This window comes from Enterococcus sp. AZ048 (assembly GCF_051715125.1).
GTDB classification, from domain to species: Bacteria; Bacillota; Bacilli; order Lactobacillales; family Enterococcaceae; genus Enterococcus_A; species Enterococcus_A gilvus.
In genome coordinates this window covers 1,313,357-1,428,699 of the sequence record NZ_JBIOTD010000001.1, presented here as the reverse complement: position 1 = coordinate 1,428,699, position 115,343 = coordinate 1,313,357, and the positions used below count along the sequence as shown (strand labels likewise).

Annotated in this window: 117 protein-coding genes, 1 tRNA gene, 1 other RNA gene and 1 other annotated feature (1 of these 120 cut by a window edge); of the genes, 31 read left to right on the top strand and 88 right to left on the bottom strand. The window is 38.8% G+C overall.

The window, feature by feature from the left end; genetic code table 11:
* From pyrF to IGI66_RS06965, 17 genes are all read right to left on the bottom strand, one after another.
* Positions 1-367, bottom strand: the 5' portion of a protein-coding gene (gene pyrF / locus IGI66_RS07045; RefSeq protein WP_367377929.1) for an orotidine-5'-phosphate decarboxylase. 350 nt of this gene lie to the left of the window's left edge; only the first 367 of its 717 coding nucleotides appear in the window; the start codon lies at positions 365-367; its stop codon lies off the left edge, out of view.
* Entirely contained in the window at positions 367-1,284 is a 918-nt protein-coding gene (locus IGI66_RS07040) for a dihydroorotate dehydrogenase (RefSeq protein ID WP_010780773.1), read from the bottom strand. Before IGI66_RS07040 ends, pyrF begins: the two co-directional genes overlap by 1 nt.
* Positions 1,284-2,054, bottom strand: coding sequence for a dihydroorotate dehydrogenase electron transfer subunit (locus tag IGI66_RS07035; RefSeq protein WP_314580932.1), 771 nt, complete (start codon positions 2,052-2,054; stop codon positions 1,284-1,286). Before IGI66_RS07035 ends, IGI66_RS07040 begins: the two co-directional genes overlap by 1 nt.
* 52 nt (positions 2,055-2,106) lie before the next feature.
* A complete protein-coding gene (gene carB / locus IGI66_RS07030; protein ID WP_438848218.1) occupies positions 2,107-5,289 on the bottom strand; it encodes a carbamoyl-phosphate synthase large subunit in 3,183 nt (1,060 codons plus the stop codon).
* The gene (locus tag IGI66_RS07025) at positions 5,290-6,369 is read right to left on the bottom strand and encodes a carbamoyl phosphate synthase small subunit (protein WP_010780776.1); all 1,080 of its coding nucleotides are present in this window, start codon (positions 6,367-6,369) and stop codon (positions 5,290-5,292) included.
* Between the two features lie 4 nt (positions 6,370-6,373).
* Positions 6,374-7,654, bottom strand: coding sequence for a dihydroorotase (locus tag IGI66_RS07020; RefSeq protein WP_431380563.1), 1,281 nt, complete (start codon positions 7,652-7,654; stop codon positions 6,374-6,376).
* A 12-nt stretch (positions 7,655-7,666) separates the two neighbouring features.
* Positions 7,667-8,593, bottom strand: a complete 927-nt coding sequence (locus IGI66_RS07015; RefSeq protein ID WP_010780778.1) for an aspartate carbamoyltransferase catalytic subunit — start codon at positions 8,591-8,593, stop codon at positions 7,667-7,669.
* A 42-nt stretch (positions 8,594-8,635) separates the two neighbouring features.
* Positions 8,636-9,907, bottom strand: a complete 1,272-nt coding sequence (locus IGI66_RS07010; protein ID WP_288226664.1) for a solute carrier family 23 protein — start codon at positions 9,905-9,907, stop codon at positions 8,636-8,638.
* A 35-nt stretch (positions 9,908-9,942) separates the two neighbouring features.
* The gene (gene pyrR / locus IGI66_RS07005; protein ID WP_086303809.1) at positions 9,943-10,482 is read right to left on the bottom strand and encodes a bifunctional pyr operon transcriptional regulator/uracil phosphoribosyltransferase PyrR; all 540 of its coding nucleotides are present in this window, start codon (positions 10,480-10,482) and stop codon (positions 9,943-9,945) included.
* Between the two features lie 216 nt (positions 10,483-10,698).
* A complete protein-coding gene (locus IGI66_RS07000; protein ID WP_438848215.1) occupies positions 10,699-11,607 on the bottom strand; it encodes an RluA family pseudouridine synthase in 909 nt (302 codons plus the stop codon).
* On the bottom strand, positions 11,600-12,061 hold the full coding sequence (gene lspA, locus IGI66_RS06995; protein ID WP_010780782.1) for a signal peptidase II: 462 nt from the start codon (positions 12,059-12,061) through the stop codon (positions 11,600-11,602). The genes IGI66_RS07000 and lspA overlap by 8 nt, the downstream gene beginning before the upstream one ends.
* A gap of 2 nt (positions 12,062-12,063) precedes the next feature.
* A complete protein-coding gene (locus IGI66_RS06990; RefSeq protein ID WP_314580952.1) occupies positions 12,064-12,765 on the bottom strand; it encodes a CBS domain-containing protein in 702 nt (233 codons plus the stop codon).
* Positions 12,766-13,035: 270 nt separating this feature from the next.
* Entirely contained in the window at positions 13,036-14,181 is a 1,146-nt protein-coding gene (locus IGI66_RS06985) for an acetylornithine transaminase (RefSeq protein WP_438848213.1), read from the bottom strand.
* On the bottom strand, positions 14,178-14,927 hold the full coding sequence (gene argB / locus IGI66_RS06980) for an acetylglutamate kinase (protein ID WP_086303812.1): 750 nt from the start codon (positions 14,925-14,927) through the stop codon (positions 14,178-14,180). The genes IGI66_RS06985 and argB overlap by 4 nt, the downstream gene beginning before the upstream one ends.
* A gap of 38 nt (positions 14,928-14,965) precedes the next feature.
* The gene (gene argJ, locus IGI66_RS06975; RefSeq protein WP_438848211.1) at positions 14,966-16,159 is read right to left on the bottom strand and encodes a bifunctional glutamate N-acetyltransferase/amino-acid acetyltransferase ArgJ; all 1,194 of its coding nucleotides are present in this window, start codon (positions 16,157-16,159) and stop codon (positions 14,966-14,968) included.
* Between the two features lie 20 nt (positions 16,160-16,179).
* Positions 16,180-17,211 carry an N-acetyl-gamma-glutamyl-phosphate reductase gene (gene argC, locus IGI66_RS06970; protein WP_438848210.1) on the bottom strand — a complete coding sequence of 344 codons (1,032 nt, stop codon included), beginning with the start codon at positions 17,209-17,211 and terminating at the stop codon, positions 16,180-16,182.
* A gap of 208 nt (positions 17,212-17,419) precedes the next feature.
* Positions 17,420-19,093 carry a formate--tetrahydrofolate ligase gene (locus IGI66_RS06965; RefSeq protein WP_438848208.1) on the bottom strand — a complete coding sequence of 558 codons (1,674 nt, stop codon included), beginning with the start codon at positions 19,091-19,093 and terminating at the stop codon, positions 17,420-17,422.
* A gap of 174 nt (positions 19,094-19,267) precedes the next feature.
* Here IGI66_RS06965 and IGI66_RS06960 point away from each other — a divergent pair, with 174 nt between their 5' ends.
* Entirely contained in the window at positions 19,268-19,468 is a 201-nt protein-coding gene (locus IGI66_RS06960; protein WP_086303815.1) for a cold-shock protein, read from the top strand.
* An 81-nt stretch (positions 19,469-19,549) separates the two neighbouring features.
* Here the strand turns inward: IGI66_RS06960 and IGI66_RS06955 are convergent, their stop codons facing one another.
* The gene (locus tag IGI66_RS06955) at positions 19,550-19,972 is read right to left on the bottom strand and encodes an EbsA family protein (protein ID WP_438848206.1); all 423 of its coding nucleotides are present in this window, start codon (positions 19,970-19,972) and stop codon (positions 19,550-19,552) included.
* A 35-nt stretch (positions 19,973-20,007) separates the two neighbouring features.
* Between IGI66_RS06955 and IGI66_RS06950 the strand changes: the two genes are divergently transcribed.
* Entirely contained in the window at positions 20,008-20,394 is a 387-nt protein-coding gene (locus IGI66_RS06950; protein WP_010780791.1) for a ribonuclease HI family protein, read from the top strand.
* Here IGI66_RS06950 and cls read toward each other — a convergent pair.
* From cls to IGI66_RS06935, 3 genes are all read right to left on the bottom strand, one after another.
* Positions 20,389-21,849, bottom strand: a complete 1,461-nt coding sequence (cls, locus tag IGI66_RS06945) for a cardiolipin synthase (protein ID WP_301517241.1) — start codon at positions 21,847-21,849, stop codon at positions 20,389-20,391. The two genes, IGI66_RS06950 and cls, sit on opposite strands and share 6 nt — an antisense overlap.
* Before the next feature lie 262 nt (positions 21,850-22,111).
* Positions 22,112-24,745: an alanine--tRNA ligase gene (alaS, locus tag IGI66_RS06940; RefSeq protein WP_438848203.1), complete on the bottom strand. Its 2,634-nt coding sequence runs from the start codon at positions 24,743-24,745 to the stop codon at positions 22,112-22,114.
* Between the two features lie 268 nt (positions 24,746-25,013).
* Positions 25,014-26,066: a DUF7278 family profilin-like fold-containing protein gene (locus tag IGI66_RS06935; RefSeq protein ID WP_114524406.1), complete on the bottom strand. Its 1,053-nt coding sequence runs from the start codon at positions 26,064-26,066 to the stop codon at positions 25,014-25,016.
* A 70-nt stretch (positions 26,067-26,136) separates the two neighbouring features.
* Here IGI66_RS06935 and IGI66_RS06930 point away from each other — a divergent pair, with 70 nt between their 5' ends.
* Positions 26,137-26,577, top strand: coding sequence for a GNAT family N-acetyltransferase (locus IGI66_RS06930; protein WP_438848201.1), 441 nt, complete (start codon positions 26,137-26,139; stop codon positions 26,575-26,577).
* Positions 26,578-26,595: 18 nt separating this feature from the next.
* Here the strand turns inward: IGI66_RS06930 and IGI66_RS06925 are convergent, their stop codons facing one another.
* Together IGI66_RS06925 and IGI66_RS06920 are read right to left on the bottom strand one after the other, a co-directional pair.
* Positions 26,596-27,945, bottom strand: a complete 1,350-nt coding sequence (locus tag IGI66_RS06925; protein ID WP_114524404.1) for a DEAD/DEAH box helicase — start codon at positions 27,943-27,945, stop codon at positions 26,596-26,598.
* A 1-nt stretch (position 27,946) separates the two neighbouring features.
* Positions 27,947-29,095, bottom strand: a complete 1,149-nt coding sequence (locus IGI66_RS06920) for a VanZ family protein (RefSeq protein ID WP_438848200.1) — start codon at positions 29,093-29,095, stop codon at positions 27,947-27,949.
* A gap of 126 nt (positions 29,096-29,221) precedes the next feature.
* On the opposite strand from IGI66_RS06920, the gene IGI66_RS06915 reads away from it, so the two are divergent.
* Positions 29,222-29,536: a hypothetical protein gene (locus tag IGI66_RS06915; protein WP_438848199.1), complete on the top strand. Its 315-nt coding sequence runs from the start codon at positions 29,222-29,224 to the stop codon at positions 29,534-29,536.
* Between the two features lie 13 nt (positions 29,537-29,549).
* Here the strand turns inward: IGI66_RS06915 and IGI66_RS06910 are convergent, their stop codons facing one another.
* The 6 genes from IGI66_RS06910 to IGI66_RS06885 all read right to left on the bottom strand — a co-directional run bounded on the left by IGI66_RS06910 (position 29,550) and on the right by IGI66_RS06885 (position 33,411).
* Positions 29,550-29,897 carry a hypothetical protein gene (locus IGI66_RS06910; RefSeq protein WP_010780799.1) on the bottom strand — a complete coding sequence of 116 codons (348 nt, stop codon included), beginning with the start codon at positions 29,895-29,897 and terminating at the stop codon, positions 29,550-29,552.
* Between the two features lie 111 nt (positions 29,898-30,008).
* Complete coding sequence (locus IGI66_RS06905; RefSeq protein WP_438848197.1) at positions 30,009-30,653, bottom strand: HD domain-containing protein; 645 nt, start codon at positions 30,651-30,653, stop codon at positions 30,009-30,011.
* The gene (locus tag IGI66_RS06900; RefSeq protein WP_010780801.1) at positions 30,643-31,806 is read right to left on the bottom strand and encodes a THUMP domain-containing class I SAM-dependent RNA methyltransferase; all 1,164 of its coding nucleotides are present in this window, start codon (positions 31,804-31,806) and stop codon (positions 30,643-30,645) included. Before IGI66_RS06900 ends, IGI66_RS06905 begins: the two co-directional genes overlap by 11 nt.
* A 187-nt stretch (positions 31,807-31,993) precedes the next feature.
* An RNA gene (gene rnpB, locus IGI66_RS06895) (RNase P RNA component class B) lies at positions 31,994-32,366 on the bottom strand.
* 14 nt (positions 32,367-32,380) lie between these two features.
* A complete protein-coding gene (gpsB, locus tag IGI66_RS06890) occupies positions 32,381-32,785 on the bottom strand; it encodes a cell division regulator GpsB (RefSeq protein ID WP_010780802.1) in 405 nt (134 codons plus the stop codon).
* A gap of 68 nt (positions 32,786-32,853) precedes the next feature.
* Positions 32,854-33,411, bottom strand: coding sequence for a DUF1273 domain-containing protein (locus tag IGI66_RS06885; RefSeq protein WP_438849281.1), 558 nt, complete (start codon positions 33,409-33,411; stop codon positions 32,854-32,856).
* Positions 33,412-33,492: 81 nt separating this feature from the next.
* On the opposite strand from IGI66_RS06885, the gene recU reads away from it, so the two are divergent.
* The gene (recU, locus tag IGI66_RS06880) at positions 33,493-34,110 is read left to right on the top strand and encodes a Holliday junction resolvase RecU (RefSeq protein ID WP_114524402.1); all 618 of its coding nucleotides are present in this window, start codon (positions 33,493-33,495) and stop codon (positions 34,108-34,110) included.
* Positions 34,103-36,430 carry a PBP1A family penicillin-binding protein gene (locus IGI66_RS06875; protein ID WP_438848194.1) on the top strand — a complete coding sequence of 776 codons (2,328 nt, stop codon included), beginning with the start codon at positions 34,103-34,105 and terminating at the stop codon, positions 36,428-36,430. The genes recU and IGI66_RS06875 overlap by 8 nt, the downstream gene beginning before the upstream one ends.
* Before the next feature lie 15 nt (positions 36,431-36,445).
* Here IGI66_RS06875 and nth read toward each other — a convergent pair whose 3' ends face one another.
* From nth to IGI66_RS06850, 5 genes are all read right to left on the bottom strand, one after another.
* The gene (nth, locus tag IGI66_RS06870) at positions 36,446-37,099 is read right to left on the bottom strand and encodes an endonuclease III (protein WP_086303837.1); all 654 of its coding nucleotides are present in this window, start codon (positions 37,097-37,099) and stop codon (positions 36,446-36,448) included.
* Positions 37,092-37,802, bottom strand: a complete 711-nt coding sequence (locus IGI66_RS06865) for a DnaD domain protein (protein ID WP_086303838.1) — start codon at positions 37,800-37,802, stop codon at positions 37,092-37,094. Before IGI66_RS06865 ends, nth begins: the two co-directional genes overlap by 8 nt.
* A gap of 107 nt (positions 37,803-37,909) precedes the next feature.
* Entirely contained in the window at positions 37,910-39,253 is a 1,344-nt protein-coding gene (locus IGI66_RS06860; RefSeq protein ID WP_010780808.1) for an FAD-dependent oxidoreductase, read from the bottom strand.
* 316 nt (positions 39,254-39,569) lie between these two features.
* A complete protein-coding gene (gene tkt, locus IGI66_RS06855; RefSeq protein WP_314578120.1) occupies positions 39,570-41,564 on the bottom strand; it encodes a transketolase in 1,995 nt (664 codons plus the stop codon).
* Between the two features lie 92 nt (positions 41,565-41,656).
* The gene (locus IGI66_RS06850; protein WP_010780810.1) at positions 41,657-41,899 is read right to left on the bottom strand and encodes a DUF896 family protein; all 243 of its coding nucleotides are present in this window, start codon (positions 41,897-41,899) and stop codon (positions 41,657-41,659) included.
* A 132-nt stretch (positions 41,900-42,031) separates the two neighbouring features.
* Here IGI66_RS06850 and lexA point away from each other — a divergent pair, with 132 nt between their 5' ends.
* Together lexA and IGI66_RS06840 are read left to right on the top strand one after the other, a co-directional pair.
* Positions 42,032-42,655 carry a transcriptional repressor LexA gene (lexA, locus tag IGI66_RS06845; protein ID WP_010780811.1) on the top strand — a complete coding sequence of 208 codons (624 nt, stop codon included), beginning with the start codon at positions 42,032-42,034 and terminating at the stop codon, positions 42,653-42,655.
* A 104-nt stretch (positions 42,656-42,759) separates the two neighbouring features.
* Complete coding sequence (locus IGI66_RS06840) at positions 42,760-43,029, top strand: hypothetical protein (RefSeq protein WP_010780812.1); 270 nt, start codon at positions 42,760-42,762, stop codon at positions 43,027-43,029.
* 121 nt (positions 43,030-43,150) lie between these two features.
* Here the strand turns inward: IGI66_RS06840 and IGI66_RS06835 are convergent, their stop codons facing one another.
* The 8 genes from IGI66_RS06835 to obgE all read right to left on the bottom strand — a co-directional run bounded on the left by IGI66_RS06835 (position 43,151) and on the right by obgE (position 51,740).
* Entirely contained in the window at positions 43,151-43,663 is a 513-nt protein-coding gene (locus IGI66_RS06835) for an adenine phosphoribosyltransferase (RefSeq protein WP_010780813.1), read from the bottom strand.
* Between the two features lie 14 nt (positions 43,664-43,677).
* Positions 43,678-45,957, bottom strand: a complete 2,280-nt coding sequence (gene recJ / locus IGI66_RS06830) for a single-stranded-DNA-specific exonuclease RecJ (protein ID WP_438848191.1) — start codon at positions 45,955-45,957, stop codon at positions 43,678-43,680.
* 93 nt (positions 45,958-46,050) lie between these two features.
* Positions 46,051-46,479, bottom strand: a complete 429-nt coding sequence (locus IGI66_RS06825; protein ID WP_010780815.1) for a LapA family protein — start codon at positions 46,477-46,479, stop codon at positions 46,051-46,053.
* 8 nt (positions 46,480-46,487) lie between these two features.
* Complete coding sequence (locus IGI66_RS06820; RefSeq protein WP_438848188.1) at positions 46,488-47,276, bottom strand: SDR family NAD(P)-dependent oxidoreductase; 789 nt, start codon at positions 47,274-47,276, stop codon at positions 46,488-46,490.
* A 42-nt stretch (positions 47,277-47,318) separates the two neighbouring features.
* Complete coding sequence (gene rnz / locus IGI66_RS06815; RefSeq protein ID WP_010780817.1) at positions 47,319-48,242, bottom strand: ribonuclease Z; 924 nt, start codon at positions 48,240-48,242, stop codon at positions 47,319-47,321.
* 77 nt (positions 48,243-48,319) lie between these two features.
* Entirely contained in the window at positions 48,320-48,880 is a 561-nt protein-coding gene (locus tag IGI66_RS06810; RefSeq protein WP_438848186.1) for a DUF1269 domain-containing protein, read from the bottom strand.
* A 98-nt stretch (positions 48,881-48,978) separates the two neighbouring features.
* The gene (locus tag IGI66_RS06805) at positions 48,979-49,713 is read right to left on the bottom strand and encodes a winged helix-turn-helix domain-containing protein (RefSeq protein WP_010780819.1); all 735 of its coding nucleotides are present in this window, start codon (positions 49,711-49,713) and stop codon (positions 48,979-48,981) included.
* A 713-nt stretch (positions 49,714-50,426) separates the two neighbouring features.
* Positions 50,427-51,740: a GTPase ObgE gene (gene obgE / locus IGI66_RS06800; protein ID WP_086303850.1), complete on the bottom strand. Its 1,314-nt coding sequence runs from the start codon at positions 51,738-51,740 to the stop codon at positions 50,427-50,429.
* A gap of 269 nt (positions 51,741-52,009) precedes the next feature.
* Between obgE and gap the strand changes: the two genes are divergently transcribed.
* Complete coding sequence (gap, locus tag IGI66_RS06795; protein ID WP_010780821.1) at positions 52,010-53,020, top strand: type I glyceraldehyde-3-phosphate dehydrogenase; 1,011 nt, start codon at positions 52,010-52,012, stop codon at positions 53,018-53,020.
* 153 nt (positions 53,021-53,173) lie between these two features.
* Complete coding sequence (locus tag IGI66_RS06790) at positions 53,174-53,926, top strand: peptidylprolyl isomerase (protein ID WP_086303852.1); 753 nt, start codon at positions 53,174-53,176, stop codon at positions 53,924-53,926.
* 41 nt (positions 53,927-53,967) lie between these two features.
* Here IGI66_RS06790 and fabZ read toward each other — a convergent pair whose 3' ends face one another.
* Positions 53,968-54,420 (bottom strand): 3-hydroxyacyl-ACP dehydratase FabZ, encoded by a 453-nt coding sequence (gene fabZ, locus IGI66_RS06785; RefSeq protein ID WP_308605849.1) that lies wholly within the window; start codon positions 54,418-54,420, stop codon positions 53,968-53,970.
* 163 nt (positions 54,421-54,583) lie between these two features.
* Between fabZ and fabI the strand changes: the two genes are divergently transcribed.
* Entirely contained in the window at positions 54,584-55,339 is a 756-nt protein-coding gene (fabI, locus tag IGI66_RS06780; RefSeq protein WP_010780824.1) for an enoyl-ACP reductase FabI, read from the top strand.
* A 259-nt stretch (positions 55,340-55,598) separates the two neighbouring features.
* On the opposite strand, the gene IGI66_RS06775 is transcribed toward fabI, so the two are convergent.
* Positions 55,599-56,612, bottom strand: a complete 1,014-nt coding sequence (locus IGI66_RS06775; protein WP_010780825.1) for a branched-chain amino acid aminotransferase — start codon at positions 56,610-56,612, stop codon at positions 55,599-55,601.
* Between the two features lie 157 nt (positions 56,613-56,769).
* Here IGI66_RS06775 and IGI66_RS06770 point away from each other — a divergent pair, with 157 nt between their 5' ends.
* Entirely contained in the window at positions 56,770-57,684 is a 915-nt protein-coding gene (locus tag IGI66_RS06770) for a mechanosensitive ion channel family protein (RefSeq protein WP_314578082.1), read from the top strand.
* A gap of 51 nt (positions 57,685-57,735) precedes the next feature.
* Here the strand turns inward: IGI66_RS06770 and IGI66_RS06765 are convergent, their stop codons facing one another.
* The 6 genes from IGI66_RS06765 to racE all read right to left on the bottom strand — a co-directional run bounded on the left by IGI66_RS06765 (position 57,736) and on the right by racE (position 62,130).
* Positions 57,736-58,338 (bottom strand): DJ-1/PfpI family protein, encoded by a 603-nt coding sequence (locus tag IGI66_RS06765; protein WP_086303858.1) that lies wholly within the window; start codon positions 58,336-58,338, stop codon positions 57,736-57,738.
* Between the two features lie 82 nt (positions 58,339-58,420).
* Positions 58,421-58,690, bottom strand: coding sequence for a 30S ribosomal protein S14 (gene rpsN / locus IGI66_RS06760; RefSeq protein WP_010780828.1), 270 nt, complete (start codon positions 58,688-58,690; stop codon positions 58,421-58,423).
* 190 nt (positions 58,691-58,880) lie between these two features.
* Positions 58,881-59,369, bottom strand: a complete 489-nt coding sequence (gene cbpB / locus IGI66_RS06755; protein ID WP_367377906.1) for a cyclic-di-AMP-binding protein CbpB — start codon at positions 59,367-59,369, stop codon at positions 58,881-58,883.
* Positions 59,370-59,460: 91 nt separating this feature from the next.
* Positions 59,461-59,973, bottom strand: a complete 513-nt coding sequence (locus IGI66_RS06750) for a metallophosphoesterase (protein WP_010780830.1) — start codon at positions 59,971-59,973, stop codon at positions 59,461-59,463.
* Complete coding sequence (rph, locus tag IGI66_RS06745) at positions 59,970-61,307, bottom strand: ribonuclease PH (RefSeq protein ID WP_367377905.1); 1,338 nt, start codon at positions 61,305-61,307, stop codon at positions 59,970-59,972. The genes IGI66_RS06750 and rph overlap by 4 nt, the downstream gene beginning before the upstream one ends.
* A gap of 1 nt (position 61,308) precedes the next feature.
* On the bottom strand, positions 61,309-62,130 hold the full coding sequence (gene racE, locus IGI66_RS06740) for a glutamate racemase (RefSeq protein ID WP_438848180.1): 822 nt from the start codon (positions 62,128-62,130) through the stop codon (positions 61,309-61,311).
* Between the two features lie 141 nt (positions 62,131-62,271).
* Here racE and IGI66_RS06735 point away from each other — a divergent pair, with 141 nt between their 5' ends.
* Complete coding sequence (locus tag IGI66_RS06735; protein WP_010780833.1) at positions 62,272-62,502, top strand: hypothetical protein; 231 nt, start codon at positions 62,272-62,274, stop codon at positions 62,500-62,502.
* Positions 62,503-62,589: 87 nt separating this feature from the next.
* Here IGI66_RS06735 and IGI66_RS06730 read toward each other — a convergent pair whose 3' ends face one another.
* The 4 genes from IGI66_RS06730 to IGI66_RS06715 are packed head-to-tail and all read right to left on the bottom strand — an operon-like array spanning position 62,590 to position 65,481.
* Positions 62,590-63,240, bottom strand: a complete 651-nt coding sequence (locus IGI66_RS06730) for an amino acid ABC transporter permease (RefSeq protein WP_288227163.1) — start codon at positions 63,238-63,240, stop codon at positions 62,590-62,592.
* 18 nt (positions 63,241-63,258) lie between these two features.
* Positions 63,259-63,903, bottom strand: a complete 645-nt coding sequence (locus tag IGI66_RS06725; RefSeq protein WP_010780835.1) for an amino acid ABC transporter permease — start codon at positions 63,901-63,903, stop codon at positions 63,259-63,261.
* Positions 63,903-64,733 (bottom strand): transporter substrate-binding domain-containing protein, encoded by an 831-nt coding sequence (locus tag IGI66_RS06720; protein WP_086303864.1) that lies wholly within the window; start codon positions 64,731-64,733, stop codon positions 63,903-63,905. Before IGI66_RS06720 ends, IGI66_RS06725 begins: the two co-directional genes overlap by 1 nt.
* A 10-nt stretch (positions 64,734-64,743) precedes the next feature.
* On the bottom strand, positions 64,744-65,481 hold the full coding sequence (locus tag IGI66_RS06715; protein WP_010780837.1) for an amino acid ABC transporter ATP-binding protein: 738 nt from the start codon (positions 65,479-65,481) through the stop codon (positions 64,744-64,746).
* A gap of 259 nt (positions 65,482-65,740) precedes the next feature.
* Here IGI66_RS06715 and trpS point away from each other — a divergent pair, with 259 nt between their 5' ends.
* Positions 65,741-66,751, top strand: a complete 1,011-nt coding sequence (gene trpS, locus IGI66_RS06710; RefSeq protein ID WP_431380660.1) for a tryptophan--tRNA ligase — start codon at positions 65,741-65,743, stop codon at positions 66,749-66,751.
* 53 nt (positions 66,752-66,804) lie between these two features.
* On the opposite strand, the gene IGI66_RS06705 is transcribed toward trpS, so the two are convergent.
* Together IGI66_RS06705 and IGI66_RS06700 are read right to left on the bottom strand one after the other, a co-directional pair.
* A complete protein-coding gene (locus IGI66_RS06705; RefSeq protein WP_010780839.1) occupies positions 66,805-68,013 on the bottom strand; it encodes an NAD(P)/FAD-dependent oxidoreductase in 1,209 nt (402 codons plus the stop codon).
* Positions 68,014-68,028: 15 nt separating this feature from the next.
* Entirely contained in the window at positions 68,029-68,931 is a 903-nt protein-coding gene (locus IGI66_RS06700) for a prenyltransferase (RefSeq protein ID WP_438848176.1), read from the bottom strand.
* Between the two features lie 181 nt (positions 68,932-69,112).
* Between IGI66_RS06700 and IGI66_RS06695 the strand changes: the two genes are divergently transcribed.
* From IGI66_RS06695 to IGI66_RS06675, 5 genes are all read left to right on the top strand, one after another.
* Positions 69,113-70,087 carry a polyprenyl synthetase family protein gene (locus IGI66_RS06695; protein ID WP_431380543.1) on the top strand — a complete coding sequence of 325 codons (975 nt, stop codon included), beginning with the start codon at positions 69,113-69,115 and terminating at the stop codon, positions 70,085-70,087.
* A gap of 163 nt (positions 70,088-70,250) precedes the next feature.
* A complete protein-coding gene (locus IGI66_RS06690) occupies positions 70,251-70,820 on the top strand; it encodes a glycerol-3-phosphate responsive antiterminator (protein ID WP_301516625.1) in 570 nt (189 codons plus the stop codon).
* 168 nt (positions 70,821-70,988) lie between these two features.
* The gene (locus tag IGI66_RS06685; RefSeq protein ID WP_438848173.1) at positions 70,989-72,446 is read left to right on the top strand and encodes an NAD(P)/FAD-dependent oxidoreductase; all 1,458 of its coding nucleotides are present in this window, start codon (positions 70,989-70,991) and stop codon (positions 72,444-72,446) included.
* Complete coding sequence (locus IGI66_RS06680; protein WP_438848171.1) at positions 72,439-73,701, top strand: NAD(P)/FAD-dependent oxidoreductase; 1,263 nt, start codon at positions 72,439-72,441, stop codon at positions 73,699-73,701. Before IGI66_RS06685 ends, IGI66_RS06680 begins: the two co-directional genes overlap by 8 nt.
* On the top strand, positions 73,698-74,051 hold the full coding sequence (locus IGI66_RS06675) for a DUF1667 domain-containing protein (RefSeq protein ID WP_010780845.1): 354 nt from the start codon (positions 73,698-73,700) through the stop codon (positions 74,049-74,051). The genes IGI66_RS06680 and IGI66_RS06675 overlap by 4 nt, the downstream gene beginning before the upstream one ends.
* A 62-nt stretch (positions 74,052-74,113) precedes the next feature.
* Here IGI66_RS06675 and pheT read toward each other — a convergent pair whose 3' ends face one another.
* The 6 genes from pheT to lepB form a co-directional block, all read right to left on the bottom strand.
* Positions 74,114-76,531 (bottom strand): phenylalanine--tRNA ligase subunit beta, encoded by a 2,418-nt coding sequence (gene pheT / locus IGI66_RS06670; RefSeq protein WP_438848169.1) that lies wholly within the window; start codon positions 76,529-76,531, stop codon positions 74,114-74,116.
* A gap of 6 nt (positions 76,532-76,537) precedes the next feature.
* Positions 76,538-77,581: a phenylalanine--tRNA ligase subunit alpha gene (pheS, locus tag IGI66_RS06665; protein ID WP_438848167.1), complete on the bottom strand. Its 1,044-nt coding sequence runs from the start codon at positions 77,579-77,581 to the stop codon at positions 76,538-76,540.
* 185 nt (positions 77,582-77,766) lie between these two features.
* Positions 77,767-77,966 (bottom strand) — a binding site (T-box leader).
* 47 nt (positions 77,967-78,013) lie between these two features.
* A complete protein-coding gene (locus IGI66_RS06660) occupies positions 78,014-78,358 on the bottom strand; it encodes a winged helix-turn-helix transcriptional regulator (protein WP_010780848.1) in 345 nt (114 codons plus the stop codon).
* A gap of 66 nt (positions 78,359-78,424) precedes the next feature.
* Positions 78,425-82,108, bottom strand: a complete 3,684-nt coding sequence (gene addA, locus IGI66_RS06655) for a helicase-exonuclease AddAB subunit AddA (protein ID WP_438848165.1) — start codon at positions 82,106-82,108, stop codon at positions 78,425-78,427.
* Positions 82,098-85,580, bottom strand: coding sequence for a PD-(D/E)XK nuclease family protein (locus IGI66_RS06650; protein ID WP_438848163.1), 3,483 nt, complete (start codon positions 85,578-85,580; stop codon positions 82,098-82,100). The genes addA and IGI66_RS06650 overlap by 11 nt, the downstream gene beginning before the upstream one ends.
* Before the next feature lie 115 nt (positions 85,581-85,695).
* Positions 85,696-86,238: a signal peptidase I gene (lepB, locus tag IGI66_RS06645; protein WP_114524378.1), complete on the bottom strand. Its 543-nt coding sequence runs from the start codon at positions 86,236-86,238 to the stop codon at positions 85,696-85,698.
* A gap of 179 nt (positions 86,239-86,417) precedes the next feature.
* On the opposite strand from lepB, the gene IGI66_RS06640 reads away from it, so the two are divergent.
* On the top strand, positions 86,418-87,014 hold the full coding sequence (locus tag IGI66_RS06640) for a nitroreductase family protein (RefSeq protein WP_010780852.1): 597 nt from the start codon (positions 86,418-86,420) through the stop codon (positions 87,012-87,014).
* Positions 87,015-87,110: 96 nt separating this feature from the next.
* Here IGI66_RS06640 and IGI66_RS06635 read toward each other — a convergent pair whose 3' ends face one another.
* Both IGI66_RS06635 and IGI66_RS06630 read right to left on the bottom strand, forming a co-directional pair.
* The gene (locus tag IGI66_RS06635; protein WP_114524376.1) at positions 87,111-87,605 is read right to left on the bottom strand and encodes a hypothetical protein; all 495 of its coding nucleotides are present in this window, start codon (positions 87,603-87,605) and stop codon (positions 87,111-87,113) included.
* A gap of 12 nt (positions 87,606-87,617) precedes the next feature.
* The gene (locus IGI66_RS06630; RefSeq protein ID WP_010780854.1) at positions 87,618-87,821 is read right to left on the bottom strand and encodes a hypothetical protein; all 204 of its coding nucleotides are present in this window, start codon (positions 87,819-87,821) and stop codon (positions 87,618-87,620) included.
* A gap of 161 nt (positions 87,822-87,982) precedes the next feature.
* Here IGI66_RS06630 and IGI66_RS06625 point away from each other — a divergent pair, with 161 nt between their 5' ends.
* From IGI66_RS06625 to IGI66_RS06615, 3 genes are all read left to right on the top strand, one after another.
* Positions 87,983-88,510, top strand: coding sequence for an HdeD family acid-resistance protein (locus tag IGI66_RS06625; RefSeq protein ID WP_010780855.1), 528 nt, complete (start codon positions 87,983-87,985; stop codon positions 88,508-88,510).
* Between the two features lie 62 nt (positions 88,511-88,572).
* Complete coding sequence (locus tag IGI66_RS06620; RefSeq protein ID WP_438848160.1) at positions 88,573-88,968, top strand: hypothetical protein; 396 nt, start codon at positions 88,573-88,575, stop codon at positions 88,966-88,968.
* Positions 88,969-89,027: 59 nt separating this feature from the next.
* Positions 89,028-89,100 (top strand) — tRNA-Gln (locus tag IGI66_RS06615).
* Between the two features lie 136 nt (positions 89,101-89,236).
* On the opposite strand, the gene tnpA is transcribed toward IGI66_RS06615, so the two are convergent.
* On the bottom strand, positions 89,237-89,710 hold the full coding sequence (tnpA, locus tag IGI66_RS06610; protein WP_301521143.1) for an IS200/IS605 family transposase: 474 nt from the start codon (positions 89,708-89,710) through the stop codon (positions 89,237-89,239).
* Positions 89,711-89,900: 190 nt separating this feature from the next.
* Complete coding sequence (locus IGI66_RS06605; protein WP_087654141.1) at positions 89,901-90,332, bottom strand: universal stress protein; 432 nt, start codon at positions 90,330-90,332, stop codon at positions 89,901-89,903.
* 278 nt (positions 90,333-90,610) lie between these two features.
* Here IGI66_RS06605 and IGI66_RS06600 point away from each other — a divergent pair, with 278 nt between their 5' ends.
* From IGI66_RS06600 to IGI66_RS06585, 4 genes are all read left to right on the top strand, one after another.
* Positions 90,611-91,321 carry an AzlC family ABC transporter permease gene (locus IGI66_RS06600; protein ID WP_010780858.1) on the top strand — a complete coding sequence of 237 codons (711 nt, stop codon included), beginning with the start codon at positions 90,611-90,613 and terminating at the stop codon, positions 91,319-91,321.
* Positions 91,314-91,634, top strand: a complete 321-nt coding sequence (locus IGI66_RS06595; protein WP_044926139.1) for an AzlD domain-containing protein — start codon at positions 91,314-91,316, stop codon at positions 91,632-91,634. The genes IGI66_RS06600 and IGI66_RS06595 overlap by 8 nt, the downstream gene beginning before the upstream one ends.
* Positions 91,635-91,720: 86 nt before the next feature.
* Positions 91,721-91,942, top strand: a complete 222-nt coding sequence (locus IGI66_RS06590) for a hypothetical protein (protein WP_010780860.1) — start codon at positions 91,721-91,723, stop codon at positions 91,940-91,942.
* A 285-nt stretch (positions 91,943-92,227) separates the two neighbouring features.
* Entirely contained in the window at positions 92,228-93,304 is a 1,077-nt protein-coding gene (locus IGI66_RS06585) for a PQQ-dependent sugar dehydrogenase (RefSeq protein WP_438848157.1), read from the top strand.
* Positions 93,305-93,387: 83 nt separating this feature from the next.
* On the opposite strand, the gene IGI66_RS06580 is transcribed toward IGI66_RS06585, so the two are convergent.
* Positions 93,388-94,662: a glycoside hydrolase family 73 protein gene (locus tag IGI66_RS06580; RefSeq protein WP_438848155.1), complete on the bottom strand. Its 1,275-nt coding sequence runs from the start codon at positions 94,660-94,662 to the stop codon at positions 93,388-93,390.
* 332 nt (positions 94,663-94,994) lie between these two features.
* Between IGI66_RS06580 and IGI66_RS06575 the strand changes: the two genes are divergently transcribed.
* Both IGI66_RS06575 and IGI66_RS06570 read left to right on the top strand, forming a co-directional pair.
* Positions 94,995-95,264, top strand: coding sequence for a hypothetical protein (locus IGI66_RS06575; protein ID WP_438848154.1), 270 nt, complete (start codon positions 94,995-94,997; stop codon positions 95,262-95,264).
* Between the two features lie 97 nt (positions 95,265-95,361).
* A complete protein-coding gene (locus IGI66_RS06570; protein WP_010780864.1) occupies positions 95,362-95,679 on the top strand; it encodes a hypothetical protein in 318 nt (105 codons plus the stop codon).
* A gap of 138 nt (positions 95,680-95,817) precedes the next feature.
* Here IGI66_RS06570 and IGI66_RS06565 read toward each other — a convergent pair whose 3' ends face one another.
* The 17 genes from IGI66_RS06565 to IGI66_RS06485 form a co-directional block, all read right to left on the bottom strand.
* Positions 95,818-96,582 (bottom strand): ABC transporter permease, encoded by a 765-nt coding sequence (locus IGI66_RS06565; protein ID WP_438848151.1) that lies wholly within the window; start codon positions 96,580-96,582, stop codon positions 95,818-95,820.
* Positions 96,579-97,514, bottom strand: a complete 936-nt coding sequence (locus IGI66_RS06560; protein WP_438848149.1) for an ATP-binding cassette domain-containing protein — start codon at positions 97,512-97,514, stop codon at positions 96,579-96,581. The genes IGI66_RS06565 and IGI66_RS06560 overlap by 4 nt, the downstream gene beginning before the upstream one ends.
* Positions 97,511-97,723, bottom strand: coding sequence for a PLD nuclease N-terminal domain-containing protein (locus IGI66_RS06555; protein WP_010780867.1), 213 nt, complete (start codon positions 97,721-97,723; stop codon positions 97,511-97,513). Before IGI66_RS06555 ends, IGI66_RS06560 begins: the two co-directional genes overlap by 4 nt.
* Positions 97,716-98,840 (bottom strand): helix-turn-helix domain-containing protein, encoded by a 1,125-nt coding sequence (locus IGI66_RS06550; RefSeq protein ID WP_438848147.1) that lies wholly within the window; start codon positions 98,838-98,840, stop codon positions 97,716-97,718. The genes IGI66_RS06555 and IGI66_RS06550 overlap by 8 nt, the downstream gene beginning before the upstream one ends.
* Positions 98,841-98,975: 135 nt before the next feature.
* Positions 98,976-99,650 (bottom strand): TVP38/TMEM64 family protein, encoded by a 675-nt coding sequence (locus IGI66_RS06545; protein WP_438849280.1) that lies wholly within the window; start codon positions 99,648-99,650, stop codon positions 98,976-98,978.
* A gap of 56 nt (positions 99,651-99,706) precedes the next feature.
* Positions 99,707-100,561 (bottom strand): nucleoside hydrolase, encoded by an 855-nt coding sequence (locus tag IGI66_RS06540; protein WP_438848146.1) that lies wholly within the window; start codon positions 100,559-100,561, stop codon positions 99,707-99,709.
* Positions 100,558-101,223, bottom strand: a complete 666-nt coding sequence (locus IGI66_RS06535; protein ID WP_438848144.1) for a TIGR04282 family arsenosugar biosynthesis glycosyltransferase — start codon at positions 101,221-101,223, stop codon at positions 100,558-100,560. The genes IGI66_RS06540 and IGI66_RS06535 overlap by 4 nt, the downstream gene beginning before the upstream one ends.
* Complete coding sequence (locus IGI66_RS06530) at positions 101,216-102,211, bottom strand: phosphotransferase (RefSeq protein WP_438848143.1); 996 nt, start codon at positions 102,209-102,211, stop codon at positions 101,216-101,218. The genes IGI66_RS06535 and IGI66_RS06530 overlap by 8 nt, the downstream gene beginning before the upstream one ends.
* Before the next feature lie 11 nt (positions 102,212-102,222).
* Positions 102,223-102,903, bottom strand: a complete 681-nt coding sequence (locus IGI66_RS06525) for a TIGR04283 family arsenosugar biosynthesis glycosyltransferase (RefSeq protein WP_438848141.1) — start codon at positions 102,901-102,903, stop codon at positions 102,223-102,225.
* On the bottom strand, positions 102,900-103,895 hold the full coding sequence (locus IGI66_RS06520) for an ABC transporter ATP-binding protein (RefSeq protein ID WP_438848139.1): 996 nt from the start codon (positions 103,893-103,895) through the stop codon (positions 102,900-102,902). Before IGI66_RS06520 ends, IGI66_RS06525 begins: the two co-directional genes overlap by 4 nt.
* Entirely contained in the window at positions 103,879-104,676 is a 798-nt protein-coding gene (locus tag IGI66_RS06515; protein WP_438848137.1) for an ABC transporter permease subunit, read from the bottom strand. The genes IGI66_RS06520 and IGI66_RS06515 overlap by 17 nt, the downstream gene beginning before the upstream one ends.
* Positions 104,670-105,524 (bottom strand): ABC transporter permease, encoded by an 855-nt coding sequence (locus tag IGI66_RS06510; RefSeq protein WP_438848135.1) that lies wholly within the window; start codon positions 105,522-105,524, stop codon positions 104,670-104,672. The genes IGI66_RS06515 and IGI66_RS06510 overlap by 7 nt, the downstream gene beginning before the upstream one ends.
* Positions 105,517-106,755, bottom strand: a complete 1,239-nt coding sequence (locus IGI66_RS06505) for an ABC transporter substrate-binding protein (RefSeq protein ID WP_438848133.1) — start codon at positions 106,753-106,755, stop codon at positions 105,517-105,519. The genes IGI66_RS06510 and IGI66_RS06505 overlap by 8 nt, the downstream gene beginning before the upstream one ends.
* Positions 106,756-106,764: 9 nt before the next feature.
* Positions 106,765-107,520: a heterodisulfide reductase-related iron-sulfur binding cluster gene (locus IGI66_RS06500; RefSeq protein WP_438848132.1), complete on the bottom strand. Its 756-nt coding sequence runs from the start codon at positions 107,518-107,520 to the stop codon at positions 106,765-106,767.
* Between the two features lie 57 nt (positions 107,521-107,577).
* A complete protein-coding gene (locus tag IGI66_RS06495; protein WP_438848130.1) occupies positions 107,578-107,949 on the bottom strand; it encodes a 4Fe-4S dicluster domain-containing protein in 372 nt (123 codons plus the stop codon).
* Positions 107,950-108,324: 375 nt separating this feature from the next.
* On the bottom strand, positions 108,325-109,356 hold the full coding sequence (locus IGI66_RS06490) for a sulfurtransferase (RefSeq protein WP_010780881.1): 1,032 nt from the start codon (positions 109,354-109,356) through the stop codon (positions 108,325-108,327).
* Positions 109,357-109,960: 604 nt separating this feature from the next.
* Positions 109,961-110,449 (bottom strand): TIR domain-containing protein, encoded by a 489-nt coding sequence (locus IGI66_RS06485; RefSeq protein ID WP_010780882.1) that lies wholly within the window; start codon positions 110,447-110,449, stop codon positions 109,961-109,963.
* Positions 110,450-110,723: 274 nt separating this feature from the next.
* Between IGI66_RS06485 and IGI66_RS06480 the strand changes: the two genes are divergently transcribed.
* A complete protein-coding gene (locus tag IGI66_RS06480; RefSeq protein WP_288227232.1) occupies positions 110,724-111,263 on the top strand; it encodes a GNAT family N-acetyltransferase in 540 nt (179 codons plus the stop codon).
* Positions 111,264-111,340: 77 nt separating this feature from the next.
* Here IGI66_RS06480 and nox read toward each other — a convergent pair whose 3' ends face one another.
* On the bottom strand, positions 111,341-112,672 hold the full coding sequence (gene nox / locus IGI66_RS06475) for a H2O-forming NADH oxidase (protein WP_438848127.1): 1,332 nt from the start codon (positions 112,670-112,672) through the stop codon (positions 111,341-111,343).
* 269 nt (positions 112,673-112,941) lie between these two features.
* On the opposite strand from nox, the gene IGI66_RS06470 reads away from it, so the two are divergent.
* Complete coding sequence (locus IGI66_RS06470) at positions 112,942-113,616, top strand: Crp/Fnr family transcriptional regulator (RefSeq protein WP_438848125.1); 675 nt, start codon at positions 112,942-112,944, stop codon at positions 113,614-113,616.
* A 50-nt stretch (positions 113,617-113,666) separates the two neighbouring features.
* Here the strand turns inward: IGI66_RS06470 and IGI66_RS06465 are convergent, their stop codons facing one another.
* From IGI66_RS06465 to IGI66_RS06455, 3 genes are all read right to left on the bottom strand, one after another.
* Positions 113,667-113,831: a hypothetical protein gene (locus IGI66_RS06465; RefSeq protein WP_010780886.1), complete on the bottom strand. Its 165-nt coding sequence runs from the start codon at positions 113,829-113,831 to the stop codon at positions 113,667-113,669.
* 165 nt (positions 113,832-113,996) lie between these two features.
* On the bottom strand, positions 113,997-114,503 hold the full coding sequence (msrA, locus tag IGI66_RS06460; RefSeq protein WP_301521394.1) for a peptide-methionine (S)-S-oxide reductase MsrA: 507 nt from the start codon (positions 114,501-114,503) through the stop codon (positions 113,997-113,999).
* 21 nt (positions 114,504-114,524) lie between these two features.
* Positions 114,525-115,340 (bottom strand): MetQ/NlpA family ABC transporter substrate-binding protein, encoded by an 816-nt coding sequence (locus IGI66_RS06455; protein WP_438848122.1) that lies wholly within the window; start codon positions 115,338-115,340, stop codon positions 114,525-114,527.
* Positions 115,341-115,343: the final 3 nt, after the last annotated feature.

The following is a 115,343-nucleotide window of genomic DNA, read 5'->3' as shown; positions in this document are numbered from 1 at the left end:
TTAACTGCGTCACCGCAATCAGCTCAGGTACTGCTTGATTTTCTTTTGTTCCCTCTGACAACCCTTGTTTCGCCGCGCGCATCATTTCTACGCCTCCAGCTGCATGAACATTTGTAATTTTGACCCCCATTTTAGCAATACCACGCATCGCTTTTTGGACCGTATTTGGAATGTCATGCAATTTTAGATCAAGAAATATATCATGCCCTTGTGAACGTAAGTCGTGAACGATCGTTGGCCCTTCTTGATAAAAAAGTTCCATACCGATCTTCGCAAATAGTTTTTCATCCTTTGGAAAATGCGTTAAAAAAGCATCAATGTCGTGTTTTGAAGCAAAATCAAAAGCGATAATTGGTCTTTTCTCCATTAGAAACCTCCTCGAACTTCTTGCCGTAACTGTTCCAATGAGTCGATGCCTAGCTCTGCCATCCGAATTGGCAGCTCTTTAATCAATTTTGGGCAAATATAGGGATCGGTGAAGTTCGCTGTTCCAACTGCAACAGCACTAGCTCCAGCCATATACATTTCCAGCACATCGTCTACGGTTTGAACCCCGCCCATTCCGATGATCGGCAGTTCACTGATTGCAGCTACCTGATTGATTAATCGAATCGCAACCGGTTTGATTGCTGGACCAGATAGTCCGCCAGTACGATTTGCTAAGATAGGTTGACGCGTCTTCAAGTCAATCCGCATACCTAATAAGGTGTTGATCATGGTAAAGCCATCTGCTCCACCCTTTTCGATTGCCTTGGCAATTGGCACGATATCCGTAACGTTTGGACTTAATTTGACGTAAATAGGCACACTAGCGACTTCTTTGACTGCCTTCGTCAAACGATAGGCGACTTCTGGATCAGTTCCAAAAGCGATCCCGCCATGCTTAACGTTTGGACAAGAAATATTCAATTCGATTGCTTTAACATTCGGCGCATCACCTATTTTAGCGCATACTTCCACATAGTCTTCCTCGCAAGCCCCGGCTACATTTGCAATGATAGGAAGTTCTGCATATTTTTCTAAATCGGGTAAAATATCTTTCAACACGACTTCCATACCCGGATTTTGTAATCCAATCGCATTCAACATCCCGCTGGTTGTTTCAGCCACACGAGGCGTTGCATTTCCAAAGCGTTGTTTAGGTGTGGTCGCTTTAATCATGATGGCTCCTAGCTGGTTTAAGTCGTAGTAGTCCGCGTACTCTTTGCCGAAGCCGAAACAGCCACTTGCTGGCATAATAGGATTTTTCAAGTCTAATCCAGGTAATTTTACTGCAATACTCATTAAAAAATGACCTCCCCTGCTTTGAAAACGGGCCCGTCTTCACATACTTTAACACTTTTATTTTCATCCTCAGGAACATGACAGACACAGGCGTAACAGGCTCCCATTCCGCATGCCATTCGAGATTCTAATGAAAGCTGAACATTCTCCACTTTGGAGTAAAGTTGTTCGACTGTTTTCAATAAGCCGTTATTTCCACAAGCAAAGACCGCATCTGGCTGCTCTTCTTCTGACAACAGTAGATTTCCTACATTCCCCTGAATACCGAATGTGCCATCGTCCGTAGAAAAACGTGTTTCCCCTAATTCTTGGAACTCTTCAGCAAAATAAACCACTTCTTGTGTTCCGAAACCGAGAAAATGAATGACTCGAACCCCTTTTGCCGTCAACTCCTTCGAGAGCTGGTACAATGGCGGAACGCCGATTCCTCCTCCGACAACAAACGCGGTATCTCCAGCATTTAGATCATTGATTTCAAAGCCATGCCCAAGCGGACCCATAACATCTAGCTTCATACCAACAGCCATTTCAGAAAAATATTTTGTACCGTCACCTTCAACACGATAAATGATTGTGCATGTTCCTTTTTCTGAATCATACTGATTGATACTAATAGGTCGACGCAATAGTAAATCACTTCTCGGCACACGAATATGCAAGAACTGACCAGGCATCGCCATCTCTTTGACTAATTCTCCTGCTAAAACCAGCTCATAGATTCTCGGTGCTAATTCTTGTTGACGAACGATCGTCATCATTTCCTGCTTCATAATGGCCTCCCTATAAATCGGCAGAGTGAAGCCATGCCCCACTCTGCAAGAATTAAATTTCTTGGATTGAAAATGCGCGTGATTCCATCACTCGTAAAATAGCATCTGCTGTATCTAGGGAGGTGAACAATGGAACTCCGTGCTCCACAGCCTCCCGACGAATGATAAAGCCGTCCTCTGATGCATTTTGTCGATTCTTGTCCATCGTATTGATGACTACCTGTGCTTCCCCGGTGCGAATTAAATCAATCACATTGTGTTCGTCTGATTCTGATATTTTAGCGATCGTCTTAGCGTTCAGCCCATTCTCAGCTAGGAATTTTGCTGTTCCGGCTGTTGCAATCAAGCTATAACCAACTTCCTTGAACCGTTTTGCTAATTCTAAGGCTTCAACTTTGTTCTCGTCTGCGACAGTGAACAGGACAGCCCCAAAATCTGGCAAGTGCAGACCTGATGCTGCGAAAGCTTTGTAGAGTGCTTTGGCTAGACTGCGATCAGACCCCATCACTTCTCCTGTTGACTTCATTTCAGGTCCTAAGTAAGTATCAACCTTTTGCAACTTCGTGAAGCTGAAAACGGGTGCTTTCACATGGACCATGTTGCTTTCAGGATACAGTCCATCTTCGTATCCTAATTCCTTCAAACTCTGTCCTAAAATAGCTTTTGTTGCAATTTGAGCCATTGGGATATTCGTGATTTTACTCAAGAACGGTACCGTACGGCTAGCCCGAGGGTTTACTTCGATGACGAAGACCTCATCGTTGTGAATAACGAATTGAATATTCATCATTCCAATACAGTTCATACCTAATGCCAAGCGTCGTGTATATTCCTCGATTGTCGCTTTTAGCTCTTTAGAGAAGGTTTGTGGCGGATAAACAGCCATCGAATCTCCCGAATGGACTCCAGCTCGTTCGATATGTTCCATAATTCCTGGGATCAAAACTGTTTCACCGTCACAGATCGCGTCAACTTCGCACTCTTTACCAATCAAATAACGATCGACTAAAACCGGATGTTCAGGAGAAGCCTTTACTGCATGTGCCATGTAATCTTCCAAATCCGATTGATTTTCAACAATTTCCATCGCCCGACCGCCTAGGACATAACTTGGACGGACCAATACCGGATAACCAATTTTTTCAGCAATTATCACCGCTTCTTCAGCACTTGTCGCTGTATCCCCTGGTGGTTGTGGGATCGATAAACTTTGTAAGACTTGTTCAAATTGATCACGATCTTCCGCTCGGTCTAGATCCTCGATCGTTGTTCCTAGAATTTTCACACCATTTTTAACTAAAGGCTCTGCTAAGTTGATTGCAGTTTGTCCGCCAAATTGCACGATAACACCGATCGGCTGCTCTAAATCCACTACGTTCATCACATCTTCCAGAGTCAATGGCTCAAAGTAGAGCTTATCTGAAACAGAGAAATCTGTGGATACTGTTTCTGGGTTACTATTCATGATGATTGCTTCGTAGCCCGCCGCTTGGATTGCTTTTACCGAGTGAACCGTTGCATAGTCAAATTCTACTCCCTGTCCGATACGGATGGGCCCCGAACCAAGAACTAAAACAGATTCCTTTTCTGAGCGGACACTTTCATTTTCAAACTCATATGTGCTGTAGAAATAAGGTGTCTGAGATTCAAACTCCGCTGCGCAAGTATCAACCATTTTATATACAGGAAGGATTTTTTCTGCAGTTCGAAATTTCCGAACGTCACTTGCGGTCATATCCCAAAGTTGGGCGATTTTTATATCCGCAAAGCCATTTTGTTTGGCTTTTTTTAGTAGGTCGACATCTTTTTTATTCTGTGAGAGGGCGTTTTCTAATTCCACCACATGAAGTAATTTATCTAAGAAAAACAAGTCTACTTTTGTCAGCTCATTGATTTCTTCGATTGAGTAGCCACGTCGAATTGCTTCTGTTAGATAAAACAGACGATCATCCTGAGCTTTGACCATTTTTTCTGTCAGCTCATCGTCTGTCACTTCGCTTAACTCAGGTAATTCTGCATGGTACGTTCCAATTTCAAGCGAACGGACAGCTTTCAGTAGAGATTCTTCGATGTTACGACCAATCGCCATCACTTCGCCGGTTGCTTTCATCTGTGTGCCAAGCACTCGTTCGCCGCTTTCAAATTTGTCGAAAGGCCAGCGGGGGATTTTGGCTACCACATAGTCTAAGGCAGGTTCAAATTCCGCGTATGTCGTTTCGGTAACTGGATTTTTCATTTCATCCAGTGTTAATCCTACTGCGATTTTTGCAGCGAGCTTCGCGATTGGATAACCTGTAGCTTTACTTGCTAAGGCTGATGATCGAGACACGCGGGGATTCACTTCGATTACATAATAATTAAAACTGTGAGGATCGAGTGCTAGTTGAACGTTGCATCCGCCTTCGATTTTTAAAGCTCGGATAATTGATAATGATGCGTCTCGCAACATCTGATATTCATAGTCAGACAACGTTTGACTGGGGGCAAATACGATGGAATCACCTGTATGAATACCAACCGGGTCGAAATTCTCCATGTTACATACTACGATTGCGTTATCAGACGAATCTCTCATTACTTCGTATTCGATTTCCTTAAAGCCGGCGATCGATTTTTCTATTAAACATTGAGTTGCTGGAGAAAGCTTAAGGCCATTTTCTGCAACTGTCCGAAGCTCATCCTCATTGTCACACATACCGCCGCCAGTTCCGCCCAATGTAAAGGCTGGACGGACGATGATAGGATAACCGATCGTGTTGGCAAAAGCGACCGCCTCTTCGACAGTGTTGACAATCTCTGATTCAGGGATTGGCTGGTTCAGCTCTTCCATTAATTGCTTAAATAAGTCACGGTCTTCAGCTTGGTCGATTGCTGACAATTTTGTTCCTAGCAGTTCAATCTTCAACTCATCTAAGATGCCTGAGTCGGCGAGCTCCATTGCCATATTTAAGCCTGTTTGTCCGCCAAGTGTTGGCAGAATCGCATCAGGCAGTTCTTTACGTAAAATGCGGGAGACAAATTCTAAAGTAATTGGTTCAATATAAACGCTATCCGCGATTTCCTTATCCGTCATGATCGTTGCTGGATTCGAGTTGACCAAGACAACTTCATAGCCTTCTTCTTTTAGTGCTAAGCAAGCTTGTGTACCGGCGTAATCAAATTCCGCGGCTTGTCCGATCACGATTGGTCCAGAACCAATCACCATGATCTTATTAATATCTGTACGTTTTGGCATTTATGCTTGCTCCTTCCATGCATCCATCATTTCCATAAATTCATCAAATAAATGTACACCGTCGTGTGGACCGGGCGCAGCGTCTGGATGGTATTGAACGCTAAAGGCTGGATAGTTGCGGTGACGAACACCCTCGATCGTCCCATCATTGACTTCCACATGGGTAACCATTAATTTTTCAGGGTCGATCGTTTTTTCATCTACTGCAAATCCGTGATTTTGAGAAGTGAAGTCGATTCGTCCAGTCGCGATTTCTCTTACAGGATGATTTAATCCGCGATGACCGAACTTCATCTTATACGTATCCGCACCGTTTGCTAATGAGAATAGCTGATGTCCGAGGCAAATTCCGAAAATAGGCACTTTTCCTTGAATTTGTTTGATCATCTCTATTGCTTCAGGGACGTCTTTAGGGTCTCCTGGTCCGTTCGTCAGCATGACACCGTCTGGGCAAAGATCCAAGATCGTCTGTGCATCCGTGTTATAGGGCATTACTGTTAAATTGCATTCTCGGCGTGACAATTCTCTCAAGATACTATGCTTCAATCCAAAATCAATGACCACAACGTTGCGGCCGACACCAGGACTTGGATAAGGTGTGACTGTTGAAACCTGTGCAACTTGATTCGTTGGTAAGACTGTTGCTTTTAGTTGATCAAAGGAGTGTTCCAATTGATCGGCTGGGTCAACGATACTGCCTTTCATTGTTCCAACATTGCGCAATTTCTTTGTTAACGCTCGTGTATCGATACCTGCAATGCCAGGAATTCCTTTACGTTTCAAAAATTCGTCTAGCGTCATTTGTTTCCGCCAATTACTGGCTAGTCGCGCATGTTCCTTTACAATCACGCCTTTGCAGGTTGGTGCGATTGATTCATAATCATCACGGTTTACACCATAATTTCCTACCATAGGGTAGGTAAACGTAATGATTTGTCCGTTGAAACTTTGATCGGTGATTGTTTCCTGATACCCTGTCATACTAGTAGTGAAAACGACTTCGCCTACGACATTGGCTTCCGCGCCAAATCCTTCACCTTCGAATACTGTGCCATCTTCTAAAATTAAAAGTCTTTTCAACGTTTTAGTCCTCCTTGTTGTATACCAACTGACCATCCACGAAGGTCATCAGTGTTGCACCCTTGACCGGCCAGCCAGTGAAAGGGGTGTTCACTCCTAGTGATGCAAATTTTTTGTCATCGATTTCTTCTTCATGACTTAGATCAAATATCGCGATATCTGCTGGTTGTCCGATGTTTAGTGTACCCGCAGTCATTCCAAATATTTCAGCCGGTTTGACTGCCATCCAATTGATCACTTGTTCCAATGTAAAGCGTCCTGTTTCAACAAAGCGTGTGTAGATTAATTGGAAGGCTGTCTCGCTGCCGACAATCCCGAATGGTGCTTTCAAGAAGCTTTGATTTTTCTCTTCAAATCCGTGTGGTGCGTGATCTGTGGCGATACAATCGATTGTTCCGTCAAGTAAGCCTTCAATCAGAGCTTCACGATCGTCTACACCTCGCAATGGTGGGTTCATCTTCCAATACCCGTGGTCCTCAGGGATATTCTCATCGATTAAGATCAAGTGGTGAGGAGAAACTTCCGCTGTTACATGAACGCCTGCTTTTTTGGCATCGCGAATTACTCGGACACTTTCTTTTGTTGACACATGGCAGACATGATAATGCACACCGGTTTCTTCCGCCAAAATCAAATCTCTGGCAATTTGAGAAGATTCGGTGGCGCTTAGTATTCCTGGTAGATCTAATTTTTCACTGATATCTCCTTTGTGCATCACACCACCGAACAACAAAGATTCGTCTTCAGTGTGTGCAACTAGCGCCATGTTGTTGGCTGCGGCTTCTTTCATAGCTAAGTACATTGTACCCGCTGTCTGAACCCCCACACCGTCATTAGTAAAGGCAAAAGCGCCAGCAGCCTTCAGCCCCTTTTGATCCGTCAGCTTCTCACTGCGAAGCTCCTCGGTAATCGGCGCATATTGAAGGACTTTAACCACCGCATCTTTTTCAATAATCGCGAGTACTTCATTGAATTTTTCTACCGTATCTGGGACAGGATTCAAATTAGGCATCGCACAGACTGTTGTGTATCCACCTCGAGCAGCTGATTTTGAACCATCCTTGATTGTCTCCTTATACGTAAAGCCAGGTTCTCGTAAATGAACATGTACATCAACTAAGCCTGGTGTAATTAATTGATTGTTTGCATCGTACTCTTGATCAAACGTGATTTCTGAAAAGTCTTTTCCGATACCCGAGATCATACCATTCTCTAACCAAAGATCGCATGCCATCATTTGATTGTCTTTCGTTACGATTTTTCCATTTTTAATTAATGTTTTCATAGTCTCGCCCCTTTACGATTTTCCTCTTAGTACTGCCTCTAAAATAGCCATACGAATAAACACACCATTCGTCATTTGCGGAACGATTCGCGATTGCAAACTTTCTACTAAGCTATCCGCAATTTCAACGTCACGATTGACTGGTGCAGGATGCATAATGATTGCTCGGTTCTTTAAACGTCCTCCCCGCTCAATCGTTAATCCGTATTTTTCGTGATACTCTTCTTTAGAAAAACTTTCTTGCCCGTCGTGCCGTTCGTGCTGTACCCGTAGAAGCATCATGACATCCACCTCAGGAACAAGCTCATCCAACGGGCGATAGGTGCCGTACACATCAAAGCTCTCGTCATACCATTCCTCTGGACCAGAGAAAAAGACCTCTGCACCTAGCCGCTTTAGCATTTGCATGTTTGATTTGGCCACTCGAGAATGGGTAATATCTCCAGCAATTGCTACTTTCAATCCGTTGAATCGTCCAAATTCTTGGTAAATCGTCATCAAGTCAAGTAAACACTGTGTCGGATGCTGTCCGCTGCCGTCGCCCCCATTGACGATGGAGCATTGGATCGTTTTGCTTTGGATGAGCTCATCATAATAATTTTCATCCCCATGGCGAATGACCGCCACGTCAACACCCAATGCGGACATTGTTAAAACTGTGTCGTATAATGTTTCCCCTTTTTGAACAGAGCTGGTTTTGGCATCAAAGTCAATGACATCCAGTCCGAGTTTTTTCTCTGCCACTTCAAAACTCTTATGCGTCCGTGTGCTATTTTCAAAGAAAAGATTAGAGACAAAGTATTGATCTTTATGGGGTGTCCATCGTGCGCCTTGCTTGAACTGCTGTGCTCGGTGAATCAGACCCATCACCTCTTGGTCAGTGAGCGCTTCGACCGTCAATAAATGCTTCAGACTAATTTCCTCAGATTGGATGATCATGAATTTTCCTCCTTTAATTCCTAAGTAACGTGCGTTGATTCTTTATTTTTCACTGCGTGCCTGATCCGGTAAGATCAGGTTCAAGATAATTCCTAAGACTGTTGCAAGAGCCATTGCTGATAAAGTGAAGGTTCCCGCCTCGAAGACCAATCCACCAATCCCGATAACTAAAATTGTTGAGGCAATCAGCAAATTCTTCTTACGATCAAAATCGATTTTATTCTCAATTAGTATCTTCAATCCACTTGCAGCAATAACTCCAAACAAGATGAAACTGATTCCTGAAATAACTGGTCCAGGAATACTTAATATCAACGCACTCAGTTTTCCTACAAATCCTAGTAAGACTGCGAACACGGCTGCGCCTCCGATAACGAAGACACTGTGGACTCGAGTGATCGCAAGCACACCGATATTTTCTCCATAGCTTGTTACTGGAGGACCGCCAACAAACCCCGCAACGATTTGGGCCAATCCATCTCCCATCAATGTGCGATCCAGACCCGGATCATCAAAGAAATTTCGTTTGGTCAATTTATTCAGTACCATCAAGTGACCGATATGTTCTGTCATGGTTACAAAGGCGATTGGTGCCATCGTGGTTATCGCGTTGATATACAATTTGGGCTGATAGCTGACAAAAGGCACACTGAAAGCTGGCATCGCCAACCACTTTGCGTCAATAATCGGCTGGTAATCAATGATGCCGAAAATCATAGCTGTGACGTACCCCCCGATGATACCCAGAAGGATCGGAATCAAGCCTAGAAATCCTGTAAAGAACATATTGAAGAATATTGTCAAAGCTAGAGTGATCAAGGCCACCATCACGTATTTAAAACTGTATACCCCGTTATTGTACATAGCGTTTTGTGCAGCGTTGCTGGCTAACCCTAAACCGATGACCATTACAACAGGACCTACAACAATCGGCGGCAAAATTTTATCCAACCAGCCAGAACCGATTTTTCTTATAATGAAGGAAACGATCAGGTAAACCAATCCGCAGGTCAATGCACCTTGTGCTACTGCCGGATATCCATCACTTTTCATCAGTAATTTCATCGCCGCAATAAAGGCAAAGCTGCTGCCTAGATAAGCAGGGATTTTTCCTTTTGTCACTGTTAGATAGACTATCGTTCCTAATCCTGAACTTACCAACGCAATGCTAGGGTTGATTCCAACCAAAATCGGTACTAGAACCGTTGCGCCGAACATTGTGAATAAATGCTGAATACTTAACCCGACCCAGTGCCCCGCACTTGGACGGTCGTGAATATCTAATACAACGTCATCATTGTGAAACTCTTGCATGAAAACTTCCTCTTTCTAGTGTCTAACCTGTAATTTTAATCTTCTTCTTTTTGAATCAAAATACGATCCTGTCCGTCATTCTCTTCCATTTCAACGATAATTTCTTCTGTTAAAGCGGTAGGAATATTCTTTCCGACATAATCAGCTCGAATCGGTAATTCGCGATGACCCCGGTCTACTAAGACTGCCAATGAGATCCGGTTAGGACGTCCCAAATCAATAACTGCATCCAGTGCTGCCCGAATTGTTCTGCCGGTGAACAATACGTCGTCAACTAAGATGACTTCTTTTCCTTCAATCGAGAATGGAATATCTGAAGAATGCAATTCTGGTTCATCTTCTTGCGCTTTTTTGTCGTCACGATATAACGTGATATCTAGTTCGCCTACAGGCACTTCGATATGCTCTAATTGTTTCAACCGTTCAGCAATACGCTGAGCAATAAAGATTCCTCTAGTTTTAATCCCAATCAAGACGATATCTTGAACCCCTTTGTTGCGTTCGATGATCTCATACGTGATTCGAGTTAACGCGCGTTTCATTGTTACTTCATCTACAACCTCTTTTTTGTACATCCTGTTTCCTCCTTATTTTTACAATAAAAAAACTCCTACCCGTAATTAGGTAGGAGGAATGTTATCGACTTCGTCAAAATGATAGTGTTCACCTAGGCGCACCTAGTTCAAACGACTATCTACTTCCTTCTTAGCCTCACGGGACTACTCTTAAAGGATCTCTATTCAGTTATTTATTTCTTACTACAGACACTATACTATTCCTCATTTGAGAAATCAATCTTTTTCTTGTAACTGTTTCAAAGTTTTTTTGAAAATCTCAGGAAGCGGTGCCTCAAAAACCATGTTTTCACCTGTTGTAGGATGTTCAAACCCCAACAATTTAGCATGCAAGAACTGACCGTTGCCTTTTAATGTCTTTTTCGGTCCATATAATGGATCTCCAGCAACAGGATAACCAATATAATTCATATGAACACGAATTTGATGCGTACGTCCAGTTTCCAGTTGCAGTTCAATCAAAGTATACCCTTCAAATCGTTTTAAAACCTCAAAATGGGTAACTGCGGATTTGCCTCCCTCAATCACCGCCTGCATTTTGCGATTCACCTTTGAACGACCAATAGGTGCTTCAATTCGTCCTTTTTCGTGAGGAATCTCGCCGTGGACTAGCGCGACATATTTTCTTAAAGACGTTTTATCCTTTAATTGTTGAGCTAGAGATTCATGGGCACGATCGTTCTTCGCCACCATCAGTAATCCAGAAGTATCCTTGTCGATACGGTGGACGATCCCTGGACGGACAACATCATTGATCGTAGAAAGGTTTTTGATTTGATATAGCAGCCCATTAACCAGTGTTCCGTTAGGATGGCCTGCCGAGGGATGAACCACCATGCCTTGCGGTTTATTCACCACGACGACATCCTTATCTTCATAAACGATTTCCAGATTCATATTTTCAGGTACAAGGTCTAAGGTTTCAGGCACAGGGATTTCAATCAATACGTGATCCCCAGCACTGACTTTGTAATTCGCTTTGATGACTTTTCCGTCGATCGACACATGCTGCTCTTTGATCAATTGCTGAATCTGCGACCGTGAGTAATTAGTCAATCGTTCGTTCAACACCTTATCAATTCGGCCCTTTTCTTCTTTAACAATAACTTCGATTTGATTATCCATTTTTCTTATCTCTCTCATCTATTAAAATATAAATAAAAATCATGATTACGCCGACGACCAATGCCATATCAGCGATATTAAAAATTGGAAAATTAATAAAATCCAAACGGAACATATCTACGACATATCCCAAGCGAAAACGATCAATAAAATTCCCAATAGCTCCGGCTAAAAAGAAACTCAATCCGAAAGTCAGCCACTTGCTTTCATTTAAATGCTTCACTAAATAATAGAGAACGGCAATTACTGCAACGATTGTGATTACAATAAAAAATAGTTGCTGTCCTTCAAATAAACTAAACGCGCCTCCTGTATTTCGTATGTGCGTTAAAGATAACACATTAGGAATGATGGTTTGACTGTCTCCAAAGTTAAACTGAGTTACGATCCACCACTTGAACCATTGATCCAGCGCGATGATTCCAGCGCTGATTAATAAGTAAATAACTAACAAGCCTATTGCTCCCCTTCTTGTATATAAATATCACGTGGACGGATGATTCCCAAGAGATTGCCATCAGAATTTCCATTTTTCGTGATTAAAATTGCTTCTAAAAGGCCTTCTGTATGAAACATTTTTTCCACTTCAGAAACTTTTGTGTCACCAGAAACGAACTTAAAATTGGATCGTTTGCCATTTCCCAACAATAGATCCTCAGCTACTCGTCCCTCAAGAGTTAACGATCCATTTAAGCTAGCTTGAGCAAAATAGAATCCAATGGTCCGAAGCGTGATCAGCCCCATAAATTCTCCTTTATCATACACTGGGAATTGAGAAAATCGTTTCTCAGTGATGATTTTCATGATCTCTATAAGTGGAAGATTTCGTTCAAATCCCGTAACATTTTTTTCGAAGCGCGGTAAAACTTTTTCAGGACGCAAGAGATTTTCTTCGATTTGTTTAATACGTGTGACCGCCCATTCATTTGGTTCTGCAATGACAAAGTCATCTGCGACCTGGTCATGAACGATGGCATTACGCAGCTGTGCCAATTGAAGCAAATCATTCTCACTGTCTCCTATCAAATTGTCATGACGCTTTGACAGCCGGCGCACCGCTTCGCTGAAACCCATATTTGCCGGATTTCCTAATTGTCGTTTCAATTCCTTTTCAATCCGATTGAAGGTACTCAAAAAGATCTCTGCTCGTTCGCCCATTCAGCTGCTCCTTTTCTTTTAAAAATCCGATAGCTCCAGTATAAGTGAAAAAATGTCCATTGGAAAGTCTGAGGCATAAGAAATCAAGAATGTTCTTTTAACACAGTTAAGGATATCCATACTTTAGTCTCGAATTCTGTGAACCTGCAAATAAGGTCAGACAAGTAGTTGTAAAGAGCACCGGTCATCAAAAGATACTTATTTAAACATACGAAAAGCAACTTCAGTATTTTGAACGGACTGAGGTTGCTTTGATAGAAAGTATTTTTATTAGGATTGATTCAATGCAGACTGAATGATCGTTATACCATCCGCCAGTTCCTCTTGAGTAATTGTTAAAGGCGGTAATAGGCGTAAAACATTTTTTCCCGCTTTAATTGCTAGCAGGTTTTGCTTCTTTAATTCTTGAATTGCCCACTGCAGTGTTTCGGGAGAATCAAGTTCAATGCCTACCATTAAGCCTTTCCCACGTATGTCGAGTACCTTGCTCGAATGCTCTTTCATCGAACACAATGCTTCCATCAAGAAATTGCCCTTTTCCGCTACTGAATTTAAAAAGTTGGGTTGACCAATTTCCGACACGACTGCATTTGCGACGTTCATGGCTAAATTATTTCCGCCAAACGTTGTCCCATGAGAACCCGGGCCAAAAGCTGTGCCAAGTGTTGCTTTTCCTAACATTGCACCTACAGGGATCCCATTGGCTAAGGCTTTGGCAATAGTGATGATATCTGGTTCAATCTGATACTGTTCAAACGCGAAAAAGGTTCCTGTTCTCCCCATCCCTGTTTGAATCTCATCAATGATCAATAGGCTGCCGTTTTCTTTGCACAGACGCTCTATAGCTTGCAACCATTTTTCCTCAGCTGGTACAATGCCTCCTTCACCTTGGATAACCTCTAGCATGACTGCGGCAACATTTTCGTTCAAGTGTTCTTTTAAGGGCTCAAGCTGATTGTAAGGAAGATAATTAAAACCTTCAACGATCGGAAAAAAACCTTTTTGTAACGCCGGTTGACCTGTCGCGCTCAATGCACCGTATGTACGGCCGTGGAAAGACTGCTCAAAACTTAAAATATTCGGTCGTCCTGTCGCTTTTCTAGCCAATTTGATCGCTGCTTCATTTGCCTCAGTTCCACTATTGCAGAAAAAGGCTAAGTAATCTTTTTCTGCTGTCAGCTTTTCAGCAAGAGATTCTTGTAAATTGCTGGAATAGAGATTAGAGCTATGCCAAATCTTATCCGCCTGATCCGCCAGCGCCTTTGTGACTACCGGATGCTTATGACCAAGATTGCTGACGGCGATGCCACTCATAAAATCTAAATACCTGTTTCCTTGTTGATCGTACACGTAACTGCCTGAGCCATCAACAAGATCAATTGAATCACGAGCGTAGTTGGGAAACAAATGACTCATGCAAAAACCTCCTCCTTTGTGATCACTGTACCGTCCTTTTCGATGCAGTTTGTAATATGAACTTTTGATACACCATTTTCAAGAGCATTAATAGCACTCTCAAGTTTAGGGATCATTCCGCCTGAAATGACTTTTTCTATCTTTAATTGTTCAATATCAGAAACAAATAGTTTTTCAAGCCATTGATCAGAGTACTTCACACCTGGAACATCTGTTAATAGAAAGAGTGCATCAGCACCAATTGCTTCTGCGATCTTGCATGCAGTATCATCCGCATTAACATTCAACCATTGCCCACCAACTGTCATCCCTAACGGAGCGATAATCGGAATATAATTTTTGTTAAGGACGTTCTCGACGGAAGCAGGATTGACATCCGTAATTTCACCGACATAGCCTAGCTTTTCATAATCGATAACTTGCCCTTGAATCAAATTATCACAAGAAGCGTTGAGTCCAATCGTAGCAAATCCATTCTGCTGGAACAAAGTCGTAATAGCTGGCTGTACTTGACCAATCAAGACCATTTGAGTCACTTTTAGCGCCTGTTCCGTAGTAACCCGTAGACCATCTTTGATCAATACAGGAATATTTAAGCGCTCCATCATTTCTGTGATGTAATAGCCGCCACCATGAACAATGATGATCTCATGCCCTTGTGTCTCCCACTGCCGAATCTGTTTAAAAAAATCGGTCGTTAGATTATCACTGGCGACACCGCCAATCTTTACGACAATTTTACTCATTCTACTCGCTCCTTTATCCCTTTAAGATCTTTGTTTGCTTACGTATGGTACAAAGCGTTGACTTCTACATATTTGTACGTTAGATCGCAACCCCAAGCTTTTCCCATCGCTTCGCCAATCGTCAAATCCACAGTGATGCAAATTTTTTCTTGTTCCAACGTTTTCTTCATAGCAACTTCGTCGAATTCTTGCGGCTGACTATGATTCAATAATTGCTGATCTCCGATCCACATATTGATCTTTTCCGGATCAGTATGCGACCCGGCATACCCTACAGCACAAATGATTCTCCCCCAGTTGGGGTCTTCACCAAACATCGCCGTTTTTACTAAGCTTGAACCGACTACTTTCTTCGCTACTAGACGAGCTTCACTGTCGTTCATCGCACCTTTTACTTGAACTTCAATCAGTTTTGTTGCCCCTTCGCCATCTTTTGCGATCATTTTTGCTAATGTCTCGCTCACTAATTGAAGCATTGCAACGAACTTTTCGTGAGCATCTGTATTTTTTTCAATAACGGGATTTTCTGCTAATCCATTTGCCATAACTAAGACCATATCATTGGTAGAAGTATCACCATCCACAGTAATCTGATTAAAGGTTGTCTCCGTTTTATTTGCTAAAATTTCCTGTAGAAGGTCACTGGAAATCTGTGCATCTGTCGTAATAAAGGCCAGCATTGTTGCCATATTTGGATGAATCATTCCTGATCCTTTTGCCACACCGGCCATTGTGACGATCTGACCATTGATTTCTTCTTCTACTACAATTTCCTTTGTACTTGTATCTGTCGTCAAGATCGCTTCATGAAAAGCATAGGGATCTTGACTTTCTAGGTCAATTTTATTGATTCCTGCTTCAATTATTTCCATCGGTAATTGCTTACCAATGACGCCGGTCGAAGCAACAGCGATCGTTTCCTGGGGTATCTTAAGATGAGTTCCTGCAAACTCTTGCATCTTCTTTGCGTTTTCCAGTCCGATTTTCCCAGTACAAGCATTGGCAATCCCGGAATTGACGATGACTGCTTGGATTTGATGGTCCAACATTGCATCTTTCGTAACATAAATCGGCGCTGCTTTAACTTGATTCGTCGTATAGACCGCCGCAGCATTTGCCGGTATCACTGAATAAATCATAGCTAAATCTTTCTTTTCTTTTTTTAATCCTGCGTGTAATCCAGCAGCTAAAAATCCTTTTGGGCTGGCGATTGTTCCTTCAATGACATTCATATTTTCACTCTCCGACTTTTTTAAGGGTAAATAGGGACTAGTTTCAATCCAGTCGTTTCTGGCCAGCCCGCTAAATGATTGAGATTATGAACAGCTTGTCCAGCCGCTCCTTTAACCAAGTTATCTAAAACAGTGACAACAGTAATGATATTCGTGACTTCGTTGTAAGCGACCCCGATATCACAATAATTTGAGCCGATAATTTGACGCAAATTAGGATAACTATTTTGCTCTTGCATTCGAACAAAAGGTTTCGATTGATAAAATCGTTGAAATAAGTTCAAAAGCGTTTCTTGGGTCAGTTTTTCCTTACTCCGTGCGTAAGTCGTAATAAAGATTCCTCGCGTCACTGGAATCAATGAGGTTGAAAACTGAATCGCTGGGATATGCGTGTTCCATTTCTTTAATTGCTGCATAATTTCCGGGATGTGCTGATGACTATTCATTTTATAAAGTGTCATATTTTCATTGCTGTTTACGAAATGGCTTGATTCCGATAAATTTTTCCCTGCCCCCGATAGGCCCGACTTCGCGTCCACGATGATGGAGTTTTCCTCAATGATTTCCTCTTGCACTAATGGGGCTAATGAAAGTAAAGTTCCTGTTGCATAACAACCAGGATTAGCAATCAAGTTTGAAGAGGGACTTGCATAAAAATCTGCCAATCCGTAATGAGCGTCTTGTAAAAGTTCGTAGGGTGCGCTTGAATTTTTATACCATTTTTCATATTGCCCATTCGCCTTTAAACGAAAATCCCCTGAAAGATCGATCACTGGAAAATTTGCTTCTATAAAAACTGTTGCAATTTCCTTCGAAATCCCTGAAGGAGTAGCAAAGAAAACAAGGTCAGCCTTTTCCATAATTTTAATAGGATCTATAGGTTCTAAAGGAAGGTCCAATAGACGATTAAGATGCGGCAAATATTCATCAATATCTTTACCGTTTTGAGAGTGACTGTGAATCGAACTGATTGCTACATTTGGATGCTGTAGTAGGATGCGTACCAATTCTATACCACTATAGCCTGTCACCCCGATAATCGAAACGTTCATATTAATACCTCCTTGCAGTTGCATAATAATACGATTAGAACACTGCTATTTCTGATGATTATACGTGGAGTGTTTATACAAGTCAATGGTTTTTTATAAAAAAATTCGTCTATTTTTGATATAATATGCAATAATGAAGAATAATATACAAAAAAAGAGCGAACACTCCTTTCTAATGAGTGCTTGCTCTTTTTATCAAATGAAAAATCTAGAATAAGCCAACGGCATTGCCGTCATTGTCAACATCCATATTTAATGCTGTGGGTTTTTTTGGTAATCCAGGCATTGTCATAACATCACCTGTCAAAGCCACAACGAATCCGGCACCGATTTTAGGTACGAATTCTCTGATCGTTACATCAAAATCGATTGGCGCGCCTAATTTACTTGGATCGTCTGACAAAGAATACTGTGTTTTAGCCATACATACTGGCAAACGGTCCCATCCGTATTTCTTAAAGCTGGCTAATTGCTGTTGGGCTTTCTTACTATAGATTACGTCGTTTCCGCCATAGATTTCACGTACAATCGTTTCAATTTTCTCGTTAAGATCATCATGGTCTCTGCTGAAAATCGAATGAAAGCTGTTTTCTTCTTTGGCAATAGTCTCTACTACAGTCTCAGCTAATTCGATGCCACCGTCTGGACCTTTTTCCCATACGCTTGCTAACTCAACCTTAACATCTTCTTGTTGGCAAAGCTCTTTCAGTAGCGCAATCTCTTTATCTGTATCACTGATAAATTCGTTGATTGCTACAACAACCGGCAATCCGTACTTTCTCATGTTGCGAATATGCTTAGCCAGATTACTGAAGCCTTTTTTCAATGCATCCAAATTTTCAGCACTTAAGTCTGTTTTAGCCACCCCTCCATGCATTTTCAGTGCACGTATTGTGGCAACGATGACCACAGCGTCTGGAGCTTTCCCTAAACTTGGAACTTTGATATCTAGGAATTTTTCACCACCAAGATCGGCACCAAACCCTGCTTCAGTGACAACATAATCGCCGCAATGTAGTGCAGCTCGTGTCGCTAAAATACTGTTGCATCCATGAGCGATATTAGCGAATGGGCCACCATGAACAAAAGCAGGTGTCTGATAGATTGTCTGTACGAGGTTGGGTTTGATCGCATCCTTTAAAACAAGCGCCAAAGCTCCTTCGACTTTTAAGTCTCCTACCGTAATCGGTTCGCGATCAAATGTATAGGCTACAACAATATTTGAAAGACGACGTTTTAAGTCATCGATGCCTGTGGAAAGACATAGAATTGCCATGATTTCACTAGCAACTGTGATGTCAAAACCATCCTCACGAGGAACTCCATTGATCGGCCCACCTAAGCCAACAGTGATGTGTCGTAACTCACGGTCATTAAGATCGACGACACGTTTCCAAATCACACGACGCGCGTCGATATTCAATTCATTTCCCTGGTGAATATGGTTATCCAATAAGGCTGATAAAGCATTATTGGCCGTTGTGATTGCGTGCATATCTCCGGTAAAATGCAAATTGATATCTTCCATTGGCAGCACTTGGGCGTAGCCGCCGCCAGTCGCTCCCCCTTTGATCCCCATAACTGGACCTAAGGAAGGCTCACGCAATGCAATTACTGTTTTTTTACCGATTTTATTTAATGCATCTCCTAAACCAATTGTTACTGTTGATTTCCCTTCTCCGGCTGGAGTAGGGTTGATAGACGTCACAAGGATTAGTTTTCCTTCTGGGTTCTTTTTCATCCGTTCTAAAGCATCAAACTCAATTTTTGCTTTATATTTACCATGTAGTTCAAGATCATCAAAGGATAAATTGATTTTTTCCGCAACTTCAGTAATTGATGCTAAAGTTGTTGCTTGAGATATTTCGATATCAGATTTCATAAAAACTCCCTTTCCCGAACGTTACTCAGAAAAATACACTTTTTTATTCGTTCCTTCTTATTATAACGAATTTTTTCGAGAAAAACAGCACTTAGATCTGGGAATCTTATTGATTCGCAATTTTCGTTTCCATCACGTATAATAAAACCAGCAATGACAAAGGGGTGTTGTTTAATGAATGAAGGCACTGTAAAATGGTTTGATGAGAAAAAAGGGTATGGATTTATTACCTACGAAGAAAATCAAGAAGTTTTTGTTCACTTCACCGCTATTGAGGATGAGGGATTCAAAACGTTGGAACCTGGAGACGAAGTTGAATTTGTGATTGTAGAAGGTGCTCGCGGAATGCAAGCAGCTCACGTAAAAAAGAAATAAACGAAAAGATCAGTTGCGGCTGATCTTTTCGTTTATTTAGTAATGCTAGCTATCTTGTTAACTCAATAAATTTACGAGCCGTTAGCTTTCAGTATGTTCTTTTACCTCGATCTCAGGATAGAATGCTTCAAAGTCTTTGATAAATGCTGTCCTTCTTTTTTTTCGCATGGCGAAATGAAAAGATGCACCACTGAGTCCTTTTCGTTGGATGATCACACCATCTTTACAAAGAGTTAGATAATCGATGTGCTCTCTAAGAACGGTCTCACGACGCCAGACTCTGGCAAAGCGAATTTTTATACCCGATTCGTCCATCGTTAAATAGCGATGAAGACCAACAACGCCAAATAAAAGAAACAGTCCGATGAAAATATTGCCCTTTAGATAAGGATGCGTTTTTTCCAAGGTCAAAATCAATCCATAAAAAAGAATGATAAAAGTGATTGACCAATAAATAATGCTAATTGATAGCTCAGGCTGCCAAAAATAGCGCTTTTTTTTCATTTGTATACTCCTACTCTAAAAAAAGGATGATGATAATGTTAAAAATTTTTACCGATGCAGCCACAAATTTAGAAAGAAGCGGTGGTGGCATCGTTATTATTTCTGATAAACAAAAACAGTTGGCAATTCCAATGACAGAAAAAAATAACCATCAGGCTGAGCTTGCTGTCATTCTTTACGCATTGAACTATTTAGTTGATCATCAACTAAATGACCAATCTGTTTTGCTCTATTCAGATAGTAAAACCGCAATAAAAATTTTAGACCAAGGACAAACAAAAAACAAGCTCTTCTTACCATATTTATCAGAGTTTAATGAACTTGCGCCACTTTTTCCATTATTGATTCTTCAATGGATTCCTGAAGCCAAAAATAAAGGGGCGGACAATCTTGCCCGCCAAGGTTTACGTAAAGAGTTATAAAACGGGTGATAGTAAGCGAGAGAAACGTTGCTTGAAATTCAACCAGTGGGATTGATTGGCAATCATTTCATCTGTTAATTCGATACAATCTTCCATATCCTCTTCAAAAATTTTGCGGAATAACTGCGCAATTTCTGGATCATAGATGAAGCTGCTCACTTCAAAGTTTAATTCATAGCTACGAATATCTTGGTTTGTTGAACCAAAAGTGGCTAATTCATCATCAACAACAATTGTTTTAGAATGAATGAATCCATCTGCATAATGGTAGATCTTTACGCCGCGCTGATGCAGATAATTCGCATAATACTGAGTTGCGCGATAAATAAATGGATGATCCGGCATGTTAGGAATCATAATTCGAACATCAATGCCCGAGCGGACAGCAATTAGAATCGCTGAAATCATCGTTTCATCAGGTACAAGGTACGGGCTTTGAATCCACACGCTTTTTTCAGCCGCTAAAATTAAGCGAACAAAGCCATCTTTAATAATCTGTTCGCTCGAATCAGGACCATCTGCTACAATCTGCATTGGGACACCTTTTTCAATTTGGCGTTGGGGCAGCATAAAATACTCCGGCAAATAAGCCATTCGGTCTGATTTATTAGAGACAGATGCATTCCAGTCACGAATGAAGACTTCCTGCAAAGTGAAGCTCCCCGTTCCTTCAATTCGACCATGTGTATCCCGCCATTTACCAAAACGCTCTGACTCCCCCAAATATTGATCGCCTACGTTGAAACCACCGGTCCATCCGATTTGTCCGTCCACCACCACTATTTTTCGATGCAAGTGATAGTTTAAGCGAGTTTTAGCTAAAATATTTTTAGAGGTGATAAACGGTGTGACTTTTCCGCCATTTTGAATCAGCGTTTCAAAAAATTTTTTATTTGTTTTTGGCGAGCCCCATGGATCATAGATCATTCGTACTTCAATACCTTCTGCTGCTTTTTCTTCCAAAATACGCATAAAGCGATTTCCGATCCGATCATTAAAAAAAGCATAGTATTCAACGTGGATCGAACTTTGAGCCTTGCGTAAATCCTGAAACAGGTGCTCAAATTTTTCTGTACCATCTAAGAAAAATTCAACCTCATTTCGAATCGCAAGCGGCGACTCATCTAAGTTTTTAAAGTATTTGACTAGCGACGTTGCTGCTGGATACAATTGTTCGGGCTCGTTGTAGTCCACGTGACGGTTGTCTTGCTGGATGATTTCGTTGATTTCTTTTATCTTTTTTTCATCCTCTTGTTCAAAACGGTACATCGTTTCCCCGTCAATTCCTCGCCCACAAAAAGCGTAAATCAAAAACCCGATGACCGGTAAAAAAATCAAGGTCAAAAGCCATGCCCAAATTGTAGTAATATTCCGTGGTTTACGGAAAACGGTGATAATCGCCCCTATAGCATTGGCGATAAAAATAAGAAAGATAATTTGCTCAATAATTCCCAAGTGGTCCCCTCTTTTCAAAAAAATAAATCTTCCTTTCGATTATACATAATCGTGGAATACTTTAAAAGAAACACGCTGTCTAAACACGATTTTTTTCAGTTTCACTTGTTCATCCCATTAAAAAAACACTTTTTTTATAACTTAAACCATTTAATTTCAAATTAAGTCTACTTACAAGTCAATAAAATTCTTGTTAAACGGTGAATGATCGAAAAAAAACAGACAGCATTCATAGAGTGCTGTCTGTCAAACTTTTAAATAATTAAGCTAGCCAGTTGATTACTTCTTCTAACGCGTCGGACAAACCTGCCGGGTTCTTACCGCCAGCTTGGGCCATGTCTGGACGACCGCCGCCGCCGCCGCCAACTTTTGGAGCGATTGTTTTAATCAAGTCGCCAGCCTTCAATCCTTTTTCATTTGCAGCTGGACTCATAGCAGCTAATAGGTTTACTTTTTCGCCTTGAACAGTTCCAAGTACTAAAACATCTGATAAGGCTTTTTGTTTCCATTGGTCTGCTAATTGACGCAATTGATTCATGTCTTTTACGCTAACTTGAGCAGTGATTACGGAAGTCCCATTGATTTCCTTAACATCCTTGAAGACATCGCCGGCTTGTTGATTAGCCAATTTTGTAGCCAATTGTTCGTTTTCCTTTTGAAGTTCTCTTAATTGCTGTTGGAGTTGCTCGGTCTTGCTGACTACCTCTTTAATCTGAGGAGACTTCACGATTTGGGCAACTTGTACCAACTGTTCTTCTTCTTCACGGAATGCTAGATAGGCTTCTTTACCTGTTAAAGCTTCAATACGACGAACGCCAGCACCAATTCCAGATTCAGATACAATCTTAAAGAGCCCAATATCCTCTGTATTGATGACGTGTGTGCCCCCGCATAATTCAATTGACCAGTCGCCAATATTTACTACACGAACGTCACGACCGTATTTTTCACCGAATAAGGCCATTGCCCCCATATTTTTAGCAGTGTCAATGTCAGTTTCGATCGTCACAACAGGAATGGCTTCCCAAATTTTTTGATTTACAATTTTTTCCATTTCTTTCAATTCATCCGTTGTCACTTGTCCGAAATGTGTGAAGTCAAAACGTAAATGCGTATCCGTTACTAACGAACCCGCTTGATTTGCATGATCTCCTAAAACTTCCTTCAAAGCCTTGTGTAAAACGTGGGTAGCCGTATGATTTTTGATTACTTTATTCCGGAATGCCGCATTGACTTGCAAGAAGTAGGTTGCTCCTTCTTCTAGTGAGGCAAGAACGTCTACAGTGTGCAATGCTTGACCATTCGGTGCCTTTTGAACATCTATTACGTTTGCAATGATATGCCCTTCATTATCAACAAGCACACCTTTGTCAGCAATTTGACCACCCATTTCAGCATAAAACGGCGTTTCAGCAAAGATTACTTGTGCTTCACCTTCTTTTACAGAAGAAACAAGCTCATTGTCTTTTAAAATTACAAGTAATTTACTTTCAACCTCTAAATGATCATAGCCTACAAATTGACTGTCTACTTTGATATCGCCTAACAAAGCTGTTTGAACACCCATAGATTTTTCTGTTGTACGAGCAGCACGCGCGCGTTCTTTTTGCGCCTGCATCTCTACTTCAAACCCTTCGTGGTCCACTTTCAATCCTTCGTCTTCTGCTACTTCTTCTGTCAGTTCCACTGGGAATCCAAACGTATCATATAGTTTGAAAATCACTTTACCATCTAGAGTCGTTTCTTTTTTCTCTTTTAGGTCAGCCAATACATCATTCAACATGGTCAATCCATCATTAATTGTTTCATGGAAACGTTCTTCTTCCGTACGAACTACTTTCTCGATAAACGCTTCTTGCTGTTTAACTTCTGGGTAGTAGCTAACCATTATTTCACCAACGACTGGTACTAATTTATATAAGAAAGCCTGATCAACACCTAGCTTTTTACCATGCATCACCGCACGACGCAGAAGACGGCGAAGAACGTAACCACGACCTTCGTTTGAAGGCAATGCACCATCGCCGATCGCAAAGGCCAATGAGCGAATATGGTCCGAAATTACTTTAAAAGAGATATCCATTTGCTTATCAATACCATATTTTTTACCGCTTAGCTCTTCCACCTTACTGATGATAGGTAGAAATAAATCTGTTTCAAAGTTCGTAGGTGCGTCTTGAATAATTGAGACCATCCGTTCTAGTCCCATACCAGTATCAATGTTTTGATGAGGCAACGGTTCATAAGTATCTTGTGGAGTATGATTGAATTCAGAAAATACCAAGTTCCAAATCTCTAAATAGCGTTCGTTTTCTCCACCTGGATAATTTTCTGGATCGTCTTGGGCTAAATCATTGAATTCTTCTCCACGATCATAAAAAATTTCTGAGTCAGGACCACTTGGACCAGCACCGAGATCCCAAAAATTGTCTTCAATCTCCACTACATGATCCGCAGGGATTCCTACTTCTTCTAACCAGATACGTTTAGCTTCCTTATCTTCTGGATAGACAGTGACATAAAGTTTGTCTGGCTCAAAACCAATCCAGTCAGGTGATGTTAAGAATTCCCAGGCCCATTCAATTGCTTCGACCTTAAAATAGTCTCCGATAGAAAAATTGCCTAACATCTCGAACATCGTATGATGACGGGCAGTCTTCCCAACATTTTCGATATCATTTGTCCGAATCGATTTTTGTGCATTCGCAATCCGAGGGTTTTCGGGTACGACACTTCCGTCAAAGTATTTTTTCATGGTAGCGACACCTGAATTGATCCATAGTAACGTCGGGTCATTTACAGGGACAAGTGACGCACTCGGTTCAATCATATGTCCTTTGGTTTTAAAAAAATCTAAAAACATTTGGCGCACTTCAGCGCTGGTTAATTTTTTCATTTGTTCTCCTCTTTCCTCAAAAAAAATAAAAACTACCATTGCATTCAAGGACGAAAACTCGCGGTACCACCTTGATTGCAATGATAGTTTGATCATTACCTCTTCAGCTCGTTAACGCTGAGCAGCGTTGATTTTTCAATCAAAATGTGATGGGAGCAATTTATTAAACGCAGCATGCATCTTTCAGCGATCGTGCACTTTCTGTGGAAGCGAGAGTAATAAACCTTATCCTTTTTAGAGTATAGAAAAAACTCTGTCAAAAGTCAAACTAGATCTTAATCAAAATCGCTTTACGATATAAATAGTCGCTCGGCGAGAGTACTTCTTCGTGGATCATAGTCGTTGTATTACTAAAATATGTCGACAAAGGTAGAAAATCGACGATTGGGATACCAACATTGTTCTTTTTATTGGTCAATTTCAATATGCCTGGATCTTCAGTGATCTCAAAACGTTCCATTGAAGTGTCAAAAAAAAGTCCAAACATGTTGGCGCATGCCATCATTTTGCGAACATTTTTTCCACGATAAGGGTCCTTCACATTCAGATCATTTCCCCAACGAAACAAACGTCGACTACCGGCACCGTTGATATATTCCCATTGATCTTCTGTCAGTAAATCAAAATTCTTCCTGCGTATTTTTTTTCGTAAACTTGTATAGGTATGTTTTTCATGGCTGAATACATAATAGCTGTCAGAATGAGGAATCATTTCTATATACCACCGATCCTCCTTCACAATATTTTTCGGGAAAGACCAAGTCAGACTTTCTTCTGGCGTTAAGTTTGGCGATAAAACCTCTTTGATTTCTTCTTCAAAAGACGAAAATTGGTCTGCTTCACCAGAAAAGCTTCCCGTCACAGCATCATAAATGCCTAAATAATTGGTTCCAGCGGGTAAAGCGTGACGCTGTACAAACATTGGCGGAATTTGTACTTTTCGCAAGCTCGTTGTTTTATCATTAATCAGTTCACCTAATGAATCCACGTCAAAAAAGTTGTATTTTCCACGCAATTCTTGCGGAATCGTAATTTCTTGCGCATTTGGGGCTGTTTCCAAAAGGGATAATCCTTTTGTTCCTAAATTCCAACCTAAAATAGCGTCTTTATTGCCAGGAATGAAAACAAACTCTTCTTCGTCGATTAGCAATTGAAAAGTTTGGCACTTGATACCGTATAATTCGAAATCTTTTAATTCAATATCTGAAATCTTCATTAGGGGACTCACAAAATGAAGCAAAAGCTGACTCAATAAAGTACGCTTTTCTTTAGGATTCAGTCGTTTCCAATAGGACCAGTCTAATTGATCTAATAAGTTCATAAATCTTTCTGCCTCCTCCAACACTCATATGCTAGAATTATACCATTATCATATAGAAATGAGGAAAAAGATGAAGGAATATTTTGGCGCTTTACCAGAGATACAAGCAGCTGCTTTCTATTTGCGTTATCAAGTGTTTGTTTTAGAGCAAAAAATTTCTCCAGATTTAGAATTTGACCTTCTTGATACACCCGATCGAAAATACCTAGTTTTTTTTAAAGAAAATATTCCTGTTGGGACGATTCGATACCAAAAAATTGATGCGCTTACACTAAATCCTGATCGATTATGTGTCGGTAGAGACTTTCGTAAACAAGGATTAGGCAAAAAACTTTTAAAAAGAATCGAAGAACAAGCAATTTCAGAAGGATGTATCCATTCGATTCTTTCAGCAGAAGTTAGCGCACAGTCATTTTATGAAAAATTATCGTATCGTGTAGTATCAGATGTTTTTGAAGAAGACGGTATTCCTTGTGTCAAAATGCAAAAAGACCTTGTATCCGCTAATTAGCAGATACAAGGTCTTTGATTATGAATTTGAACGCTTTTTATTTTTACGTACGCCGCGTTCTTCTTGACGACGTGCTACACGACGTTTTTGTTTGTTTGATTCTGAAATAGCTCGATCAATTTTTTTCTTATAGCCTGGTTTGATTTTTTTCTTCTTTTTCTTTACCAAACCAATCAATGTTGGATCAAGTTCATCTTTAGATTTTTCGCGCTTCTTTCGGCGATTTCGATCATATGTGGTTACAATCTCACCATTTTTGATTTCTTTTGGCTGGAAGGTGACTCCAAGATTTTCGATCAAGCTAACGTCATTTTCATCACTTGGTCCATATAAAGTGATTGCTGTACCTGACATGCCGTTTCTTCCCGTCCGGCCAACACGATGGATGAAGAAATCTAAATCTTGTGGAATCTCCGCATTAATAACATGAGATACTCCTTCAATATCTATCCCGCGCGCAGCTAAATCTGTCGCTACAACATACTGATACTCAAGATTTTGTACTTGGCGCATGACACGTTTTCGTTCCCGAGGCGAAATATCTCCATGGATCTTAGCAACTTTCAACCCTTGTGCTTTTAAGTAATCGCTGATTTCGTCTACATGTTGCTTCGTATTCGCGAAAACAATTGCTAAGTATGGATGGCCAATCGTTAACAATTGATAAATCAATCGATTTCTATCTTGACCTTTCGTAGAAATCAGCCAATTTTCGATCGTGTCCGAAATTACTGCTTTGGATTTGATCTCTTCAATGACTGGATTCTCCATATATTTCAACAGGAAAGGACGCAATTTTTCTGGAATAGTCGCTGAAAAGACAAGCATTTGAAGATGTTTAGGCAAACGTCCAGCAATTTGATCAACCTCTGCCAGAAAGCCCATATCAAGAGTCATATCTGCTTCGTCGACGACAAAATATTCTGCAGTGTGAACCTTTAACGCCTGCTCGTTCATCATATCTAGAATTCGCCCTGGCGTACCGATAGCGACGTGTGGCTGATGCCCCGTCAATTTATCCAGTTGACGACGTTTGTCCGTTCCACCAACAAAGTTTGTTACACGAATTTCTTCTGGTGAGAATTGCGCGATTTGAATTGCTGCTTGATAAATTTGTGTTGCTAATTCACGACTGGGCGCAGTAATAACGATCTGTACTTCGTCTTTTGCCGGATCGATCTTATCCATCAACGGCAGTAAAAATGTGTGTGTTTTACCTGATCCAGTCTGTGACTGACCAACGACATTTTTCCTCTTTTTAATTAAAGGAATGAGTCTTTCTTGAACAACAGTTGGTTCAGTAAAACCTTTATCCTTGATTGCTTCAAGAATAAATGGTTGAAAATTGAATGATTCAAAAGTTCGCATGTTATACCTCTTTCTTTAACGTACTAATCGTATAGGTGTGACTCGCTTTATCATGGAATAGGCGGGTTTTTCTTCTTATGAGAGCATACAATAAGTTGAATAGAAATAAAAGTAAAATTCCTAAACTCATGAATCCAAAGCTGACATAAGCTATAAATACTGTGTGGTTATTAGTTGGCAAATGTGTCATTGTAAAATTAAAAATCTGAAGTAATCCGTATGAAAGAAGATACAACGCACTATACCGTTTCACTAAAGCCAAGAAATGGATATGCTGTCGATCTTGCTCAACAACTTTAATCCGAACAACTTTTTTTCCAATTGTTTGCCCGTTCCATAAGTACATGAAAACCATAAAATAAATAAAAACTTCTAAAGTAAAGCTGACGATAGGATAGCTGATTAACGCATTGAGTTCTGTCGGAAGCAATGGTGAAAAAAGGCTCAATATGCTGCCGAATAAGCTTATCACAAACCAATCAATAATCATTGCCATTAATCGTCGCAGTAAGGAAACACGTTCGCCCTTTATAAAAGATTCTGAATCCAATTCGTTTCTTGTCGGCAAGAAAAATGTAAAAAGCGGCGCGCAAATAAATCCAAGAGTTCCGCCAATTGTGTTATGCAATAAATCGTTCACATCGAATAAGCGGTACGGACGTGGATAAATAAAATACAGTCCGCTCAATTGCGTCAATTCAAAGAACAAAGAGAGACAGAAACTGGCAAAAATTGTTTTCCAAAAAGAAAGTTTGAAATAGTATCGGCAATAGACACCAAATGGAAATAGTAAGATGATATTAAAGACTGGCTCTAAAAAAACACTTTGCTTCATGGCTGGTAAGTAAGTACTAGGCTGGTTGATTTGCAATACTGTTTGATTCATAAAATTATACCAGGATTGAAACAAATGTAGTTCATACCTCGGACCAGTCATTTGGGCAACTGTATCGATACTTGGTAAAGGCAATATTACTAAATAATATGCAGATAATAAGTAGAAAACAAACGAATATAAAATCACACTGCGTAATTTTCCTAATTGACCATACTTTCGATAATAATAAATCAAAAACGGTGCAGTGATCAGTAAAGCCAAAATCGGAAATGAGACGATCGCTGCTTTAATTGGAAAGATATAGCTGTTCATAAATGTCCCTCATTTAATAATTTTTTACCCTACTCGGTTACTTAACAAGAAGGCTTTTTCTAAGTTATGATAAAATGAAGACACGTCCAACACTTAATTAATTATTTCTAAAGGAGGTCCTCTTTCATGCTTCATCCACTTTTTGCTTTTGGTGTTCCAGCGGCTTTGATGGTCGCTTATATGGTTTTTTATTTTGCCAAAAAAATGAAAAATAGTGATTATCGACGTTTCTCTTTAACATTGATCGCTGTCTTTTTAACAACTTTTAGTTATCAAGTATACAATTACAGCCAAACTGTAGTGGCACTCACATCAGCAACAAGTTTCAAAAATAACTTTGGCTATGCTCAAACACGATTAATAGTCCCTTTTGTTCTTGGTGCTATTCTAACTGTAATCAATCTCTATTATCTTTTCCGTCAATTTAGAAAAAAAGAATAACAGGTAAGTCCTGTTATTCTTCCAAATCAAAGAATTTGATTTCAACTTGATCTAGTAATTTTAAGGTTTTTAAGTCTAATTTGACCCACTCTTTAGATGCGGGTTGGTAATTATTGTCCTCAAAACACAACTCTATTTCATTAAGTAATTGTTCTGGCGTACCAAAAAAGCTTTGATCATTTTCAAGTAATACACTAATAAGTGCCGGATTCTCTACTAAGAAATAATCCTCTTGATATTTATATAAAATTACCTGATATGTCTTATTCACAAGTTTACAACGAATTGCAAATAATCCTTCAGACAACTTAGGTATCTTTTCTAAAACTTCTTCGGGACTCAAAATTTCACGATGCAACATTTGGAGCTCCTCCTAACAAAGAAATATTATAGGAGAAAAGCAACTTCACTGGAAATAATATGTCTTATCTAAGAGTTTTTTTACTTTTTGTTTATATATCTCTATGTGAGTTTATGATAGATCCCACTCTTCGTAAAAAGTTTTTAAAAAATCTTTCATGAAAACTACCCGACGATCTGCTTCTGCTTTTCCAGCCGCAGTATTCATTGTAGCTGGGAGTTTAAAAAGTTTTTCATAAAAATGATTAATGACTGTACTGTTTTTTCGATATTCTTTTTTGCTTTGAAAATTTTGGGGTTGAATATTGGGATCGTATAGCGGACTTTGTGTATGACCACCATAATAAGCGGTGCGCAAAATCCCGATTGCACCTAAAGCATCAATCCGATCCGCGTCTTGTACGATTTTTCCTGCAAAAGTTAGCTTTGCTTTTCCATGTTCTAATTCCTTTGAGAAGGAAATGTTTTCTATAATATCAACTATCTCATTGATTTCTAGTGAGGTTAAATCAAGATCTTTTAAAAACTTTTCAAGATCTTCTCTTTCTTTTTCAACATCCTCTGCGACTTTATCATCAATAACATCGTGTAGATAACTCGCAGCTTCAATAATCATTTTATCTGCTATTCCTTCTTGCTCCGCTAATTTTTGGGCAATCTTTGCTACACGTTCAACATGATAAAAATCATGACCACTACGATCTTTACCCAATTTTTTTTTTGCATACTGGCGAATTTTTTCTATTTTATTCTGCATCGGTGCGTGGCTTTCTAGGTGGACGTTCACCCCAATACTGAAAGAAATCTGTTCTTATCGCACCGTTATATAGTTTTCTTTTCTTGGTAGCTTTTGCCCCATAAAATTCTTCGAAGGCTAAATCACTTGTTAGAATATATTTACTCCATGTTTTTAATGGACGGAATACTTCTCCCATCTCACGATAGAGCTCACGAACTTGTTCTTCTTCACCTAATCTTTCGCCATAAGGCGGATTTGCAACAATTACACCATATTCTTTTTCCGTTTTGAAATCTTTGATAGCTCTTTGTTTGAATTGGATCGAATCGCCCAAACCGATTTCTTCAGCATTTGCGCGAGCAATTTCAATCATGCGCCCATTAATATCTGAACCAGTAATATCTAATTGGATGTCATAATCAGCAGCTTCATCGGCAGCAGTACGTACTTTGTCAAAAACTTCAGGATCAAACCATTCCCAAGCTTCACAAGCGAAATCGCGATTAAATCCAGGGGCCATATTATGACCAATTAGCGCTGCTTCAATACATAATGTCCCTGAACCACAAACGGGATCGTAAAACGGACGATCCTTTCGCCAATTGGTCAGCATAACTAAAGCAGCAGCCATGTTTTCCTTTAAAGGTGCGCCCCCTTTTTCTAAACGATAGCCACGTTTAAACAAACTTGGCCCCGTTGTGTCTAAAGTCAATACCACATGGTCTTTCAATAAAGCGACCTCTAATTGAAATAAAGCCCCTGTTTCAGGGAGAGGAACTCGTGAAGGACGATGATACACTTCACGTAAACGTTCTACGATTGCTTTTTTTGTAATCGACTGACAGTCGGGTACACTATACAATTTTGACTTAATCGAACGACCTGCAACTGGAAATTCTGCATCCATAGGTAAAAAGTCTTCCCAAGGGATTGCTTTCACTTTTTCAAATAATTCATCAAACGTGTACGCATCAAATTCGTCAACAACGATTTTTACTCGATCAGCAGTTCGCAACCATAAATTTGCTGTAGCGATTGTTTCAAGATTTCCTTTAAACCGAGCTCGTCCATTTTCAACCTGACAGTCAATTCCCAAATCTCTAAGTTCTTTGCCTACAAGCGCTTCAATACCTGCTGCGGCTGTAGCAATCAAATTATATTGTTTTTCCATAATAACTCCTTAATTGTTATATGATGTGATTTGTTTCAATAAAAAGCTTATTTAATAGGTTATCTCACAAGAATTTTCAATATACGAATACTTGCGATTTTACTAGGTAAAAGAAAATACATAGTGAAGCTCGCAAAAAAACCTTCACAACGCAAAGTTGGAAGGCACACCCTGAATTGCTGCAATTTTCTGTAAGCCATGTTTTGTACGACGATCAACTCAGGGAAGTGTGACCATCGTGGTAATCATCTATCTCCGACATAAATGCCGTCTCTTTCATCGTTCATTTCCTTAGAAAAAGCGCCCCTACCATTGTTTGGGTTGCTCGCTCGAGGGGTTTACCGCGTTCCACCATTTTGATTTCTCAAAATGCTTCGTCACTGTGGCACTTTCAAGAATACTCGGACATAGATTGCTCCTTAGCCCTTTTTTCTGCCGTTACTTCATAAGAAGTACCTTAGCTTATGGTTTCGCTAAGCACGAACACTACAAACATCTCAGTCTGTGCGAGCATGGACTTTCCTCAGCCTGCGTAATGCAAACCGCGATCACCCAAAAATTGCATCATTCAAATTTAAAATTGACGAGTTTTTTCGATGTCACTCTCATCTTGTGTATAGCTTTGACCAAATTCAGAAGAAGCTGTTTGATTCGTTGCCTGTTGGTCAAGTTTTTTACCAAATACTTCTCTTTCAAGATTTGATAAACGTTTCAAAATATCAAAATTTGTTACAGCTGAGCTCTTAGGTGCCGCTTCTTTTACACGTGAAGGTGCTGGCTGAGCTTTTGATAACTGTTCAACTTTTGCTTTCAAACGATCATTTTCTTCTCTTAGTGTTAATACTTCTTTGTTATAAGCTTCATAATCTTTGATCACATTGTCTAAAAATTCGTCGACTTCGATTGGATCGTAACCGCGCATCTTTGTTTTAAACTCTTGCTCCAAAATATCATTTGGAGTATAGATTACATTCGCCATTTTTCCACCTCATTAGCTCTAATCTTAATTTACTTTCTAATATATTCTAGCCGATAAATCCTAGGAAATCAAACACTATCCCCAAAGTCTGAGGAATTTTCTAAATCATCCATTGTGATTGTAAGCAATTCATAAGAATTCTGTTCTTGGAATTTTTCAATATCTCTCAGGAAAAATTTGCTCTTACCAGGATATTCAGTATCATATAGTAGTAATGTAGCATCTGTATGATGCAATAGAAAACTTACGTGATTTTTAAATTGTCCAGGATTTTGATACGGATGATGACTTACAGAATCAACAAAATCTGCCCTCTGCACAAGCTCGCTTAAATATAATTGATTTTGTTCTTTCCAATTACTTCCAAAACCCTCAAAAGGAAAAATAATCGCTAATTTAAGTTCAGGATACTCATCCTTTAATTCGTTAACAAGTTGCCCTGACCAAATTTCGGTTCCCAAACTTCCACTGATCATGACCCATTCCAATCCATTCTCAATTAATGCTATCAATTCTCTCTTTAATACATTTTTAATTACTTGTACTCGAGGGTCATTGTCGCTGAAAATTCCTAGCTCAAAGCTTTGGTATCCAGTTACGTATAATCGCTGTATTGTGTCATTCATTGCAATTTCCTTACTTTCACTTAAAAATAAAATATCTTTCAAAAAAATTTGCTATAATATCAAACAGGAGTGTGATGAAAAATGACCTTTCACTACCCTAACGGTCAATCATTTTCACAAAAGAATCCACGGGAACGATCCTTAAAAAAAGAAACAACTTTTGCCAATCGCGGTATGCGCTTTGAGGAAGCAATTAATCAAAGCAACGAATACTACTTAACCCATGATAAGGCAGTTGTCCATAAAAAGCCAACGCCGCTTCAGATCGTTAAGGTTGATTATCCTAAACGTAGTGCAGCAGTAATTAAAGAGGCCTATTTTAGGCAACCTTCTACTACGGATTATAATGGCGTTTATCGTGGATACTATTTAGATTTTGAAGCGAAGGAAACGAAAAATAAAACTTCTTTTCCGCTCAAAAATTTTCATCAGCATCAAATTACTCATATGGAACAGTGTTTGAAACAAAAAGCAGTGTGCTTTATCTTGCTTTGGTTTTCAAGTCTAAATCGTTGTTTTTTTCTTTCTTCTGAAGAACTGATAAACTATTGGAACAGACAAGAAACAGGAAAAAAATCACTTCCGCTTGAGTTGATTGAAGCAGTTGGCATCGAAATCAAACCGCAAATTGCACCAAGAATCCCATATTTGGAAGCAGTGGAACAATATCTTGCAAAAAGGAGTTTAACAAATGGCTAATCCCTCACGTTCGCAAAAAAGTAAGCGAACCCCTCAAGGAAAGAAACCTGCACAAAAAAGTAAACAGAATCGCCACATTGGGTTAAAAGTTGCAATCGCAGTCGTTGGCTTGCTCTGTGTAGCATTGCTCACAGGTATAGGCATCTTTTTCTTCTATGTTAAAGACGCGCCAACATTAACTGATAAAAAATTAGAGGCGACTGTTTCTTCGAAGCTTTTAGATAAAGATGGAAACATTTTTGAAGACCTCGGAGCAGAAAAAAGAGAAAAAGTTGCGGCTGATAAGATTCCACAGGAATTGGATGATGCAATCGTTTCGGTTGAAGATCGCCGTTTCTTTAAACATAACGGTGTAGACCCCGTGCGTATTGCAGGTTCAGCATTGCACAATATTACAAATCGAGGAGGCCTTCAAGGAGGAAGCACCTTGACGCAGCAATTAATCAAACTCTCCTTCTTCTCAACAACCACTGAGGAAGCGGATAAAACCTTGCGTCGGAAAGCTCAAGAAGCTTGGTTGGCCATTCAATTAGAAAAGAAACATTCAAAACAAGAAATTTTAACTTATTACATTAATAAAGTTTATATGGCAAATGGTCTATATGGGATGGAAACAGCTGCTGAAACGTACTTTGGAAAAGAGTTACAGCATTTAAGCGTAGCGCAGACGGCTCTGCTTGCTGGTATGCCTCAAGCACCTAATTCATATGACCCTTATAAGCATCCTGATGCTGCAAAAGAACGTCGTGACACTGTCTTATATACAATGTTAAACAATAAAAAAATTTCTCAAGAAGAGTACGATAAAGCGACCAAAGAACCCATTGATCAAGGATTGATACCTTTACCGGCGGATAATCAAGAGAGAAAAGTATCTGATAATTACGTTAAAGAAGTTATCGCACAAGTTGAAGCGAAAACCGGAAAAAATGTGTATACGGATGGTTTAGACATCTACACGAATTTAGACAAGGATGCACAAAATCGTCTATATTCTATTGTAAATGGTGACGAGTACGTTCAATATCCTGATGAAAAATTCCAAGTTGCTGCGACACTGATCGATTCCAAGACCGGAAATGTTACAGCACAAATCGGCGGACGAAATATTGCTGATGACGTTTATTTAGGTATGAATCGTGCGGTGAATACTACACGGGATTTTGGTTCAACTGTTAAGCCGATAACTGATTACGGCCCGGCTTTCGAGTACAAAAAATTCTCAACGGCTGAAACACGTTTCAAAGATGAGCCTTATCGTTACGAAGGAACTCAGACAGAAGTTAAAAACTGGGACAATTCATATCAAGGTACTATCACTTTACGTCAGGCACTTTATGACTCTCGAAATGTTCCTGCAGTCAAATTATTTAACGAAGTGGGACCTGAAAATGTTTCTAAGTTTTTGAAAAAATTAGGTATTGAATACAAAGATATTCAACAAGCCAATGCCATATCAAGTAATACTGAAGCACAGGATGGAACAAAGTATGGTATTTCTACTGAAAAAATGGCTGCTGCTTACGCGGCCTTCGCTAATGGCGGAACATATAATGAACCCCTTTATATCAATAAAATCAAATATCAGGACGGGTCAGAACAAACGTTCTCAAATAAAGGCGAGAAAGCAATGGAACCTTACACTGCATACATGATTACTGATATTTTAAAGGATGTTATCTCAAGAGGGACTGGAACATATGCTCAAATCCCGAATCTTTTCCAAGCTGGTAAAACAGGTACTTCAAATTATACAGATGACGAGTTAGCGAAGATATCTCATGCCGGTGCTATTGAGCCAGATGTTATGTTCACAGGATTTACACCAAATTATTCATTATCAATTTGGACTGGTTATGACGATCGCATGACTCCTATTACCTCAGAATCAGAGAATACTGCACAACTCATTTACAAAGAATTCATGAGCTATGTTTCTCAAAATGTTCCGAATGTTGATTGGACAATGCCTGATGATGTGCTTCGAAGTGGGAATGAACTTTATGTAAAAGGCGCCTCTTATACACCTGTTCAACCAAATCGGACTGGTCAAAGTTCATACTACAATTCTTATTCTAGTCAGACGACCGTGCCATCAAGCAGCACAGCGCAGTCGAGTGTTTCTGAGTCATCTACGATCGCGCCGCCAGCAAGCAGCAGCGAGCCAGTGCCTCCTAGTAGCTCATCTTCTGCTCCTGCGCCCACACCGCCACCATCATCATCGGCGACTCCTGAGCCACAGCCATCTCAACCGTCGTCAAGTGCTAGTCAGCCGGCACCGACACCGGGAAATAATGGCACACCGCCATCAAGTAATTAAAAAAAGCCGCTCGAACTAGTTTCGAGTGGCTTTTAATCTGTCTTTTCCATCTTGACACATATCCAATAGCGGACAAATTTCACATTTAGGACTTCTAGCCGTGCAATGATACCTTCCAAAAAAAATTAATGTGTGGTGGCTTTTTACCCATAATTCTTTTGGAATCTTGCGCATTAAGGTGGCCTCCACTTCAGTAACAGACGCGTTCAGCTTGCAAATGCGTAGTCGTTTAGTAACCCGTTCTACATGCGTATCAACAGCAATTGCTGGGACACCAAAAGCATCTCCAAGCACAACATTCGCTGTTTTGCGTCCGACGCCCGGTAGCTTTACCAATTCTTCACGAGATGCTGGTACAATACCACCGTAATTATCTAGTAGCATCTGTGCACAAGCCTTAATATTTTTGGCCTTGTTTCGGTAAAGACCGATCGTTCGAATTTTCGCAACAATGTCGTCCATAGGTGCCTGTGCTAACGCTTCTGGAGTGGGATAGGCTGCAAATAGTGCCGGTGTGGCTTTATTTACGGAAACATCCGTCGCTTGGGCGCTTAGAATAACAGCGATTAAGAGTTGAAAAGGAGAATCTGAATGTAGCTCCCCAATTGCTTCTGGAAACATTTCGTACATTCGTGAGAGAGCTTCCATTGTTTTTTCTTTATTAAGCATCAGAATCTTTCCTTTCAAGCCAATTATAGAGAGAAACCTTTGGTAGTTCTTCGGATTGATTTTGTTCTTCCTTCTGTAATAAAATTTGTTTGCGTCGCCGCTGCTCCTCTTCAACTTGAACTTTTGATCGAATATTTTTCTTTTCCCAGCTTTGAAGAACCGTTTCAATATATTTAAAATTGTACGCTTGGTTTAATACCGCTTCCTGTAGTGCTAATTCAATCAACGATGGTGCATAGTGATCCTCGTTTAACCAATACCCAATTTTTTGGTATTCAATCGGTGATAAAGGTCGACCGAATTCCTGTTCAAAAGATCTTAACATTTTCTTTTGAGCAGCAAGATCGTTCTTCTCCTCAATTTCAAACCGCTCTTGTTCTTTCAATATTGTCAGTTTCTCAAAAGCGGGCAACAAATTATAACGATCACTCTGCTTGCCCTCATCGTCCAATGCGGTATCCAACGTAACGAATTCTTTATTGACAAGTGAATTTAATGACGCATATATCTTCTCAATAGTACATCCCATGTCTTGGGCAATTACAGTCAAATCAGGAAAATCTACTCCAGATTGATGTGAAGCGTAAAGCTGCAGCCACAACATAAATTCATCAGTCGTCAGTCCCAGTTTAGTATAATTTTTTAATAACAGATTTGAGATTGTTGTCTCCCCACCCGCTAAATAATCATTTAATGAAATCATTTGAAATCCTCCGTTCGTTTCTCAGTTTACACTAAAAAAAAAGGAACTCCAAGTCTGATAAATTTCTCTTAGCAATAAAAAAAAGAAGGCTTACGCCTCCCTTTTTTCTATTCTGCTTCCGCTAAAGCCGCTTGAGCTAAAATGTTCAAGTAATTCCATGGGCGGTCAAAATGTGGCTGGAAGAAGAAATCTTGTAATGCTAAATCTTCTAACGTCATATTATTTTGAATAGCCACTGAGATTGTATTTGCAGATTGTGTAATATCATATTTTGAAAGGAACTGTGCACCTAAAATTTTATTCGTGCCTTTTTCTGAAACAATCTCCATTAAAACTTTTTCAGTAGTTGGCATGAACTCAGGCCGATAATTGTCTTCGATTACTGTTACATTCACGTCTAAATCATTTAATGCAGCACTCTCTTTTGTTAATCCAGTCGAACCAATCGTCCATCCAAATAAGTAAAGACCAGAAGTACCTTGTGTGCCTCGGTATTTCATTTTTTGTTCAACTAAGTTTTGACCGACTAACATTCCTTGTCTAACAGCGTTTGTTGCTAGAGGGATATATTGATCTTTTCCAGTTGGGTTATAATGAACAACTGTTGAATCACCTGCAGAGAAAATATCTGGATTGCTTGATTGCATGTATTCGTTCACTTTGATTGCTCCACTTGGCAGCATATCTACTTTGCCTTCTAATAACGTTGTATTAGGTCGGAAACCGACACACAGGATAACCATATCCGCATCAAATTCATTGCTCGGTGTCACTACTTTAGTTACAGCACCACTTTCATCTGCAACGAATTCACTTACGTTCTCTCCCAATGCTAGAGTCACACCATGGTCTTCTAATTCTTTTTCTAATAGATCTGTGAAAGGCTTATCTAAATATTTGTTTAAGATTCTTGATAATCCATCAATTAGCGTCACTTCTTTACCTGACTCGGCAAAAGCTTCAACTAATTCAATACCAATATATCCTCCACCGACTACTACAACTTTTTTAGCGTCTTTTGCTTGTTCAATGATGACATTTGCCTGGTTATAGTTTTTGCATAATAAAACATTCTTAGATTCAATCCCTTTGATCGGCGGGATGATTGGCCAAGAACCTGTTGTTACAACCAATTTATCATATTCAACGATTTTTTCTTCCTCTGTTTTCAAATCTTTTGCTGTGATTTTTTTAGCATCTGTATCAATGTTTGTTACATCGTGTTCCATGTTCACTTTTGCACCTAAAGAAGTAAGTTCCTCAGGGTTAGAATAAAATAGCCCTGCTGGATCTTTCACGACTCCACCTACGTATAAAGCGATTCCACATGAAAGGAATGAGATATTGTCATTCCGCTCAAACACTGTCACCTCTGCATCCGGGTGGTTTGCTAAAATATTTTTAACGGCTGCGGTACCGGCATGTGTACATCCTACTACTACTACTTTCATTGTCGTCCCTCTTTCGTTTGAATCATTTTTTAATTGCAATATTTTGCACAAGGACAGTATAACAGAATTTAATTTCTGTCTAAATAAATTTGCTCACGAATAAACATTTTTATTGAACGTATCGAAAAATTGAAACCGCCATTAATTATTAGTGTTCGAGTAAAATATTATGTAAACTTTGTTTTTAGTAAAACTATTGCTGTCCCTTCTGGAAGGCTAAACTTACCGTTAAACAATTTACAGCTAGAGACCTGTAGAATTTAATCACAAAAAAGGTTGAGGAAAATTATTCTCCTCAACCTTTTCAAATTAAATTTTAAAGTTTGTTAAAAGTATTCACAACATTTTCCACAGTGAATCCAAATTGTTCTAAAACATAGTCTCCTGGTGCAGAAGCTCCAAAATGATCAATACCGATCATCTTACCTTCCGATCCGATATAACGTTCCCAACCGAATGGAGAAGCTGCTTCGATTGCTACGCGTTTTTTCACTGCCTTAGGTAAAACAGATTCTTTGTATGCTTCGTCTTGTGCTTCGAATAAATCAAAACTTGGAAGAGAAACAACGGAAACGTCTTTGCCCTGCTCTTTAAGATCTTTTTGAGCTTGAACAGCTAGGTTCACTTCAGAACCGGTAGCAATTAATATACCATCTGGTGTATCTGATTCAGCTTTAGAAATCACATAACCACCTTTTGCTACGCCTTCCTTAGCCATGTCTTTACTATTAGGTAAGACTGGTAAATTTTGACGACTTAATACTAAGATAGTTGGTTTATTCTTTGTTTCTAACGCTTGAATCCATGCAGCGGAAGTTTCGTTGCCGTCAGCAGGACGAATTACTTGTACGTTAGGCATACAGCGAACGCTTGCTAATTGTTCGATTGGTTCATGTGTAGGCCCGTCTTCACCGACAGCCACAGAATCATGTGTTAACACATAGACAACCGGTAATCCTTGGATGGCTGACATTCTAACAGCCGGACGCAAGTAATCAGTAAATACGAAGAATGTTCCTCCATATATACGTGTTCCTCCATGTAAATGAATGCCATTCATCGCGCTCGCCATTGCAAATTCACGGACACCAAACCAAATGTTTCGGCCTTCATAAGAACCTGGTTGGAACTCTGGTTCATCAGCGATCGTTGTATTATTTGAACCTGATAAATCAGCAGATCCACCCCAAATATTCGGAACAGCTTTTGAAATAGCTTGAATCGCATCTTTGCTGGACACACGACTAGCTTGTGCGGTTCCTTCTTCATAAACTGGTAATGAAGCTTCCCAGTTTTCTGGAAGTTCTCCAGCAAAAGCCGCTTTAAATTGTTTCGCTAACTCAGGATGAGTTTTTTCATAGTTTGCAAACATCGCATTCCAATCAGCTTCTGCTTTCGCACCCTTATCGTTGATTTCTTCTTTAAATCGATTTGAAACTTCTTCGGGAACCGTAAAGTCAGGATATTCCCAACCGTATACAGCTTTTGCAACACTAATACCGTCTTCTCCAAGTGGCGCACCATGAACAGCAGATGTACCCTCTTTTGGAGAACCAAATCCAATCACTGTTTTAATTTCGACCAATGATGGTTTGTCCGTTTCAGCTTTCGCTTCATCAATCGCTTTGGAAATGGCTTCTAAATCATTTCCATCTTCTACTAAAATGTGTTGCCAACCATAAGCTTCATAGCGAGCACCTACATTTTCAGTGAAGGCTTTTGAAGTAGGTCCATCTAAAGAGATATCGTTTGAATCGTATAACACGATCAGTTTGCCTAATTTCATGTGTCCTGCCATAGAACTTGCTTCAGCAGATACGCCTTCCATTAGATCGCCATCTCCACACAAAGCGTAGGTATAGTGATCCATCACATCAAAACTGTCACGATTGTATGTTGCTGCTAAATGAGCTTCAGCCATTGCCATCCCAACAGAAGTTGAAATACCTTGACCTAAAGGACCTGAAGTTGCTTCGACACCATCCGTATGAAGGAATTCAGGATGCCCTGGTGTTTTGCTTTCCCATTGACGGAAACTTTTTAAATCATCAATCGTTACTTTGTATCCTGCAAGATGTAATAAGCTATACAACATCGCCGAACCGTGACCTGCAGATAGAATAAACCGGTCGCGATTTGCCCAATTTAATGAAGTCGCTGGATTAACATTCAAATGCTTTGTCCATAGAGCATAAGCCATTGGGGCTGCACCCATGGGGAGTCCTGGATGACCTGAGTTTGCTTTTTGGATTGCTTCAATACTTAATGTTCTGATTGTGTTTACACCTAGTTGATCGATTTTGTCGAACAAATTACTTCCTCCTTTTTGGTCATAAATACTTTAATTACAAATTCATTGTAACCGATTTATTTTGACTTTTCAATCACTTACTGACAAAAGATTTACTTTCTATTGTGTAATCCTTTTTCTTTTTGAATCTTTTTTAATTTTTCTGGAGTGACATCGTTGCCTTCTGGATCAACAACCTTCATTCCTTCGATGTGATGGCGCATTCCACTACGGAATGAAGCGATGTATTCTTCCCGCAAAACCTTCTGTTCATGTGCCTCTGCATCTGTTAAACCGGACGTTTTCTTTTTCTTTGATAATTCATTGATTCTTGCAATTGTTTCATCATTGATCAATTTGCGCACCTCTTTTCCCTCTTTAATTATACATAAAAAAAAAGAAGTTGAAAGTGTAAACAAATACGAACGCTTGTTTGATTTGTTCGGATAACTATGCTACACTAAAAAAAACGAAAGAAGGTGCGGGCATTGGCAAAAAGAACGGAAACAAAACAATTAGAAGTGTTACGTTTCATTCATGAACGCGTTGAAGATAAAGGGTACCCACCCACTGTTAGAGAAATTGGAGAAGCTGTGAATCTTTCGTCTACCTCTACTGTTCATGGCCATTTATCTAGGTTAGAAAAAAAAGGCTGGATCCAGCGCGATCCCACTAAGCCAAGAGCAATTGAGTTAACTATTAATGGATTAGAAAAAATCGGGGCAGCACCGCAAGTTATTCCTATGTTAGGTGTCGTAACAGCTGGTGAACCCATTTTAGCAGTCGAAGAAGCGTCGGATTTCTTCCCTGTTCCACCAGACCTTTCTAGTGAAGAAGGCGGCTTGTTCATGCTGACTATCCGTGGTGAAAGTATGATCAATGCTGGAATTTATGATGGAGATCACGTGATTGTAAGGCAACAATCTTCAGCTACAAATGGAGAGATCGTGATTGCGATGACGGATGAGAATGAAGCGACCTGCAAAAGATTCTATCGGGAAGCTGATCATATTCGGTTGCAACCTGAAAATGACGAGTTGGCTCCTTTGATTTTCGATAACGTATCTATTCTTGGAAAAGTTGTCGGTTTGTATCGAAACCATATTTATTAATCGGAATTTACTTCCGATTATTTTTTTCTTTACAAAACGAACAAACATTCGTATAATAGATATACAAACACACGTTCGCGTATTTATAATAGGAGTGATTATTGATGAAAGCAGTAAGAAGATTTGGTTTAATTATCGCTGTATTGTTACTAGGTTTATTGATTGGTAAGTTAGGGTCTTTAGCTACGATCGTCATTTTTTCTGGTTTGTTCCTTGTATGGTTCATGTTATGGGACGAGCGAAAGTACGCTCAGCATTATGCGGAATACCATTCCGTTGAAGAGGAAAATGAGGAAGAAGAGTTTTACACTACAGAACCTGCCGAGGATTTTTATTATGTAACGTACGATCATCGTTATCACAAGTCAGCTTAATCGTTCACTCAAGCAGTTGAGTATTTCATTCAACTGCTTTTTTGATATTTAATAAAAAGAGGCTGCAGACAATGCTCTAAATTAGAGCATTGTCTGCAGCCTCTTTTCTATTTAACTCTTTTTAGTAGTCCATCAATGTTAAAATGTCGTATCCTTGGATTTTATCACGCCCGTGTAACCCTTCTAATTCAATCAAGAAGGCACACCCGACAACAATGCCGCCCAGCTTTTCCACTAATTCTATCGTCGCTTTAATTGTTCCTCCAGTTGCTAACAGATCATCAGTGATCAATACCCGTTGACCAGGCTTAATTGCATCGCTATGGATCGTTAAAGTATCCGTACCGTATTCTTTTTCGTATTCAACTTCGATTACTTCACGAGGTAATTTACCTGGTTTACGCACTGGCGCAAATCCTAATCCTAATTCAAATGCTACCGGACATCCTACGATAAATCCACGAGCTTCTGGACCGACGACCATATCGATTTGCTTTTCCTTTGCGTAATTGACGATTTGTTTTGTTGCTTCGCGATATGCTTCGCCATCAGCCATGAGTGGAGAAATATCACGGAATACAATCCCTTCCTTTGGATAGTCTGGGATACTAGCAATATAATCTTTCAAATTCATTTCGGTTGTTCCTCCTAGCCTTTCAGCCAATTTCTAATAGTTTGAATATCATTCATCAATAAAAATTCTTCGCTATCAATTCGAGCCATGCGTTTTTGATAAATTTTACTCTCTTCAAAAGCCCGAGTTTCTGGAGACTCGACCATTTGTAAAACACCGTCGTCTATTGTAACAAATTTCAACTCAGAAAACACGTGAATCATGAATACTAATAATTTTTCTGGGATTCTTAAGTAATTCGAAACATTTTTCAATTTAAATCGAATATCGACTTTAGGCTGTTTTCGGAAAAATTGATAAAGTTTTGCAAATTGTTCACGACTTGGCAATCCATTTAAATATGCTTCATCTGAGCTATAAAGATAAAGGTAAATTCGCTCAAAATGTCCGGCAATCGTGATTTCCTGTAAAAGTTCTTTATGATCAGGACAATCAAGTACGATTAATTGATCGTAGTCAGTCCAGTCAATAGTCGCATCGTATAATACAATTGAGTGCTGCAATTCTTTAGAAAAGAATTTCTGATTCTCCTTTTGAAAAGCCAGATACAAAGCTTTACCGCTATCAATTTTTTGATTCCAAGTATATTTCGCACGTCGATCAATCACTTGTGTACCTTCGGAAGCAAAATCAATTAAACGGAGTTGCACTTTTTTCTGCCCATTCCACTCATTGATTTCTAAATCCCCTACAAATTGAGTGTCCGGTTGCTGTATCTCTTCAGCTTCTTCTCCAAAGCCAAATCCAATAGCATCTAATTGATTATCCTCATTTTTCAATGAGAATTTAACATGTTGCTGCTCGCTACCTATGCGTTTGAAAAAGCTCACATTTCCATTCACTAAAAAATGAGGGGCAGGATTATCCGTGCCAAAAGGAGCCAATTTTTTTAGTTCTTCTACAAGACCTAAAGAAATTTTTGTTATAGGAAGAGAAGCATCTATTTTCAACTCAGATCCTTTACTCAAATCTATCTGCTCAGCCAAGATATAATTGTTCAGCAATTTTTGCAGTGAGGGAATTCTATCAGCTGGCATAGTTAAGCCCACCGCTGCTGCATGTCCTCCAAAATGAGTAAACTCAGAACGCATTGTAGTTAACATCCCAAACAGATCCAACGCTTCGATGCTTCTTCCTGATCCTTTAGCTACACCATTTTCATCAATGGATAAAACAATCGTTGGCTGCCCGGTTTGCTTTAAAATGTTGCCTGCGACAATTCCTAAAACGCCTGGATTCCAACCTTTCGCAGCAATTAAATGGACTTTATCCTCCGGATTGATTAATGCTGTTGCTTCAGCCGTCGTTTCTTGCACAATTACTTTTCTCTCATCATTGATTTTATCTAATTTTTCAGCTAGAGTGTGAGCGATTTCCTCGTCAAAAGTAGTCATTAGTTCTACAGCAGGATTGGGGTCACCCAACCGGCCAATGGCGTTCAACCTTGGCCCTAAGCTGAAACCAATACTCATCTCATCAACCTTCTGTAGATCAACGCTGCTAACTTTTAATAACTCTAGCAACCCTAAACGCTGTGTCTGCTTGATGGCTTGCAGGCCTAATTTAATGAATAGCCGATTTTCACCAGTCATTGAGACTAAATCTGCTACAGTACCAATGGTAACTAAATCAAGCATTTCTAGAGGAACTTCTTCCAACAATGCAGTCGCCAACTTGAAGGCGACCCCGGCTCCCGCAAGTTCTCCAAATGGATAGTGTCCTTCTGGATGACGGGGATGAATGATACAATACGCATCTGGAAGGACAGGCGGCAACTCGTGATGATCGGTAACGATAACGTCAACACCTTTAGAATTGGCATAATCGATTGCTTCGTTCCCAGCTACACCATTGTCAACGGTAATGATTAATTGAATCCCCTCATTGATTTTTTCTTCAAAAAGAGATTTATTTGGTCCATATCCGTGAATAAAACGATTTGGCAATACATAATGTACGTCTGCACCAATCATTTCAAGCGCTTCTACCATAATAGACGTACTTGTAATCCCGTCTGCATCATAATCACCATAAACTAAAATTGCTTGCTCTTCCATTACGGCTGCTTGGATACGCTCGACAGCTCTCTCCATGTCGTGCATTAAAAAAGGGTCATGCAAATCATCGATATTTACTTTCATCAATTGTGAGAATTCTTCTGCTGTACGTATATTTCGATTCCATAAAAGTTCAGCGAATGTTTCACTATATCCTTGATTCAACATCTCAGTTTGAAAAACTGAATCAATAGGTGTCGTATCTCTGAACTGCCAATTAAAGCTTGATTTTTTCACTCTATCACTTCCCAACCGTATTAGTATAGCAAAAAAGAATCCGACAAGAAAGAGAAGAAGACCTTAGTTTTCTCAAACTAAAGTCCTCTTCTATTAATCATAATAATCAATGGGCGAAGCATCTCGTTTTTCAGTGAGTGTATTCTCTTTTTCTGCTAAGGCTTGGTCCTTTTCTTTTAAAAGGGTCTCATAATTTGCTTTCATTACAGCAATTTCATTTTCTTGCTCCCGTTTAAAAGACGCCTTATCTTCTTCTAACTTTTTCTCATTGTCTGTCTCATAAGAATGGATCGTTTCTTTCAACTGTTTTATTTCCTTGCGTTGTTGGAATAACGTGGCACCAGATGTCAATAAGACAACTAATGCACCTATTAGAGCAGAGCCGATAATAACTAACACAAGAGACAAGTAGATTTTATTCACTAAGAAATTCACTGGCACTTCTTGGCTATTGGAAAGTGCAAAGATCACAATCAGTAGTACAAGTATAAAGCCCAATAAAATTTTCCACTGTTTCCTCATGTACGTTCCTACTTCCTATTGAATAGGCCACCTGCTAATAAATCCCCTATATGCGGGAATAAATCATAGAAACGACTAGCCCCAGCCATTATGAATGGTCGGTTTATTTCACGCGTCGGCTTACCCATTTTATTTACGATAGTTTTCGCTAATTTTTGAGGATCTAGAACAATATTCCCCAAATTTTCTAAATAGCTGCCGCTTGGATCTGCTTTGTCAAAAAACTCTGTTGCGATCGGACCTGGATTAATGGTCGTTACATACACATTTTCAGGCCGCAACTCCAAACGTAGTGCATTCGAAAAACCTAAAACTGCAAATTTTGTTGCAGAGTATATTGTAGATTTTGGTGTGGCCATTTTACCAGCCATGGAAGCAACATTAAAGATATGCCCCTTTTTATTATCAACCATAGAAATAGCTATTTTTTGGGTGAAGTACATCATGCCCAATACATTTACTTCAAACATTTTCCTTGCTACATCCAAATCAAATGAAACAAAATCATTAAATAGTCCAAAGCCCGCATTATTTACTATCACGTCAACATCTCCGACTTCTTCAGAAATTTTTCCGATGACTGCTTCTACACTATCAGGATCAGCAATGTCCAATTGAAATGCAAAAGCTTCTTTTCCACTCAATTCAATGCATCGCTCTTTTACTTGCCCGATAAGATTGATTCTGCGAGCACAGGTAACAACAATTGCTCCTCTTTTTGCTGCTTCATAACAAATTTGCTCTCCTAAGCCAGCAGAACTGCCTGTCACAACAACTACTTTATCTGTTAAATCCAATGAAGTCCCTTCTTTCTGTAAGGAAAAATCCTTTTTATTTTTTTATGAAAATGGAACATCCACGATATCAAAATCTTTCGCAATCTGGGTGTTTGGGAAAATTTCTCTTGCTTCTTCTTCTAATTCCTTCGCTTCTTTCGCTAAATAGCGAGCTGATATATGCGTTAATAGTAATTTTTTTGCGTGTGCTTCTTTTGCAATGGTAGCTGCCTGCTGTGTGGTAGAGTGAAAATAAGCGCGCGCCAATTTGCTTTCGTTCTTATTGAATGTACTCTCGTGAACGATAACATCACTGTTTTTCGCAAATTCACTAGATCGGGTCATAAATCGGGTATCGCCAAAAATCGTTACGACTCGCCCCTTCTTTTCCTCACCGACAAAGTCTCTTCCATCAATTGTTGTACCATCTGGCATAGTTACTTTTTCACCGCGTTTTATTTTTCCATAAATAGGTCCAGCAGGAACACCAAGCGCAACCAATTTATCCACTTGTAAAACACCTTCATGATCGGCTTCCTTTACTCGAAACCCATAGCTGTCAATGCCATGGTCCAACAGCATGCTTTCAACTGTAAACTGCTTATCTTGGAAAATTATCCCTTCTTTGATTTCGACAAAATGTAAAGGATATGATAAATGTGTTTTTGTCACCTGAAGCGAAGTCCGAACATAGTTTTCTAATCCAACAGGACCATATATTTCAACAGGTTCCTCTCCACCTTGAAAAGAACGACTGCTTAGCAAGCCTGGCAAACCAAATATGTGATCTCCATGTAGATGGGAAATAAATATTTTTTCAATTTTTCTTGGCTTAATAGTTGTTCTTAATATCTGCATTTGAGTGCCTTCACCACAATCAAATAGCCAGATTGAATTACGCTCATCCAATAATTTTAATGCTAAACTACTGACATTTCGATGTTTTGCCGGCACACCTGCGCCTGTACCTAAAAATTCTAATTCCATAATTTCCCTGACTTTCTATTAAATTACTTTTATTCTAGAAGAAAGTCGCCTCTAGCGCAATCTAAATAAAGGAAATATTAATCCTGACTTGATTTATCTTTTGAAATTTCATCATTCGTAGTTTTTTCTTTAGAATCCTTCGCCATCTCTTGGGCGTTTTTTACATCTGCTTCAACATCATCATATTCAAGACGAGTAATCTCGCCGTCTAAGTCCATCATGATTAATTGATTTAAAGGTCGATTGTCTTCTTCTTCAGCAATCAAAAGCAATGCGGTATCTCCTTCGCCAATCTTGTCTATCAGAAATTCAAAGACGCCTGTTGCTTCTCGAACTTCTTTTGCATCCTGTGTCGCACCAATCATGCCACCTGTAAACCAACCTAATAAGATACCAATTGGTCCACCCAATATTCCTACCATCATCCCAATCAAGCCGCCTGTAGAGCTTTTATTGCTTCCGGTAAAGTCCAAAAAATCTTCAATCTCAAATTTATGTTCTCCATCGTTTGAATGATGGACCACTGCCATTTGTTCACCTTTAAATGATTTGTTCATATGTAGGCGTTTGGCTTTTGAAAATGCCTCATATGCTTTAGATTCTACGTCGAAGTTCATGATTATCACTCTTTTTTCCATTCATCTCGCTCCTTTATTCGTTTAATTATAGTGTAGCAAGAAAAGGTTTTTTTGGAAAATAGAACGAGCTTTTACTAGTTCATAAAAAAAACTGGGAATCAATTCCCAGTTTTAATCTCATCCATGATACGATCATCCACAATATAGTGATCAAAGAATATTTTTGATAATTGATATCCTTCTCCCCAATTTGTGCGAATGACGTCGTATTCTACACCGTCAATTTTCAATTTATTTCGCAAGTGCTTAATAATCGTAGATAAACGAGTCATGTGACTAGCAGAGTCGCTATCGCCCCAAATCTTAACAGCTAAGTCGCTTCGACTGATCGGCGCATCTTTCGTAGAAATTAACGTACTCAACATTTCACGTTCTGAACGTGTCAGATTCCACAATGGAATTGGACGTTTTTCATACTCGCTTTCTTCTTTCTTCGCTTTCATGCCAAAACCGATTGAATAGACAGACTCTTCTACTGTATTCTCGGCGAGTTTCTCTCTTAACCCGCTAAGCGTCTCATCTTCAAGCAGCCATTCATCAACGCCTCTTGACTCCCAATCGGCTTTTTCATCTTTCTGAGGTATTCGATCTGTCTCTCTGATGACAACAAATTTTTCGCCGACTTCCTCAAGAATTACTGAAAGCTCCTGATCAGAGACAGTTTCACTGATGACTAAAACATCAAAGAAGCTCATCACATCTAATGGAACCTGCTTCGCTTGCAACATGTTTAGTAATTTTGCCGAACTTAAAACTTCGATATTCAAGCGTTGCAACTTCTCTACTAAAGGTCTCTCAACTAAAATATTGTGTGTTAAAATTAATACTTGCATCACATTATTCCCCTTTTTTATTATTAAAAATAAGTTTCCAAAACGTTGCCCCCGGAAAGTTTTATTAATTAACAATATAATTATTACTTGTTACAGTGTAAGTTTACACTGGGATTCCTTCGAGCGCTACAAAAAAGTTTATAATTCACTAATCACAATTAGAATTATTAATAAAATTTTTGGGTTAAAAAAACTTTTCTTAGATAAAATAATTGAATTATCATTTTTAAACAACACTTTTCTCAATCATTCAGAAAATTTTAAAACATATAACGCACGTATTTTTTTGTTTCTTTGTTAACGAAATAGATTCTTTTCCTAATTTACAAAAAGATTAATTGTTGAATTAACAAGCTTTATTACTAATCGTTTACTTCTATCTCTTACATATCGTATCATTCAATTCTTGCCTAATTGAAAAAGAAGATTTGCTATTATCTGTTTAATCCGCTTATAAAAATAGCAAACTTTAACAATAAAAAATAACGCCTCTATTTTTAAAACAAAGGAGATTTTTGTTCTTTTTTAAACTCAAAATTCTTCAATCAAAAATTTCTCTTAAAAATAAATTAATAATCGATACTATCGTAAGTGCAATTTGTGTAAAACTACAACTTATTATTTATTAAAAACACATTCACTTGACTTTCAATACACTAAAAAAATACTGCAAGAATACTTACAGTATTTTTCAAAATTAATAATATTTTTTTCTAATCAACGAACTCGAATTCAAACTTATCAATACGAACAAGATCGCCGTCTTTGGCACCTCTCGCACGTAATGCTTCATCAACACCCATAGATCTCAATTGACGAGCGAAGCGCATAACAGTTTCGTCATGATCAAAATTCGTCATCTTAAACAGTTTTTCTAATTTGTCTCCAGTAAGTACCCAAGTCGCATCTGGTTCACGTGTAATCGTAAATTCAGGTTCATCAGATTGGAAACCATAATTAACAGTTTCTTCTTCCACTTCTTCATCGTACAGAAGGAACTCTGGTGTTACTTCTAATAAGTCTGCCGCAGCATTCAATAAATTATCTAATCCTTGTTTTGTAATTGCAGAAATTGCAAATACAGGGATATCATCGGCAAACTCGTCTTCCTTGTCCTTCTTCAAAGCAGCCTTGAATTTTTTCAAATTTTCTTCTGCATTAGGCATATCCATTTTATTTGCAACGATGATTTGAGGACGCTCCAGCAAACGTAAATTATGAGAAGCAAGCTCCTTGTTGATAGCTTGATAATCGTCGTAAGGGTCTCTACCTTCCATCCCACTCATGTCAATAACATGAAGAATGACACGTGTACGTTCAATATGACGTAAGAATTGCGTACCAAGTCCAATCCCCTGCGAAGCACCTTCAATTAATCCAGGCAGGTCAGCGGCAGCAAAACTGCGACCGTCACTCGTCGTTACCATCCCCAAGTTTGGCACGAGTGTCGTAAAATGGTAGGCTCCGATTTTAGGCCGAGCAGAAGAAATTACAGAGAGAATGGTTGATTTCCCGACAGAAGGGAAACCTACCAAGCCTACATCAGCTAATACTTTTAATTCTAGCTCAATATTTCTTTCTTGACCTGGTTCACCATTTTCAGCTAGTTCAGGTGCTGGATTTCTTGGGGAAGCAAATCGCGTATTTCCTCGACCGCCTCTACCGCCATGAGCGACGACCAATTCCTGACCGTTTTCAATTAAATCGCCTAATAGAGCACCTGTATCTCCATCGCGAACTGTTGTGCCCGGGGGTACACTAACATATGTATCTTCTGCTCCGCGTCCGTGCATTCCCTTACTCATTCCGTTTTCTCCTGGCGTTGCTCTGAAATGACGATTGTAGCGAAAGTCCATTAATGTACGCAAGCCCTCATCTACTACTAAAATGACGTCACCGCCATGACCGCCGTCACCGCCGGCCGGTCCGCCGTCTGGAACATACTTTTCGCGACGGAAAGCCACCATCCCGTCGCCGCCTTTACCAGCTTTGACATCGATCGTTACTTGATCTAAAAACATGGACATTTGGGTGTCCTCCTTTTCGTTTTTTATTCTATTGACTACTGAATCTCCACACTAAACAAAGTCTTATATATTGTAGCTAGATTATACAAAAAAGTCCATTCTTATTGATAGAAGCTTAAAAAAATGTTAGTTTCGCTCTTTTTATTATAGCTTTCACATTGACAGTTCTTCTCAGGTAATATCTTTTGACAAAAAAATTGATGCGTTGCAAAATGAAAAATGTAAGGCATCAAGCTTTGCTTGACATAAAAAAGGAGGAACTTTTGGTTATGACAGTAAAAGTAGGTATTAACGGATTTGGACGTATTGGTCGTTTAGCATTCCGTCGGATTAAAGAAGTATCTGACGATATTGAAGTAGTAGCGATCAACGATTTAACAAGTCCTACAATGTTGGCACAATTATTACAATTTGATTCAACACATGGCACATACCCTGGCACAGTTACTGCGACAGAAGATTCAATCGTTGTTGATGGCGAAAAAACACGTGTATATGCTGAACCGGATGCAAGTAAGATCCCTTGGGCTAAAGAAAACGGTGTAGACATCGTTCTTGAATGTACTGGCTTCTACACTTCAGAAGAAAAAGCACAAGCTCATATCGACGCTGGTGTGAAGCGCGTCGTTATCTCAGCGCCTGCTGGACAAATGAAAACTATTGTTTACAACGTAAATGATGATACTTTAGATTCAAACGATAAAATTATCTCAGCTGGGTCTTGTACAACCAACTGCCTAGCACCTATGGCATACTTCTTAAATGAAGAATTTGGTATTGAAGTTGGTACTATGACTACGGTGCATGCATATACTTCAACTCAAATGTTGCTTGATGGACCCGTTAAAGGTGGCAACTTACGTGCTGCGCGCTCTGCTGCTGACAACACAATTCCACATTCAACTGGTGCCGCTAAAGCAATTGGCTTGGTCATTCCAGAATTGAACGGTAAATTACAAGGACATGCTCAACGTGTTCCCGTAGTTGATGGTTCATTGACTGAATTGGTTTCAATTCTTAATACGAAAGTAACTGCCGATCAAGTAAACGAAGCAATTAAAAAACATACCGTTGACAATCCATCATTCGGTTATGATGATCGTGAAATTGTTTCTGGTGATGTTATCGGAACTACTCAAGGTTCAATCTTTGACCCTACTCAAACAGAAGTTACCTCAGCTGGTGACTATCAATTAGTTAAAACAGTTGCTTGGTATGACAACGAATATGGCTTCACTTGCCAAATGATTCGTTTGTTAGAAAAATTTGCTAACTTATAAGAGCTACTCTTAGTTTAAGGAGATCAAAATGATCTCCTTTTTTTATTACCCATTTTAATAAATTTTTTGAGATAAAAGTCACTGATTTTTCATAGGAACTCTTTGGAAAGTTTGTTATGATTATATTGATAATAACTTTAAAAGGAGAATGGTATGCAATTCAAAAAGATGATGATCGGTGCAAGCTTAGTTTTATCGATCGGTTTGTTCGCAGCTTGCGGCAGCAACACAAATTCAACAGAAGGAACAAAAGAAAGTAAAACTAAGACGACAGAATCCAGTGTTGATTTGAATAAAGTCGCATTGCCTCAGCTTGATAACAAAGTGTCAGAGGATGAGTATTTAGTTGAATTAGTGACTACGGAGGGAAACATCAAAATCAAACTTTTCCCTAAACAAGCCCCTAAGGCTGTAGAAAATTTTGTGAAGCACGCGAAAGATGGCTATTATAAAGACACGCCTTTCCATCGTGTAATCGAAGACTTTATGATCCAAGGCGGCGATCCTAAGGGCGATGGTACCGGTGGCGAAAGCATTTGGAAAGATGGATTCAAAACTGAGGTTTCTAATCAGCTGTACAACATCCGAGGCGCCCTTTCAATGGCACGAGGAGAATCACGCAGCAGTAATGGCAGTCAATTCTTTATCGTAACTAATAAAGAGGATCAAAGTGATGGGCTTGCGATCCAATATTATCCAGAAAAAATTATTGAGCAATACAAAAAAGGCGGCGCTCCTAAACTTGACGGCGAATATACTGTATTTGGTCAAGTAATAGAGGGTATGGACACCGTTGATAAAATAGCGAGTGGTGAAGTAAAAGATGGCGGTTCTGGCGAAAAATCGACGCCGGTAGAGCCAGCTAAAGTCACTGAAGTAAAAGTCTTACAAGAACCTAAAAAGTAAACAAAAACCAAAACCTTTTTATCAAAGGTTTTGGTTTTTTTCTAGCTGTTTTTTTGCTCTTTGTCCCCTACAATAAATGTAAATTCACATTCAGTAACTACTTTCTCTTCAACAGTCGCCCATGCTTTCGCGGTTCCAACAGGACCTTTAACTTTTTGAATATCAAAGTTTAAGAACAATGTGTCTCCAGGCCGAACAAATTCTAAAAAGTTCGCTTTATTAATTCCCCCGATGTACGCAGTTTTCCCCTCGAATGCTGCTGATTTCAATATTAACAACGATCCCGCTTGAGCAAGAGCTTCGACAATCAATGTCCCTGGCATGATTGGTTCCCCAGGAAAATACCCTTGGAAAAAGTCTTCATTCATCGTTAAATTCTTAACAGCAGTAATGTGCTTCTCATCTTCAAACTCTGTAACTGCATCTAAATAGTAAATGGGATAACGATTTGGGATCGCAGCCATAATTTCTTCGACATTCATAATTTTTTCCATTTTACACCTCTATGAATACTTTATTTGATAATCAAACTATCATAATCCTATAGTTTAATCAAGGCCTATTAAGATAATTAAAAAAATAGTTTGACAATCAAAGCTTTTTCCAACATAATGAGAGCATATTATTTTTTATATTATTTAGGAGTGTGTCAATTTAATGTCTATTTTAACTGGAAAGAAAATAATCGTAACGGGTGTAGCTAATAAAAAAAGTATTGCTTGGGGATGTGCGAAAGCAATCGCAGATCAAGGCGCAGAAATTATTTACACGTATCAAAATGAACGTATGAAAAAGAATTTAGTAAAATTGGTCGGCGAAGAAGCAAGTATGTTTGAATTGGATGTCGCTAGCGATGAAAAAATTAAATTTGCTTTTGATTCTATCAAAGAAAAATTCGGATCTATCGATGGCATCGTACACTCGATTGCTTTTGCCAATAAGGAAGAATTATCGGGTAATGTGACAGAGATTACTAGAGATGGGTTTCAACTGGCACAAGATATCAGTGCTTACTCCCTATTGGCAGTCTCAAAATATGCTGCTCCTTTGATGACAAATGGCGGTAGCATTGTAACGATGACCTATATGGGATCTGAACGTTCGATACCTAATTACAATATGATGGGGATTGCTAAGGCTGCTTTAGAAGCTGAGGTACGCTACTTAGCGACCGAGTTAGCTCCGAAAAACATTCGCGTGAATGCCATTTCAGCAGGTGCGATCAAGACGTTGGCGGTAACTGGCGTCAAAGATTACCAATCATTGCTTAGCCTTTCTGAGGAACGTACGCCTGACAAAGTTTCTGTTACGATCGAGGAAGTAGGAAACTCTTGCGCGTTCTTACTTAGTCCTCTGGCTACAGGAATTATCGGGGATATTATCTACGTTGATAAAGGGGTTCATCTGAGCTAAAACTCAGATTCTTTAAAGCACGTCTTAGATAGACGTGCTTTTTATTATGCAAAAAAGCCACTCGCAATGAGTGGCTTCTTTTCTAAATGAATTTAAAGATTCTATCTGTGTGATAGGGATATCGCTTGCTATAGAATTTCATTGAACTTCTAACCGATTAACGATGGCTAAAGCCGCCTTCAAGAATCAAAGAACTAAGGTGAATACCACTAAAAAAATTAAGATGATACCCTTTACCTTCTTTTAAGCACTCTAAAAATCAGACTTCATAAATCCAGCCTTTCGGCGCTTGAACGTCTCCAAATTGGATTCCAACTAGCTCCTCGTACAATTTTTTTGTAACGGGACCCGTCTCTGTTTCACTATAAAATACATGGAAATCCTCTCCATTCTGGATTCCAGCAATTGGTGAGATGATCGCTGCTGTCCCACATGCCCCCGCTTCAGCAAATTTATCCAGTTCGTTTAAACAAACATCCCCTTCGATTGCTTCCAATCCAAAGCGTTCTTTTGCCAAATGTAACAATGAATATTTAGTAATACTTGGCAAGATTGATGGTGATTTTGGCGTGATGAATTGATTATCATGCGTAATTCCAAAGAAATTTGCTGATCCAACTTCTTCGATTTTAGTGTGGGTCGCTGGGTCCAAATAAATACAATCAGAAAAATTTCGATCATGAGCGAGTTGTCCTGGCAATAAGCTTGCAGCATAATTTCCTCCCACTTTGGCAGCGCCTGTACCAAAGGGTGCTGCGCGGTCATATTCAGAAACAATGAAGTTACTCGGTGCCAATCCGCCTTTAAAATATGGGCCCACGGGCATACAGAACACACTAAAAATATATTCAGGGGCAGGAACAACACCAATATTAGGACCTACACCTATTAGATAAGGGCGCAAATATAATGTCGCTCCAGTTCCATAAGGAGGAACATATTCTTCATTTGCTCGCACCACTTGCATCACAGCATCAATAAATTTATCCTCGGGAACATCTGGCATTTGTAAACGCGCAGCACTCTTATTCATCCGTTTCGAATTTTCATCTGGACGAAATAGGTTAATGTTTCCATCTTTGCGCCGATAAGCTTTCAATCCCTCAAAACATTCCTGTCCATAGTGGAGACAAGTAGATCCTTCGTTAATGGTGATCGTATTGTCTTCTGTAAGTTCCCCTGCATCCCATTGACCATTTTTCCAATGAGAAATATAACGGAACGGTGTTTTGATATACTCAAACCCTAATTCTTCCCATTTTATATTCACCATTTTATCATCCCCTTCTTATTTAAATGTTAGTCTATCATTTTCTTCCATTATTGTCATGGATTTTTTGAATTATAAGAATATTATGATTGTTATCAACCAAGTCGACAGAAATAGTAAAGATTGTTACACTATTTCTATTAACGTATAGGAGTGGCTTATGTTTTTATTGACAACACAAACAGTTGATTCCAGCAGCAGCAACGTGGTGGAACAAGCAACAGAACAATTATCCATCTGGCAAAAATATTGGCAGACGATCGATTGGGATCGTGTCTTTTCAATACTCATACAAAAAGGATTGACAATTTTAGCGGTCTTAGTCATCTTTTATTTAATTAGAAAGATTGGAAGTTTCTTGATTGATCAATCATTTGATCGACAAAAGAAAAAAATGACAGATAATGCTACTAGAATAGAAACAATTCATGCACTATCTAAAAATATTTTTTCTTACACGCTCTTTTTCTTCTTTCTATATTCCATTTTAGATACACTTGGAATTCCAGTCGGGTCGCTTTTAGCTGGTGCAGGAATTGCAGGTATCGCTATAGGACTTGGTGCGCAAGGCTTTACAAATGATATCATTACAGGTTTCTTCATTATAATGGAGCAGCAAATAGACGTTGGTGACTATATTCGCTTGACTGACTTGCACATTGAAGGAACCGTGACTTCTGTCGGCATCCGCATGCTTCAGATGAAATCTGCCGATGGGACGGTACATTTTATTCCAAATCGCAATATTACAACAATTAGTAATCTTTCACGCGCGCATATGCAGGTCAAAGTAGACATCCGAATTCAGCCAGATGAAGGGTACGATAGAATAAGTCATCTAATTGACGAAACCAACCAAAAACTTTCAAAAGAGTTTAAAGATGAAATCTTTGATGGTCCGACCCTCTTCGGGATGGTTGACCTTGGAAACAGCAATTATGCGATTCGTACTTTTTTATATGTAACCAATGGGAAACAATACAAACTTCAAGAAGAATTTCTCACAGCATATGTAAAAGTTCTCAATCAAAATGGTTTTACCATTCCAAATGATCCAATTGTTATTGGAAACTAAAAAACGGCTCCCCACAAAGTTAAACTTTGTGGGGAGCCGTTTTTAACTATCTTATGAGTCGTTTTTTTGCGTTAAAAAGTCACTATAACGTTTCTGATAACCATAATAGCCTAAACGATAGAAATCAACTGCTCTTTTAGCCTCAATAAAACTGTCGCCGACAAGGTGCAAGGCAAATTCAGTAAAATCCAATACAGCAGTTCCGTTTGCCGTAACAAGATTTCGATCGCAGACTGCTTGTTTCTCTAAAAAATTTTCAGGCATCTGATAGTTAGGAAAATCCCTCCAAAGAAACCGAGCATTGCCTGTGTGCATATACCCTTCAAGAAAGCCGTGTTGAGCTAAATAATCAACAGAACCGCATATCGCGGCCAACGGTAGCTGACGGTCCATTTGCTTCTCTATAATCTGATAAAGTGCCTGACTCTGTATACTCCATGAATGTCCACCGATTAATACCAACAAGTCAAAGTTGGATTCAATTTGACTAAAATTAAAATCCACGTTTGTTTGCAATCCGCCAATTGATTTTACTTGCGGTAAATTCGACGCCGTTCGCACTTGCCAATTTTCTCGTTGATTTAGCAAACTCATTAAATAAGCAGCCTCCCAATCAGCATAGTGATCAAGCAAAACAAACAAGGCCGTTTTCATACTATCGCTCCCTTCCGATTTGCTATACATTACTAGTTTAACAAAATCATGAAGGGAAATCTCTTACTAATTTGTACCGCTTTTACCAACTTGCTTTTTTGATACCGGGAATTTGTCCTTTATGAGCGAGCTCACGAAATTTGATCCGTGACATCCCAAACTTGCGCATATATCCTCTTGGGCGACCGTCAATTTGGTCTCGTAGCTTTAACCGATTCGGATTTGAGTCTCTCGGTAATTTTGCTAGTCCTTCATAATCACCCGCAGCTTTTAACGCTGCTCGTTTCTCTGCATAGTGATCAATCAACGCTTGCTGTTTATGCATTTTTACAATTTTTGATTTTTTTGCCATTTGTTTTCTCCTGTTCATGATTTATTTAATCGAGCTTAACCGTAACGGTTACTGTTTAAACACTTGATAAAAATAACACGCTAAAGAAGTAAAGTCAACTGATCCGTACTCTAAGTTCTTCGCTCAAAATAATCCAGCTTTTAAACGATAGTTAGTACAAAAAAAGAGACCTTAAATAGGTCTCTAGAGATTAGCTTGGTGTGTTCGCATGAAAAATTACTTTCGTTTCAGGGTTTTTACGTTCAAATTGATGAAACGTATAATTCACTGCTTTTAAAATTTCCCTGCGAGTGACAATCCCACAAAATACTCCATCGCTGTCCAGCACTGGTAAAAATGAGGCATTCACTAATAAGTGAAGCACATCTTCTAGTTCAGCGTCTGGACGCATAACTGGTACTTCGGTGTTCATCACATCAGCAACTGTTAGTGTTTCCAAATTAGATGTATCGATACCATCGATTCCTAACATTTTCTTTACGATGTCATTTAAGCTTAATAACCCTACAAAATGATCCTCTTTATCTAAAACTGGTATGGTCGAGTAACCAGCTTGCGATAAGAGCAGTAGCGCGTGTTCCAACGGGTGTTCTTTTATCACGTTAGCAACATTCTCTGCTGGAATCATCATTGTTTCTTCGTGCTCCATCATTAATTCTTCGATTACAGGACTAATCATATGGCGCCTCCGTTCTAATATCTTCACCTTATTTTACCTTATCGGCTAAAAGAAAGCGTTATTTATCCAAATGTTTAATAAAAATTAGGAACTATCGTTTAAAATCTGCAGCTAATTCTTCGATTAGTTGGTGTGCACGATTATAGAAGGTTACGTGGATTTCTTCGTCTTGACTGTCGATAATGGCATAACTTGGTATTTGTACAGGTCCACGAGGTTGGGATATGCTTCCGGGATTTACAAACAAGATATTCTTGTCATATTCAGCTACAGCTTGATGAATATGTCCAAACAAAGCAATTGTTGCACCCACTTCTTGGGCTTGCAACGAAAGCATGGTTAATCCAAATCGAACATTTGATAAATGACCGTGAGTCATATAAATGATGTCATTTCCAATTGAAAGTACTTGTTCTTTTTTATAGCCCGGATCATAATCACAATTTCCAGCAACAACAGTAAAATGTTCCCACAATTCATCACTCGCCTTTAGCTCCGAATCACCGCAATGAAACATATGATCCACCATGTTGACGTAGCGGTTGACAATTTCCACCAGAATATTGCGATCTCCATGATTATCGCTAACAACTAAATACTTCATTGATTTCCCTCCAACCAAGTTTTCCATACTTTTTCTAACTCTCTCACAGCCATTCCTCGATGACTTATTTCATTTTTCTCTTCACTCGTTAATTCAGCAGATGATTTTTCATAGCCTGGCACGATGAATAAAGGATCGTAGCCAAACCCGTTCTCCCCTTGAGGGATTCGCCCAATACGGCCGTTCCAATCGGCAGATACCACGAGGCTCTCTTTTTTAGGGGCTGCAAAAACAAGTGTACAATGAAAATGCGCTGTCCTTTTCTCATCAGGAACATCCGTTAGTTCATGTAATAGCTTCGCGTTATTAGCCGCATCGCTTTTTCTTTCCCCCGCAAATCGTGCTGAGAAAACTCCTGGCATTCCGTTTAATGCATCCACGACTAACCCTGAATCATCCGCTAATACAGGTTGCTGTAAAATCTGTGCAATTGTTTCAGCTTTTAATCGAGCATTTTCTTCAAAAGTTGTACCCGTTTCCTCCACATCAGGGAGATCAGGATAATCTAATAATGTTTTCGTTTTATACCCTTCTTTACCAAATAAAGAGGCAAATTCTTTCGCTTTACCAGGATTTCTCGTGGCTATCACAATCGTTTTTTCTTCTGTTTCAATTTCAGAAAAGAGTGATTCTTTTTGAAAGGCAATCAATTCTTGAATAGCTGCTTTGCCGTGTAAAATTAGTCCATTCAACTCATCGTCATCGAATGTTGCTTCTTCGCCAGTCCCTTGAATTTCCACGAAGCGTCCAGATTCAGTCATGACTAAGTTCATGTCAACCGCTGCTGACGAATCTTCCGAATAATCCAAATCAGTGACTATCGTTCCATCCGGTAAAATACCAACACTAATTGCTGCTAAATGCTCCTTAATTGGGTCTTCTAGCAGCTCACCAGTTGCTAATAACTTGTTGATTGCTAGTCGTAATGCAACAAACCCGCCCGTGATGCTGGCAGTTCTGGTGCCCCCATCCGCTTGAATCACATCACAGTCGATGATGATACTCTTCTCACCTAACTTCTCTAGGTCAACCACTGCACGTAATGAACGCCCTATCAAACGTTGAATTTCCATTGTTCTTCCAGTTACTTTCCCTTTGGCACTCTCACGGCGATTCCGTGTGTTTGTCGCTCTTGGCAACATACTGTATTCGGCCGTTACCCAACCCGTTTCGCTGCCCCGTAAAAACGGCGGTACAGAATCCTCTAATGTTGCTGAGCAAATGACCTTTGTATCACCAAAGGATATAACAACAGATCCTTCTGGATGCTTGAATACATTCGTTTCAATCTTGATCGGTCGTAATTGTTGAATCGTTCTTCCATCATGACGCAAATTATTCTCCTCCTAAATCTATGTGAGCTACGTTTAAATTTTTAATGTCTAGCCATTCACTAGCAATGTCTTTGAACATTTTAGGTGAACCAGTCGTATAAAAAACTCGGGTTTTCTGCCCATTTTGTTCGTAATTATTCAAATTGAAGTAATCTAATAACGTACTGACATCGTTCACTGTCTCCGCACCTGAATCAATCAATGTCACCTGTTGCCCCATCACATTTTGGATGATCGGGCGTAACAATGGATAGTGAGTACAGCCTAGAATCAAAGTATCTAATTTTTCCTTTTTTAGTGGCACCAATGTTTGCGATACAATTTTCTTTGCTACAGAGCTTTCAAATTGATTACTTTCGACGATTGGTACAAATTTGGGGCAAGCCAGGCTGGATACATATATTTCGGGGGCTTTTTCCTGCAACTCATGCTTATAAGAGCCACTCTTCACAGTTCCCAATGTTCCTATAATTCCAACTCTGCCTGTCTTACTTGCCTTAACCGCCGCACGTGAACCAGGTTGGATAACACCAATGACTGGTATATCTACACTATTTTTTATCTCCTCTAGTGCTACTGCCGTGGCTGTATTACAAGCAATTACAAGCATCTTAATATTTTTGCTCAATAAAAAACGAGTCATTTGCCAAGTAAACTTAATGACTTGTTCGGCTGGTCGAGGACCATACGGGCACCTTGCCGTATCCCCAAGATATAAGATTTCTTCATTTGGTAGCTGACGCATTGCTTCTTTGACCACTGTCAAACCGCCTACGCCAGAGTCAATAAATCCAATTGGTCTTTCATTTGACAAAATGCTCATTCCTATCTGATTCCAAGTATCACCTTATTTTCCACTTTTTAAAGAAATATTTCAAGCCCCAGAGTCTTAGTATAATAAAAGCGTTTCCTTTTGAAAGGATAACAATCAGTGCTAAACTATTTATGAGAGAGGTGGTCAAAAATGGACAAAGAAAAACTAACCGAAACTATTGGAAAAGTTTCCGCTGGTGACCGAAATCAAGATCCTGCCAAAAAAGCAACTGAAGAGGAAACAGAGAAACACAACAGTGAAAAGCAAGAAAGTCCTGAACCGAGCCTTTTAGAGAAGCTTGGGAAAACTCAAGCAGGAGCCGTTTATGAAGATCCTGCAATGAAAAAAACTGAACGTGAAACTGAAAAAGAAAAAGAATAAGTTACCTTTCCTCAATCAGTATCAAGCACAATTGACCAATACGAACAAAGTGAAGCTCTCTTCTGGAATGAAGAGAGCTTCACTTTTTTAATAATTATATTTACTTGTTTCCAAGAAGCTAGAAACAAGTGATAGTACATAACATACAACAAAGTACATCGCAGTCATCGCAATAAACATCGGTATAACATAATTTGTATTTTGTCCATAAATGATTCTAGCATTGTGTGTCAGCTCCGGCAATGAAATAATTACCGCCAGAGAGGTATCTTTAATTAATGAAATCAGCTGACTCAAAATTGCCGGCAGCATTGATTTGAACGCTTGGGGAAAGACAATCACCATAAGCGTCTGAACGTAAGTCAATCCAGAAGACATGCCCGCTTCGGTTTGCCCTTTCGGAACCGCATTGAGTCCAGCGCGAAAAATTTCAGATAACATTGCCGATTCAAAAATCGTTAAAGCTGCCACCGCGGCCCAAAATATATTCAGTTTAATCCCTATTTGCGGAAGAGCAAAATAAGTGAAGAAGATGATTAGTAACAACGGTAAATTTCGAATGATATCAACAATTATCCCTACAATTTTTGACAGGACCGGAACATTACTAAATCGAACAGTTCCCGCAATGCCCCCTAAAATCATGCTAAATACAATTGAAACCACTGATACTTGAATCGTTACCCACAAACCGTCTAAAAGGAATCGTAAATTAATCCATGAAAAAGCACCATTCATATTTTCTACTCCTCCTTTCTATGCTTTCGCCCAATTCTTATCTAAGTAATTCATTAGATAAGACAAGGGTAAAGTCAAAACTAAATAGAATAAACCGACAATAATATAAGTATCGAATGTATTAAAAGTTGTGCTCGCAATCAAATCACCTTGATACATTAAATCCAATCCTGCCACCATCGCCAAAATAGAAGAATTTTTAATCAAGTTAATGAATTGGTTTCCTAAAGGTGGTACCACAATTTTAAATGCTTGCGGCAGCACAATATAACGCAGTGTTTCTGAGTAAGAGAATCCTGAAGACAGACCAGCTTCCATTTGTCCGTTTGGAACAGTTTGGATTCCAGAGCGAACGGTCTCGGCAATGAATGCAGACGTATATATCGTCAGACCGATTGTTCCTGCTTGAAAACCATCAAAACTATAAAAATACATTGGTGCAACTACATAGAAGAACATGACAATGATTAACAATGGAATATTTCGGAAGAACGCGACATACGCCTTTGCTAAACTACGAATGATTCGGTTATGAGACAATTGCAGGATTGCCATAAGTGTTCCAATAAGTAAACTAAAAACCAATGCTAATAAACTAGCATAGATCGTAAATTTAAAGCCGCTGGCAAATTCACCAGAAAATGTTTGAAATAATTGTACCATTAGAACTGCGCCCCCTTTTTCGCTCGACCTTCCGCATCTGCAGGGAACCATTTTTCAAAGATTTCATTATAGGTACCATTGTCATGCATTTTACGTAACGCGCCATTTACTTCTTTTAAAAATGCCTCTTGTCCCTTATTGATAGCAATTCCGTATGGCTCGTTCGTAAACGCACCACCTGTCAATTCATAATTATCATTTTCAGAAGCCATTCCTAATAAAATCGCATTATCCGTAGTCATAGCTTGCCCCTGCCCAGATTGTAATGCAGTGAACGCTTCGGCGTAATTTTCAAGTTCTAGAATATTGGCATCTGGTGCATGTTTCCGGATATTAATTGTAGAGGTAGAGCCTTTGACAGCTAAAACAGTATCATCAGAAGTCAGATCTTTTATATCTTTTATATGACTCCCTTTTTTAACTAATAATGACTGCCCTGCATCAAAATAGATATCAGAAAAATCAACTTCTTTTTTTCGGTCTTCAGTTATCGTCATAGTAGCGATAATTGCATCAATGTTCCCGTTTTTAAGTAATGGGATACGTGTTTTTGAGGTTACCTCAACAAATTCAGCTTTGCCATTTTCACCGAGAATCTCTTTTGTAATGGCTTTGGCGATATCGATGTCAAAGCCTTCCACTTTTCGGGTCTCGATATCCATCATACCGAATAAGCGAGTGTCATACTTTACTCCCCAAATAATTGTTGGCTCTTCTTTAATTCGTGTAGCAATATCTTCATTCGCTACGCTTTCTCCTTTACATCCTGACAGCATTAGCATAACCAGCAGCGGAAGAAGGAAGGAGATCATTTTTTTTATCTTCGACATAAGCCGCCTCCTAATGATTAATTACTTTGCTGACAAACAGCTGAGCACGCTCCTCTTTTGGCTTTTCAAAGAATCCTTTGATATCTCGCGTGTCTTCTAATACTTCACCATCAGCCATGAATATAATCCGATCCGCTACTTCTTTAGCAAAACCCATTTCATGAGTCACGACGATCATTGACATACCATCTCGTGCTATTTTTTTCATGACATTCAATACGTCACCAATCATTTCTGGATCGAGTGCGGATGTTGGCTCATCAAAAAGCAGCAAATCGGGATTCATCGCTAAACCGCGAGCGATGGCGATCCGTTGCTGCTGTCCTCCAGATAACATCGAAGGGTAAGAATCCTTCTTATCTAACATATCTACTTTATCCAATAATTTTTCTGCACTCTTCGTTGCTTCATCAGAGGATTGCTTCAAAACCTTGATAGGTGCCAAAGTAATATTTTCTATCGCCGTCTTATTAGGATAAAGATTAAAATGTTGAAAGACCATTCCTATATTTTTTCGAATGTCTTTTAATTTAACTTCTTTACTATGTAAATTTTTGTCATTCACTAGTAACTCGCCGGAAGAGATATCTTCTAAACCATTAATGCATCGAAGCATGGTACTCTTTCCTGAACCAGAAGGTCCGATAACTACTACGACCTCACCTTTTTCAAAAGACAGGTTAATATTTTTTAAGGCATGAAACTTTCCATAGTATTTCTCTACATGCTTAAATTCGACCATTGGCATGTCAAGCCACCTCTTTTTCCTTATCGTATTCTAATTTTTCCAATGTAGGTTTAATTATAAGCTAAATTTTTTTACTTTGTAAAGAAAAAAACTCAAGTACAAGAAAAAAAGTTCTATTAACTCCTGTTTCCATGTAATGTTTTTTAACATGGATATTGGTCTCGTTTTCGATAAAAAATTAGTTAAGAGTTGTCATGTTCCTCAAAAAAAGGTAGTATTTGAAGAAGCTATTGAAAGAATTTTACGAAAAGGTGAGTTAATGAAAAATATCATTTTGACTGGAGATCGTCCAACCGGACAATTACATTTGGGCCATTATGTCGGTTCTCTAAAAAATCGTGTACGTATGCAAGAAGATCCTGAAAACAAACTATTTATCATGGTTGCTGACATGCAGGCGCTGACTGATAATGCCAAAAATCCGGATAAAGTTTCTTCAAATATTTTGCAAGTTGCGTTGGATTATTTAGCAGTAGGTCTTGATCCGAAACGGTCGACTCTATTTATTCAATCTCAAATTCCTGAATTAGCGGAATTAACAATGTACTATCTAAACTTAGTAAGTGTTGGACGCGTACGCCGCAATCCAACAGTAAAATCTGAAATTGAACAAAAGAAATTTGGCGAGAGCGTACCCACAGGATTTTTTATTTATCCTGTTTCTCAAGCATCCGATATTACTGCGTTTAAAGCCAACTTAGTTCCTGTTGGTGAAGACCAAAAGCCTATGCTAGAACAAACGCAAGAAATTGTTCAAAGTTTCAATCATACTTATGGCGATGTTCTTATCGAGCCAAAAGGTGTTTTTCCTGAAAAAGGACAAGGACGTCTTCCTGGGATTGATGGAAATGGAAAAATGAGTAAATCTCTAGGAAATGGTATTTATCTAGCGGACTCTGCAGATGTTTTAGCAAAAAAAGTCATGAGTATGTATACAGATCCAAATCATATCCATGTGGAAGATCCAGGCCAAGTAGAAGGAAATATGGTCTTTACGTATTTGGATGTCTTTGGTAAAGACAAAGAAAAAATCAGCGAGTTGAAAGAACATTATCGCCGTGGTGGTCTTGGAGATGTGAAAATCAAGCGTTACTTGATTGATGTTTTGGAGGCTGAATTTGGTCCAATTCGTTCACGTCGCGAAGAATATGCGAAAGATCCTGATGCAATCATGGAAATGTTGAGAGAAGGCAGTGAGAAAGCGCAAGCTGTTGCTGCTGAAACTCTAAAAGAAGTTAAACAAGCAATGGGAATCAATTATTTTGGTTAAACAAAAAACACTCGAAATTTTCGAGTGTTTTTTTACTTGCCTTAATTATCGACTTAATGGTAAAAATCAAAACGTCCTTTAGCCATAACCTCTTTGACGCCACCTGTTTCATACAATGAGCGGTCCATGATCGCCTTTTTAATGAATGACGCTGGATAGGCAGTAACTTCTGTTTTTCCAACAACACCAAATGCATGCGTATTTCCTATTGAAGCTACAGATCCTAATGACTTAAACGAGAATGGTTTGCTAGGCTGTCCTTTTAATTGATTCAAGATATCTTTTCCAGCGTATGATCCCATCGCCAAAGCGATTTGCGCTGTGGTTGGATAAGGACGATTACTAGCAGGGTCCATAACTGCTGAAACATCACCTAGCAAATAAACGTCATCATGTTTTGGATCAGTCAAGTTTGGATTCACCATTACTCGACCACGACGCTCTTCAAATCCAGACTCGCCGATGACTTGACTGCCGCTGACACCTGTTGTCCAAATAATCGTTTTCGCATTTAGAGCTACTAAATCATTTTCATTATCTTTTGAATTTTGGTAAATTACAGCACCGGGTTCAACTTTCTTGATTGGTTTTCCTGTAAGCAGCTTAACATCCCACTTATTCAAATGGTCAATACAATACTTGCCAAGTTTCTCGCTAAACATTGGTAAGATTTTGTCCACTGCTTCGACACAATAAATTTGAATTTCTTCAGGTTTTACTCCAGCAATATCAGCAAAAGCCTTGCTGCCTTCCACCAAAGCCCCTACCAACTCGATACCGGTAAAACCAGCACCACAAACAACGATACGGAGATATTCTTCGTTTTTAGTTTCCTTGTACTTCTTCATTTGATCTACAATGTGTTTATGCACTTGATCGGCAGTTCTAACATCCACCATTTCTAAGGAGTTTTCCTTCACACCTGGAATACCGAAGGACTCAGATTGGAATCCTAATGCGACAATTAGGTAATCATATTGGAGGGTTTTATTTTCCAAATATACCTGTTTCTGTTCGGTATCGATTTTCTCTACTGTGTCCTGGATAAACGTTGTCTTATTGGAATTTACAACGTCTTTGATTTTATAACAAATTTTTTCGTCTGGTTGTGTACCGGCTGCAACTTCATGCAAACTTGTCGACTCGTAGTGATAATCGTTTCGATCCACCAACGTGATATGCACATCCGCTCCGGACTTTTGTAATACATGCAGCGCGCGTAATCCTGCGTAACCTGCGCCTAAAATAATTATTTCTTTCATTTCTGTCTCCCCCTCTTAAAATAGAAACGTCAATGCAAAGCTGATGACTTGTGCGGCAGCCCCTACCGCTAAAATTCTTACTGCACAAATGAACGTCTCCCGTTTCACTTGTTTAGCAAGAAATAATTGTATCTGGTGATAAATAAATGGTGCAACTAAAAATGTCCCCAGCATTGACCACGGGGCGATTCCTAAAATCACCGATAGCAAGATGGCTAAAAAAGCAGCCAAGTTCATTATCTCGAATAAACGGATTGCACGTCTTTTTCCTAAATAATGGACCAAAGTAAAGCGATTGTTCATTTCGTCTTCTTCTAAATCACAGATATTGTTCGCTAGCATCAAATTTGCGATCCACAACGTATTAGGTAAGGAAATCAAAAAAATAGCAGTGATATTAGTAAAATCCCATTGAAATACCTCGTACGTATTTAAGTAAACACACAAACAAGTGATCATAAATCCCATAGTGAATCCCGAAAAAACTTCACCTAGTGGAAGGCTCGATAAAGGTTTTGGACCGGAAGAATAAAAGATTCCGACTCCATAACAAAATAACCCCATCAATAAAAAAGGCCATCCAACTACTAACGTCAAACCGACTCCAATAAGTGCTGAAATAATGATCATACCGATCATCATCCGAAAAACTAGTTTAATATCTAAACTTTCTCTTCCAATAATATTGGTTTTTTCTCTATAGTCGTGAATTTCCGTCGCGTGGTGATAGTCGTTATAATTATCCAATATGTCAACTGCCATATTAAAAATGAACATGGCGACAAAGTATAACAGAACTAACCCTAAATGAAGTTTGTGAAAATTATACAGGCTAAAACAAATCCCAATAAAAAAAGGCAGGACGCTCGCGGTTTTCGCTTTAAATTCCACGAGTTCCAGGAAAACGGTTAAAGTCATTTCACCCTACTTTCGTTATTTTCTTTTTCCTATTCATTATGCTATTTTTATACTTTTTCTTCAAAAGATTTGCTTACGTTTTATGTGTTTCATCTCACGAAAGATTAATCAAGCATTCTAGTAGTCTTTCTACCAGCCATGCGATAAAATAAACTTGAAAACGTTGTTAGAAGGAGCCACTATGTCAGACTATTGGAATGAATACCCTGAAATTCAAGAAAATTTAATGCAAGTTAAAAATTTAATATCACAAAGACTTGTTATTAATAATAAATCGATTGAAGAGGCCGTCACAAAATTTTCTTCTACAGGAGGAAAAATGATTCGACCGGCACTCTTCTTTCTTTTCGCTGATTTTGGAGAGAACAAGGATCAAGAACAGTTAGTTAAAGTTGCCGCTTCATTAGAATTATTGCATTCTGCTACACTTGTCCACGATGATATTATTGATGACTCTCCCACGCGCCGAGCGATGCCTTCCATTCAATCACGATTTGGAAAAGATATTGCTGTTTACACCGGAGATTTTATGTATACTAGTTATTTTGAACTGCTTGCTGAATCTATGAGCCATACCCCCTTTCTTTTGAAGAACGCCCGTACAATGAAAAAAGTCTTGCAAGGTGAGCTAACTCAAATGACTTGTACCTTTAATCCTGATCAAACGATTAGGGATTATCTGCGAAATATAAACGGAAAAACAGCCGAACTAATACGGCTTAGTTGTCAAGAAGGGGCTTATTTTGGTGGTGCGGATGCGAAATTGCAAGCACGCGCAAAACGAATTGGATCAGCGATCGGCTTAGCTTTTCAAGTATATGACGATGTCCTGAACTTCTCACTTGATTTAGAAAATAGTCAAAAACCAGTATTGACTGATGTGCAACAAGGTATTTATACGCTTCCCCTTCTCATTGCTCGTGACAATCAGCCAGAGATTATTCGTCCATATTTGAAAAATCCCGAAGCATTAACGCATAAAGAACTGATTCAGTTAGCAAAAGATGTTTCCAGATCCGGCGGGATGACGGGCGCGCTTGATTTTGCGGAAATGCTGACAAAAAAAGCTTTGCGGGAAATTCAGGAGCTGCCCGATGGCGGTAATAAAAAACTAATCGAAAATGTTGCCAAGCAATTGGTAGAACGATCTTATTAACCCGAGAAATAAAATAGAAAACGAGATGGATCTTACTACTCGGCTTTGAAAGGTTGAGTAGTTTTTTTGTCATTCGTTCAGAGTTCAGCCCTATAAAGATCTCTTTTTCTTCTTTTTATGTCATGTTAAAATAAAGGTGAAAATAAATAAGGGGTTATTGTAGATGAACATTCACGAGTTGTATCAAAAATTGGAAGCCTCACCAGTGATAGCTGCGACAAAAAATCAAATAGACTTTGATGCTGCATTAAACTCAGAAGCGGAAGTCATTTTTATTCTTCAATCTCATTTATTAGAACTAGCCGATTTATCAAAGAAAATTAAAGAGCGGGGAAAAACAGCTATTCTACATGCTGACTTGGTGAAAGGATTGTCTTCTGATGAAACGGCCATCGATTATATTAAACAAGTCACCTCTTTTGATGGAATCATTTCCACAAAACCTTCTATTATAAGACACGCGAAGAGACATCATCTGCTAGCAATCCAACGTTTCTTTTTGTTAGATTCATCTGCATTGGAAAACGTTGAGCGTCAATTAGGATACACAGAAGCGGATGTAGTAGAAATTCTTCCAAGCGTTTCTCCAAAAATTATCAAAGAACTCGTCCATCATTCAAAAAAACCATTGATTGTTGGTGGCTTAATTCGAGATAAGGAAGACATTATGGGTGGTTTAGGCGCTGGATCCCTTGCGATTTCCACGACCGCAAGTGCTCTTTGGTCGATTTGATTTTAGGATTGTTGAACACCTTTAAAGGTGTTATAATACAGGTAACTTAATACCGCTAGAGATAAAAAGAGTATAGCAACAAACACCAACAAACATTGGTGCTTGTTCACTATACTCTTTTTTGTCGTACGTCAATTCGAATTAATAGACGATTTAGGAGGAAAATCTATGTATGATGTAATTGTAATCGGTTGCGGAATCGTTGGTGCCGCGACTGCCTATGAACTGAGTAAGTATTCCCTGAAGACATTAGTATTAGAGGCTGAAAATGATGTCAGCTTAGGCGCTACCAGAGCCAACAGCGCTATAATGCACGCGGGTTTTGACCCTGAACCAGGCTCTCTTATGGCAAAATTAAATGTTGAAGGCGCTGAACGCGCAAAAGAACTCTGCAAAAAGCTTTCTGTTCACTATGATCAAATCGGCTCGCTTGTCGTTGCTTTTTCAGATGAAGAATTGTCTCTCGTCGAATTGCTTTATGAACGGGGCGTACAGAATGGCGTGCTCGGCTTAGAAGTATTGGATCAAAAAGCATTGTTAGAGAAAGAGCCAAATCTTTCCGAAAATGCATTAGGAGCATTGTTTGCTCCAACTGCCGCAATTGTTAATCCGTGGGAATTTTGTTTGGCATTAGCAGAAACTGCAGTAACTAATGGTGTAGAAATTGCACGAAATAACCGTGTGATGGCCATCGAAAAAAATCAAGCGGGTTACAAAATAACAACAAATCAAGGACAGTATCAAACAAAATATGTATTCAATGCCGCCGGTATCCATTCAGATGATATTCATACTATGATTGCTGCTCCTAATTTTGAAATTACTCCAAATCGCGGAGAGTATTATTTACTAGATAAATCAGAAGGATCGCTAGTCAACCATGTGATTTTCCAGTGCCCTTCTAGTGTTGGTAAAGGTGTTTTAATCAGCCCTACTGTTCATGGGAATTTAGTCGTCGGGCCGAATTCTGAAAAAATCTTTAAAGACGAACTGGATACTGGAAGAGATACCGGCAACACGATCCAAGGCTTAAATTTTGTTGCGAATTTAGCAAAAAAATCGATTACTGCTTTGAATTTGCGCCAATCTATTCGGAATTTTTCAGGCGTTCGAGCAAATAATTCTACAGATGATTTTGTTTTACAAGAAGTAGATTTTGGTTTTATTGATTTAGCTGGCATTAAGTCTCCTGGGCTCACCTCTGCACCCGCAATTGCTGTTTATGGTATCTCGTTACTTGAAAAATCTGTTCAAAAAAAGTTTGATAAAAAACAATCATTTATAGATTCTCGTAAAAAAATTGTTTTCCAAGAACTCAGTCTAGATGAAAAAAATAGTCTTATTTCTGACAATAAAGACTATGGTCGAGTGATTTGCCGCTGCGAAACAATCACTGAGGGTGAAATCAGAGCTGCTGCTCATTCCCCTATTCCTCCCGTTTCAGTGGATGGAATCAAGCGCAGATGCAACGCTGGCATGGGACGCTGTCAGGGTGGCTTTTGTGGGCCAAGAGTGGTTGAAATCTTAGCAGATGAATTAAAAGAGTCTCCATTAGAAATCTTACAAGATCGTGAAGGCAGCTACCTCCTAGTAGAGGAAACGAAAGGTGGATACAAACATGCATGATTTGATTGTGATCGGCGGCGGTCCTGCTGGATTGGCTGCAGCCATGGTAGCTTATGAAAATGGGATCAATGATATTTTAATTATTGAGCGGGATCAACAATTAGGCGGTATCTTGAATCAATGTATTCATAACGGATTTGGTTTGCATTACTTCAAGGAAGAATTGACTGGACCTGAATATGCAGACCGTTTTATTAAAAAAATTCATCAAACAACTATTGAAGTCCTGTTGGATACGATGGTTCTAGAGGTTACTAAAGAGAAAGAAGTTCATATTGTAAATAAAGAAGCGGGTTATCAGATTTTGAAGTCAAAAGCAATCGTTTTCGCTATGGGTTGCCGTGAACGGACTCGTGGTGCAATAGGAATCGCTGGTAGCCGCCCTGCAGGCATTTTCACTGCGGGGGCCGCTCAGCGATATGTCAATATGGAGGGCTACCTCGTTGGGAAAAAAGTCATTATTTTAGGGTCAGGAGACATTGGACTGATCATGGCTCGAAGAATGACTTTAGAAGGTGCCGAGGTTTTAGCCTGTATTGAAGTGATGCCTTATTCTGGGGGGTTAACTAGAAACATTGTCCAGTGCTTAGATGACTATGATATTCCCCTCTATCTCTCCCACACAATTACGGACATTCGTGGAAAAAGTCGTGTAGAGCAAGTCGTTGTCGCCGAAGTAGATGAAAAACGACAGCTTATACCTGGTACGGAAAGAATTTTTGATTGCGATACAATTCTATTGTCTGTTGGATTGATTCCAGAGAACGAACTTAGCCGTGACGCCCAATTAGCGCTAGATTCAAAAACAAATGGTCCGTTTGTATATGAAAATATGGAAACCTCTGTTCCAGGAATTTTCGCATGTGGCAATGTCGTACATGTTCATGATCTCGTTGATTTTGTTACTGCTGAAAGCATAAGAGCAGGAAATTCAGCAGCTTCATTTATTTTGAATCACGAACAAAAAACAGAGACAACGATTGCCGTGAAAAATGGCGCTCACGTAACCTACGTGGTACCACAACATATTCGTCAAGAAAATATTGATCGCAGAATTGAACTATTCTTCCGCGTCAATCAAGTATTTGACGACAGTCAAATTGTGGTAAAATCACAAGGTGAAATTATAGCAAAGCTGAAAAAAAGTTATATCGTTCCCGGTGAAATGGAAAAAATAGAATTATCGAGAAAAGTGTTAGACAAAGTTAAGAATGGAGAAATGGAAGTGTGCGTGGAGGAGGTGTCAAAAACATGAAGAATTTTATTTGCATTATGTGTCCAAAAGGGTGCCATTTAACGGTAGATGAATCCAACGATTATCAAGTTAGCGGTCATAGTTGCAATAAAGGCGTAAAGTATGGAAAAGCTGAAGCCACTCATCCAGTACGTGTGGTAACTTCCACTGTTGCTGTATATGACGGACACACTCGTCTCTGTTCTGTAAAAACGGCGGATGGGATACCAAAAAACGCTGTATTAACGGCAATGAAAGAAATAAACAACGTGCAATTAAAAGCCCCCGTTCAAATTGGTGACATTGCAATTGAGAACCTTTTAGGAACCGGTGTGGATGTCATTGTAACGAGTGAAGTGCAAGCAAGCTAAACTGCTTTTTAAATACTGGTAAAAAAACAGCCCTCAAAGAAAACTTGAGGGCTGTCTATGTTTTAGCGAATAACGGCTTGTAATTTTTCTTCTAGCTTCTTCGTTACTTTATTCATGATACGGTTGATTTCTTCGTCAGTTAACGTTGCTTGAGGATCTACAAATGTTAAATTGTAGGCTATAGATTTTTTACCCGCTTCGATATTTGCACCTTGATACACGTCGAATACTTGTAATTTTGTTAAGAATTTTCCTGCAGCAGCTTTAATTACTTCAGCAATCTCTGCATTTGTATTTGTTTCTTCTACTAGCATTGCGATATCTCGACTCACAGCCGGGTATTTGGATACTGCTTCAAAGACTAAAGGAGCTTTCTCAGCTTCTATTAAAGCTTCCAGATTTAGTTCAGCTACATATGCCGATTTTAATTCATAATTTGAGGCTATTTTAGGATGCACTTGACCAACAAACCCAATCAACGTTTCCCCTAAAAAGATACCCGCCGTTTGACCGGGATGCATTTCAGTCATTTGAATAGACTTATATGAAATTTCTTTTGTAAGTCCTAATCCTTCAATCAATTCTTCTACTTGCCCCTTCACCGCAAAGTAATCATACGACTCAGCGTTTCCTGACCAAGTTTTATTAGTTACATTCCCTGTTACAGCAATTGCAACATGGTTCTCTTCAATCGGTAGATCTTTTTTAGGATCATTATTTTGATAGAAAACATGCCCAATCTCATAAAAAGCTACATCATTATTCTTACGAGCTACATTGTAAGCTAAATCTTCCAGCATTCCACTGATTAAATTTAGCCGCATAGTAGAACGTTCTTCACTCATTGGCCACGCTACACGCGTTACTTTGCTTTCCTTCAACAAGAATTGTTGGGCTTTCTCTTCCGTAGTCAGTGCATAACTAATAGCTTCAGTTAATCCAGCACCTTCTAAGAGACTTCTTACTTTTCTCGTAGCTTTTTGAGCGCCAGTTAAAAAGCCAGCAACAGTTTGCCCTTCTGGTAATGTCGAAGGCAAATTATTATACCCGTAGATACGTGCGATTTCTTCCATTAAATCTGCTTCAATCGTAATGTCCCAACGACGCGGAGGAACACTGACCGTTGTAATGCCGTTTTGTACGTTTGAATCGAAACCAAGTGAATGGAAAATAGTCGTGACTTGATCTTGAGTCAACTCTGTCCCTAAGAAGCGATTGACTTTCTCAAGTGTCGTGCTTACCTCAACATTTTCTGGATGAACTTCACTGCCTTTGACTGCACCTTGAAGTACCTTTCCTCCTGCTAATTCCGCGATCATTGCTGCCGCTACTTCGCCAGCTAAACTGATTTCTCCTTGATTGATCCCTTTCTCAAAACGCATCGAAGCTTCACTTCGAAGATTATAGCTTTGTGAGGTGCGACGAACTAGTGTATGATCAAACATTGCCATTTCCAACGCAACAGTAGTGGTTTCATCAGAAATTTCTGAATCCAACCCCCCCATGACACCGGCTAATGCGACCGGAATATCTCCGTTCGTGATGACAATGTTTTCTGAATTCAACGTCCGTTCTACACCGTCTAACGTAGTTAATGGTTCATTTTCTTTTGCGCGACGAACCTTAATTTCTTTGCTGCCTAATTTGTCATAATCAAACGCATGCAACGGTTGACCAAACAACAGTAAGATATAATTCGTTACATCCACCACATTACTAATCGGGCGAATGCCTTCGTTCATCAAACGATTTTGCAGCCATTGTGGACTTGGACCAATTTTTACATCCTCAATAATGCGGATTTCATAGTGCGGCGCGTCTTTTGTGTCAGTCACTGAAACTTTGATTCGATCACTTGCTTTTTCAGTTGCTTCTTTTAATTCTACAGCGGGAAAGTTCACTTTTTTATCGTAAATAGCCGCTACTTCATGTGCAACGCCGCGAATACTCAAAGCATCTGCACGATTAGGAGTGATTGACAAGTCGATAATTGTATCATCCATCTCCAAGTATGAAAAAACAGGTTCCCCTGCGATTGCATCGGATGGCAAATAATAAATGCCTTCCGCATATTCTTTAGGAATCACGGAATCGCTATATCCTACTTCTTGTAAAGAACAAATCATCCCATTAGAAACTTGCCCACGCATTTTTCCTTTTTTGATTTTCACATTTCCAGCGATACGAGATCCTGGCAGTGCAACAATAACTTTTACACCCGCTTTAATATTTGGTGCACCACAGACGATTTGAGACAACTCGTCTTCACCGATATCCACTTGACAGACAGAAAGATGATCCGAATCAGGATGTGGAATGCATTCTTTGACATCCCCGACAACAATCTTTTTCAAACCTTCTTCAGGTGATTCTAAACCTTCTACTTCAATTCCTGTCAATGAAAGACGATCAGCTAACTCTTTCGGTGCGACATCTTTCACATCGACATATTCATTTAACCATTTATATGACACTAACATTGTTACTTACTCCCCCTTGAATTGTTCCAAGAAACGAACATCGTTTAAATAGAAATTTCGAATATCATTGACTCCATAACGCAACATAGCAATTCGGTCTGGACCTAAGCCGAATGCAAAGCCAGAATATTCTTTTGAATCTATCCCTGACATTTCTAATACATCGGGATGAACCATGCCGGCACCTAGAATTTCAATCCAGCCAGTATACTTGCAAACGTTGCATCCTTTTCCTCCGCATTTAAAGCAGCTGACGTCCACTTCAACAGAAGGCTCAGTAAATGGAAAGTAACTTGGCCGTAAACGAATTTTTCGATCTGCACCAAATAATTCTTTTAACAATACTTCCAAGGTTCCTTTCAGGTCACCCATCGTAATCCCTTTATCAACCACTAATCCTTCAATTTGATGGAACTGGTGGCTATGGGTCGCGTCGTCTGTATCGCGACGGAAAACTTTTCCTGGCGAGATCATGCGAAGCGCACCTTTAGAGAAATCGTGTTTTTCCATCGTGCGCGCTTGAACAGGCGAAGTATGGGTGCGTAGCAACACATCATCAGAAATATAAAAGGTATCTTGCATATCACGAGCAGGGTGATCCTTAGGCAAATTCATACGTTCAAAGTTATAATGATCAGATTCTATTTCTGTTCCTTCCACTACTTGATACCCCATGCCGACAAATGTATCTTCAATTTCTTCCATAATTTGAGTTAATACGTGGCGCGCTCCATGAGAAACTTTTTTACCTGGTAAAGTTACGTCTAAAGATTCTGCTGCTAATTGCTTTTCTAGCGCACGCTCCGTCAAAATCGCTTTTCTTTCCTCAACGGCTTTCGTCAAAAGGTCTCGTATTTCATTAGCGAAGGCACCGACTTTCGGCCGTTCTTCGGATGAAAGATCACGCATCCCTCTTAATACTTCCGTAATTGGTCCTTTTTTCCCTAACGTTTCAACACGAATCGTTTCCACATTGGAAAGTTCTTCAGCGGCATTGATTTTTTCTAACGTTTGGCTTTTTAGTTTTTCTAATTGCTCTTGTAAACTCATTGTTTTCTTCCTTTCCCTATTGCTTTAAAAGATAGACCTCAACGAATGATCTATCAAATTATAAATGAATTAAATGGACTCCTATCCCTGTCACGACTTAGTCTAATACCACATAGTGAAGAGCCGACAGTTTCTTTTCGCTTACGAGATATGAAGAGAAACTCGCAAAAAAAGACCCCGTTCCACAAAGGAACGAGGTCTCGCGATACCATCCTAATTCGTCAACAAAACATAAGCTGACGCTCTCACTTTCTAACGGCTATGCCGGTCTTACGACAAGCTCCAGAAGTGAACTTCATCTTTTCTCTTCTTAGCCTGCTCACAGTCAACGACAGACATTCCCTTAAAGATCAAAAAGACTACTCTTTTCCATCAACGCTTTTTAAACTATTCAATTGACTATCCCAATACTACAAGAAATCAAAAAATTTATCAACTACATTCTGAGTCTGTAATCCATGTATCGCCCCACTGATGAATTTCCTTCATCACTGTTTTTAAAGCTTCGCCTTTTTTCGTCAGACAATAATCCATTCGTTTTTGACTTCCACAGGAGATCACTCGACCTACAATACCTTCTGCTTCTAACTCTTTTAACCGCTCGGTCAATACACGATCACTGACGTCTGGAATCATCGCAGCAATATCGACAAATCTTTGAGGTCCACCTTCTAACAATACATCAATAATCAAACCGTTCCATTTTTTGCCTAAAATTTGAAAACCTTTCTCAAATTTTGGACAGAGTGAAAAGTCCATTACTTCTACTTGTTCCATAATTCTCACCTCGATAGAGAGAGTATAGCACATCACTTACCTTTTATAAGTATAACTTGCCTAGCACTAAGGAGTTTTTAACAAATCAATTGCTTTGTCTCCTTGTAAGAAAATAAGGTATGCTGCTTTGACAGGTTTTTTCTTTGCTTTTTCAAGGGCTTCTTTGTATAAATTTAGCTGTCCGCGATAGCGAGTGAGCAATTGTCCTTCTCTTTCTGGCGTATAGTAGTCTGTTTTTAAATCATATAGAATCAATTTATCATCAAACTCTAAATACCCATCAATAATCCCGTGGATCAAAATCTCGTCTTGATTTTGATAGTCTTGAAACAATTGATCTGCAGGCAGAAGCATCGCAAAGGGTTCCTCGCGATGTAGCCGACTGGCATTCTGAATCACAAATTGCCCGATCTCTGATTCAAAGAAATTTTGGATACTTTCAACTGAAATTCTTTCGGCAATTTCGTGTGTCAGCGTCTGGCGGGAAACTAATTTATCAATCAATTCACGAATTGTATCACTTTCGGGAGCTTTATGAACAGGCAATAGCTGCATAATTAAATGCGTCGCTGTTCCAATTTCAGCAGCAGAGACTTCTCTTTTAGTTCCTAAAAATTTTGGTTCGCCTAGCACTGTTTCAGTAAATCGGTACTGTGTAGGCGCAGTTGTCGTGGTCAAATCCAAAGGCTCTCGATTATCAGGGTCATCATATAAACGTTTCAGTTCAGAAACAGATTGATAACTTGTCGTTCGAGTTGCCTCGGGGTAAGGATACTCATAAATAAGCTTTGTCTTTATAGGCTGAATATTAATGGCACCTTGCGGGATATCCAGTGTTTTAATTTCAGGAAGATAACTTTGAACCTCTTCGGCGATTTTTTGCGGATCTATAAAATCTATTTTAAAGACCGCTGGATGTTGTTTCAGAGCAACTGGATGCGTTACTGCATACTCTTTTTGATACTGCTCCATGATAGGATGCCTGAATAATGTGAGTCCTACCCATTCCAAGAAATTGCTTTTTTGACCGCTTCTAAGTCCGGCATCTAAAACGAGCGTGTCGTTCAATGCGCCTTTGCTCCATTCCTTAAACGCTGCTTCTTCATCGTCATAAGAACCTACTAAAAATAATTTTTGTTCCGCACGCGTAAGAGCAACATAAAGCTTTCTCATTTCTTCTGACAATAATTTATTCAAGTTCTTTTGCTTAACTGTTTGGAAAAGCAATGTATCCTTCCTAATTCTCACATCTGGCGTTAGTAATTTTACACCCAAACCCAATCGTTCATCGAAAACATAATTTTTACGAGTATCTTGCACATTGAAGCTTTTACTCATATCCATTAGGAATACAATCGGGAACTCCAACCCTTTACTTCCGTGGATCGTCATCACCCTTACCGCGTCTTGAAGCTCTTCAGTCGGAGGTTCACCGAGGTCTTTATCTTTCTCCTGCATCTTCTCAATAAATCGGATAAATTGATACAATCCGCGGAAGCTGCTTCGTTCATAATCTTTTGCTCGCTCAATCAGTGCTAATAAATTGGCGTGTCGTTGCTGACCAGCGGGCATTCCTAAAACATAATCCAAATAGGCTGTTTCATTGTAAATTTTTACTAGCAAATACGCTAATGCTTCACGTCGAGCATATTCCCGCCAATCATTTAATTGCGAAATGAATAGTTCAAGTTTCTCAGCTACAGAATCCTCATTGTCTTCTATATATTTCTTTACTGCTTGATAGTACTCTTTTTGCGGAAGAACTAGTCGAATCTGTGCTAACTCTTCCTCTTGAAGTCCAACAATCGGCGATCGTAATACGGCGGCTAAAGGAATATCCTGATAGGGATTGTCAATAATTTGTAGTAAAGAAATCATCACTCTTAATTCCGTCGATTGAAAATAATTTTGAGTGTCGTTGATTGCTAGCGGAATCCCTAGCTGCTTAAATACTTCTAAGATTGTTAAATTATTACTTCTCGTTGGTGTCAACATGACGATGTCCTCATAACGGACAGGCCGCATCGCCTTTAATTTCTTATCGTAAATTTCAAATTTTCCGTCGATCAGTTGCCGAATCTTAGATGCTGTCATAAAAATCTCACCCATGGATTTATCTTCTATCCATTCTGGCACATCCCCATTTTTTTGATAGATCAATACTTCTGGTGAAAAAGTATCCGTTTCTGGAAATGCAGAAAATCCATTAATCAATTCCGCCTGTTTATCGTATTCTATTTGACCGACTTTTTGGTCCATCAGCTGCGTGAAGATTAAGTTTGTAAAATCAAGGACTTCTTTTCGAGAACGAAAATTTTCTGCTAAAATAATTCTGCGTCCATCGTTTTCCTCAGCAAAATCATGATACTTTTCGATGAATAATGTCGGATCAGCTAAACGAAACCCATAGATGGATTGCTTCACATCGCCCACCATGAAAAGATTTCCTGGGGAATCCGAACTTAAGCAACGCAAGATTGTTTCTTGTAATTGATTAATATCTTGATATTCATCAACCAGGACTTCAGCAAACCGTTTCTGATAATATAGCTCTGCTGGTTTGTTTCCATCGACTTCTGTCTGCAAGATTTGTAAGGTAAAATGTTCAAGATCGTTGAAATCCAGCATTCCTTTTTCACGCTTTTTAGCTGAATACTCATCAATAAAAAGTTTTTCCACTCGAACCAATTCTTCAACAATCGGCAGGGCTTCTAAAAGACGTGCTACCTGTTCTTCAGGTGAAACGGAAAAATACATCTCTTTGATTTTTGTCAAACCTTGCTTTGCTTGGTCACGATAGTTTTTACATTCGGCTATGACATCTCCATAAAGCTCCTTCACCTCTTTTTTTCTTGGAGAAGGGTATGCAGTAAATTTCATCATCTCAAATGTAGTGAATGCCTCATCCAAATGGCCTTCTGTCACTAGCTGCGCAATGCGTTTAGTTATCGTCCATTCTTTTTCTGCAAGTTCATGGATTTTTAATAGGTCTTCGGTTCCCTGACTAGCAGTGATCATCCATTGATACGTTTGTTCTATCTCTTTTAGGGTCTCTAAGACTTGCGGACGAATAACATTCTTAAATAAATCGGAATCAACGAGACTTTCTACTCGGTAATTATCTACTAATCCTTCCAACCATTCAAAAGGATTGGGATTTGCCCGGGCAAATTCGTACATGGAAAGAATCAAATCCTCTAATCCGCTATCACTTCGATCATTTGAAAAATTTTCAGTTAAGCGATAAAAGATTTCCTGATTTTCTTCGTAAAACGTCTCCCGCAGCTCATCCCACACATCCTCTTTTAATAAGATCGTTTCTGTATCGTCTGTCAGCATTCGGTAACTCGGATCTAGATCAATTAGATAGAAGAAACGCTGAATGACTTTAGAGCAAAATGAATGCAGCGTTGAAATATTCGCCATCGGCAGTAACGTTAATTGCCGGGTAAAATGATTCTTTAAAGTTTGATCTGTTTCCTCGTTGATTGCTTCTTGCAGCGCAGTTTGGATACGTTCCTTCATTTCACTGGCCGCTGCTTCAGTAAATGTCACAACTAAAAGCTGGTCTAATGATAATTGTTGTCGTTTGATTTTCTCGATCACGCGACGGACCAGCACAGCAGTTTTTCCAGATCCAGCAGAGGCGGATACTAACAAGTTGGTTCCTTGGTCGTAAATCGCCTGCCACTGAGAATCGGTGTACATTTCGTTTGGCGCCTTTGGAGGGATAGGAAAATTAGTTGTCATGTAGTTCGTCCTCCATTCGTTTCAAAACTTCCTCTTTTGAGAGCTTCTCTAAGCGGTGGTAATTATTTTCTTTCAGCATGGCATCAAATTTACAAACGCTGCGAAATGGACAGTATTGACAAGCGATTCGTTGATTATCCTTGTAACTCGGATTTAATTTAATTTCTCCAGAAACAATCTGATTACCAGCCTTTTGGATTTTTTCTCGATTGTATTGTCGTAAAAGCTCCATTTCATCTAAGTCGTAAAACTTATCCTTAGATTGTGACACGATTACAGTTTGTCCATTTTTATCTTTTTTTATTGGGAACAATAAAGAATTTTCTTTTTCCAGCAAGCTCTGATCTAACTGATCGTATAGCTCCGGCTCTTTTGCAAACAAGCCATCATATTGATAGGCTTTTAGCATGTCTTTTTCGACATTTTTAGGATCCTTTAGAACAGGATTATGAACATGGAGGTAATAGGCCCCTGCTGGTTTTATTTGCTTGTCATTTGCCTGACTAAAATCGGTTACCGCTACATCCAAGTACGTAATCAATTGCAAGGCGATACCATAATAGGCATCTGCTACATTAAAACTATGCGGACTCGACTTATAGTCAATGACACTTAGCCAGTTACTTTCTGTACTGCTTAGTTGATCCAATCGGTCGATTTTCCCTCGGATCGAGACTTCACCACCATTTGAAAGGGGCAATTTAATTCCCGGAATTCCTTTTTCGCCACCGATAGAGCCAAAAACAACCTCGGTTTGTTGGGGTTCAAAACTTGTACGCATTCCTTGCTGAACCAATCCCCAACTGACTTTTTGTATCGTGCGTGACAATTGGTATCGAATGTAGTTCATTCGTGCTGAACTAGACAAAATTGCAAATTTTAACTCACCGAAAACGTCTTTTAATACTTGATCGGCTAATCGGTTACGCTCTACTTCATTTAACTCTGCCAATCGAATCCCTTGTTCTTTTATCAAACGGAAAAAATGATCCAATGCTTCATGGTAGAAATCTCCTGCAGCTGCAGGAGTTAATCCGTATACTGTGCGCTCCTTTAAACCCAATCCAAAGTTCGCAAAATATTTATACTGACAGTTATAAAAGTTTTCAATCCGTGAAACTGAAACATAAAGATTCTTTCCATACAAGCGTTCGGCTGTTTCGGGAAGCAATGCGCGCGGGACATTTAAATCTTGTAAGCTTTTAAAAACTCGTTGTGCCATTGGAGCGATGGTGCTATTTTGAATAAATTTTTGCAATTCTCTCCAAGCAGGCAGTAACGGACGATTTTCATCCTGTGCCATTCGATTGAGAGCAATAAGGTCAGAAAGCAGTGTTCGAATCGTTCCCAAATGGTTTTCAGGCAAACTCATCAATTGTAGGGCTTCATTTTCTTTAATTGAAAGATGGAGGCCTTGGCTTAATTGCTTCAAAAAGGAAGAAACGTCTAACTTCTTCTCTCCGTCTACAGTAGTCGCTACACTCAAATAAAGCTTATCCGTTGCAGACAAGAAAACTGAATAAGCCAGAAAAGGTTCTCGATTTACTTTTGAGCTATTGCTTTCCGGTAAGAACTTTCCTTCAGGCAGGTTTTGATTAAAAGCAACACGTTCCTCAGCAGTCAAAAGACCCTTGTCATCAAAACGAGCTGGAAAATCATTGTTGTTTAAGCCAATAGCAAAAGTGACTTTCATCTGATCTACTCGTGCTAGTTCTAAATCGTTGACGCGAACTTGATCAATAGCGGTTGGAATTTTCCCATATGTCAGATTCATTAATCCTGCTAAAAAGATTTCTTGGAAAGTTTCCCACTCAAATGAGTCGTTGCCGTAGATCAATACATACTCGTCCAAAAGATCTAGAAGTGCTTGCCATGTTTGCTCATGATTTCGAGCTTTATCAAGATTTCCCTTAGAAACTTCTTGGTCTCGCCAATACAACAATTGGCGTTTTACACCGCTGGCTTCCATGAAGTGATAAAAAATCGTGCCAGCTTCTACCCCGTTTTCAGCTTGTTTTATTTTTTTAAAAAAATCTGGGACGATTTGTTGTACGGAACGGCGAACGTCATTTGTTGTTGACTCTAATTCCTTTGCATCCTTAAAAACCTCTGCTTCGAAATCGTAATCAACAAACTCCCATTCTGCCTCTTTTGTCCACGCGCTGCCTCTAAAGTTATAGGCCAAGCAAACATTCTCTGTTAAATCAATCATTTCCCTGTAGCATTGTTGTTCAGCAAACCACGCGTCCTTCGCCCAATCGAATGGCGCGAACAGCTCTGTACGGAGCATTCGGAAAACATCGTTAATGCGATAATGGTAATTATCCATTAAAAAAAGAGCCTGTAAAAACTCGATTAACGGATGTGCCGCCATCTCTTGCGTCTCATCTAAATAAAACGGGACGTCCAATTTATTAAATACATCAGGCAAAACACTATTATAAAATTGCGGCTTGCGAAGCAAAATTTGAATATCGTTATAACGATACCCCTCTTCCCTGACTAATCGACGAATTTCTTCGCCAACTTTACGAATTTCATCGGCGATCGTGGCGTATTTAGTAATCTTTAGTTGATTCGTATGGGCTAAGTCGCTCGTTTTCTGATTTGCCCAAAAATCTCCTACTTGATTGAATACTGAAGTTTTTTTAAGACAAAATTGATCTGTACGAACGGGAATTTTTTGAATGTCTGCCTGACTCTTCAACTGATGATATGTTTTTCCAGGGTCCGCGAATAAATTCAAAGGATTCGGTTCTTCGTTAGGATATGGACGGTCAAGTTCTAACGAAACAAGTAGCTCTCCACAAGTCATCAATGTAGTTAAAATAGTTAACTCTTGTGCATTAAATCGCGTAAACCCACTTACGATAAACAGGCAGTTTGACAAATTTTGACTCTCTAAATACGTATGCAGCAACTGTAGCGGGTCTTCGTTCGCTACATTGTATTCAAGCAATGCGTCCTCATACGCAGCAAATACTTTTTTCAGATCTTGTAATTTCAATACTTGATCTTGGTCGCTTCCACTTTCGGCTAAGTCCTCTACCGATACATTTCCAATTTGCATCTCTTGATAAAAACCTGCCAATTGTTGAATAAATCCTGTTTTATTTACTTCTCCGCGAAAAATCGTTAATTCTTCTTGTTGTTCCTTCAGAATTTTTCGCAAAATCATTGCGTTCCCTGCTTCTGATAAAATATTTCCAGGAACCTGTCCATCTCGCTGTAAAAAATACCAAGCAAGTCGCTGGAAACTAAAAACTTGTGTGCGTATCGTACTGAATTCTGTTGTGTGGTTCCCCTTCTTCATAGCTGACAAGAGATGAATCTCTTGCTCAAATTTATTATAATTGGGGACTATGAAAAACACACGATTCTCTATATTTTGTTTTAACCAATCTTCCGCAGTTTGGACCATTCGTTCTACCGAATCGTTTTGACCAGCACCTAACAAAAATTGTAATGGCATCGTTATCGTTCCCCCTCTTTTCTTCAAGTGATGTTACTCGATTATTATAACAGTTCCGTCAAAAAGACGCATAATTGAAGATAAATAGTACTCAAAAAAAGACTAGCAAAAAATGCTAGTCCACAGTTCCAAATCGATTTAATGGCCAAAAAACAAACTTCACATCGGCCATGATGTTTTTCTCCTTGATCATTCCAATGATTCGGCTGTCTTTAGAGATGCGACGATTGTCTCCTAAAACGAATAATTCGCCTTCAGGAATTTTTTCGGAGCCATATAGGTCTTTTAAGTTAAAATCATAAGTCAGCGGTTGACTGTCTGTTAATTCACCTTTGTACTCATCCAAATAAGGTTCATCCGTTTTCTTTCCATTGATATAAAGCTGGTCATCCTTATATTCAATCGTATCGCCAGGCAAACCAATTACACGTTTAATATAATTTTTTCCTTCATCGTCAGGTGCTGGAAAAGTTACGATGTCAAAACGTTTGATTTCAGTGTTCTTTAGAGCAATCACGCGTTCGCCATCTGCTAATGTAGGGTCCATAGAATCCCCTTTAACAACGACAGGTGTAAAAACAAAATGTCGTAGTCCGATTAAAATCGCTGCTAAAATCAAAAAATAAATAATTGTCTTTGCTGCCTCTTTTATATTCACTTGCGAACCTCCATTCTAACGATCATAATAGTAGTTTATCATATTTGATTCATTTATCAGCAGTTATTCTTTAGCTAAAAAGTTTTTTATTTTTCTCAAGCATATTTCTTTCCTTACTTTTTGTAAGATGATAAAGTAATCATTGTTAACAAAGAAAAAAACAAAAAGGTGGAATTATTATGTCTCAATTTTTAGAATCATTAAAAGAACGTCGTTCACATTATGCATTAGGACGTGACGTTAAATTATCTGAAGAAGAAGTTACAGAAGTAATCAAAGATGCTATTAAAAACAGCCCAACGGCTTTTAACGCACAATCTCCTCGTGCAGTAATTCTTTTCGGTGATGCACATGAAAAATTGTGGAACATCGTTGAAGAAGCATTGAAACCATTAACTCCTGCTGAAGTTTTCCCTAATACACAAGCAAAAATTGATGGCTTTAGAACAGCTTACGGTACCGTATTATTCTTTAAAGAAACAGATACTGTGAAGAATTTGCAAGAACAATTTGCACTATACGCTGATAACTTCCCAGATTGGGCAGAACAATCAAACGGGATTGCTACTGCAAATACATGGACTGCGTTAACTTCTGCAGGCCTTGGCGCAAACTTACAACATTACAATCCAGTTATCGATGACGCTGTTGCAGAAGAATGGGATATTCCTGCAAACTGGCAATTACGTTCACAATTGGTTTTCGGCTCTAAAGAAGGCGAAGCAAATGAAAAAGAATTTTTAGCTGATGACGAACGTTTCCGCGTTTTTCATTAATCTCTGAAATGAAGGTGTGATCATTTTTGATCATACCTTTTTTTATATTTAAACTGGCTAATAAAATGACAAAAAAAAGATGGCAACCGCCATCTTTTACTTTCCATTTTTATCTTGATCCTCTTTAGTCAATATCTCTAACGTACTGCCTTCACTAAGGTGTGTAGACAAAAAAACAACAAACTCTGTCAAAGAATAATCAAAAGTCAAAATCGGACCACGTCGATCCTTGCGAAAATAGTTAAGTTTTATCAATCCACTATCTTCTTGAAACAAAACGACACGCTCGATCTCATTCAATGGTATCCCACGATTATCTAAACTAAAAAGAAGTAACTGCTCTTCAGTAAACCCTCTTTTATCTAGCAGAAAACTCAGCATCACTAACGCGGCGAAGACAGTCTGAACACGACCATTAAAATCTTGCCAACTAGTAAAGCCAATCCACAAGATCAGCAGCGCTAAAAAAAGATAAAAAGGATATTGTCTACGTCGTTTAAAAACCGGAATAACGATATCTCTGCGAGCTATTAATAGGAATACATACAGAACGATCGTAAATATCCCCAGTAACACTGTAAATATATTCAAAAAAACCGCCTTCTAACTTGGAATGAAATTAGAATATTTTACCACGACCATGTTAGATTTGTCATCTCGCTGCTCTTGATCAATCTCTTCACACTGATTGATACGTACGACAGCACAATTTGTCATTTTAGAAATTACTTCGCCTTCAACACATTCTTCGAACCCAATTGGGTGGCAGCGATAACTTCTTCCTAGCTCAATTTCTTCTTCATTCATAAGTAAGCCCTCCAGTATCGACATTCATTTGTTCGTCTAGCTTTTGGATCAATGTTATTCGCAATTATACCTAACTATGGAATGGTTTACAATCGAAATCTTCGCTTCAGTCGCAAAAAAAACTTAAATCAGGTAAAATCATTTCAAAGGAGTGATCGTTCATGTTAAATTTTATCGATTCAATAAAAAAAGACGGCTATTTGAGAAGTGCTTTCTATCTAATACTTGGAATTGCTATATTGATTTCACCACGTAGTGTTTTCAGAGGGATCGTGTATATCATCTTTTTCTATCTACTAATCTTCGGTATCATGCAAATCATCCGTGGGGTAAAAGCAAAAAAATATACTGGAAATGTTGGGTTTGAAACTACTAGCGGAATTACGCGAATTATTATCGCATTTGTAATCCTTTGGTTTTCAAAAGGAATTATCAGTATTTTGCCGATGTTCTTAGGTTTTATTATTTTGATCTTTGCCATTGGTCAATTTCTTCAAAGCTGGTCTGCGAAAAGAAATGGTTTTCCAGTTATGGCCCAAGTCATATACAGCGCCTTGATGATTGTTGCGGGTTTCTTCTTATTGTTTAACCCTTTCAGCAGCTTGATGTTTCTTTTTCAAATTTTTGGCTTTTTATTGATAACTATGGCTATTTCAGAATTTATTAACACTCGTCGTTTTAGCCGATAAAAATGGTTTCTATAATAAGAAACAAGATTTATACTTAGTTTATCAAGAAAAGCGAGGTTTTTATGAATACAGCAAAAGAACTCTTTCAATTTACCAAAAAATATGGAATCAATTACAACACTACGGAAGAAAAGGGCGTCTTATTATTTACTAACTTCTTAGCGGAATTTCCAAAAACAAATTTTTCATTTTCTTTTATCGGTTTTCATAAGTACGAAAGTATAAAGGAGCAAGAAGGTTTGACTGCATACGGAATATCAGGAAGTACACTTTATGCTTTGAGCAAGCAAAAGTCTTATAAATACAATCTATACCAGTGCAAAGAAATTAGTGGTAAGAAAAAGCTAAACGGGATTCGCTTAACCCTGGTTTTCAGCACCGAAGTGGTCAAGATCAATTTAGGTTTTGCTGACGGGAATATTATTTTAGCTGCCTTAAAACAAGCGGGTAAAAAATAATCGAGTCTTTTCATTTGAAGAATAGGAAAACTAGCGTTATACTTTTTTCTGTTCTTAATTGGGATATGGCCAAATTGGTAAGGCGCCTGACTCTGAATCAGGTAAGTGTAGGTTCGAGCCCTACTATCCCAATAATCAAAACCACCCGTGTGAACGGGTGGTTTGCTCTGCGGCTGAAAGCCTCTATTACCGGCCATAGCCTAAAAGGCTTTCTGAAAGCTTTCCCTCTCGCACCACTTTTACTCGCTGATTCTAAAAGAATCTCTCGTTACTTCTTTTTGTTTTTCTTTCCTGTGAACGGATCATATTCTTCAAACAATGTGAGTTGATCTGCTACATAATCTTCCTGTATTTGATTACGAATATATTCTGTTATCTGCGCCTTATTTCTTCCAACCGTATCCACGAAATATCCCTTACACCAAAATTTTCGGTTTCCATACCGATATTTCAGTTCTGCATGTCGATCAAAAATCATCAAGCTGCTTTTTCCTTTCAAATACCCGATAAATTGTGCCACGCTTAATTTTGGTGGAATACTAACTAACAGATGAATGTGATCTTTGCACGCATTTGCTTCCAAGATTTCTACTTTTTTTCTGTCACATAATTCTCGTAGAATCTCTCCAATACTTTGTTTATATTTTCCATAGATTATTTGTCTTCGATATTTCGGTGCAAACACGATGTGATACTTACATCTCCATTTTGTATGTGCTAAACTTTCAGTATCCTTTTTCATAAAGGGTCCTCCTAAATTTGATTGTGATGCGGTCGGGAAACCAACATCAGTTTATCAATTTTGGGAGGTCTTTTTAATACCACGCTGGAAGCTCTCCGGAACCACTCGCAGAGCAAGTGGTTTTCAAAACATACAAAAATAGGGGTTCTATTCATTGATTGAATAGAACCCCTTCTTTTTTTCTTTAAAATTATGGCTTTACAACCATGACATTACAACTTGCGTGATTTACTACATACGCTGTAGTAGATCCCACTATAGCTTGTTCCACTGCACCCTTGCCGGTTGATCCAAGAATAATTAAGTCTACTTGCGTTTCAACTGCGTAATCGACAATCTTCCGTTTAGGATTTCCAGAATCAATTTTAGTTTCGTAGTCCAACTTACTGATATCTGAATTAGCAATGAGTTGCTCGAGCTCGATTTCAGCATTGTTAAGATGGAATTTTAATGCATCATTAATAAATGCTGGATCTCCTAAAGAAAATTTATAATCCACAACTGTAAGTATAAAAAGTTTTGCTCCATTACGTTCAGCTATGTTCAATGCTTCATTGAATGCATCAGTAGAAGCGGTAGAACCATCCACTGCTACAAGAATTTTTTTATAACTTTCTTTCATTGAGAACGCCTCCCTTAAAATCATTATACAACACTTATAACTTTCTAGAAAATCAAAATGCCACCAACTTCCAACAGCATTTTTAAATTAATCGTCTAAAAATAGTAATAATATTAGTTTTTAAGCTAATATTTCTGTGGTAAAATAAATTGAGCATTGATTCACCGCCAACTATTGCTAACGCTCGTTGGACTTATTGCTCTTTTTTTATTTTTTATCCTCTTGTTTTTTTATTAGTTTTGTTCTAATATGATTAAAACCAAATGAGAGGAAAAATTATGGATAATCGTATTGTTCAAAACCCCAGTTTTTTTGATGGTGTTAAAGCTTGTATCCCCACAATTATGGGGTATTTAGGAATTGGTATCGCGATGGGAATCGTCGGAAAATCCGCTCATCTTGCTATTTGGCAGATTTTTTTGATGTCTACTGTCGTTTATGCAGGAAGTGCGCAATTTATTTTATGTGGGTTGCTTTTACTAAGTGCGCCTATTTTATCGATCGTCTTTACTATTTTTCTTGTTAATTTACGGCATTTGCTTATGAGTCTTTCTGTTGCCCACTATTTTAAAGATGATTCACTCATAAATGGTATTGCTATTGGAACATTGTTGACTGATGAGTCCTACGGCGTACTGATGTCCACGCTTGCACAAGAAAAAAAGGTCAATAGTTCGTGGATGCATGGATTGAATCTTACAGCTTACCTTATTTGGATTCTTTCTACCGTTATCGGTGCACTGTTAGGAAATTTTATTCCTGATCCTACTATTTTTGGATTTGATTTTGCATTGACTGCGATGTTTCTTGGATTGTTTTTGTTCCAAGTGCAATTACCCTTAAAAAGGCAAAAAAATAAAACATGGACCATTTTGGCAGTAACAATCATCAGCCTCTTTCTTTTGATGCGTTTTGTTTCTGCTGAGCTTTCTGTTATTTTGTCGACATTACTAGGCTGCTTATCGGGGGTGTTGATACGTGATGAATAATAATTATTACTTACTAACTTTGTTAGGATGTGCATTGGTCACTTGGGTACCACGTGTACTGCCCTTCGTTTTAACAAAAGCGCTCACATTACCGCCAACTTTCCAAAAATTTTTAAGTTATTTACCAATGACGATTTTGACAGCGCTATTGTTTCAAAGTTTACTGAATTTCCAAACAGGTCATTTCCCTACATTGCGTTTTCCAGAAATTTTTGCGTGTATTCCTGCATTGATTGTTGGTATTCGTACAAATGACCTCATGAAAATCGTATTAACAGGTGTTCTTGGAATCGCGCTTTTGCGGTTGCTTTAAATTACACCCGTTATAGAGCTTATTTCTGGTTTTACTAGAATAGCTGATGTAATATATAACAAATAATAGAAAAAGGAGTAATTCTCATGAAAAAGATCGCTGGATATTTCTTTCAAAAGCCCTTGGTGTTGGATGACAAAAAACCTTTCGAAATTCTGCTCCCAACGGATAGTTTGTATGACGGGAGTGACGTAGTTCTAGAGTCGAATCAACAGGTGCTATGTGAAATTGGAAAAAAATATGATTATTCTACTGATAAACTTCATAGTTTTTTTGTTATTTCAGAAATTTCAGACGTTGAAAATTAGGGTACAGAAAACGAGTTTATGGTATGTTAAATTTTGGTGTTCACTAAAACAATAATGTTTATCATGAAAACATTGATGTTCTTTTTTATGATTTCATGGTAACTCTTAAGAGACAAAGTTATAGCTGCTTATGCGGGTAGAATACTTTGTCTTTTTTTTGTGTGCTCAATCCCGTGCATGCTTCTATTTAAAGCATATTTTTTTACTTCCAGTCCAAAATAATGATAGGTTAAAATTAATAACTACGAGCCACTTAAGATTTTAATATTCTAGGAGGAAGAAGGAATGATAAAGAAACTGTTATTTTTAGGAATGCTATTTGTAGCTTTAAGCGGCTGCGGGAACGAAGACTCAGCGACTGTTTCAGAGTTATCTGGCACAAGAGAATCTGATGGACAAGAAGCAGAAGTCATTGCAGAAAATTTAGCTATTCCTTGGTCGATTGAACGTCACAATGAAACTTTTTATATTAGTGAACGAGGAGGAACGATTGCAAAAATCTCTGATGGTGAGGTGGAACGTCAATCCGTTTCTTTGGAACGTCCCCTATCCTCTGCTTCTGAAGCGGGACTTTTGGGTTTTGTGCTCAATCCTGATTTCTCAGAATCACAAAAAGGCATTGCCTATTATACGTATGAAGACAACGGGAATCGACTGAACAGAATTGTAGAATTGACCTTAGCAAATGACGAATGGCAAGAAACAGCCGTTTTATTAGATGGTATTCCTAGCGGGAGTACGCATCACGGCGGAAGAATTAAAATTGGCCCGGATAAAAAGATATACGCGACAACTGGTGATGCCTCTCAGCCCGACTTAGCGCAAGACAGAGATTCTTTAGCTGGAAAAATTCTACGTCTAAACTTCGATGGGTCTATTCCCGACGATAATCCCTTTTCTAATTCCTATGTTTATAGTTATGGCCATCGAAACGCACAAGGATTAACTTGGTCTTCTGATGAGACGATGTATGCAAGCGAGCATGGGGCAAGTGCGAATGATGAGATCAATAGAATCAGAGAAGGCAGGAATTATGGCTGGCCTGACATTGAAGGCTCAGAAGAGCGTGACGGAATGGAGTCCCCGCTTTTCACCTCTGGAAATAGTCAGACCTGGGCTCCTTCAGGAATGGCTTATAAGGATGAAGCACTTTACGTAGCAGGGCTACGCGGTACTGCTATTTTACGTTTTGATTTAGACTCAGAGGAAGAAAAGCAAGTTGTCAATGGATTTGGCCGCATAAGAGATGTTTTCATCGATGGAAATACCCTCTATTTTGTAACAAATAATCGTGATGGTCGCGGGTCTCCAGACAATCAAGACGATCGCCTAGTCAAGGTATCGTTGTCCTCGCTTGATTAACACCACTAGATTGAGCAGGCAGTTTTCTCGCAAAAAAGATCTTGATGAAGGCTCTCATCAAGATCTTTTTTAGTATCATTATTTTATTGTCCGTACCAGCCAATTCCTTCATTGCGCCAGCCGTGTTTAATCAAATTATCTCGCTCGCTTTGAAGCAATGTGTAATGATGCGCGCCTGCTTTTGCATTTGGATTATACAGGCGATACAGTGGCTTGCTGCCACCTGAATACCAGCTTACTCCTTCATAACGCCAACCGACTTTTACTAAATGATTCTTTTCAGAGACAATCGGTGTGTAATGATGGTCTCCTGCATTCGGGTTATAGAGACGGTAAACAGGTGTACCGCTCTTTGGCGCCTGCCAACCGATTCCTTCGTAACGCCATCCTGCTTTTCTAACGTTGTCTCGTTCACCTGTACTGGCCGTATAAAAATGCTCCCCACTGTTTGGATTGTACAAACGATACATTGCATTGGTTTGTACAGGTGCTGGCGTCGAACCGCCACCGTTGTTTCCACCAGAGTCATACTGGGTTAACTTATAGGTCTCAATGACACTATTTAGAGTAGAACCATAATTTGGCGCAGTTGCGTAGCGTCCCGTTAACCAGGCAGTCGCATCTTTGTACGATTTAGTATTACTTTTCCAAGCACCAGAATAATAATAATTGCCTGCTGAGAACGATGTAGTTTTTAAAATAGTTACGTTATCGCCTAAAGACTCCTTGAATGAAGGGTATTTTCTAAATTTGGCGTTGATCTGATACCAGCCATTTTTTTCACTATATTCCCATGTTGGCATGGTTACTGATTGACCGTTGTACATTCCTTTTATACCGAAGAGATTGTGGTTAGGCGATCTGGAAAGGTCGCTTCCTCCCCAGCCACTTTCAACGATTGCTTGCGCGATCATTACAGAAGCATAGAGATTATTTGAATTTGCTAAAGACTTTGCTGAAGGCGCTACTTGGTTTATAAACGCCTGTTGTGTATTTACAGCTGAACGCGCTGCTCGAAAAGCGGGTGGCGCTAAAGTGAAATCTTCGAATCGAATAGGGTGATGAAATTGTAAATTCCCTAATTCATCAAATTCCTGCTCATCCACTGATTCATTTTCTTCACTTGCCTGCGGCTGCTCACTCGAACTGGCTTCGGTTATTTCTGAATCGATTGTTTCGTTCGTTTTTTCTGTTGAAGGTATCTCCGTTGTTTCCTCTGAGACCTTCGATGCTTCAACCATCGATGAACTTTCTGTTTTATTGGTTGAATCCGTCGTTTCTTCTCCGTAGGCCACACCTGTTGATAGGCCTATACTTCCTAATAACATCACACTACATAGTAGTTTTTTATAATCCATGTCATCCCCCTCTAGCAACTATTAAAAAACGGTTACAATTAATATCTTTCTTATTTCCCCTCTATATAAACTAACAAATATTAATCACAAAGTAAAATTTTTTAGTTGGATTCTAACGATTAAAAAACGTGATATTCCCGGCTTTTTTCAAATGTTTCCATTTTTTTTAAAATAAAGAAAGAATTATTAGGGATTAACAACGTGATTATTCTTATGTTCAGTATTTCTCGATGAGAAAGGATTTCCTCATTAATTAAAATTAGTGATTCTCATTTTTTTGTTATTTGTCGAGGGCGCTGATTTTGATATAATGGCCTTCAGGAGGGAAACTTATGGATATTGGCAATGCCGTTTCAGGGATCATTTATTTAATTTTCATTGTGATGACTATCATTTATTTTTATTTATTTAAAAAAGATCGCGTATTGATCCATTTATACTTTTCCCTGATCCCGACTTTTTTATCTATCTACTTACTCATGAACTACCACCATTATCAACCTGTTGAGGGCGCATGGGCGCTTGCTCTTTTGATGCTAGTATCACTTCTGGCTTTTATGCTCTATTGGATGATCTATTCTTTTTTGACTCACAAACACTGACAGGCTGGACGAACATTCACAATAATCCACTATTCTTTTAGTCGTTGTATGCTATAATAAATCTTGTTTATTCCAACCTATTCAAAGGAGCTTTGTTATGGCGCTTTTATTGACATTACTATTCGATCTTCTGATGATCGTCCTATTCTTATTCCGAATGGTTAGAGGAGATCAAATCACGTTTATCGTAAGCATCGTTTTGCAAGGATTGTTATTCATTGATTTGCTTGCGATCGTACTGTTACGTCCCGCGAAACAAGAAATTACAGATACTGTAGGCGTAGAAACAACTCGTCGACAATCTCGCAAGTCTACAAAACCCGCACGTGGCGGTTTCTTAACTAAACTTTCTTGCATTGTTGCTCTGTTGTTATTAGCCTATTATATCTATTCGGTTGTTTACTTATTTATTTAATAATCAGCCCCTCGACTTTTTAATGGTGCAAATGATTTTAAAAAGGTATGCCCTCAGATTGCGGCATACCTTTTTCTTTCTGTTATAAAGCTAAATTTTGCAGATGAGACAAGATACTGAAATAAAGCTGGGGCTTTCTTATAATTTTTTCTTACTTAAAACGAGCGTACTCAACAATAAAAATATCAGAGAAAGTAAAAATGCTAGTACCATTGCGGGTACATACTTCTCAAAAGCTGGACCCTGCTGTAAAAACAGAAGATTTTGCGTCACCAATGAGATTGGATTGTACTTTTTAAGATTGTCAAAGAGACTCAACAATAGGAGTAAAACGACCCCTCCACCCGTCACTAGCAAGCCTTCATAGCTATTACGAGCAATGGTAGAAGAAAAAAGAATCAAACTCATTAGGAAAACTCCAAAAAGCCACACAGGAAAAACAGCCTGAAAAAGATGAGAACTTTTACTATCGTTAAAGTAATAGTTGGTATACTCCCAGGTCACCAGAAAGGCCACAAGAAAGCTAATGCTCCATTGAAATAGCAGATTCACTATTTTTCCACCAATGATCGCCCCTCTTCTGAGTCCCTTCGTAACAAGATTAATCAGCGTTCCTTTGCTCACTTCATTACTGACTGTTCCGCTAAATATCAATGCCACTACAATCAAACCAATTTGATTAACATTCTTAAAAAATTGCGTCCAAGAATCAAGTGAAGTAGGTTCAGGAATTGTCTTAGCCATCGCCTCACCCACTGTCAGTTTAACAATCTCAGGAGTTAGTTTAGCCAATAAGGGATTCATTATCCCAAAAATCAAAAAGATAAGAATTACGATCGCAGAACGATAAGTCCGCCAACTTTCAACAATTTCTTTTTTAGTAAAAAAGTATAAATTTTTCACTTTATCACCTCCAAAAAAATCGTTTCTAACGACGGATCTATTTTCTTGATTTTTTTTGGGAAGACTTGCGCGTCTTCGAATTGTTTAAAAAGCAGCGGTGCGATTTTTTCGTAGGGCTGTATATATTCTAAAAGGTATTGGTTTTTTTGTCGGTTAAAAGAGTAGCCTTTCAATTGCTGTTGAATTTTCAATCGTTCGAGTTTTTCCGTAAAGTCTCGCAACTCTATATTTTGTTTGAATTCAATCTCAATTTGTTTTTTTGCGTATTGCTGCTTCAGTTCTGCTAAAGGCCCACTAAGCACCAACTGCCCTTGGTCCAAGATTCCCACGTGATCGCATATACGTTCGACATCATTCAGGATATGGGTAGAAAATACGATTGTTGTGTGCCCTTTTAATGTTGCTAACATCTCTAAAAAATCATTTCGTCCACTTGGATCCAAGGCTGAAGTAGGCTCGTCGCAAATTAATAGCTCTGGATCATTCAATAAAGCCTGTGCGATTCCTAAACGTTGTTTCATACCACGGGAGTATCCCTTAATTTTCTTTTTATCTTCTTTCAAACCTACCAAGGATAATAACTCGGAAACTTTCGTTAACAACTGTTTTTTTTTCATCCCAGTAAGTTGCCCGCAAAAAGTTAAATACTCTTTACCAGACATATAGTCGTAAAATTCTGGCACGTCAGGTAAGTAACCCGTATAACGATTCGTTTCATTGTCCCCAAAAGTAACCGGAGTTCCTTTAATAAGAATTTCGCCGCTGCTTTTTTCCTCTAAGCCGAGGATCATTCTCATAGTGGTTGTCTTTCCAGCGCCATTTTCTCCTACGAACCCAAAAATTGAACCCTTTGGAACATGGAGATCTAACTTATTTAAGACATATTTTGACCCATACTTTTTTGAGACTTGATGCAGTTCCAAAATATTCATAAATCATCCCCTCTTCCAAATACAAAATAGAAGACTGGACCAATAATCTGAAAAACGATCACGATCAATAACCACACTGCTTTGTTCCCGAATCGATAGTTAGGATGTTTTAGTACATGCCAAACTGCTGTGATCATTAAAAGTAATTCAAGAAGCACGAATGGCAATAGAATCGGTAAATTTTCTCTGAAAAAATCTAAATTATTCATTTTTTGAATGCTCCTTCTTTATGGCACGTAATTCACTATAAATATTCTGCAATTTCTCTTGCTCCTTGAATTGACTAAAGACGGGATTATCGATGATTGCATCAGTCAAACTCTCTTGAACTTTCATAGAATCTCTGGGGAGTTGTGTCCCAATTTCTGATTGATCTAGCCATTCATTGATTTGATCAAAATAGGCATCCCCGTGCAAGACAACAGGGAATTCTGTCTCCTTCATGACCTCGAGAAAAGCCCTTAATAGTTGCAAAGCGGCTTCTTCATTTCCCATTTTCGCATAGCCAAAAACAGCAGATAATTGAAAATTCATCAATGAGACTGGATGCAGCGAGCTGAATCGAAAAATCTTTGCAAATTGACTTCCCCGTGAGACTGTTTCAGTAAATTTTTTAGGGTCATCAGTCAGTAACTGCAAGTAATTCGTGAAAAAGCTCATGAACACTGCTGCATATTGATAAATTCCACTTTGCAACGTTTCAATTGCTTGACCTGACTCCCCCTTTTGTTGCTGAGCAGCCGCGATCAAGCTTTCCACCGGAAACAACATAGGCACACGATCTCCAAGCATGGATAAAACTTTGTCGAATTCTTGTAGTACAAGCGCGGTATAGGCTTCATATTTTAAAGCTTGCGTAATTAATTCAGGATCTTTTGATTGTGTTCGAACATGAATGAATAATTTTTGAGCTTCTTTGGTGTATGTCGGAAGTTTTTCTTCACCTGGCAGCAAGTCTGCATGATTCAATAGAAACATGCCCATCTGTAAGACGAATGGATAGCACGAATAGTACCGTCGTATCAATCTATGAATGAGAAGTAACATCTCATCCGGTTCTTTTGTATTTAATCCTTCCTTTAATGTGGTATATATTCGCTGTATTTCATGATTCTCCAGTTGTGGCTGATAGGCTAAAAGCGAATCTATTGTCATGTCGAAATAGGCAGCTAAGAGCGGTAACAGTGAAATATCTGGATATGTTTGCCCCGTTTCCCACTTTGAAACAGAAGCTTTTGATACCCCTACAAAATTTGCCAATTCTTGCTGCGTTATCTTTTTTTCTTTGCGTTTTTCTGAGATGATCTTTCCTATACTCATTTCCATCCTACTCTCCCCTTTCATACCAATTTTAAAATGAGTACTAAAAGAAAACAATGGAGTTGTTGTTAACTTATACGCTAAAAAATCAACCAATGGGAAACAAAAAGACCAGAGCAGCCGCTCTGGTCTTTAGAATGCCTAATCATTGTTATACTCTGAACTCAGTCGATTCAATTTTTTACTGATTTTCTTTGGTAGATATGCGAGAAGCGCTAAAAGAATTCCTGCGATAGATAATTCTACCAGTAAAGTTCCAGATATTCCTTTTGAAGCAATCTCTGATGCCATAAAAGCATAAATAAAACTAGCAGGCATCATTGTCAAAAAAGAAATTATGCTGAATTTACGAATACTCATTGGTGTCATCGCATAGGCATAGCTTTGAATGGCAAAAGGAAAAACTGGGACTAGTCGGGTAAAAATCAAAAAGGCGATGCCATTTTCTTGAACCCCTTTTTCTATTTTTTGAAAAGTAGGATCTGTTCCAAAGCGTTGCAAAATGTATTCTCTTGCAACATATTTTCCTATAATAAATGAAATGCTTGCACCCAATGAAGCACCAATAATGGTCAAGCATCCTCCTACAAAGCCACCATATGCTAGGCCCCCTACGATTGCTAAGAATTGTCCTGGCAAAAGAAACACTGCTACAAGAACTGACAGTAAGATAAAGAGCACATATCCCCACCAACCAAGGCTTTCCAGATACGCTCTAAGACTTTCAATATCTGTAAGCAAACTCACTAAACCAAATTGATAACCTAGAAAGGTCACAAAAAGAACCAATAAAATAAATAGTATTATTTTTTTCAACGGTGCTCCTTTCCACTCTAGCATTTTGAGAACGCCATTTATCATAAAATACTTGCTTATTTCAATAAGCCTGCAAGCATTCGTTGAATAACTAAATGATTAAATTCCGTTAAGTCGAGAATGCTTTTCGGCATTTTTACTATATAGGAGGATTGTTCAGCTAATGAGATCCTTCCAATTGTAAGATCAGGTTGTGTCGCTGATAAGCAATATTTTTCATGACTAAACAACTCCGGGCATTCTAGATAAACGGCAGTGGTCATGTCCCAGTTACAAAACCCTGAGAAACCAAACGTTTGCTCATTCCAATTGATCCATTTTTCTAATGTCTCGCTTATCCATTCTAAGGCTCCTTGTTCTATCTGACTTTCTGCAGCTTTTATGAATTTACTTAGATCCTTTTTTGAAAAAAAGGCTTGAGCAGTCATGTGCCCATTCATGATAGTGATCTTCGCCCGACTAAGTAGTACCTTCTTCGACGCTGCGGCATCACAAGAAAAATTCAGCTCCGAGACAGGACGTTGATTGACTACTAAAGGCTCCATCGTCCCGCCCATCAAAACAATTTCTTGTACTTTCATAAAAAATTCAGGGTCGATCATGCTAGCCTCCAATATATTTGTCAATGCACCTGTTGCGAGGATGGTCACCTCGTGAGGGTACTTGTTGACCATCTCTACTAAAAAATCTGCTTGATTCTTTGAATGATAGTTAAAATGAATCCCCACTTTTTTTTGAAGTGCTTTCGTCATCTGGACGACCTCTTCAAGCGTTCCATTCCCATAGGTCAGAGTCACTCCAAGAAGATCCATTTCTGCTGCACCCAGTAAATAAAAGAGTGTCAACCCATCATCGACGTCGTGATTTTCTAAGCCAAAGGTATTGTCACAGTCAAAAATTATTTTTCTCAATCCAATACACCTCTATTATTCTCCAACCATTGACAGAAGTAAAAATTTTCATCGTTTAGGTCGTGTTGAATTTCTTTTAAATCATCTGGAAAGTCGATATCTTTGATAGCAGGCAGTAAAGTCACCTCGTAATCTGCTAAATTCTTCAATGTTTCACCTAGCACGTCCTTTTCCCCCCAAGGGATTTTCTTCTCGAAAATACGAGATAACTCGATATGTTTGTTACAACCAACCAAATAATACCCGCCGTCCGGTGACGGACCAAAAGTGATATCCGTCATTTGCTCAAATGCAGATTTGATCGTATTACTATTCAAATTAGGAATGTCGCTACCAGTCAATACAACTTTCTCATACCCTTTAGTAAAAAGAGACGTCATTGCATGGTCCATTCGCTGTCCAATCGTTTTACCTTTTTGCCGGAAAGGATTAAATGCCTTGGGTAAATCTACCAATAGTTTCGAAGGGTCCCCCTCATCTGAATAAGCAAGGAATAGATCTATCCCTTGTTCTTTTAAATCTTCAAACTTCACAAAGCAATCTAAAAGAATAGCGTGCTGCATCTCACAGGCCTCTTCTCCACTAAGTACACTCTGCAGTCGAGTTTTAACTTTATTTGGAACCGGAACGCGAGTAAACAAAACATACGCATTTTTATTCAAACACTTGCTCCTTTAACGCATGACGTAGGAACTGCTCGTCAAGATAGCTGGATACTTTATCAAAAATTTCCTGATTTTTCAGTTTTTTAGTGTCCTTTTGATAACTATCATAAGCCATTGCTGACCAAGAAAGCGCACGGAGCATTAAGTATGGATGGTAAATTTTAAGCGCCTCCTCGAATTGCGTGCGGTTAAAGTCTGTTTCAACCAAATATCGCGTGAAAAATTCTTTCTTCTCCTCTTGCTTCAGGATTAAGTTGCTTCTCCATAAAGTCGTCGTTGATGCTAAGAATTGTGAAATATCTTGAACTGGATGGCTAATCACCGGCTTTTCCCAGTCAATGAGAAAACCCTTTTCGCCAATAATAAAATTGTGGGAGTTTACCTCCGTATTATTGATACACCAATGATCCAAGTCGATGAAAAAGTCTTGTTGGTGAGTATTGTTTTCACACCAATTCAATGCTTTCACTAATTGCTTTTTGGCTGTTAATGGAACAACATCGCTTTTGAGGACTGGTTCCAATAATTTCTGACATTCTGTCACACGCGCGGATAGTATCGTTCCCTTTTCCTCTACAAAGATCTTTTCAGCATCCTCATCAATTGGTTGTTTATGAATATTCCCAAAAATACGTGCAGCTTCTTTTAAATCCTCGCGATAATTTAACGGCTGTCCATTTAAAAACTCCATAATCAGCAATCCTTGCGAAAAAAATTGACAGGTATCATCTACATAAAACACGTTTGGCGTTCTTCCAGATCTTTCAAGCCATTTTAATGCACGGTATTCATAACGAATCTGATTATCTAGTTGCAGTTGACTTCCATAATTCAAGCGAAAGACGTAACTACTTGTTCCATCAGAAATAAGAAAATTCTGATTGTATTCACCTTGTGCTAAAAACGCAACGGTGAATGCTGATTTCAGTTGAAGTTGCTCAACAAGACACGTTTCGTTTAAGTAGTCCTTAATTTTTTCTAACATCGCTGCTCCTTTTATTTGTAGTATCGTTGCGCCAATTTTTCAGGTGACATTCCTAGTAAATAGAGTAATTTTATTTTATGCATTTTTAGATGCGTCCGAATTTTTCCTTTGCGAAATTTCCGACTAGAGGTAGTCAATTTAACAGGCAATGGATAAAAAAGCCCTATTTTTTTTAGGTTTCGACTCAATCGCCAATCCTCCATTAACGCGATTGATTCAAAACCGCCAGCTTTCTCGTAGTTCTGTCTCGTGGTAAACAATCCCTGATCTCCAAAAATGAGTCCGAGATAACGAGCCCGTAAATTAGATGAAAAGGACAGATAGTGATAGAACCGCTCCTTTGAATCAAAAGCAAGTTTAAAAAAACCAGCACTGTATTGTTCATTGTTTAATGCTGCCTTTATTTGTTCTAAAATAGAGTGAGTCGTTTCCAACCTACTGTCACCGTGCAGAAACCATAAAATTTCTCCTCCGCTCTTCTCAGCACCCAATTTTAACTGCGCACCACGGTTCGCTTCTTTTAGTTGATAAACGGTTGCATAGCATTTGGCTACCTCACATGTCTGATCTTGACTGCCCCCGTCAACAACAATGATTTCATAAGAAATAGAACTCCTCAATTGTGTTAACTGTCGTAGCAAATATGAAATATTCTTTTCTTCATTCAATGTTGGAATAATAATTGAGATCATGGCCGCACTACCGTTAACGTTTCAGAAAAAGTTAAATAAACTTCTTCTCCAACCGTGACTTTTTCTGAAAGATTGGTCAATGTGCATTCTGTGTTTCCAATCTCAAGTAAAACTTGTTGACCGTTAGGAGTCCACTCACTCCTTTTAACAAATGCTAGAACCCCGCTGTTTTGAATCGAAGTTTCCATTCCAATCGGAATAAAGAGTAACGATTCTCCTTGTATATTCCTTGGGTTGTGCACTCTTAACTCAACATTTTCAGCTCGGAAAATATCCTTTTGGACTACCCCTCGGATAAGATTGGTTTCTCCAATGACTTCAGCTACAAGACGACCGGCCGGGTGGTAATAAATTTCTTTAGCCTCATCAATTTGATGGATTTCCCCCTTCAATAGAATCACCATACGATCTGCCAGTTGAAAGGCCTCGTCACGATCATGAGTGACTAAAATAATACTAAACTGATACGTTTCTTGCAGTCTTCTTAAATATTCCCGCATAGTTATTTTCAACTGCTGATCTAAGTTGGCAAAGGGCTCATCCAATAACAACAGTTTAGGTTCAAGTACAACCGCCCGCGCCAATGCAACTCGCTGTTTTTGCCCACCTGATAGTTGATCAGGATAATGTTTTTCTAATCCTATCAGGTCAAATACTTCAATGATTTTTTCGACCTTTTCCGCTATTTTATCTTTAGCGAATTTACGTACCTTTAACCCAAAAGAGATATTCTCTACGACTGTCATGTGAGGAAATAGCCAAAAATCTTGAAAAACTAATAACGTTTTATCTTGCGTGAAGTCTTCCGTAAACGCTATTTTTCCTTTTGAAACAGGTTGAATTCCTGCAATCATTTTGAGCAAACTAGTTTTCCCTGACCCTGACGGTCCAAAAAGCGCAACTATTTCCCCAGCCTTCACCTCGAAAGACACGTCACGTATTATTTCCTTTTTTCCGTAATTTAACTGTATATTTTTAACGCTCAGTCCCATACGTGACTCCTCCAATTGCCTTTTTTAAAATAAATACACCTAGCATCGTACATAACAAAAATACTACACTGTACATGGACGCTAATCCAAAACGGCCGTTATTCGCGTAAGGAAGAAGCAATAATGGCAGAGTGATGATTTTTCCTCCGCCAATAAAAAAAGTCGGTAAATATTGGCTAAAAGAAACAATAAATACTAAACTGGCAGCAGTCGTTAAGCCAGGTCTTATTAAGGGCCAGGTGATAGACCAAAAAATCGTCCAAGGTTTAGCACCTAAACTTTCCGCAGTCAATTGATACCCTTCTCCTAATTGACGATAACTCTCCAGCAAAATCTGCATTGCATAAGGCAAACAAAAATATGTATGAATCAAAATGATCCCAAAAAAAGTTCCTGTCAAATGGACTTGTAAAAATAATGTCTGGGTAGACGTGACAATCGCTATGGCGGGTAAAATCAAAGGCAAATAGATCATTACTTCTATCCAGCGCGGAGCCAGTAATTTTTGAAGTGAAAAGTATTTAGCGGCCGGCATAGCGATCAAAAGACTAATAAACGTTGTTGCTATAGCGATGAAGAAGCTATTTACCACAGCTGGAAAGAAGCTAGGATCAAGTCTCATTTGATTAAGAGATTTCAATGCCACCTTCTCTGGAAAAAGTGACGGATACATCCATTGGTCGCTAAATGACCATAAAACTAGGAAAAGCATTGGTAATAATAGAACAAATGCGGTTAAGAGCAATAAATAATAACTAGTTTTTGAAGAGAGCTTTACCATATTTTTCTCCCTCCTGGTAGAAATCGGCTAATCGCCAAGCTAAGAAAACTGACCATCAAACATATTCCCGATATCACAAGATTCAATGCAAACGCCAACGGTCGAGTGGTTAAATCTGCTTGAGTAAACAACTCATAGGTTGTTATTGCGATCGTTTGATTACGAGGGTTCCCTAACAAATACGGGACCTCAAATGAAGCAAAAGTAAAACAAAATAATATTATAAACAAAGTAAATAGTGTTTTTTGAATCATAGGTAAAATTATTGAGAAAAATATTTTTATCGTTGAGGCGCCTAAATGTTTAGCCACCTCTATATACCCTAACTGTAACTGCTGCAAGATTGCCAAAGTCGTCACCGCAACAAAAGGAATTTCCTTGTATAGAAAAACCGCAAGGATGCCGAAACCTCCTGAATCATGAATTAGTAAAGGAAATTGATCCATTCCATTAATCCATCCTACCTGAAAAAAAATACGTGAAACGATTCCTGATTGACTAATTAACTGCATAATCATCAGCGCTACAATTATGTGAGGCAACGAAATAGGTAAGTTAATTATTTTATGTAACCAACAACCTGGAACTTTCATTAGCAGAAAGGCTAACGCCACACCACCTATCAAAGATAAAAAAGTCGCAGTCAGCGCTAAATAGCAGCTGTATAGAAGCGACTTTTGAAAGAAAGGCTCTGCTAATACTTGTTGGTAATTATTTAACGAAAAATCTTTCAAGCCCACTATGGGATAATACCCTAAGCTAATTTGCAGCCCTTTGAAAAGTGCTGCAAAAATTATAACGCTGTTTAATAGAATGAAAGGCAAGGCAAAGAGCGTTTTTCTATTCATGAAGAACGTGCTCTTTCCATAATGTCTCAATTAAAGGGATTTTTTCTGCTTGAACCTCAGGAATTTGCTTTTCTTGCATTTCTTCAAGTGAAAGTACCCCTTGATTTTTATAAAGATCTGACAATTTCTGATTGGTTTCATTTGACAGTTTGGCAGAGTCAAAAGGTGGAATGCTATAGCCATACTCTGCTTCAGCTTTCTTCAATTGCGCGCTCTCACTAGTCATTTCGTTAATTAGTACCAATGCTGCAGGTTTGACTTTTGATGTTTCAGCTATGGCCAAGTAACTCTGGTTTGCGATTGTTCCTTTATCAAATAAGAAGGATTCGGTTGTCGGCTTAAACTCATTCTCTTTCCGCTTTTCTGCGACATGCATCTGAGAATAGCTGTAGCTCATATTGACCTGTCCAGCAGCGAACATCTGATCCAATTCAGCGGTCGTCGTTGGATAGGTTTTTCCTTCTTGCCATAGATAGGGTTTAAGCTGGTTCAAGTAATCCAAACCAGGCTTGATAACTTTATAAAGCGCGTCTTTGTCTGAACTGGCATTTTCCACCTTATCGTAACCGACGATATCACATATAACATTTCTTACAAAGGCGCTGCCTGTAAACTCCGGAGGTGCTGTATAAGTAAGTTTTCCTGGATTTGCCTTGGCATAATCAAGTAATTCTTTTATACTTTTAGGAAACCCTGCTTTGAATTTTTCGCTATCACCTGCAAAAACCAATTGTGCACTCCCATATGGAACCTCGTATCCATCAATTTTGACACCAAAATCATACGTTGAGTTGTGTCCGTCGACATCCATCCATTTTTCAAAGCTTTCAACTTTGTCCGTGATTGGTCCATAAAGAAGCTTTGCTTGTTTTGCTGTATAAAAGTTTTCACCATTGATCCACATTACATCGATGTCGCCTTCTTTGGCTCCTGCTTCTTTCTCAGTGGTCAACTTATTCAAAATCTGGTCAATGTCCATCGGAATACGCTTCACTGTAACGTCGTATTTTTTTTTCATTGCGGGAGTTACAACCTCGTCAACCCAAGCGTTTGCTTTTTCATCGCCACCGAAGCCATAAAAAGTGACAGTTTCTCCTTTAGCCTCAGTTACTGCTTGAGAAAAAGTAGTGATGGATTCTGCTTTTTGTTCTTCTTTCGTTTCATTTGTCTTGCAGCCAGTCAAAGAAAGCAACATCCCTGTTGCTAACAATCCTATTAACCATTTTTTCATACGTCTCTCCTATGCTCGTGTAACTATTTTTTTTGATTGGTACCGATTTTTCCAGGCCTTTACTGGATTGGATAGCGGATGTGATGAGGGCGTATCCTCATTACGGATAACCTCGCCAAAAATCAAATCTAGTAAATGCCATGACTTTCCTCCACCTAAAATCATTGCTGACGTACAGGTGGCACAGTAAGTCACGATGTGTTCTGTTTTGAAATCTTGAACACGTTTCTCTGCAAATTTTTTTGCTAAATTCGGATTAGTGACACCACACATTCCACCCATGCCGCAACATAATGTATCTTCACCCGATAGACGATTTTTTTGGACCTTGTATCCTAGTTGCTCCAGCAAGGTGCGAACCGCTTTATGTATTTCCGTGACTTCTTTAGTCGGGCAAGAATCCTGTATGGAAAAAACAACATCACTAGTTTTCCCTTTGCCAAGTGCTTCTTTTGGCAGGCCTAGCTCAGCCATTTTCACCCATAAAGAGGTCGTAGGAAACTGTTCTTGAATGGTCATCGTTTTAATACACCCTTGACACGCTACGATCAAATTGTCGATCTTTGCTTGTTTGACTTGTTTAGTTAACTCGGCAAAACGCGTTTGAAATAATTCTTCTTTACCAATCATACGCGTCGGTTTCCCGCAACATCCCTGAATAATAGCCAGATCCGGATAGTAGGTCTTTAAATAATCGATGACTAATGCAACTTGATCGGGATTGCTAGAACTCAATGAGCATCCTGCCATGAAACCATGCTTCATAGTATATCTCCTTTTTATGCTCCTCATTTGGTAAGACACATTATATTCTTGAGTAAATTAATGCTCAGAATCTGAAAAGCTTCCTCGATTCACAGCACTAAAGAATTTACTCGTAGAAAGTCTTTGATGCATCTCTACACTTTTTAGCTGTCTTAGAGGATTTTTTTCTCTAACTAAATCTTGACGGATAGCTAAAAAAGCTTCATCTAGTTTTAACTGTAATGGACAAACTACCGTACATCGACCACATAACATACATGAAAAAGGAACGATTGGCGCCAAATCTTTTTCTAAAAAGCGTTGAAACAATTCCTGAGGATTCTCACAGTATTGCTGCAAAAAAAGACAGTCTTTCATGCAACGTTTGCAACTTGTGCAAGTTTCCGCGATTAACTGAGCCATTTCAATTGTTTTACTTGAGTAATCCATTAGACGAGCTCCTCATTAATAACACTACCGCTAGTTGTAATAAGACTCCTAAACATAAAACAGCACTTATTAAATAGTAGATTGGCGATGCTTCTAGCGTTAAAAATAGCTGCCAAACTAAGAAAAGTCCGCTAATCATCACCAGTAAAAATGACTCTATCGTTCTTTTTTTTAAGGTTAGTAAGAGTGCAATTACGACTAAAACTACCGGCAGTAAAAATAACTTACTGCCGACAGCACTATCATTGACCTTATGAGAATAAAATGACACATTCCGCATAAACCCTAAATGATTTTTATACAGATCATTCATCAGATAGATGACATAAATCAGACCACTTTGTATTATATGCACAAAAATTCTAAAAAGTTTCATTATTTCAAGATTTTCACTTTATCTTTGTCTCTTGGGTCGCCGATTTGAACCGGATATTTACTTGGATCTTTTTGATGTGCTTTATCCCAATCAAACCATCCGCCGTCAAATAATCGTACATCCTTCCAGCCTTCTTGTTTTGTAATAAAGAATGCCGTTGCTGCACGCCAACCAGTCCCACAATAGAAAGCAACTTCTTTATCAGGCGTGATTCCCCATTTTTTCCATGCAGCAAAAATTTTTGTTGGTTCTTTGACAGTTCCATCGTTATTCATTAATTGAGCAACATCAGCACTCGTTTTACTTGATTTTGCGTATACAGCGCCTTCAGGTTCACCCGCATTTTCAATATAGTCATATCCGCTAGTTTTGCCTGTGAACTCTTTCCAACTACGAATACTTGCTAAAACTAACTCAGGATTCTTTTCTTTTGAAGCAACTAAATCAGCAGAAGTAGAAATTAAGTACTCAGGGCGTCCTGGAACGTTCGCACCGAAATCTTTTGCTGCTTTTCCTTCTTCTTCCCCTTTTTCTACTTTATAGTCCGCTTTTTCCCATGCCTTTAATCCGCCATCTAAAATCTTCACTTGGTCTACACCCAACCAATAGGCAACGAAGGCTACACGTGCTGCTGCATTGATATCACTAGAATAGACAATTATTGGCGTTGTTTTTGTCACGCCGCGTTTTAAAAATACTTCTTTACATGTTTCAGCATCGAAAATATTCCAATTGGTTTCTTCACTTTCAATTTCCATTGTGTCGATATGGAGGGCGCCTGGAATATGAGCCTTTTTATAGTCTTTACCTTCACCATAAGAAGCCTCGATAATCACTGTATCTTCGTTATTTTTCATTTGTTTTTTAGCCCATTTTGCATCGACAAAGAAATCATCCTCTTTGATATCTTTGCTTTTGACCAACCGCTGAACTTTGTTCGACTTATCCGCAGCATGAACCACTTCTGTTTTTGAATAGACAACTAATGCTGTTAACAACAAACAGCCAATTACTGTAATCATTTTTTTCATTTTAATTGCTCCTCTAAAAGTTTGTTTTTTCACTTAAACCGTTTTCACAAGTAGGAAATGCTCATTTTGCACACGACAAAAAAACATACTAAATCAAGTATGTTCCCTCCTGCACTGTCTCAATCCACGTGCTTAATCGTCACTTAATTCGATTAAAACTTTGACCCATCGGAGGAAAATCAGTTGTCCTACTTGCTTAGAAACTCTAAGTAATGACTGATTTCATAGTCACCGTTGATAATTTTTAAGCATAAGGACACCTCCTGCCTCCCATTTTAAAATCGGGGTCTTTTCCTTACCGAGTATATCGAAACGTTATCCGTTTAGCAAGAGTATTTAGCCTAAAAAAAACAAAAATTCTTTTTGTGAAAGAATGATTATTATTTTGAATTAATTCTATGTAAAGTCTTTTCGATAAAATAGTTAATTAGTGATTAAATCATGGAGATATTTTTATAAAATTACAATAAATTTGAATTTAAAAAAAGCGAGTGTTGAACGTTTTGTCCAGTCACTCGCCCTTTTTCTTTTTTTAAAGACCATCGCTCTCTTTATCCCCTTTTATTGTCATCGATTATATGAATAGTCCGATGCCGTTTCTTTATTACCCCTCTTTTACTTTATCAACGTTCTCTATCCATTTTTCTAAGTTCGTATACCCATCGTTTTTGATATAATCATATTCCTCATCCAAGATCTCATCAAACCATAATAATTTTCCTTCCTCATTCTTACCTACTATCTTTACCACTGATTGACTGATTGATGTTTGCTGATTCAAATTTTTAACTTTTCCAATTTTGAGCGCTATGATTGTATTGCCACGCTCGTAACTTTTCTTTATTCCATATTGAACATACGTTGAATCCAATGTTTCGCTTCCAATCAAAACCACTGTTACAGAGGTTCCCACCAATTGTTTGTCAATCCATCGTTCAATATTTGCACTGCCATCCCGTTTCATTCGTTCAAATTCTGCTTTGTTAATAAACCCAGACTCGTCATTTTCTTTAAGCGTCCAATTATTCTTAACAACGAATGCTCGAGACCAATCTTCTTCGTAAGAAAAGCTGAAGAACACCCTCTTTGCCATAAAAACACGACCTTCCTAAATTGTTAATAGATACTATCTTGCAGCGAATCGGTATTCACTACTAAAAAAATCTTGACAAACTGGAATATTTCTGTAATCCAATTTCTCTATTCATTATATAATAGCCATTGAAAACAAAGGCTCCAATTTTTTTATATTAGAAGTTTTATGATCAATGATTAGTAACATCCTTTCCTATATAAGTAAAAAACGAACTAGCTTTTGCATGCCCTACATGATACGATTTTATTGAGAAAAAAATGGAGGTCTTCTTATGTTGGATAAATCTGTACCATTCATTCCTTTTACGATGTTCCGTCCCTCAGATGCACCGCCCTTACCTAAAATTACTTTACCTGATGGCTATCGCTTCACTTTTTATCAACCTGGCGATGAAAGAGATTGGTGTCGTATTGAAACAGCTGTCTTAGAATTTGATTCAGAGAAGGAAGCCGCCGAGTACTTCCAGCATTCTTTTATGCCTTACGAAAAAGAACTACGCCGTCGGATGCTTTTTATTGAGAACCCTGAAGGAAAAAAGGTCGCAACCTTCACGGCTTGGTGGACAGAAGATCGTTCCCCGAGACTGCATTGGTTAGGTGTGATTCCTGAGGAACAAAAAAAAGGCCTGGCCAAGGCTTTAGTCATTCGTGTTACTGAACTTCTTCATGAATACTACCCGAACCAGGATCTTTATTTAAGTACACAAACCTGGAGCCATCATGCGGTAAGGCTGTATGAAAAGCTCAACTATCAAATTTTTCAAAATCAAAACTATCAGAAAATTTTAGACATTTTAAAAAGAACCAAATAAATTTTTCTTTATTAAAAAAAATTCCCTCAACGTCAGAAAATTATCAAACGTTGAGGGAATTTTTTGTACTTGTTTACTTATTCTGCACCTAGGGCCGCCATAGTAATATAGTTATACGGTTGGTTAAAATGAGGCAAGAAGAAGATATCTAATAGCTTCAATTTATCAATCGTCACTTGTTCTTCAATCGCTAATGAGAACATGTGAATCACACCCGAAATATCTTCTGTTGAAGATAATTGCGCGCCGACTACTCGACGAGAACTTTCTTCATACACAATACGGATTTTAACTTTGGCATTCTTTTTCATAAAACCAGGACGCTGTAAATCTTCAAAATCTGTGTATTTTACGTCAATACCATTTTTAGCTGCTGCTTCAACGGATAATCCTGTAGATACCATATGCAGCCCAAAAATAGAAATACCATTAGATCCTTGTACCCCAGTAGATTCTAAGGAAACCCCACCTATGTTGTAACCTGCTACAATACCTGATCGTACTGCATTGGTTGCTAAAGCAATGTAGGTTGTATCTTGAAGTGCATTTGAATAAATCGTTGCGCAATCTCCGACTGCATATACATTTGGATCGCTCGTTTGTTGATAGCGATCAACTAAATAGGCACCATTTTTATACAAGTCCAGATGGCTTTTTCCCAATTCATTGTTTGGCAAAAATCCGATTGCATTAATGACTAGGTCAATAGGATACTCCCCTTTGTCAGTGACAATGGATTCCACCTTTCCATTGCCTTTATACTCTTTCGCAAGCTCCCCGAAATGCAGTTCAATTCCATGCTCGCTTAAAGTAGCGTCCATGTCATCAGTAAACCATTTATCATAATAGCTTGGCAGTGAACGTTCCATTGCATCAAATAATAAAACATTTTTTCCGCGTCGTTTTGCTGCCTCAGCAATTTCTACACCAATATAGCCAGCACCGATTACCGCAACATTCTCGATACTATCTGAATTTAAAATTTCATCAACCGCTTGACCATCTTGAAAACGTTTCAAAAAATGAATATTTTCTAAATCTCGACCAGGAACATTCGGTGATATTGGCACTGACCCTGTCGCTAAAATTAGCTTGTCGTAGCTTTCAATGAATGATTCGCCATTATTAAGCAGACAATGAACTTCTTTTTTCCCATAATCAATGTGATCAACGGTTGTTTCCATGGAGATCTTAGCGCCTTTGCTCTCAAAGTCTTCTTTTTTTGTATAAAATAAGCCTTCATAAGAGTCTATTTGACGTCCCACCCATAACGCCGTTCCACAACCCAAATAACTCAAATTATTGTTCCGATCGATCATTACTACTTCCTGATCATCGAATGTGTCTAATAACGTGTTCGCTGCGGCAATCCCCGCATGGTTTGTACCAACTATTACTGTTTTTGTCATTCACTTTACCTCCTAGTTATTGAAAGCGTTTGTATTACAACTTCAATTGTAACATATTGCACAAATGAATTTTTCAAAAATCCAAACTATTTATAGTAATTTCTAAAAAAGCACAAATATCATTTGGAGGGTCGAACGATGGACTTTCTTACTTAGTTTGCATTTACCGAACTTGTTTAGGCGTTTATCGCGACAACTTAAACCCGAAAATAGTAAAATGACTAATAACCAATGCTTCCTATAGTCATTAGGAGAAACGAGGAAATCATATGACTTATCCATTACAGGAACACCATTTTAAATTGTTAAAAAAATATGGATTATTCGATCATCACGCGTTATGTGAAATACGTCACTACGAGTCTGGAGATATCGTTTTTTCTCAAGGATTTGAATATAAATATATCCTGCTGGTTGTCTCTGGAAAGGCGAAAGTTTGTACAACTTCTCCTTCAGGAAAAAGTCTTGTTTTAGCATACTATCTATCAAGCGGTATCATCGGAGATGTCGAATTAATGTCCAAGACAAACTATGCTACAGCCTCTGTCGTTGCACTCTCAGCTTTCGAATGTCTCGTCGTTCCTTTTCAAGATGACGATGATACGATGTTCAAAAATTTGACTTTTATGACCGAGCTGGCGAAGGGGTTATCAAACAATCTAGTGAGCTCCTCACATGACTATTCTTCAAATGCACTTTACTCTGGAGAACAAAGACTCTGTACTTATATATTAAAAGGCGCCTACAAAAATTATTTTTATGACAATCTTTCTGATGTTGCGGCAACAATTGGCATCAGCTATCGCCACCTATTACGTTTACTAAAAAAATTGTGTGAGAGTAACATTTTAAAAAAGGAAAAACGAGCATTCTTACTACTTGATAAAGAAAAATTGATCCAGTACTCGTCAGAAGTTTCTTATTTTGAAAATGAAACGCTGTAAAAAAAATATCAGCCGGTTTCTTGCTTTTAAAGCAAATCGGCTGACTTTTTTTAGAAATTTTGTCTTTCTCGCGCGCGTTGTAAAATCATTTCTTTTCTCTGCTTTTCCAACTCATCGATTTTTTCCCAATAAATAAATTCTGATTTGTTCTTATTTTGCTTTCTTAAATATAAAGCGACAACTATAAAAATCAAAAGTAAGACTAGGATTATCATAATAAGCACCTCCTATATGCTTATTGTAATCACTCAAAAGAAAAACAATTAGGACATATGTCACATTTTTCTGCTTAAGGAGAAAATTAATCAGGGACAACTCAAAAGAAAGGTTCTTCTTTTGAGTTGTCCCTAGTTAGCGTGTTTCATGGAACCTCGTCGCTTCTACCAAAACTCAGAGATAAATTTTTTTCTGCGGGCTGCATTTTTTTGATAGTTTTCAGGATTCCTTTGATAATAGTCTTGATGCTCTTCCTCTGCTGGATAGAATACCGTTGCTTTCTCGATTTTAGTTACAATCGGCTCATCAAATCTTCCGCTATTTTGCAGTGTTTCCTTACTTTTTTCAGCATGTTCTTTTTGCTTCTCGTCAAAGTAAAAAATAACCGGTCTGTAGCTGCTCCCTCGATCTTCAAATTGACCAAATGCGTCCGTTGGGTCTGTCTGTTGCCAATAGATTTCTAGAAGCTCATCGTATGAAATAACTAAAGGGTCATATATAATTTCCACGGCCTCCGTATGACCTGTCTCGCCACTTTTAACTTCTAAATACGTTGGGTTTTCCTTTGCTCCCCCTGTATAACCTGAGATTACCGATTGAATGCCCGCAAGGCTATCGAAAGGTTGAATCATACACCAGAAACAACCACCTGCAAATACTGCTCTCTCCATCTTATTCACCTCTTCTTTCATTTATTCACTGACGGGTACAATCGATCCGCCCCATTTTTTCTCGATCCACTTTTGCACTTGCGGCTCATGTAGGACATCCACTACTTTTTTCAAGTCTTTATTCTCTTTGTTGCTCGTTTTTGTCGCTACGATGTTTACATATGGCGAGTTCTTTTGCTCGATCATTAAAGAATCTTTTACTGGATTCAATCCTTTTTCATAAGCAAAATTAGAATTGATCGCGACAAGATCTCCTTCATTGTTTTCAAAAGCCGAGGTTAATAAGGTTGGATCGACACTGTGATCAAAGACTAAGTTTTTTGGATTTTCTATTATGTCTTCAAAAGTAGCTTTATCGATGGCTACTCCTGGCTTGATTTTTAATAATTTATTCTCAACAAAAATATTCAGCACACGTCCCCATTCCGAGGGAACGTTTGAGACGATTACTTTTGCACCAGAAGGTATTTCGCTAATTTTCTTTATTTTGTGTGAATAGATCCCCATTGGTTCTAAATGGATTGCTCCTATATTTGAAAAACGATAGTCGTTTTCTTTTTTTTGTAAATTAAAATAAGGGACTGTTGAAAAATAATTTGCATCTATATCCCCATTTTCTAACGCTTTATTCGGCAAAACATAGTCATCAAATTTTACAATTTCTAGTTCAATCCCCTTCTTTTTCAATTCGGGTTTGATATGTTCTAAAATTTCTGCATGAGGCGTAGGGGAGGCCCCAATTTTTATTTTATCTGCTTTTTCTGCGGAACCCGAACTACAAGCTGCTAAAAAAATGAAACAACTAAATACCAATGCAACGAAACCAATTTTTTTCATACT

What these genes read in the sequence shown, in the direction of transcription:
- IGI66_RS07040 (WP_010780773.1), bottom strand. Translation starts at nt 1,284, where the DNA reads ATGAGTATTGCAGTAAAATTACCTGGATTAGACTTGAAAAATCCTATT.
- IGI66_RS07035 (WP_314580932.1), bottom strand. Translation starts at nt 2,054, where the DNA reads ATGAAGCAGGAAATGATGACGATCGTTCGTCAACAAGAATTAGCACCG.
- carB (WP_438848218.1), bottom strand. Translation starts at nt 5,289, where the DNA reads ATGCCAAAACGTACAGATATTAATAAGATCATGGTGATTGGTTCTGGA.
- IGI66_RS07020 (WP_431380563.1), bottom strand. Translation starts at nt 7,654, where the DNA reads ATGAAAACATTAATTAAAAATGGAAAAATCGTAACGAAAGACAATCAA.
- IGI66_RS07015 (WP_010780778.1), bottom strand. Translation starts at nt 8,593, where the DNA reads ATGATCATCCAATCTGAGGAAATTAGTCTGAAGCATTTATTGACGGTC.
- IGI66_RS07010 (WP_288226664.1), bottom strand. Translation starts at nt 9,907, where the DNA reads ATGCAAGAGTTTCACAATGATGACGTTGTATTAGATATTCACGACCGT.
- pyrR (WP_086303809.1), bottom strand. Translation starts at nt 10,482, where the DNA reads ATGTACAAAAAAGAGGTTGTAGATGAAGTAACAATGAAACGCGCGTTA.
- IGI66_RS07000 (WP_438848215.1), bottom strand. Translation starts at nt 11,607, where the DNA reads ATGGATAATCAAATCGAAGTTATTGTTAAAGAAGAAAAGGGCCGAATT.
- IGI66_RS06990 (WP_314580952.1), bottom strand. Translation starts at nt 12,765, where the DNA reads ATGGGCGAACGAGCAGAGATCTTTTTGAGTACCTTCAATCGGATTGAA.
- IGI66_RS06985 (WP_438848213.1), bottom strand. Translation starts at nt 14,181, where the DNA reads ATGAGTCATTTGTTTCCCAACTACGCTCGTGATTCAATTGATCTTGTT.
- argB (WP_086303812.1), bottom strand. Translation starts at nt 14,927, where the DNA reads ATGAGTAAAATTGTCGTAAAGATTGGCGGTGTCGCCAGTGATAATCTA.
- argJ (WP_438848211.1), bottom strand. Translation starts at nt 16,159, where the DNA reads ATGAATGTCATTGAAGGAACAATCGCCAGCCCAAAAGGATTTTTAGCT.
- argC (WP_438848210.1), bottom strand. Translation starts at nt 17,211, where the DNA reads ATGAACGTTTCGATTATCGGGGTGACAGGCTATAGTGGTATAGAATTG.
- IGI66_RS06965 (WP_438848208.1), bottom strand. Translation starts at nt 19,093, where the DNA reads ATGAAATCTGATATCGAAATATCTCAAGCAACAACTTTAGCATCAATT.
- IGI66_RS06960 (WP_086303815.1), top strand. Translation starts at nt 19,268, where the DNA reads ATGAATGAAGGCACTGTAAAATGGTTTGATGAGAAAAAAGGGTATGGA.
- IGI66_RS06955 (WP_438848206.1), bottom strand. Translation starts at nt 19,972, where the DNA reads ATGAAAAAAAAGCGCTATTTTTGGCAGCCTGAGCTATCAATTAGCATT.
- IGI66_RS06950 (WP_010780791.1), top strand. Translation starts at nt 20,008, where the DNA reads ATGTTAAAAATTTTTACCGATGCAGCCACAAATTTAGAAAGAAGCGGT.
- alaS (WP_438848203.1), bottom strand. Translation starts at nt 24,745, where the DNA reads ATGAAAAAATTAACCAGCGCTGAAGTGCGCCAAATGTTTTTAGATTTT.
- IGI66_RS06935 (WP_114524406.1), bottom strand. Translation starts at nt 26,066, where the DNA reads ATGAACTTATTAGATCAATTAGACTGGTCCTATTGGAAACGACTGAAT.
- IGI66_RS06930 (WP_438848201.1), top strand. Translation starts at nt 26,137, where the DNA reads ATGAAGGAATATTTTGGCGCTTTACCAGAGATACAAGCAGCTGCTTTC.
- IGI66_RS06925 (WP_114524404.1), bottom strand. Translation starts at nt 27,945, where the DNA reads ATGCGAACTTTTGAATCATTCAATTTTCAACCATTTATTCTTGAAGCA.
- IGI66_RS06920 (WP_438848200.1), bottom strand. Translation starts at nt 29,095, where the DNA reads ATGAACAGCTATATCTTTCCAATTAAAGCAGCGATCGTCTCATTTCCG.
- IGI66_RS06915 (WP_438848199.1), top strand. Translation starts at nt 29,222, where the DNA reads ATGCTTCATCCACTTTTTGCTTTTGGTGTTCCAGCGGCTTTGATGGTC.
- IGI66_RS06910 (WP_010780799.1), bottom strand. Translation starts at nt 29,897, where the DNA reads ATGTTGCATCGTGAAATTTTGAGTCCCGAAGAAGTTTTAGAAAAGATA.
- IGI66_RS06905 (WP_438848197.1), bottom strand. Translation starts at nt 30,653, where the DNA reads ATGCAGAATAAAATAGAAAAAATTCGCCAGTATGCAAAAAAAAAATTG.
- IGI66_RS06900 (WP_010780801.1), bottom strand. Translation starts at nt 31,806, where the DNA reads ATGGAAAAACAATATAATTTGATTGCTACAGCCGCAGCAGGTATTGAA.
- gpsB (WP_010780802.1), bottom strand. Translation starts at nt 32,785, where the DNA reads ATGGCGAATGTAATCTATACTCCAAATGATATTTTGGAGCAAGAGTTT.
- IGI66_RS06885 (WP_438849281.1), bottom strand. Translation starts at nt 33,411, where the DNA reads ATGAATGACACAATACAGCGATTATACGTAACTGGATACCAAAGCTTT.
- recU (WP_114524402.1), top strand. Translation starts at nt 33,493, where the DNA reads ATGACCTTTCACTACCCTAACGGTCAATCATTTTCACAAAAGAATCCA.
- IGI66_RS06875 (WP_438848194.1), top strand. Translation starts at nt 34,103, where the DNA reads ATGGCTAATCCCTCACGTTCGCAAAAAAGTAAGCGAACCCCTCAAGGA.
- nth (WP_086303837.1), bottom strand. Translation starts at nt 37,099, where the DNA reads ATGCTTAATAAAGAAAAAACAATGGAAGCTCTCTCACGAATGTACGAA.
- IGI66_RS06865 (WP_086303838.1), bottom strand. Translation starts at nt 37,802, where the DNA reads ATGATTTCATTAAATGATTATTTAGCGGGTGGGGAGACAACAATCTCA.
- IGI66_RS06860 (WP_010780808.1), bottom strand. Translation starts at nt 39,253, where the DNA reads ATGAAAGTAGTAGTAGTAGGATGTACACATGCCGGTACCGCAGCCGTT.
- IGI66_RS06840 (WP_010780812.1), top strand. Translation starts at nt 42,760, where the DNA reads ATGAAAGCAGTAAGAAGATTTGGTTTAATTATCGCTGTATTGTTACTA.
- IGI66_RS06835 (WP_010780813.1), bottom strand. Translation starts at nt 43,663, where the DNA reads ATGAATTTGAAAGATTATATTGCTAGTATCCCAGACTATCCAAAGGAA.
- IGI66_RS06825 (WP_010780815.1), bottom strand. Translation starts at nt 46,479, where the DNA reads ATGAGGAAACAGTGGAAAATTTTATTGGGCTTTATACTTGTACTACTG.
- rnz (WP_010780817.1), bottom strand. Translation starts at nt 48,242, where the DNA reads ATGGAATTAGAATTTTTAGGTACAGGCGCAGGTGTGCCGGCAAAACAT.
- IGI66_RS06810 (WP_438848186.1), bottom strand. Translation starts at nt 48,880, where the DNA reads ATGGAAAAAAGAGTGATAATCATGAACTTCGACGTAGAATCTAAAGCA.
- IGI66_RS06805 (WP_010780819.1), bottom strand. Translation starts at nt 49,713, where the DNA reads ATGCAAGTATTAATTTTAACACACAATATTTTAGTTGAGAGACCTTTA.
- obgE (WP_086303850.1), bottom strand. Translation starts at nt 51,740, where the DNA reads ATGTCCATGTTTTTAGATCAAGTAACGATCGATGTCAAAGCTGGTAAA.
- gap (WP_010780821.1), top strand. Translation starts at nt 52,010, where the DNA reads ATGACAGTAAAAGTAGGTATTAACGGATTTGGACGTATTGGTCGTTTA.
- IGI66_RS06790 (WP_086303852.1), top strand. Translation starts at nt 53,174, where the DNA reads ATGCAATTCAAAAAGATGATGATCGGTGCAAGCTTAGTTTTATCGATC.
- fabZ (WP_308605849.1), bottom strand. Translation starts at nt 54,420, where the DNA reads ATGGAAAAAATTATGAATGTCGAAGAAATTATGGCTGCGATCCCAAAT.
- fabI (WP_010780824.1), top strand. Translation starts at nt 54,584, where the DNA reads ATGTCTATTTTAACTGGAAAGAAAATAATCGTAACGGGTGTAGCTAAT.
- IGI66_RS06775 (WP_010780825.1), bottom strand. Translation starts at nt 56,612, where the DNA reads ATGGTGAATATAAAATGGGAAGAATTAGGGTTTGAGTATATCAAAACA.
- IGI66_RS06770 (WP_314578082.1), top strand. Translation starts at nt 56,770, where the DNA reads ATGTTTTTATTGACAACACAAACAGTTGATTCCAGCAGCAGCAACGTG.
- IGI66_RS06765 (WP_086303858.1), bottom strand. Translation starts at nt 58,338, where the DNA reads ATGAAAACGGCCTTGTTTGTTTTGCTTGATCACTATGCTGATTGGGAG.
- rpsN (WP_010780828.1), bottom strand. Translation starts at nt 58,690, where the DNA reads ATGGCAAAAAAATCAAAAATTGTAAAAATGCATAAACAGCAAGCGTTG.
- cbpB (WP_367377906.1), bottom strand. Translation starts at nt 59,369, where the DNA reads ATGATTAGTCCTGTAATCGAAGAATTAATGATGGAGCACGAAGAAACA.
- IGI66_RS06750 (WP_010780830.1), bottom strand. Translation starts at nt 59,973, where the DNA reads ATGAAGTATTTAGTTGTTAGCGATAATCATGGAGATCGCAATATTCTG.
- racE (WP_438848180.1), bottom strand. Translation starts at nt 62,130, where the DNA reads ATGAGCATTTTGTCAAATGAAAGACCAATTGGATTTATTGACTCTGGC.
- IGI66_RS06735 (WP_010780833.1), top strand. Translation starts at nt 62,272, where the DNA reads ATGGACAAAGAAAAACTAACCGAAACTATTGGAAAAGTTTCCGCTGGT.
- IGI66_RS06730 (WP_288227163.1), bottom strand. Translation starts at nt 63,240, where the DNA reads ATGAATGGTGCTTTTTCATGGATTAATTTACGATTCCTTTTAGACGGT.
- IGI66_RS06725 (WP_010780835.1), bottom strand. Translation starts at nt 63,903, where the DNA reads ATGGTACAATTATTTCAAACATTTTCTGGTGAATTTGCCAGCGGCTTT.
- IGI66_RS06720 (WP_086303864.1), bottom strand. Translation starts at nt 64,733, where the DNA reads ATGTCGAAGATAAAAAAAATGATCTCCTTCCTTCTTCCGCTGCTGGTT.
- IGI66_RS06715 (WP_010780837.1), bottom strand. Translation starts at nt 65,481, where the DNA reads ATGCCAATGGTCGAATTTAAGCATGTAGAGAAATACTATGGAAAGTTT.
- trpS (WP_431380660.1), top strand. Translation starts at nt 65,741, where the DNA reads ATGAAAAATATCATTTTGACTGGAGATCGTCCAACCGGACAATTACAT.
- IGI66_RS06705 (WP_010780839.1), bottom strand. Translation starts at nt 68,013, where the DNA reads ATGAAAGAAATAATTATTTTAGGCGCAGGTTACGCAGGATTACGCGCG.
- IGI66_RS06700 (WP_438848176.1), bottom strand. Translation starts at nt 68,931, where the DNA reads ATGACTTTAACCGTTTTCCTGGAACTCGTGGAATTTAAAGCGAAAACC.
- IGI66_RS06695 (WP_431380543.1), top strand. Translation starts at nt 69,113, where the DNA reads ATGTCAGACTATTGGAATGAATACCCTGAAATTCAAGAAAATTTAATG.
- IGI66_RS06690 (WP_301516625.1), top strand. Translation starts at nt 70,251, where the DNA reads ATGAACATTCACGAGTTGTATCAAAAATTGGAAGCCTCACCAGTGATA.
- IGI66_RS06685 (WP_438848173.1), top strand. Translation starts at nt 70,989, where the DNA reads ATGTATGATGTAATTGTAATCGGTTGCGGAATCGTTGGTGCCGCGACT.
- IGI66_RS06680 (WP_438848171.1), top strand. Translation starts at nt 72,439, where the DNA reads ATGCATGATTTGATTGTGATCGGCGGCGGTCCTGCTGGATTGGCTGCA.
- IGI66_RS06675 (WP_010780845.1), top strand. Translation starts at nt 73,698, where the DNA reads ATGAAGAATTTTATTTGCATTATGTGTCCAAAAGGGTGCCATTTAACG.
- pheT (WP_438848169.1), bottom strand. Translation starts at nt 76,531, where the DNA reads ATGTTAGTGTCATATAAATGGTTAAATGAATATGTCGATGTGAAAGAT.
- pheS (WP_438848167.1), bottom strand. Translation starts at nt 77,581, where the DNA reads ATGAGTTTACAAGAGCAATTAGAAAAACTAAAAAGCCAAACGTTAGAA.
- IGI66_RS06660 (WP_010780848.1), bottom strand. Translation starts at nt 78,358, where the DNA reads ATGGAACAAGTAGAAGTAATGGACTTTTCACTCTGTCCAAAATTTGAG.
- addA (WP_438848165.1), bottom strand. Translation starts at nt 82,108, where the DNA reads ATGACAACTAATTTTCCTATCCCTCCAAAGGCGCCAAACGAAATGTAC.
- IGI66_RS06650 (WP_438848163.1), bottom strand. Translation starts at nt 85,580, where the DNA reads ATGCCATTACAATTTTTGTTAGGTGCTGGTCAAAACGATTCGGTAGAA.
- IGI66_RS06640 (WP_010780852.1), top strand. Translation starts at nt 86,418, where the DNA reads ATGTCTCAATTTTTAGAATCATTAAAAGAACGTCGTTCACATTATGCA.
- IGI66_RS06630 (WP_010780854.1), bottom strand. Translation starts at nt 87,821, where the DNA reads ATGAATGAAGAAGAAATTGAGCTAGGAAGAAGTTATCGCTGCCACCCA.
- IGI66_RS06625 (WP_010780855.1), top strand. Translation starts at nt 87,983, where the DNA reads ATGTTAAATTTTATCGATTCAATAAAAAAAGACGGCTATTTGAGAAGT.
- IGI66_RS06620 (WP_438848160.1), top strand. Translation starts at nt 88,573, where the DNA reads ATGAATACAGCAAAAGAACTCTTTCAATTTACCAAAAAATATGGAATC.
- tnpA (WP_301521143.1), bottom strand. Translation starts at nt 89,710, where the DNA reads ATGAAAAAGGATACTGAAAGTTTAGCACATACAAAATGGAGATGTAAG.
- IGI66_RS06605 (WP_087654141.1), bottom strand. Translation starts at nt 90,332, where the DNA reads ATGAAAGAAAGTTATAAAAAAATTCTTGTAGCAGTGGATGGTTCTACC.
- IGI66_RS06600 (WP_010780858.1), top strand. Translation starts at nt 90,611, where the DNA reads ATGGATAATCGTATTGTTCAAAACCCCAGTTTTTTTGATGGTGTTAAA.
- IGI66_RS06595 (WP_044926139.1), top strand. Translation starts at nt 91,314, where the DNA reads ATGAATAATAATTATTACTTACTAACTTTGTTAGGATGTGCATTGGTC.
- IGI66_RS06590 (WP_010780860.1), top strand. Translation starts at nt 91,721, where the DNA reads ATGAAAAAGATCGCTGGATATTTCTTTCAAAAGCCCTTGGTGTTGGAT.
- IGI66_RS06585 (WP_438848157.1), top strand. Translation starts at nt 92,228, where the DNA reads ATGATAAAGAAACTGTTATTTTTAGGAATGCTATTTGTAGCTTTAAGC.
- IGI66_RS06580 (WP_438848155.1), bottom strand. Translation starts at nt 94,662, where the DNA reads ATGGATTATAAAAAACTACTATGTAGTGTGATGTTATTAGGAAGTATA.
- IGI66_RS06575 (WP_438848154.1), top strand. Translation starts at nt 94,995, where the DNA reads ATGGATATTGGCAATGCCGTTTCAGGGATCATTTATTTAATTTTCATT.
- IGI66_RS06570 (WP_010780864.1), top strand. Translation starts at nt 95,362, where the DNA reads ATGGCGCTTTTATTGACATTACTATTCGATCTTCTGATGATCGTCCTA.
- IGI66_RS06560 (WP_438848149.1), bottom strand. Translation starts at nt 97,514, where the DNA reads ATGAATATTTTGGAACTGCATCAAGTCTCAAAAAAGTATGGGTCAAAA.
- IGI66_RS06555 (WP_010780867.1), bottom strand. Translation starts at nt 97,723, where the DNA reads ATGAATAATTTAGATTTTTTCAGAGAAAATTTACCGATTCTATTGCCA.
- IGI66_RS06550 (WP_438848147.1), bottom strand. Translation starts at nt 98,840, where the DNA reads ATGGAAATGAGTATAGGAAAGATCATCTCAGAAAAACGCAAAGAAAAA.
- IGI66_RS06530 (WP_438848143.1), bottom strand. Translation starts at nt 102,211, where the DNA reads ATGTTAGAAAAAATTAAGGACTACTTAAACGAAACGTGTCTTGTTGAG.
- IGI66_RS06525 (WP_438848141.1), bottom strand. Translation starts at nt 102,903, where the DNA reads ATGATCTCAATTATTATTCCAACATTGAATGAAGAAAAGAATATTTCA.
- IGI66_RS06520 (WP_438848139.1), bottom strand. Translation starts at nt 103,895, where the DNA reads ATGGGACTGAGCGTTAAAAATATACAGTTAAATTACGGAAAAAAGGAA.
- IGI66_RS06515 (WP_438848137.1), bottom strand. Translation starts at nt 104,676, where the DNA reads ATGGTAAAGCTCTCTTCAAAAACTAGTTATTATTTATTGCTCTTAACC.
- IGI66_RS06510 (WP_438848135.1), bottom strand. Translation starts at nt 105,524, where the DNA reads ATGAATAGAAAAACGCTCTTTGCCTTGCCTTTCATTCTATTAAACAGC.
- IGI66_RS06505 (WP_438848133.1), bottom strand. Translation starts at nt 106,755, where the DNA reads ATGAAAAAATGGTTAATAGGATTGTTAGCAACAGGGATGTTGCTTTCT.
- IGI66_RS06500 (WP_438848132.1), bottom strand. Translation starts at nt 107,520, where the DNA reads ATGAAGCATGGTTTCATGGCAGGATGCTCATTGAGTTCTAGCAATCCC.
- IGI66_RS06495 (WP_438848130.1), bottom strand. Translation starts at nt 107,949, where the DNA reads ATGGATTACTCAAGTAAAACAATTGAAATGGCTCAGTTAATCGCGGAA.
- IGI66_RS06490 (WP_010780881.1), bottom strand. Translation starts at nt 109,356, where the DNA reads ATGAAAAAAATGATTACAGTAATTGGCTGTTTGTTGTTAACAGCATTA.
- IGI66_RS06485 (WP_010780882.1), bottom strand. Translation starts at nt 110,449, where the DNA reads ATGGCAAAGAGGGTGTTCTTCAGCTTTTCTTACGAAGAAGATTGGTCT.
- IGI66_RS06480 (WP_288227232.1), top strand. Translation starts at nt 110,724, where the DNA reads ATGTTGGATAAATCTGTACCATTCATTCCTTTTACGATGTTCCGTCCC.
- nox (WP_438848127.1), bottom strand. Translation starts at nt 112,672, where the DNA reads ATGACAAAAACAGTAATAGTTGGTACAAACCATGCGGGGATTGCCGCA.
- IGI66_RS06470 (WP_438848125.1), top strand. Translation starts at nt 112,942, where the DNA reads ATGACTTATCCATTACAGGAACACCATTTTAAATTGTTAAAAAAATAT.
- IGI66_RS06465 (WP_010780886.1), bottom strand. Translation starts at nt 113,831, where the DNA reads ATGATAATCCTAGTCTTACTTTTGATTTTTATAGTTGTCGCTTTATAT.
- msrA (WP_301521394.1), bottom strand. Translation starts at nt 114,503, where the DNA reads ATGGAGAGAGCAGTATTTGCAGGTGGTTGTTTCTGGTGTATGATTCAA.
- IGI66_RS06455 (WP_438848122.1), bottom strand. Translation starts at nt 115,340, where the DNA reads ATGAAAAAAATTGGTTTCGTTGCATTGGTATTTAGTTGTTTCATTTTT.